Annotated in this window: 109 protein-coding genes (1 of these 109 only partly in view); 35 read left to right on the plus strand and 74 right to left on the minus strand. The window is 35.7% G+C overall.

Annotation, left to right across the window (positions count from 1 at the left end; genetic code table 11):
- The 4 genes from cysS to GJU43_RS12490 all read right to left on the minus strand — a co-directional run.
- On the minus strand, positions 1 to 1,204 hold the 5' portion of the coding sequence (cysS, locus tag GJU43_RS12475; RefSeq protein WP_154341086.1) for a cysteine--tRNA ligase. It extends 275 nt beyond the left edge of the window; only the first 1,204 of its 1,479 coding nucleotides appear in the window; its start codon is at positions 1,202 to 1,204; its stop codon lies off the left edge, out of view.
- Positions 1,205 to 1,260: 56 nt separating this feature from the next.
- On the minus strand, positions 1,261 to 1,626 hold the full coding sequence (locus GJU43_RS12480; protein WP_154341087.1) for a four helix bundle protein: 366 nt from the start codon (positions 1,624 to 1,626) through the stop codon (positions 1,261 to 1,263).
- Positions 1,627 to 1,712: 86 nt separating this feature from the next.
- Positions 1,713 to 2,384, minus strand: a complete 672-nt coding sequence (gene folE, locus GJU43_RS12485; RefSeq protein WP_154341088.1) for a GTP cyclohydrolase I FolE — start codon at positions 2,382 to 2,384, stop codon at positions 1,713 to 1,715.
- Between the two features lie 198 nt (positions 2,385 to 2,582).
- The gene (locus GJU43_RS12490; protein WP_154341089.1) at positions 2,583 to 3,779 is read right to left on the minus strand and encodes a pyridoxal phosphate-dependent aminotransferase; all 1,197 of its coding nucleotides are present in this window, start codon (positions 3,777 to 3,779) and stop codon (positions 2,583 to 2,585) included.
- 122 nt (positions 3,780 to 3,901) lie between these two features.
- On the opposite strand from GJU43_RS12490, the gene GJU43_RS12495 reads away from it, so the two are divergent.
- The 5 genes from GJU43_RS12495 to GJU43_RS12515 all read left to right on the plus strand — a co-directional run bounded on the left by GJU43_RS12495 (position 3,902) and on the right by GJU43_RS12515 (position 11,746).
- Positions 3,902 to 5,227, plus strand: a complete 1,326-nt coding sequence (locus tag GJU43_RS12495; RefSeq protein WP_154341090.1) for a PDZ domain-containing protein — start codon at positions 3,902 to 3,904, stop codon at positions 5,225 to 5,227.
- Between the two features lie 154 nt (positions 5,228 to 5,381).
- Positions 5,382 to 8,009 carry a gliding motility-associated C-terminal domain-containing protein gene (locus GJU43_RS12500; RefSeq protein WP_154341091.1) on the plus strand — a complete coding sequence of 876 codons (2,628 nt, stop codon included), beginning with the start codon at positions 5,382 to 5,384 and terminating at the stop codon, positions 8,007 to 8,009.
- Between the two features lie 32 nt (positions 8,010 to 8,041).
- Positions 8,042 to 8,971: a type IX secretion system membrane protein PorP/SprF gene (locus GJU43_RS12505; RefSeq protein ID WP_154341092.1), complete on the plus strand. Its 930-nt coding sequence runs from the start codon at positions 8,042 to 8,044 to the stop codon at positions 8,969 to 8,971.
- A gap of 10 nt (positions 8,972 to 8,981) precedes the next feature.
- Positions 8,982 to 11,108, plus strand: a complete 2,127-nt coding sequence (locus tag GJU43_RS12510) for an OmpA family protein (protein ID WP_154341093.1) — start codon at positions 8,982 to 8,984, stop codon at positions 11,106 to 11,108.
- 149 nt (positions 11,109 to 11,257) lie between these two features.
- Entirely contained in the window at positions 11,258 to 11,746 is a 489-nt protein-coding gene (locus GJU43_RS12515) for a hypothetical protein (protein WP_154341094.1), read from the plus strand.
- 108 nt (positions 11,747 to 11,854) lie between these two features.
- Here GJU43_RS12515 and GJU43_RS12520 read toward each other — a convergent pair whose 3' ends face one another.
- Positions 11,855 to 12,235 (minus strand): DUF1573 domain-containing protein, encoded by a 381-nt coding sequence (locus GJU43_RS12520; RefSeq protein ID WP_154341095.1) that lies wholly within the window; start codon positions 12,233 to 12,235, stop codon positions 11,855 to 11,857.
- 312 nt (positions 12,236 to 12,547) lie between these two features.
- Between GJU43_RS12520 and GJU43_RS12525 the strand changes: the two genes are divergently transcribed.
- Positions 12,548 to 15,181, plus strand: a complete 2,634-nt coding sequence (locus GJU43_RS12525) for a valine--tRNA ligase (protein WP_154341096.1) — start codon at positions 12,548 to 12,550, stop codon at positions 15,179 to 15,181.
- Between the two features lie 317 nt (positions 15,182 to 15,498).
- Here GJU43_RS12525 and GJU43_RS12530 read toward each other — a convergent pair whose 3' ends face one another.
- From GJU43_RS12530 to GJU43_RS12540, 3 genes are all read right to left on the minus strand, one after another.
- The gene (locus GJU43_RS12530) at positions 15,499 to 16,812 is read right to left on the minus strand and encodes an APC family permease (protein ID WP_154341097.1); all 1,314 of its coding nucleotides are present in this window, start codon (positions 16,810 to 16,812) and stop codon (positions 15,499 to 15,501) included.
- A 130-nt stretch (positions 16,813 to 16,942) separates the two neighbouring features.
- Positions 16,943 to 19,249, minus strand: coding sequence for a TonB-dependent siderophore receptor (locus tag GJU43_RS12535; protein ID WP_154341098.1), 2,307 nt, complete (start codon positions 19,247 to 19,249; stop codon positions 16,943 to 16,945).
- Between the two features lie 246 nt (positions 19,250 to 19,495).
- The gene (locus tag GJU43_RS12540) at positions 19,496 to 20,221 is read right to left on the minus strand and encodes a hypothetical protein (RefSeq protein ID WP_154341099.1); all 726 of its coding nucleotides are present in this window, start codon (positions 20,219 to 20,221) and stop codon (positions 19,496 to 19,498) included.
- A gap of 193 nt (positions 20,222 to 20,414) precedes the next feature.
- Between GJU43_RS12540 and GJU43_RS12545 the strand changes: the two genes are divergently transcribed.
- The gene (locus GJU43_RS12545) at positions 20,415 to 21,575 is read left to right on the plus strand and encodes an MFS transporter (protein ID WP_154341100.1); all 1,161 of its coding nucleotides are present in this window, start codon (positions 20,415 to 20,417) and stop codon (positions 21,573 to 21,575) included.
- 119 nt (positions 21,576 to 21,694) lie between these two features.
- Here the strand turns inward: GJU43_RS12545 and GJU43_RS12550 are convergent, their stop codons facing one another.
- The 7 genes from GJU43_RS12550 to GJU43_RS12580 form a co-directional block, all read right to left on the minus strand.
- Positions 21,695 to 22,189, minus strand: a complete 495-nt coding sequence (locus GJU43_RS12550) for a hypothetical protein (protein WP_154341101.1) — start codon at positions 22,187 to 22,189, stop codon at positions 21,695 to 21,697.
- Between the two features lie 107 nt (positions 22,190 to 22,296).
- Positions 22,297 to 22,773, minus strand: a complete 477-nt coding sequence (locus tag GJU43_RS12555; protein ID WP_154341102.1) for a DUF6265 family protein — start codon at positions 22,771 to 22,773, stop codon at positions 22,297 to 22,299.
- A 245-nt stretch (positions 22,774 to 23,018) separates the two neighbouring features.
- Entirely contained in the window at positions 23,019 to 25,328 is a 2,310-nt protein-coding gene (locus GJU43_RS12560) for a type IA DNA topoisomerase (RefSeq protein WP_154341103.1), read from the minus strand.
- Between the two features lie 330 nt (positions 25,329 to 25,658).
- Entirely contained in the window at positions 25,659 to 26,819 is a 1,161-nt protein-coding gene (locus GJU43_RS12565; protein WP_154341104.1) for an NAD(P)/FAD-dependent oxidoreductase, read from the minus strand.
- 64 nt (positions 26,820 to 26,883) lie between these two features.
- Positions 26,884 to 27,639, minus strand: a complete 756-nt coding sequence (locus GJU43_RS12570) for a helix-turn-helix domain-containing protein (protein WP_154341105.1) — start codon at positions 27,637 to 27,639, stop codon at positions 26,884 to 26,886.
- A gap of 68 nt (positions 27,640 to 27,707) precedes the next feature.
- Complete coding sequence (locus tag GJU43_RS12575; RefSeq protein WP_154341106.1) at positions 27,708 to 28,268, minus strand: YdcF family protein; 561 nt, start codon at positions 28,266 to 28,268, stop codon at positions 27,708 to 27,710.
- A gap of 128 nt (positions 28,269 to 28,396) precedes the next feature.
- Complete coding sequence (locus tag GJU43_RS12580) at positions 28,397 to 28,633, minus strand: helix-turn-helix domain-containing protein (protein ID WP_154341107.1); 237 nt, start codon at positions 28,631 to 28,633, stop codon at positions 28,397 to 28,399.
- Between the two features lie 114 nt (positions 28,634 to 28,747).
- Here GJU43_RS12580 and GJU43_RS12585 point away from each other — a divergent pair, with 114 nt between their 5' ends.
- On the plus strand, positions 28,748 to 29,050 hold the full coding sequence (locus GJU43_RS12585) for a hypothetical protein (RefSeq protein WP_154341108.1): 303 nt from the start codon (positions 28,748 to 28,750) through the stop codon (positions 29,048 to 29,050).
- A gap of 162 nt (positions 29,051 to 29,212) precedes the next feature.
- On the opposite strand, the gene GJU43_RS12590 is transcribed toward GJU43_RS12585, so the two are convergent.
- The 9 genes from GJU43_RS12590 to GJU43_RS12625 all read right to left on the minus strand — a co-directional run bounded on the left by GJU43_RS12590 (position 29,213) and on the right by GJU43_RS12625 (position 35,272).
- A complete protein-coding gene (locus GJU43_RS12590; protein WP_154341109.1) occupies positions 29,213 to 29,845 on the minus strand; it encodes a HEAT repeat domain-containing protein in 633 nt (210 codons plus the stop codon).
- Positions 29,846 to 30,080: 235 nt separating this feature from the next.
- On the minus strand, positions 30,081 to 30,239 hold the full coding sequence (locus GJU43_RS12595; RefSeq protein ID WP_154341110.1) for a hypothetical protein: 159 nt from the start codon (positions 30,237 to 30,239) through the stop codon (positions 30,081 to 30,083).
- A 1-nt stretch (position 30,240) separates the two neighbouring features.
- Positions 30,241 to 30,708, minus strand: coding sequence for a hypothetical protein (locus GJU43_RS12600; RefSeq protein ID WP_154341111.1), 468 nt, complete (start codon positions 30,706 to 30,708; stop codon positions 30,241 to 30,243).
- A gap of 148 nt (positions 30,709 to 30,856) precedes the next feature.
- Positions 30,857 to 31,306: a hypothetical protein gene (locus GJU43_RS12605; protein ID WP_154341112.1), complete on the minus strand. Its 450-nt coding sequence runs from the start codon at positions 31,304 to 31,306 to the stop codon at positions 30,857 to 30,859.
- A gap of 408 nt (positions 31,307 to 31,714) precedes the next feature.
- The gene (locus GJU43_RS12610) at positions 31,715 to 32,512 is read right to left on the minus strand and encodes a PhzF family phenazine biosynthesis protein (protein ID WP_154341113.1); all 798 of its coding nucleotides are present in this window, start codon (positions 32,510 to 32,512) and stop codon (positions 31,715 to 31,717) included.
- Positions 32,513 to 32,746: 234 nt separating this feature from the next.
- Positions 32,747 to 32,881: a hypothetical protein gene (locus GJU43_RS23175; protein ID WP_255473793.1), complete on the minus strand. Its 135-nt coding sequence runs from the start codon at positions 32,879 to 32,881 to the stop codon at positions 32,747 to 32,749.
- A 104-nt stretch (positions 32,882 to 32,985) separates the two neighbouring features.
- A complete protein-coding gene (locus tag GJU43_RS12615) occupies positions 32,986 to 33,192 on the minus strand; it encodes a hypothetical protein (protein ID WP_154341114.1) in 207 nt (68 codons plus the stop codon).
- A 19-nt stretch (positions 33,193 to 33,211) separates the two neighbouring features.
- Positions 33,212 to 34,096 carry a hypothetical protein gene (locus GJU43_RS12620; protein ID WP_154341115.1) on the minus strand — a complete coding sequence of 295 codons (885 nt, stop codon included), beginning with the start codon at positions 34,094 to 34,096 and terminating at the stop codon, positions 33,212 to 33,214.
- Positions 34,097 to 35,068: 972 nt separating this feature from the next.
- Positions 35,069 to 35,272, minus strand: coding sequence for a YqaE/Pmp3 family membrane protein (locus tag GJU43_RS12625; RefSeq protein WP_370455614.1), 204 nt, complete (start codon positions 35,270 to 35,272; stop codon positions 35,069 to 35,071).
- Between the two features lie 254 nt (positions 35,273 to 35,526).
- Between GJU43_RS12625 and GJU43_RS12630 the strand changes: the two genes are divergently transcribed.
- The 4 genes from GJU43_RS12630 (at position 35,527) to GJU43_RS12645 (ending at position 38,143) form a co-directional block, all read left to right on the plus strand.
- Positions 35,527 to 36,318 carry a DUF5995 family protein gene (locus tag GJU43_RS12630; RefSeq protein ID WP_154341116.1) on the plus strand — a complete coding sequence of 264 codons (792 nt, stop codon included), beginning with the start codon at positions 35,527 to 35,529 and terminating at the stop codon, positions 36,316 to 36,318.
- A 455-nt stretch (positions 36,319 to 36,773) separates the two neighbouring features.
- Positions 36,774 to 37,184 carry a helix-turn-helix domain-containing protein gene (locus GJU43_RS12635; protein WP_154341117.1) on the plus strand — a complete coding sequence of 137 codons (411 nt, stop codon included), beginning with the start codon at positions 36,774 to 36,776 and terminating at the stop codon, positions 37,182 to 37,184.
- A 40-nt stretch (positions 37,185 to 37,224) separates the two neighbouring features.
- Positions 37,225 to 37,782, plus strand: a complete 558-nt coding sequence (locus GJU43_RS12640; protein ID WP_154341118.1) for an ADP-ribosyltransferase — start codon at positions 37,225 to 37,227, stop codon at positions 37,780 to 37,782.
- 1 nt (position 37,783) lies between these two features.
- The gene (locus GJU43_RS12645) at positions 37,784 to 38,143 is read left to right on the plus strand and encodes a hypothetical protein (RefSeq protein WP_154341119.1); all 360 of its coding nucleotides are present in this window, start codon (positions 37,784 to 37,786) and stop codon (positions 38,141 to 38,143) included.
- 642 nt (positions 38,144 to 38,785) lie between these two features.
- Here the strand turns inward: GJU43_RS12645 and GJU43_RS12650 are convergent.
- The 6 genes from GJU43_RS12650 to GJU43_RS12675 all read right to left on the minus strand — a co-directional run bounded on the left by GJU43_RS12650 (position 38,786) and on the right by GJU43_RS12675 (position 44,549).
- Complete coding sequence (locus GJU43_RS12650) at positions 38,786 to 39,160, minus strand: superinfection immunity protein (protein ID WP_154341184.1); 375 nt, start codon at positions 39,158 to 39,160, stop codon at positions 38,786 to 38,788.
- Between the two features lie 233 nt (positions 39,161 to 39,393).
- The gene (locus GJU43_RS12655) at positions 39,394 to 40,230 is read right to left on the minus strand and encodes a hypothetical protein (protein ID WP_154341120.1); all 837 of its coding nucleotides are present in this window, start codon (positions 40,228 to 40,230) and stop codon (positions 39,394 to 39,396) included.
- A 79-nt stretch (positions 40,231 to 40,309) separates the two neighbouring features.
- On the minus strand, positions 40,310 to 42,475 hold the full coding sequence (locus GJU43_RS12660; protein WP_154341121.1) for a Z1 domain-containing protein: 2,166 nt from the start codon (positions 42,473 to 42,475) through the stop codon (positions 40,310 to 40,312).
- Between the two features lie 143 nt (positions 42,476 to 42,618).
- The gene (locus tag GJU43_RS12665) at positions 42,619 to 42,957 is read right to left on the minus strand and encodes a hypothetical protein (protein ID WP_154341122.1); all 339 of its coding nucleotides are present in this window, start codon (positions 42,955 to 42,957) and stop codon (positions 42,619 to 42,621) included.
- Between the two features lie 296 nt (positions 42,958 to 43,253).
- Positions 43,254 to 43,643 (minus strand): hypothetical protein, encoded by a 390-nt coding sequence (locus GJU43_RS12670; RefSeq protein ID WP_154341123.1) that lies wholly within the window; start codon positions 43,641 to 43,643, stop codon positions 43,254 to 43,256.
- Positions 43,644 to 44,009: 366 nt separating this feature from the next.
- A complete protein-coding gene (locus tag GJU43_RS12675) occupies positions 44,010 to 44,549 on the minus strand; it encodes a hypothetical protein (RefSeq protein WP_154341124.1) in 540 nt (179 codons plus the stop codon).
- Positions 44,550 to 45,017: 468 nt separating this feature from the next.
- Between GJU43_RS12675 and prfA the strand changes: the two genes are divergently transcribed.
- Positions 45,018 to 46,094 carry a peptide chain release factor 1 gene (gene prfA, locus GJU43_RS12680; protein ID WP_026981929.1) on the plus strand — a complete coding sequence of 359 codons (1,077 nt, stop codon included), beginning with the start codon at positions 45,018 to 45,020 and terminating at the stop codon, positions 46,092 to 46,094.
- Positions 46,095 to 46,758: 664 nt separating this feature from the next.
- Here the strand turns inward: prfA and GJU43_RS12685 are convergent.
- The 11 genes from GJU43_RS12685 to GJU43_RS12735 all read right to left on the minus strand — a co-directional run bounded on the left by GJU43_RS12685 (position 46,759) and on the right by GJU43_RS12735 (position 53,229).
- On the minus strand, positions 46,759 to 47,124 hold the full coding sequence (locus GJU43_RS12685; protein ID WP_154341125.1) for a hypothetical protein: 366 nt from the start codon (positions 47,122 to 47,124) through the stop codon (positions 46,759 to 46,761).
- Between the two features lie 22 nt (positions 47,125 to 47,146).
- Positions 47,147 to 47,530 carry a hypothetical protein gene (locus GJU43_RS12690; RefSeq protein WP_154341126.1) on the minus strand — a complete coding sequence of 128 codons (384 nt, stop codon included), beginning with the start codon at positions 47,528 to 47,530 and terminating at the stop codon, positions 47,147 to 47,149.
- Between the two features lie 35 nt (positions 47,531 to 47,565).
- On the minus strand, positions 47,566 to 47,850 hold the full coding sequence (locus tag GJU43_RS12695) for a YtxH domain-containing protein (RefSeq protein WP_154341127.1): 285 nt from the start codon (positions 47,848 to 47,850) through the stop codon (positions 47,566 to 47,568).
- A 49-nt stretch (positions 47,851 to 47,899) separates the two neighbouring features.
- Complete coding sequence (locus tag GJU43_RS12700; protein ID WP_154341128.1) at positions 47,900 to 48,052, minus strand: lmo0937 family membrane protein; 153 nt, start codon at positions 48,050 to 48,052, stop codon at positions 47,900 to 47,902.
- 38 nt (positions 48,053 to 48,090) lie between these two features.
- A complete protein-coding gene (locus tag GJU43_RS12705; protein ID WP_154341129.1) occupies positions 48,091 to 48,738 on the minus strand; it encodes a porin family protein in 648 nt (215 codons plus the stop codon).
- A 42-nt stretch (positions 48,739 to 48,780) separates the two neighbouring features.
- Entirely contained in the window at positions 48,781 to 49,281 is a 501-nt protein-coding gene (locus tag GJU43_RS12710) for a DUF4142 domain-containing protein (RefSeq protein WP_229655053.1), read from the minus strand.
- Between the two features lie 204 nt (positions 49,282 to 49,485).
- Positions 49,486 to 51,270: a CHASE3 domain-containing protein gene (locus GJU43_RS12715; RefSeq protein ID WP_154341130.1), complete on the minus strand. Its 1,785-nt coding sequence runs from the start codon at positions 51,268 to 51,270 to the stop codon at positions 49,486 to 49,488.
- A 9-nt stretch (positions 51,271 to 51,279) separates the two neighbouring features.
- Entirely contained in the window at positions 51,280 to 51,729 is a 450-nt protein-coding gene (locus GJU43_RS12720) for a response regulator (RefSeq protein WP_127336991.1), read from the minus strand.
- A gap of 22 nt (positions 51,730 to 51,751) precedes the next feature.
- Positions 51,752 to 52,303 carry an AraC family transcriptional regulator gene (locus GJU43_RS12725; protein WP_154341131.1) on the minus strand — a complete coding sequence of 184 codons (552 nt, stop codon included), beginning with the start codon at positions 52,301 to 52,303 and terminating at the stop codon, positions 51,752 to 51,754.
- 161 nt (positions 52,304 to 52,464) lie between these two features.
- Entirely contained in the window at positions 52,465 to 52,650 is a 186-nt protein-coding gene (locus GJU43_RS12730) for a CsbD family protein (protein WP_132035736.1), read from the minus strand.
- Positions 52,651 to 52,755: 105 nt separating this feature from the next.
- Positions 52,756 to 53,229, minus strand: a complete 474-nt coding sequence (locus GJU43_RS12735) for a Dps family protein (RefSeq protein WP_154341132.1) — start codon at positions 53,227 to 53,229, stop codon at positions 52,756 to 52,758.
- Positions 53,230 to 53,389: 160 nt separating this feature from the next.
- Here GJU43_RS12735 and GJU43_RS12740 point away from each other — a divergent pair, with 160 nt between their 5' ends.
- The 3 genes from GJU43_RS12740 (at position 53,390) to GJU43_RS12750 (ending at position 57,470) form a co-directional block, all read left to right on the plus strand.
- Positions 53,390 to 55,573, plus strand: a complete 2,184-nt coding sequence (locus tag GJU43_RS12740; RefSeq protein WP_154341133.1) for a DUF5723 family protein — start codon at positions 53,390 to 53,392, stop codon at positions 55,571 to 55,573.
- Between the two features lie 114 nt (positions 55,574 to 55,687).
- Positions 55,688 to 56,506 (plus strand): orotidine-5'-phosphate decarboxylase, encoded by an 819-nt coding sequence (gene pyrF, locus GJU43_RS12745; protein WP_154341134.1) that lies wholly within the window; start codon positions 55,688 to 55,690, stop codon positions 56,504 to 56,506.
- A 163-nt stretch (positions 56,507 to 56,669) separates the two neighbouring features.
- A complete protein-coding gene (locus GJU43_RS12750) occupies positions 56,670 to 57,470 on the plus strand; it encodes an ABC transporter substrate-binding protein (RefSeq protein ID WP_154341135.1) in 801 nt (266 codons plus the stop codon).
- Positions 57,471 to 57,623: 153 nt separating this feature from the next.
- On the opposite strand, the gene GJU43_RS12755 is transcribed toward GJU43_RS12750, so the two are convergent.
- From GJU43_RS12755 to GJU43_RS12785, 7 genes are all read right to left on the minus strand, one after another.
- Positions 57,624 to 58,544, minus strand: a complete 921-nt coding sequence (locus tag GJU43_RS12755; RefSeq protein ID WP_154341136.1) for an AraC family transcriptional regulator — start codon at positions 58,542 to 58,544, stop codon at positions 57,624 to 57,626.
- A gap of 64 nt (positions 58,545 to 58,608) precedes the next feature.
- Positions 58,609 to 59,619 carry an aldo/keto reductase gene (locus GJU43_RS12760; RefSeq protein WP_154341137.1) on the minus strand — a complete coding sequence of 337 codons (1,011 nt, stop codon included), beginning with the start codon at positions 59,617 to 59,619 and terminating at the stop codon, positions 58,609 to 58,611.
- A gap of 934 nt (positions 59,620 to 60,553) precedes the next feature.
- Positions 60,554 to 61,408 carry a formyltetrahydrofolate deformylase gene (gene purU, locus GJU43_RS12765; RefSeq protein ID WP_154341138.1) on the minus strand — a complete coding sequence of 285 codons (855 nt, stop codon included), beginning with the start codon at positions 61,406 to 61,408 and terminating at the stop codon, positions 60,554 to 60,556.
- 123 nt (positions 61,409 to 61,531) lie between these two features.
- Positions 61,532 to 62,251 (minus strand): DUF4197 domain-containing protein, encoded by a 720-nt coding sequence (locus tag GJU43_RS12770; RefSeq protein ID WP_154341139.1) that lies wholly within the window; start codon positions 62,249 to 62,251, stop codon positions 61,532 to 61,534.
- Between the two features lie 154 nt (positions 62,252 to 62,405).
- Positions 62,406 to 62,966, minus strand: coding sequence for a hypothetical protein (locus GJU43_RS12775; RefSeq protein WP_154341140.1), 561 nt, complete (start codon positions 62,964 to 62,966; stop codon positions 62,406 to 62,408).
- 19 nt (positions 62,967 to 62,985) lie between these two features.
- Positions 62,986 to 63,405, minus strand: coding sequence for a cytochrome c oxidase assembly factor Coa1 family protein (locus GJU43_RS12780; RefSeq protein ID WP_154341141.1), 420 nt, complete (start codon positions 63,403 to 63,405; stop codon positions 62,986 to 62,988).
- Between the two features lie 127 nt (positions 63,406 to 63,532).
- Positions 63,533 to 65,143 (minus strand): murein L,D-transpeptidase, encoded by a 1,611-nt coding sequence (locus GJU43_RS12785; RefSeq protein ID WP_154341142.1) that lies wholly within the window; start codon positions 65,141 to 65,143, stop codon positions 63,533 to 63,535.
- A gap of 310 nt (positions 65,144 to 65,453) precedes the next feature.
- Between GJU43_RS12785 and GJU43_RS12790 the strand changes: the two genes are divergently transcribed.
- From GJU43_RS12790 to GJU43_RS12805, 4 genes are all read left to right on the plus strand, one after another.
- A complete protein-coding gene (locus GJU43_RS12790; protein WP_154341143.1) occupies positions 65,454 to 68,894 on the plus strand; it encodes a methylmalonyl-CoA mutase family protein in 3,441 nt (1,146 codons plus the stop codon).
- 176 nt (positions 68,895 to 69,070) lie between these two features.
- Positions 69,071 to 69,856, plus strand: coding sequence for a hypothetical protein (locus GJU43_RS12795; protein ID WP_154341144.1), 786 nt, complete (start codon positions 69,071 to 69,073; stop codon positions 69,854 to 69,856).
- Positions 69,853 to 70,281 carry a hypothetical protein gene (locus tag GJU43_RS12800; RefSeq protein WP_154341145.1) on the plus strand — a complete coding sequence of 143 codons (429 nt, stop codon included), beginning with the start codon at positions 69,853 to 69,855 and terminating at the stop codon, positions 70,279 to 70,281. Before GJU43_RS12795 ends, GJU43_RS12800 begins: the two co-directional genes overlap by 4 nt.
- A 70-nt stretch (positions 70,282 to 70,351) precedes the next feature.
- Positions 70,352 to 70,813, plus strand: coding sequence for a hypothetical protein (locus GJU43_RS12805; RefSeq protein WP_154341146.1), 462 nt, complete (start codon positions 70,352 to 70,354; stop codon positions 70,811 to 70,813).
- 818 nt (positions 70,814 to 71,631) lie between these two features.
- On the opposite strand, the gene GJU43_RS12810 is transcribed toward GJU43_RS12805, so the two are convergent.
- Entirely contained in the window at positions 71,632 to 71,952 is a 321-nt protein-coding gene (locus tag GJU43_RS12810; RefSeq protein WP_154341147.1) for a hypothetical protein, read from the minus strand.
- A gap of 198 nt (positions 71,953 to 72,150) precedes the next feature.
- Here GJU43_RS12810 and GJU43_RS12815 point away from each other — a divergent pair, with 198 nt between their 5' ends.
- Together GJU43_RS12815 and GJU43_RS12820 are read left to right on the plus strand one after the other, a co-directional pair.
- Positions 72,151 to 72,558, plus strand: a complete 408-nt coding sequence (locus GJU43_RS12815; protein WP_154341148.1) for a helix-turn-helix domain-containing protein — start codon at positions 72,151 to 72,153, stop codon at positions 72,556 to 72,558.
- Positions 72,559 to 72,611: 53 nt separating this feature from the next.
- Positions 72,612 to 73,814, plus strand: coding sequence for a hypothetical protein (locus tag GJU43_RS12820; protein ID WP_154341149.1), 1,203 nt, complete (start codon positions 72,612 to 72,614; stop codon positions 73,812 to 73,814).
- A gap of 204 nt (positions 73,815 to 74,018) precedes the next feature.
- Here the strand turns inward: GJU43_RS12820 and GJU43_RS12825 are convergent, their stop codons facing one another.
- The 3 genes from GJU43_RS12825 to GJU43_RS12835 form a co-directional block, all read right to left on the minus strand.
- Positions 74,019 to 74,405, minus strand: a complete 387-nt coding sequence (locus GJU43_RS12825) for a secretion protein (RefSeq protein WP_154341150.1) — start codon at positions 74,403 to 74,405, stop codon at positions 74,019 to 74,021.
- A gap of 365 nt (positions 74,406 to 74,770) precedes the next feature.
- Positions 74,771 to 75,175 carry a T9SS type A sorting domain-containing protein gene (locus tag GJU43_RS12830; protein WP_154341151.1) on the minus strand — a complete coding sequence of 135 codons (405 nt, stop codon included), beginning with the start codon at positions 75,173 to 75,175 and terminating at the stop codon, positions 74,771 to 74,773.
- A gap of 468 nt (positions 75,176 to 75,643) precedes the next feature.
- Positions 75,644 to 76,051, minus strand: a complete 408-nt coding sequence (locus GJU43_RS12835; RefSeq protein ID WP_154341152.1) for a T9SS type A sorting domain-containing protein — start codon at positions 76,049 to 76,051, stop codon at positions 75,644 to 75,646.
- Positions 76,052 to 76,500: 449 nt separating this feature from the next.
- On the opposite strand from GJU43_RS12835, the gene GJU43_RS12840 reads away from it, so the two are divergent.
- From GJU43_RS12840 to GJU43_RS12850, 3 genes are all read left to right on the plus strand, one after another.
- Complete coding sequence (locus GJU43_RS12840) at positions 76,501 to 77,373, plus strand: AraC family transcriptional regulator (RefSeq protein ID WP_154341153.1); 873 nt, start codon at positions 76,501 to 76,503, stop codon at positions 77,371 to 77,373.
- 255 nt (positions 77,374 to 77,628) lie between these two features.
- The gene (locus tag GJU43_RS12845; RefSeq protein WP_154341154.1) at positions 77,629 to 78,498 is read left to right on the plus strand and encodes an alpha/beta hydrolase family protein; all 870 of its coding nucleotides are present in this window, start codon (positions 77,629 to 77,631) and stop codon (positions 78,496 to 78,498) included.
- Positions 78,499 to 78,622: 124 nt separating this feature from the next.
- The gene (locus GJU43_RS12850) at positions 78,623 to 79,123 is read left to right on the plus strand and encodes a hypothetical protein (RefSeq protein WP_154341155.1); all 501 of its coding nucleotides are present in this window, start codon (positions 78,623 to 78,625) and stop codon (positions 79,121 to 79,123) included.
- A gap of 70 nt (positions 79,124 to 79,193) precedes the next feature.
- Here GJU43_RS12850 and GJU43_RS23095 read toward each other — a convergent pair whose 3' ends face one another.
- The 4 genes from GJU43_RS23095 to GJU43_RS12865 all read right to left on the minus strand — a co-directional run bounded on the left by GJU43_RS23095 (position 79,194) and on the right by GJU43_RS12865 (position 83,323).
- Positions 79,194 to 80,345 carry a T9SS type A sorting domain-containing protein gene (locus GJU43_RS23095; RefSeq protein ID WP_229655054.1) on the minus strand — a complete coding sequence of 384 codons (1,152 nt, stop codon included), beginning with the start codon at positions 80,343 to 80,345 and terminating at the stop codon, positions 79,194 to 79,196.
- 213 nt (positions 80,346 to 80,558) lie between these two features.
- Positions 80,559 to 80,999, minus strand: coding sequence for a hypothetical protein (locus GJU43_RS23100; RefSeq protein ID WP_229655055.1), 441 nt, complete (start codon positions 80,997 to 80,999; stop codon positions 80,559 to 80,561).
- A gap of 162 nt (positions 81,000 to 81,161) precedes the next feature.
- Positions 81,162 to 82,130: a TerC family protein gene (locus tag GJU43_RS12860; RefSeq protein WP_154341156.1), complete on the minus strand. Its 969-nt coding sequence runs from the start codon at positions 82,128 to 82,130 to the stop codon at positions 81,162 to 81,164.
- A 179-nt stretch (positions 82,131 to 82,309) separates the two neighbouring features.
- Positions 82,310 to 83,323, minus strand: coding sequence for a glutamine synthetase beta-grasp domain-containing protein (locus GJU43_RS12865; protein ID WP_154341157.1), 1,014 nt, complete (start codon positions 83,321 to 83,323; stop codon positions 82,310 to 82,312).
- A 430-nt stretch (positions 83,324 to 83,753) separates the two neighbouring features.
- On the opposite strand from GJU43_RS12865, the gene GJU43_RS12870 reads away from it, so the two are divergent.
- The 3 genes from GJU43_RS12870 (at position 83,754) to GJU43_RS12880 (ending at position 88,110) form a co-directional block, all read left to right on the plus strand.
- On the plus strand, positions 83,754 to 85,943 hold the full coding sequence (locus GJU43_RS12870) for a glutamine synthetase III (RefSeq protein WP_154341158.1): 2,190 nt from the start codon (positions 83,754 to 83,756) through the stop codon (positions 85,941 to 85,943).
- Positions 85,944 to 86,216: 273 nt separating this feature from the next.
- Complete coding sequence (locus GJU43_RS12875) at positions 86,217 to 87,395, plus strand: AIR synthase related protein (protein ID WP_154341159.1); 1,179 nt, start codon at positions 86,217 to 86,219, stop codon at positions 87,393 to 87,395.
- Between the two features lie 358 nt (positions 87,396 to 87,753).
- Positions 87,754 to 88,110 (plus strand): hypothetical protein, encoded by a 357-nt coding sequence (locus GJU43_RS12880; protein WP_127337018.1) that lies wholly within the window; start codon positions 87,754 to 87,756, stop codon positions 88,108 to 88,110.
- A gap of 225 nt (positions 88,111 to 88,335) precedes the next feature.
- Here the strand turns inward: GJU43_RS12880 and GJU43_RS12885 are convergent, their stop codons facing one another.
- Entirely contained in the window at positions 88,336 to 88,956 is a 621-nt protein-coding gene (locus tag GJU43_RS12885; RefSeq protein WP_154341186.1) for a M949_RS01915 family surface polysaccharide biosynthesis protein, read from the minus strand.
- 217 nt (positions 88,957 to 89,173) lie between these two features.
- Between GJU43_RS12885 and GJU43_RS12890 the strand changes: the two genes are divergently transcribed.
- Both GJU43_RS12890 and GJU43_RS12895 read left to right on the plus strand, forming a co-directional pair.
- A complete protein-coding gene (locus GJU43_RS12890) occupies positions 89,174 to 91,459 on the plus strand; it encodes a GH92 family glycosyl hydrolase (protein ID WP_370455618.1) in 2,286 nt (761 codons plus the stop codon).
- 276 nt (positions 91,460 to 91,735) lie between these two features.
- On the plus strand, positions 91,736 to 92,179 hold the full coding sequence (locus GJU43_RS12895; protein WP_127337022.1) for a hypothetical protein: 444 nt from the start codon (positions 91,736 to 91,738) through the stop codon (positions 92,177 to 92,179).
- Between the two features lie 164 nt (positions 92,180 to 92,343).
- On the opposite strand, the gene GJU43_RS12900 is transcribed toward GJU43_RS12895, so the two are convergent.
- The 16 genes from GJU43_RS12900 to GJU43_RS12975 all read right to left on the minus strand — a co-directional run bounded on the left by GJU43_RS12900 (position 92,344) and on the right by GJU43_RS12975 (position 107,125).
- Positions 92,344 to 94,200, minus strand: a complete 1,857-nt coding sequence (locus GJU43_RS12900; RefSeq protein ID WP_154341161.1) for a peptidase M61 — start codon at positions 94,198 to 94,200, stop codon at positions 92,344 to 92,346.
- 109 nt (positions 94,201 to 94,309) lie between these two features.
- Positions 94,310 to 94,588: a DUF2805 domain-containing protein gene (locus tag GJU43_RS12905; protein WP_132035643.1), complete on the minus strand. Its 279-nt coding sequence runs from the start codon at positions 94,586 to 94,588 to the stop codon at positions 94,310 to 94,312.
- A gap of 122 nt (positions 94,589 to 94,710) precedes the next feature.
- Entirely contained in the window at positions 94,711 to 95,538 is an 828-nt protein-coding gene (locus GJU43_RS12910) for a sterol desaturase family protein (protein ID WP_154341162.1), read from the minus strand.
- Between the two features lie 187 nt (positions 95,539 to 95,725).
- Entirely contained in the window at positions 95,726 to 95,965 is a 240-nt protein-coding gene (locus GJU43_RS12915; RefSeq protein WP_154341163.1) for a GlsB/YeaQ/YmgE family stress response membrane protein, read from the minus strand.
- Between the two features lie 345 nt (positions 95,966 to 96,310).
- A complete protein-coding gene (gene aqpZ / locus GJU43_RS12920; RefSeq protein ID WP_154341164.1) occupies positions 96,311 to 97,048 on the minus strand; it encodes an aquaporin Z in 738 nt (245 codons plus the stop codon).
- Between the two features lie 30 nt (positions 97,049 to 97,078).
- A complete protein-coding gene (locus GJU43_RS12925; RefSeq protein WP_154341165.1) occupies positions 97,079 to 97,435 on the minus strand; it encodes a DoxX family membrane protein in 357 nt (118 codons plus the stop codon).
- An 85-nt stretch (positions 97,436 to 97,520) separates the two neighbouring features.
- Entirely contained in the window at positions 97,521 to 98,417 is an 897-nt protein-coding gene (locus GJU43_RS12930; RefSeq protein WP_154341166.1) for a DMT family transporter, read from the minus strand.
- A gap of 451 nt (positions 98,418 to 98,868) precedes the next feature.
- Complete coding sequence (locus tag GJU43_RS12935) at positions 98,869 to 99,249, minus strand: helix-turn-helix domain-containing protein (protein ID WP_132035626.1); 381 nt, start codon at positions 99,247 to 99,249, stop codon at positions 98,869 to 98,871.
- A 250-nt stretch (positions 99,250 to 99,499) separates the two neighbouring features.
- A complete protein-coding gene (locus GJU43_RS12940; protein WP_154341167.1) occupies positions 99,500 to 100,642 on the minus strand; it encodes a peptidylprolyl isomerase in 1,143 nt (380 codons plus the stop codon).
- A gap of 27 nt (positions 100,643 to 100,669) precedes the next feature.
- Positions 100,670 to 101,746: a peptidylprolyl isomerase gene (locus tag GJU43_RS12945; protein ID WP_154341168.1), complete on the minus strand. Its 1,077-nt coding sequence runs from the start codon at positions 101,744 to 101,746 to the stop codon at positions 100,670 to 100,672.
- A gap of 15 nt (positions 101,747 to 101,761) precedes the next feature.
- Positions 101,762 to 102,403 (minus strand): gliding motility-associated peptidyl-prolyl isomerase GldI, encoded by a 642-nt coding sequence (gene gldI / locus GJU43_RS12950; protein ID WP_154341169.1) that lies wholly within the window; start codon positions 102,401 to 102,403, stop codon positions 101,762 to 101,764.
- Positions 102,404 to 102,409: 6 nt separating this feature from the next.
- Complete coding sequence (locus GJU43_RS12955; protein WP_154341170.1) at positions 102,410 to 103,414, minus strand: bifunctional oligoribonuclease/PAP phosphatase NrnA; 1,005 nt, start codon at positions 103,412 to 103,414, stop codon at positions 102,410 to 102,412.
- Between the two features lie 373 nt (positions 103,415 to 103,787).
- Entirely contained in the window at positions 103,788 to 105,032 is a 1,245-nt protein-coding gene (locus tag GJU43_RS12960; RefSeq protein ID WP_154341171.1) for a voltage-gated chloride channel family protein, read from the minus strand.
- A gap of 323 nt (positions 105,033 to 105,355) precedes the next feature.
- Positions 105,356 to 105,739: a RidA family protein gene (locus tag GJU43_RS12965; RefSeq protein ID WP_154341172.1), complete on the minus strand. Its 384-nt coding sequence runs from the start codon at positions 105,737 to 105,739 to the stop codon at positions 105,356 to 105,358.
- 161 nt (positions 105,740 to 105,900) lie between these two features.
- A complete protein-coding gene (locus GJU43_RS12970; RefSeq protein WP_154341173.1) occupies positions 105,901 to 106,209 on the minus strand; it encodes a chaperone modulator CbpM in 309 nt (102 codons plus the stop codon).
- A complete protein-coding gene (locus GJU43_RS12975) occupies positions 106,202 to 107,125 on the minus strand; it encodes a DnaJ C-terminal domain-containing protein (RefSeq protein WP_154341174.1) in 924 nt (307 codons plus the stop codon). Before GJU43_RS12975 ends, GJU43_RS12970 begins: the two co-directional genes overlap by 8 nt.
- A gap of 272 nt (positions 107,126 to 107,397) precedes the next feature.
- Between GJU43_RS12975 and GJU43_RS12980 the strand changes: the two genes are divergently transcribed.
- The gene (locus GJU43_RS12980) at positions 107,398 to 108,105 is read left to right on the plus strand and encodes a hypothetical protein (protein WP_154341175.1); all 708 of its coding nucleotides are present in this window, start codon (positions 107,398 to 107,400) and stop codon (positions 108,103 to 108,105) included.
- A 118-nt stretch (positions 108,106 to 108,223) separates the two neighbouring features.
- On the opposite strand, the gene GJU43_RS12985 is transcribed toward GJU43_RS12980, so the two are convergent.
- Positions 108,224 to 108,751, minus strand: coding sequence for a hypothetical protein (locus tag GJU43_RS12985; RefSeq protein WP_154341176.1), 528 nt, complete (start codon positions 108,749 to 108,751; stop codon positions 108,224 to 108,226).
- A 210-nt stretch (positions 108,752 to 108,961) separates the two neighbouring features.
- On the opposite strand from GJU43_RS12985, the gene guaA reads away from it, so the two are divergent.
- The 4 genes from guaA (at position 108,962) to GJU43_RS13005 (ending at position 115,062) form a co-directional block, all read left to right on the plus strand.
- Positions 108,962 to 110,491: a glutamine-hydrolyzing GMP synthase gene (gene guaA / locus GJU43_RS12990; RefSeq protein ID WP_154341177.1), complete on the plus strand. Its 1,530-nt coding sequence runs from the start codon at positions 108,962 to 108,964 to the stop codon at positions 110,489 to 110,491.
- Between the two features lie 62 nt (positions 110,492 to 110,553).
- Entirely contained in the window at positions 110,554 to 112,464 is a 1,911-nt protein-coding gene (locus tag GJU43_RS12995; RefSeq protein WP_154341178.1) for a LysM peptidoglycan-binding domain-containing protein, read from the plus strand.
- A 91-nt stretch (positions 112,465 to 112,555) separates the two neighbouring features.
- Positions 112,556 to 114,661, plus strand: coding sequence for a LysM peptidoglycan-binding domain-containing protein (locus GJU43_RS13000; RefSeq protein WP_154341179.1), 2,106 nt, complete (start codon positions 112,556 to 112,558; stop codon positions 114,659 to 114,661).
- Positions 114,661 to 115,062 carry an OsmC family protein gene (locus tag GJU43_RS13005; RefSeq protein WP_154341180.1) on the plus strand — a complete coding sequence of 134 codons (402 nt, stop codon included), beginning with the start codon at positions 114,661 to 114,663 and terminating at the stop codon, positions 115,060 to 115,062. Before GJU43_RS13000 ends, GJU43_RS13005 begins: the two co-directional genes overlap by 1 nt.
- Positions 115,063 to 115,343: the final 281 nt, after the last annotated feature.

Below are 115,343 nucleotides of genomic sequence, written 5' to 3' on the forward strand. Positions count from 1 at the left end.
ACAGATTGATGTAGCGAACAGCTTCGAACAACTGAGCGATTAATATGGGTGTATTAAAATCGTCATTCATAGCATCATAACACAATTGCTTCCAGGCTGTAATATCTATAGAGCTTGTTGTTCCTGCCGAGATTCCCGATAAAGCGTCAACAGCTTCCATCAGTCTTTTATACCCTTTTTCGGCAGCCACAATTGCATCATCAGAAAAGTCTAAAATACTTCTGTAATGGGCCTGTAACATAAAGAAACGGGTCACAGAAGCAGAAAAAGCTTTGCTTAAGATATTGTTGTCTCCGCTCAAAATTTCGCCCGGTAAAATATTATTTCCGGTTGATTTTGCCATTTTTTTACCGTTTAAAGTAAGCATATTGGCATGCATCCAGTAGTTTACCGGAGACTGGCCGGTGCAAGCTTCATTTTGAGCAATTTCACATTCGTGGTGCGGGAATTTTAAATCCATTCCGCCTCCGTGAATGTCAAAATGATTCCCAAGGTATTTGGTACTCATTGCTGTACATTCAAGATGCCACCCCGGAAAACCATCACTCCATGGAGAAGGCCATCTCATAATGTGTTCCGGTTCTGCTTTTTTCCAAAGGGCAAAATCCTGTGGGTTTCTTTTATCCGATTGCCCGTCAAGATCACGGGTGTTGGCAAGCATATCTTCGATATTTCGGCCACTCAAAACTCCGTAATTGTTGGTTTCGTTATATTTTACAACATCAAAATAAACTGATCCGTTGGCTTCGTAACCAATTCCGGTATCAATAATTTTTTTGATGATTTCGATTTGTTCAATAATATGCCCGGTGGCAGTTGGTTCAATGCTGGGTGGTAAAAAGTTGAAAGCTTTCAGAATGTCATGAAAATCCACCGTGTAGCGCTGTACCACCTCCATAGGTTCCAACTGTTCCAAACGTGCTTTTTTGGCAATTTTATCTTCACCTTCATCCACATCATCTACAATATGTCCAACATCGGTAATGTTTCTTACGTAACGGACTTTGTAATCCAGATGTAAAAAATACCTGAATATCACGTCAAAAGACATAAAAGTCCTGACGTTTCCTAAATGTACATTGCTATAAACCGTAGGTCCGCAAACATACATTCCAACATTTCCTTCATGAATAGGATTGAAACTTTCTTTTTCACCCGAAAGCGAATTGTATATTTTTAGGGACTGACTTGTATATAGAGGCATAAGTGTTATGGTTTAATCGTTTAATCGTAAATTTGTTTAATTGTGATTAGTCGGATTTATTCTTTTGAAAGATAGTATTTTTTTAAATTATTTATTTGATTACAAATTTTTTCAAGTTTCTCACGACATTGAATATATTCCTCTTCTACTATATAATTAAGATCTCTCGAAATGATTAAGTGACTTAAAGTTTCCATTGCTGATGAGTATGAAATAGTCAAAAAATGGACTTTATCCTTATTCGTATTTCTAGATGTTCCTTCTGCAATGTTTGTCGCGATTGAAGAAGAGCTTCTTTTTATTTGAGAAGTTATTCCGTATAATTCATGGGAAGGAAATTTACCAGTTAATTTGTAGATATCCAAAATAAATATTCTTGAATTTTGCCAGACTTCCAACTTTTCAAAAGAAAAAAGATACATTTGTTTGGGATTTATTTGTTTAATCGTTTATTTGTTTTGACAGCTTTCGATTAAACGATTTAACAAATAAACGATTAACCACGTATTTAAAATTGCGTTTCCAGCTTAATGTAATCAAGAAATTCTCTTTTCGTTTGAGGATCTTTAAATTTACCGCCAAATTCAGACGTTACGGTGCTGCTCTCGATATCTTTAATTCCTCTTGAATTGACGCAAAGGTGTTTTGCATCAATAACGCAGGCAACATCTTCCGTTCCAAGCGCTTTTTGTAATTCCTGAACGATTTGCATCGTAAGACGTTCCTGAACCTGAGGTCTTTTGGCATAATATTCAACAATACGGTTCATTTTAGATAAACCAATAACTCTTCCGCTGGAAATGTAAGCTACGTGGGCTCTTCCTATAATCGGTAATAAATGATGTTCGCAGGTAGAATAAAGCGTAATGTTTTTCTCTACTAACATTTCGCCATACTTGTAATTATTCTCAAAAGTAGAGGCTTTTGGTTTTTTTGAAGGGTTAAGACCACCAAAAATCTCTTTTACAAACATTTTAGCTACTCTGTTTGGAGTACCTTTTATGCTGTCATCTGTCAAATCCATTCCAAGAGTCTGAAGGATGTTTTCGACATCTTTTTTTATTTGTTCTATTTTTTCATCATCACTTAGATCAAAAGCGTCCTGTCTTAAAGGGTTTTGTGCATTGCTGCTAAAATGATTGTCTCCTATTTCGTCTAAAAAATCTTCGTTATTTATCATTAAAAACTACTATTATAATGGGTATATCTTTTTAAGGCGGTAAAGATAATTAATAAAAAGCAAACCTTTTCTATCGTTATTACTATTTAGTGGTTAGTTTTTGGATATAATTTAAAATAAAAGCAAATCAGTATTTTTTAAAATAAAAAAGGCAATAACCTAAATGAGTTATTGCCTTTCGTCTTTTTTGTTTTTGGGTTATTTTTTATTGTAAACCAAAAGCGCTTCTTTTAAAACATTTACGGCGCTTATTAAATCTTTTTTATTTAAAACATAGGCAATTCGAACCTGGTTTAAACCCATTCCCGGAGTGGAATAAAATCCTGCTGCAGGAGCAACCATTACAGTTTCTCCGTTCAGATCATAACTTTCTAAAAGCCATTGTGCAAATTTATCTGCATCATCAATTGGTAATTGGGCAATGCAATAAAACGCACCTTTGGGTTTGGTTACGATGACACCTTCAATTTTATTTAATTCGGTAATCAAGGTATCACGACGGCTTTTGTATTCTGAAATCACTTCGTCAAAATAGCTCTGAGGTGTATCTATAGCAGCTTCACAAGCAATTTGTTCAATAGTAGGAGGGCTCAGACGGGCCTGTGCAAATTTCATGACAGTTGCCAAAACGTCTTTGTTTTTTGTTACCAGACAACCAATTCTCGCTCCACACATACTGTAACGTTTAGAAACAGAATCGACCATGATTACATTTTGCTGTACCTCCTCCAGGTTCATGACAGAATAATGAACATCATCAGAATCATAAAGAAATTCACGGTACACTTCATCTGCAATTAAATACAAATCGTGCTTTTTGATCAGGCTTGCCAATTGCTTAATTTCAGCTTCCGTATACAAATAACCCGTTGGATTTCCGGGATTACAAATTAAAATAGCTTTCGTTCTTGGTGTAATTAATTTTTCTACCTCTTGAATATTGGGTAAGGCAAATCCATTTTCGATGGAAGAAATTACAGGAATTACTGTCGCACTGGTCGATGAGGCAAATGCATGATAATTGGCATAAAAAGGTTCCGGAATAATGATTTCATCTCCGGGGTCTGTTATAGTGGCGAGTGCAAACAATAAGGCTTCAGAACCACCGGTAGTGATAATGATATCTTCTGAGTTGACATTTACATTCTGACGCTGGTAAAACTGAGCTAATTTTTTTCGATAACTTTCATATCCGGCAGAAGGACTGTATTCTATAAGAGTTAAATCAATATTTTTTACCGCCTCGATGGCCACTTCGGGTGTCTTGATATCCGGTTGACCAATGTTTAAGTGATACACCTTGTGTCCTTTTTGTTTGGCAATATCTGCAAAAGGAGCAAGCTTGCGTATCGGTGATTCGGGCATGTTTCTGCCTTTTAGTGAAATTGTTGGCATGTGCTTTATTATTGAAGTGCAAATTTGCATTTTTTTTTCGAATTTAGCGTAAACAATAATGGGACTTATTAAAATGTAACAATTATCAATAATTTTATTAATTTTATGGTAAAAAAATATAAATGAAAAAATATATTATATTGTTTTTTGGTGTTTTAACACCTTTTTTGATTAATGCTCAAAATGATTTTTTGATGGATAACCATCATTCAAAAGTCACTATTCCCTTTAAGTTGATAAACAATCTTGTTTTTATTCCTATAAAAGTAAACGGGGTTGAATTAAATTTTTTACTGGATTCCGGAGTCGAAGAAACCATTTTGTTCAGTATGGAAGAGAAGCAGGAAGTCCGCTTTAATAATATTGAAAAAATAAAACTCAGAGGATTGGGAAGTGAAGAAGAAATTGAAGGACTAAAATCAACCCATAATATATTAGAAAGCCATGGTTTAAAATCAATAAACCATTTGGTATATATCATTTTGGATCAGAATTTTAATTTGTCTTCTCATATTGGAATTCCTGTAAACGGAATCATCGGGTACAAGTTTTTTAAAAATAATATAGTTGAAATTAATTATCAGCGGAAGAAAGTTATTGTACACTCCAATAACGAAAAGGTGAGAGAGAGGCTTCAGAAAAAATTCAAATCGATTCCGATTACAATAGAAAAATCAAAACCTTATATTCAGACGACGGCTGTTGTTGGAGACCAGGAGGTGGCTGCTAAATTACTTGTCGACATTGGCAATAGTGATGCTTTTTGGGTTTTTGAAAATGATAAAATAAAATTGCCAAAAAAGAATTTTCCTGATTTTTTAGGAAAAGGTTTTAGCGGGGACATTGAAGGTCATCGCGCTAAAATTTCAAAATTTTCGATAGCCGATTTTGATTTTAAAAATCCCATTGTTTCTTTTCCGGATTCGACATCGATTCGAAATGTAAAAATGGTTCCGGGACGGGTTGGGTCACTGGGAGGAGAAGTTTTGAAAAGATTTACATTAGTTTTAGATTATGCCGACAAGAAATTATACCTGAAAAAAAACAGCAAATTTTCAGAACCGTTTACTTATAACAAAAGCGGAATTACAGTTCAGCATAATGGTTTGCAATGGGTACAGGAAACGGTGCGTTTACAGACCGTGCAAGTCGCTACCTCTATGGCAGACGTGAATGAAACTTTAAATAAAAATGACAATTTCAGGTATAAATTTTTATTAAAACCGGTGTATGAAATCGTAAATATCAGGAAGTTTTCTGCTGCGGAAAAATGTGGGTTGAGGAAGGGTGATATAATTGTAAGTATCAATAAAGTAGTTCCGTATAAATTTACCCTACAGCAAATTAACGCCCTTTTAAAGTCTGAAGAAGACATCTGGATTACTTTAGAAGTAGAAAGAAACAGCTTAATCTTAAAATTCAGATTTAAGCTTGAAGACGAATTATAATTTTAACCTCATAATAAACCTGCTTTGGTTCAAATAATAGTAAATTAGTATCATTTTAAAACACATTTGTATTTGCTTTGAATTAATAAGAAAAATACTCTTTTTATTTGAAGTAGCCCGCTATTTTCTTATGTTTACAGAAAAATAATATCTTATGGTAAAAAGCTACACCAAATTCTTACATGTAATATTGTTTTTTGTTTTTTTTTCCTTTTTATCCGGCAACATTCAGGCACAATGTGCAGGAGATGATGGTGAACTTACCGTTTGTGATATTCCTAACCTTGCAAATAGATCTATTGATTTATATGCAGCATTAGGAGGAACGCCAACAGCCGGAGGAACCTGGTCAGACGATGATGAATCCGGAGGATTAAATGCAAATACAGGAGTCTTAAATGCGCATCTTATTCGCCAAAGCAGAACATACCGTTATACGTATACTGTAAATGGCGGTGCAGGATGTACAGATAATTCCGCTGTAGTTACTGTTACGATTGGTGGATATTCCGGTGTTGCCTCAAATTCTACACAATGCAGTGCAAATATAACTTTTAACCTTTTTGAGGCTTTTAATGGTCTCTTTTTAGGACCACAGGATAACGGACAATGGTACGATAACACTACCAATAAAAAAGTAGATCCCGTCATTAATATTTCTGAATTTGAAGGAGATTATGGATTTACGTATACCATGCCTGCTATCGGTAGTTGTCCTGCCGTATCTTCAACAGCAGTTATTACAGTTGTCAGGGCTCCAAAGGCCGGAGTTGCTGTAAATCTGTCTTTATGCGCAACGGATGGTCTGTCGGCATATAACAACTTTGATCTTAATAATTTACTGAAAGACCAGGATCCGAACGGAACGTGGAGAGATGGCAATCGAATCAGCACAGGTGAATTAACATTTGCCGGAGACCGTTTTGTTGATATTGAAAAGATATATGACAGATTTGGAGAAGGATACTATTACTTTGCTTACAAAGTTTTATCGCCAAAACCAATTTGTCTGGACGAAGAAAGAGTTACATGGATCAGACTGGAGAAAAAGCTTGACTTTACCGGGGCAACTGTCACTGTCAATCATGATATCTGTGAAACCGAAATAGGAACGGCAAGCTATTCCGTTACCATTAAAAAGGGAGCTGCCGCTATTCCTAATGGGCCTTATAATGTGACATTTCGGGTTTCCGGACCCAACGGAAAAACAGATATAGTAACAGCAAATTTTAATAACGGTACACTTGTATTTCCGATAGATTCAAATTATTTTCAGCAGGTAGGAAGTTTTAATGTAGATATTTTAAGTATTTATAAAACCAATAGCGTAAGAATCTGTGCTAATATAATGGGAAATTTATCGGATGATTTAATTATCTACCCGTTACCGGATTTAGAAAATGCAAAGATAGCCCCGACAACAACCTGCCAAAACGAAGGTGCCCTGATACAAATTTCTGATGCCATAAAACTTGCGGACGGAATTTATGATCTCACTTATAATCTGGCAGGAGCCAATCAGGCATTCGGGCAAATAGTCAGAGTTACGTTTGTTGGGGGAAATGCTAGTTTTACGTTGTCTCCTAATTTAAGTTTTAATGCAGGAAATGCAGTACTGACAATAACAAATATTACGCATGTAGTTTCGCAATGCTCCAGTACCGCAAATGTGATTGGCAATATTCTAATAAATCCCTTGCCCAATACAGCAGCGGTACGAATGCAGATTAATAATGTATGTTTTGAGAATCCTGTTGCGGTTTCAATGAGCGGATTGGGGAGTTTAACAGATATCTCCTTATCCTATACTGTTACCAATAACACTAGTTCTATACCGCTGACGGTTACTTTGCCGGTGTCAGGAGGAACCACAAGTTTTATACTTCCTTCCACTGCAGTTTCAAATCCCGGATCTTATACAGTTTCTATCTTAAAATTGACGAATAATGAGAATGGCTGCGGTGCTACGCTAAGCAATTTATCTTATGCATTCCTGATAAATCCAATTCCGGCTGCCCCGAACGCAGTGTCTCAGCGCTTTTGTAAAGTCGATAACGCAACAGTAGCCAGCTTGCAGCCTAACGGCGCCCAATACAAATGGTACGCTTCCGAAACGGCAACTACACCTCTGGCCGCCAACTATGTTTTACAATCGGAAAATTATTATGTGAGAGAGACTTCTCCTGCCGGCTGTACGTCAGAAGCAACAATGATTTCGGTTACCATAAATGATCCTGCTCCTCCCGAATTAAATTCAGAAGGTTCAGGTTTTTGCGGACTGGATAATCCCACGATTCTGGACTTGTCTAATCGCACCAATTTACCTGCTTCGGTAGTCTGGTATGATGCTCAGATTAATGGAAACCTATTGCCTTCGACTACACCTTTGGTTGAAAATGGAAAATATTACGGATTTGATTTTTCAGGCGATAATTGTATTTCAGAAAAAAGTATTGAAGTTGTCGTATCGCTTACGAATTGTGATGCTCCCGAAAATCTTTTTATCCCTGACGGATTTTCTCCTAACGGAGATGGCGTAAATGACGCTTTCGTGATTCCGGATATTGACTTTTTGTACCCGGATTATATACTTGAAATTTACAACAGATACGGAAACCGAATGTATAAAGGCTTTAAAAATAAACCGGGATGGGACGGAATAAATTATGAAGCAGGCGGCATCGCTGGCGGAGTAGCAGTGAACGGGGTTTATTTTTACATTCTCCATTTTAATAAAGATAATAAACCACCTAAGCAAGGTCGTCTTTATTTAAATAGATAATTCATTGTTGCCTTTTTTAATATGACTTTCAAATGAAAAAAATAATATTTTTTATAAGTTTTCTCTTTTATATAACCTCAGTTTCTGCACAGCAGGATCCGGAGTACACCCATTATATGTATAATATGAGTGTGGTGAATCCGGCATATGCAACAGGAACTCCCGCAATGCTGAATCTTGGAGGGCTCTACAGAACCCAGTGGGTGGGAGCTTACGGTGCCCCGAAAACGTTTACATTTTTCGGGCACACGGCGGTAAGTGATAAGATAGAAGTGGGATTGTCATTAGTTTCAGATGATATTGGGGATGGTGCCAAAAAAGAAAATAATTTTTATGCTGATTTTGCTTATGTCCTGAATTTAGGTGGGAAAAATAAGCTTTCACTCGGACTAAAAGCCGGGTTTACTTCCCTGCAGACTAATTTTAACGGATTTAAGTTCACGGATCCGGAAACGGATCTTGCATTCGCTCAAAACATAAACGTAACAAGACCTAACATAGGAATCGGAGCTTACTATTTCAGAAATAATTTTTATGCCGGATTATCGGCCCCAAATCTGTTAAGTTCCAAACATATTGAAGAAAAATCAGGAATAAACACTTACGGATCAGAAGCAATTCATACTTTTTTAACGGCCGGATATGTTTTTCAGATTAATGACATGGTAAAATTGAAACCGGCCTTTATGTCAAAATTTGTGAAAGGAGCCCCAATGACTTTTGATCTGACGGCGAATGTTTTGTATAACAATAAATTTGAATTAGGCGCGGCTTACCGATTAGGTGATGCGGTGAGTGCCTTAGCCAATATCAATGTTACGCCATCGCTTAGAGTGGGTTATGCCTATGACTATACACTTTCAAACCTGGGACAGTTTAATTCAGGAACACATGAAATTATGCTGCTATTTGATTTAGATTTATTAGGAAAAGGATATGATAAATCACCAAGATTCTTCTAAAATGAAAAATATGAAAAAAATACTCGTTGTTATATTCGTATTTTTAATACAGTTTATAAACGCCCAGGATCAGGATTTGGTACGAGCCAAACGATTTTTTGATAAAACCTATTACAGTGAATCTATTATTCTATATGAAAAACTAGCGGAACAAAAACCTTCACAGGAGGTCATTAAAAATTTGGCCGATTCGTATTATTATACCAATGATCTAATAAAAGCACAGCGTTATTACAGGCTTTTGTTTAAAAGCTATGATAAAGACCTGGATCGGGAATATTATTACAGATATGCACAAACCCTAAAAGCAACTAACAGTTACGATGATGCAAATGCTGCTTTAAAAGAATATTATTCAAAATCAGCCAATACGGAAGATTTTGTTTCTTTTGAAAAAGAGCTGAAAGAATTAGAAAATGTCTCGGCCATTGGGAATCGTTTTGAAATTAAAAACCTGGCCATAAATACGCCTAACTCTGAATTTGGGGCGGTTAAATACAATGATAATCTGGTCTTTGCCGCAGTAAAACTAAAACCCGGATTGCTGGATAAAAAGTTTAAATGGGACAATGAGACCTATCTGAATTTAGTCAAAGTACCATTAAAGAATAGTAATTCCGCGGATTCTATTGTGGATTATTTCGCAAAGGAATTAAAAACCGGAATGCACGAATCAAATGCCGTTTTTACCAAAGACGGAAAGACGATTTATTTTACCCGTAATAATTCCAAAAACGGCAAGAAAAGAAAAAATGACCAGAAGATTTCCAATCTTCAGATTTTCAAAGCCGAATTAGTGGAGGGGAAATGGACAAATGTAACCTCGCTTCCGTTTAATAGTGCAGACTATTCTGTAGAACATCCGGCTTTGAGCGCTGATGAAAAGATACTGTATTTCTCTTCTGATATGCCCGGATCGCTAGGTTCATTTGATATTTATGCCGTAAATATCAATAAGGGAGCATTTGATACGCCCAAAAACCTTGGCCCTGTTATCAATACCAATAAAAGAGAACAGTTTCCTTTTGCTTCGCCGGACAATAAACTTTATTTTTCTTCAGACGGACATTTGGGATATGGTTCGCTGGATGTCTTTGTTTCCGAAATTAACGGAAATGAGTATTCAAAACCGGTCAATATTGGTTTGCCTTTAAACTCTAATTCAGATGATTTTTCATTTACGATTTCAGACAGCAAAGAAGGTTATTTTGCTTCGAACAGAGAAGGCGGTAAAGGAAAAGACGATATTTATCAGTTTAAAGAAATCAAAGATCTGATTGTAGAAGACTGCAAACAATTTATTGCAGGAACCATTACAGATGTGAGTACGAAACTAGCATTAGAAAATGCAACCGTTATACTGCAGGATGCAGATAAAAAAACACTAAGTACCAGTACTACAGCTGCAGATGGTAAATTTAGTTTTACGGTTCCCTGCGAAAGTTCTTTTACGGTTGTAGCCTTTAAAGAAAAGTATACGAATGAGTCCCGATCAATTTCTTCCGGTAAAACGAGAGGTGCGGGCAATGATGCTTCCATGGCACTTAAGTCGTTGGACGCAATTCGATTAGAAGAACAGCAGATCGCCGAAAACAAGAAGAAAGAAGAGGAGCGTCTTGTTGTGGAGAAAAAAGAGAAAGAAGCTTTGGCAGTGATAGCGTTAAAAGAAGCGGAGAAAAAAGCAAAGACAGATGAAATTGTCGCTTCTGAAATTAAGAAAAAAGAAAAAGTAGAGCAGATTTTAAAGCAGGAGAAAGATGTGGTAAGAGACAAAGACCGATTGATTATAAAGACCGATCCTATTTATTTCGATTACAATATGTGGTACATCCGCAAGGAATCTAAAGTAGTTTTAGGCAGGGTTGTGGCCCTGATGAAAAAATATCCCGGAATGGTGATCGAAATAGGATCGCATACAGATTCCAGGGGTAACGCAAAGTTTAATGAAAATTTATCGCAGAAAAGAGCTTCTTCAACACGGGAATTTTTACTGGAATCAGGCATTGAGGCCAGTAGAGTAATAGCAAAAGGCTACGGAGAATCGGTACCTATTATAAAATGTAAAACAGATGACTCCTGCACAGAAGAAGAACACGAACTGAACAGACGAAGTGAGTTCGTGATTAAAAATTTATAGAGTACGAATCTTACGAAACCAAACCCGCCAGATTTTCAAAACCTGGCGGGTTTGTGCTTTAATAATTTGAATTTTTAATTTAGAAGCTTTTTTTTGGCTTCTTTTTTATTTAATTTTATAGAATAACAATGAACCTAAAAAAAATAATTATGAAAAATCTAACCATATCCTGTTTACTACTAGCCTGTATTGGACTGCAAAGCTGTAAAAAAAATGAAAATCAGAAAGAGGCAGAAGCTGCTAAAGCGGATTCCGAAAAGATTGTAAGTTCCGAATGTTACAAGGCAGTATATGAAAAAGATACGATTGATTTAAAACTGAATACCTTAAAAAGTGGAAAACTAAGCGGAAACATGGTTATGAAAGTTGATGGTGCTCCTGAAAAAACAGGTGAAATCGCAGGAGAATTTCATGGAGATACCTTGTTTGCGGATTATACTTTTCAGGAAATAACCAATAAAAATAAAACGTTCAAAAATCCAATGGCATTTCTAAAACGTGAGAAACAACTTATTTTAGGAAACGGAACCATGCAGACTACGATGGGAGTTACTTATTTGGTTAAAGATAAACCTATCGATTTTGAACGGGTGAAATATAAATTTGATGTTGCTGAGTGCATGGAGAAATCAAAATAAAAAATACATTTTAAATCCGACAGGTTTTTAAAACCTGTCGCGTTTGTTTCATAAAAAAAGCCGTTTCAAATAGAAACGGCTTTTGCTATTATTGTTAAATTTAATTCTTTATAAGACTTCTCCTTTGATTTTAAGGGCGACTCTGCCATCAGGATAATTTACGGCATTGGTCTCTACTGTAATGGTTTTACGGATTGGACCGGCGGACATATTGTACTTGACATCAATTTTTCCTTTTTTTCCAGGCTGAATTGCAGCGGCAGGTTTTGTTACCACTATCGAGCTAACTGTAGATTCTGCTCCGATGATTAATAAAGGGGCATCTCCGGTATTGGTAAATTCGAAAGATCGAAGTCCGTTATCATTTTTTGAGATTTTTCCGTAATCAATGGTATTGTCCGGGGCTGAAAATTCAATTTTTGGCCCGTTTTGTGCATACCCAATTGTACTAAACAATGCGATTACAATAAAAGTGGCTACATTTTTCATGCGAATTTTTTTTTTAAGTTGTAAGTAAATATACTTTGTTTTAATTAATACACAAATTATTATTTCTCTTTTTATAATGTACTTAATTATTTACTTTTGCTGTCAGTTACAATTACAAAAATTGAACCAATTTTGTTTTGGTTTAATTGTTTAACTGTTTAGTCATTTAATTGATTCATAAAATTTTGGTTTCAATGTACCAAAAAGCGATCACCGATTAAGAACGCAGTGACTAAACAAACCAGCAATTTAACAATTAAACAATTACACCAATTAAAGATTAAACATATCCACGATTAAACAAACCTATAAATGAGTATTCCTGCACAATTTGACGCTAAGACGATCGAGAACAAATGGTATGATTACTGGATGAAAAACAACTATTTTCATTCAGAACCAGATCATAGAACACCTTATACAATTGTAATTCCGCCGCCAAACGTCACAGGAGTCCTTCACATGGGGCATATGTTGAATAATACCATTCAGGATGTTTTAATTCGCCGAGCACGTCTTAAAGGATTTAATGCCTGCTGGGTTCCGGGAACAGATCACGCATCCATTGCTACAGAAGCAAAAGTAGTAGCCAAACTGAAAGCGGAAGGAATCAATAAAAATGATTTAACACGTGAAGAATTTTTGGCCCATGCCTGGGAGTGGACCGATAAATACGGTGGTGTAATTTTAGACCAGCTTAAAAAATTAGGGGCTTCCTGCGACTGGGAACGTACTAAATTTACTATGGATCCGGACATGTCGGCTTCTGTAATTCGTTCTTTTGTTGATTTATACAACAAAGGATTAATTTACAGAGGATACCGAATGGTAAACTGGGATCCGGAAGCGAAAACCACTTTGTCTGACGAAGAAGTAATTTACGAAGAACAACAAGGGAAATTATTTTTCCTAAAATATAAAATCGAAGGTTCTGAAGATTTCTTAACCATCGCCACAACACGTCCTGAAACAATTTTTGGGGATACTGCTATCTGCATCAATCCGAATGACGAACGTTTTACACATTTAAAAGGTAAAAGCGCCATTGTTCCAATTTGCGGAAGAGTAATTCCGATTATTGAAGATGACTATGTAGATATCGAATTCGGAACGGGCTGCCTGAAAGTAACTCCGGCGCACGATATGAACGATAAAACGTTAGGCGAGAAACATAATCTTGAAATCGTAGATATTTTCAATGAAGATGCTACGTTAAATAGCTTCGGACTGCATTATCAGGGCAAAGACCGTTTTGTGGTTCGTACCGAGATCGCAAAAGAATTAGAAGAAATTGGAGCTTTGGCGAAAACCGAAATCCATTTGAATAAAGTGGGAACGTCAGAAAGAACCAAAGCGGTAATCGAACCAAGATTATCTGATCAATGGTTCTTGAAAATGGAAGATTTAGTAAAACCGGCAATTAAATCAGTTTTGGTTGACGGAGATATTAAATTACATCCAAAGCGTTTCGAAAATACGTATGCGCACTGGCTGAATAATATCCGTGACTGGAATATTTCCCGTCAGTTATGGTGGGGACAACAAATCCCGGCCTATTATTACGGAGACGGAAAAGAAGATTTCGTAGTAGCAGAAAATATCGAAGAGGCTTTAAAATTAGCGAAAGAAAAAACCAACAACCAACAGCTAACAACTAACAACCTTAAACAAGATGTTGATGCCTTAGATACCTGGTTTTCATCCTGGTTATGGCCAATGTCTGTTTTTGGAGGAATTATGGATCCGGAAAGTGAAGATTTTAAATATTACTATCCAACCAATGATTTGGTAACCGGTCCGGATATTTTGTTTTTCTGGGTGGCGAGAATGATTATTGCAGGTTACGAATATGCCGGAGAAAAACCATTCACCAATGTGTATCTGACAGGTTTAGTACGCGACAAACAGCGTCGTAAAATGTCTAAATCATTAGGGAATTCCCCTGATCCTTTAGATTTAATCGATACATTCGGTGCCGATGGTGTTCGTGTAGGATTGCTTTTAAGCGCTTCTGCCGGAAACGATATTATGTTTGATGAAGAATTGTGTAACCAGGGGAAAGCATTCTCTAATAAGATTTGGAATGCCTTTAAACTGATCAAAGGATGGGAAGTTTCAGCAACTATTCCACAGCCGGAATCTTCAAAAGTAGCCATCGAATGGTATGAAGCGAAATTGCAGCAAACTCTGGTTGATATTGAAGACAACTTCGAGAAATACAGAATTTCAGACTCGTTAATGGCCATTTATAAACTGGTTTGGGATGATTTCTGTTCGTGGTTCCTTGAAATGATTAAACCGGCATACCAGCAGCCAATTGACAAAGCAACGTTTGACAAAGCCATCGAAATGTTAGAAAGCAACCTGAAATTGCTGCATCCGTTTATGCCTTTCCTGACAGAGGAAATCTGGCATTTAATTGCTGACAGAACTCCGGAAGAAGCTCTAATTGTTTCGACCTGGCCCGAATTAAAATCATTTGATGCAAAATTAATAACCGATTTTGAAAATTCAATTGAAGTAATTTCCGGAATCAGAACCATTCGTAAAGACAAAAATATTCCGTTTAAGGATGCGATTGAGCTGAAAGCCGTAAACAACGATAAAGCTTCTACTTACTTTGATTCGGTGATTACTAAATTAGGAAACATTACGTTATTGGAATATGTTTCTGATAAAGTAGACGGTGCATTATCTTTCCGTGTAAAATCAAACGAATATTTTATTCCGATTACCGGAAATATTGACGTTGAAGCTGAAATTGCAAAACTGAATGCAGAATTGGTATATACGCAAGGTTTCTTAAAATCAGTTCAGTCGAAGCTGGCCAACGAAAAATTTGTTGCCGGAGCACCGGAAAAAGTTTTGGCTAACGAAAGACAAAAAGAATCGGATGCATTGGCAAAAATTGCTACCATTGAGCAAAGTTTAGCCGGTTTGAAATAAGAATCAGGTTTTCTATAAATAAAAAAATGGGCTGTCTTTTTTAAGACAGCCCATTTTTTTTACTGTTTGTCATTCCGAGGAACGAAGGAATCTCATGTGCTAAATCCACACCGTAAATTGCGCTCCGGATGTCATTTCGACGAAGGAGAAATCACATGTGCTAAATCCACACCGTACGATGCACTCCGGATGTCATTTGACGAAGGAGAAATCACATGTGCTAAATCGCACTATACGTTGCGCTCCGGATGTTCATTTCGACGAAGGAGAAATGACAATACTATCGGATATAAATAATTTTCAAAGAGATATTGTGCTTATTTCCTTCTCCTCAAAAGCAAAAACAACGGATAAGAAATTAAGGTAATCGCAACGATAATTCCGAAACCTTTAGGATCACTATAAATAAAACCGAGCAGTAGGGCAAGCGAAACCACAATGGCTAAGATCGTCAGCCACGGATGCCATTTCGAACGGTAGGGTCTTGGTAAATCGGGTTCTGTAGTTCTTAATTTCAAAAGAGAGAAATAAGCCAGTCCCCATACAATAATAGAAGTAAAGGCCGCAAATGAAAACAATACTTCAAATGAACCGATACAAATTAAAAATAAACTGAATAAGGACGACACTAACAAGGCAATAATAGGAGTACCACCTTTGTTGACTTTTGTTCCTTTTTCGATGAAAAAACCATCCCTGCTTAATCCGAATAAGATTCTTGGCGGAATCATCATAAAAGCATTCAAAATACTAATCAGTGAAAAAATAGAAATTACGATTACTATAACAGCTCCGTTTTTCCCAAAAATAATATTAGCAACATCAGCCGCCGCCAGATTAGATTTTGCTATGGTTTCAACTGATAAAACATGAAAAAAGGCGATATTCAATAGAACATAAATCGCAATAACAAGCAGAACACCGCTGTACAAGGATCGTGGAATATTTTTACCCGGATCATCATTTTCCTCTGCAAAAAAGCAAACGCTGTTCCAGCCATTATAGGTTCCGATGATTAACTGAAGCGATTTAAAAATGCCAAACAATAATCCAATCTGAAAGAAAGAATTGTCTTTTTGAATTACAGGTACTTTCACACCCGAATACATAAAACAGGCGACTACCAGACAGACAAAACAAATCACTTTTAGAAAACTCGTTATTTGCTGAAAGGCACTTCCGTTTTTTACACCGCTTAAATGCAGTAAGACGAAAGCGACTAATAAGGAAATAGCAATTACGGTTGAATAACTGGCCAGAACCGGAAACAGAATAATAATATATTCGCTGATCACAATACAATAAAAAGCGGGCGGAATGGCATTGGTAATATAATCAAACCAGCCCGATAAAAAACCGGCATAGTTGCCAAAAGCTCTTTTGATATAGTTGTAAGACCCTCCGGCTTTAGGAAGCATAGTCGCCAGTTCTGCATACGAATTGGCACCTATCAATACGAATAAACCGCCGAAAAGCCAGCAGGCAATAATAAGCCAGTAATTATCCAGTAACCCTGCAATGGTACCCGGCGTTCGTAAAATTCCAACTCCGATGGTACCTCCAATCAATACAGCGATATTAAAACTTAGACCGAGACTTTTCTTTAATTGGTTCTTTTTGGAATCTGACATGTTTACATTGTTTGTTTTTACTTGTTGGCAAAAGTAAATATAATTAAAACACTTTCTTTTGTTAAAAGCAAAAACCTCATCTATTGCTAAATGAGGTTTTGTATGATGAAAGTAAAGTGAATTCAGATTTTTAGAACTTATAGCGAAGGCTTGTCAAAATCTGACGAGGCGCTATCGGATTCACACTGTAGTTTTCGTGTACAGTATAATTCAATTCGTTTGTAATGTTTGATAATTTACATAAGAATGAAAATTTCCCCCATTCATAACCCAAAGAAGCATCAATTGTAGTATAACCTTCTAACGGAATATCACGATCTCTTATAGTCACAATATAAGCCGGATTCGGTTTTGGATTTGTAGGTGTTGGCGTAACAGCCGTCCATAAATAATCATCGTTCCAGCCTCCTGTGCGATTTCCAACATAATTGCCAATTGCTCCAAAAGTCAGTCCTTTTAATGTTCCGCTTTGCAATTTGTAGAAAAAGCTCAAATTGGCAGTATTTCTTGGAGTTCTTGCCAAAACGTCTCCGACAATAAGACTTCCGTTTGTTCCGGACGATTTAGAAACTTTAGTCTCATTAAAACTGTAACCAGCCATAATATTCAAACCTTCAACAGGTTTGGCGGTGATATCTATTTCAACTCCTTTTCCTTTTGTAGCTCCAACTAATTCTTTGAAATTGCTGTTGGCATTTTGTGTAACACCATCTGCTAAAAATTGCGCAGTTTGTGCCAGATTGTTATTGGTTATCTGATAAACCGTAACGTTTGTACTCAAAATACCTTTCCAGAAATCTTTTTTGATCCCTGCTTCGTATTGATCAATAATAGAGGGATCTAACGGTTTTGAATCTACTGTTGTTCCTGTATTAGGAGTAAAAGAGTTCGAATAACTCGCAAAAATCGATAAATCGGTTGTGGGCTGAATTACTAATCCTGCCTTTGGAGAAAAAGCTCTGTTTAAGGTTTTGGCTGCGGTTACAGGAACTGCATTTTCATAAGAAGTTGTAATAACATTTACATTATTCTTTTTCTCAATTACTTCTTTTGTAGTGGTAGCTTCACCTTGTTGCCAGGACCAACGTAATCCTGCCAGAACTTTTATATATTGATTGATAGAAACCAGATCTTGAAAATAAGCTCCAAAACGTTGCGTTTCTGTACTTGTTAATTGCGTAGTTCTTGTTGGGTAAGGAATAACAGTACTTTGCGTGCTGTAATCATAGGTGTATAAGTTTATTGCGGTAGCTTCTGTTGTTAAAAGGTCTGCCGGTTTTTCGGGAGCGTAGAATCCAAAAGTATAACTTGGAGCGAGAGAGTTTTCGTAGTCAACACCGGTAAAAATCTGGTGTTTTACGCTTCCTGTATTAAAAGTTCCCTGTAAGCTCAATTGGTCCCCAAAAATTTGTTCAGCACCATCTGCTTTTGTCAAACCACGTTTCCAGTTTCCGTTAGCTTCAATGGTGCTTAACTGCGCTGTAGAAGTTTGTGTTCTTCTGTAAGACTGAAAAGAAGAATTGAAGTTTAATTTCCAATTTTCATTAATATCATGATTGAATAATAACGAAGCACTTGAAGATTTTGTATTTCCGGTGGACCAAAGTGCACCGAAGAATTCGTTACGAGGCAAGTCTAAAATAGTTTTACCATAGATTCCTGTTCCGAAGTCAGGAGTCCAGTCAGCACTTAAATAATCTCCTTGTAAGGTAATCTGGGTTTTATTTGAGATTTTAAATAAAAAGGAAGGATTTACATAGATACGCTCGTTTTTTACATAGTCTCTGAAACTTTCTGAATTCTCATAAGAAGCTGTAATTCTATAAGCAATGGAGTTATTTAACGGGCCATAAAAATCAATGGTGGGTTTATAAAAAGAATAGCTTCCTACTTGCATGGCTACTTCTCCGCCTCGGGTAAATTTTGGGGTTTTGGTAACTAAATTCAGGATTCCGCCCGGTGCCACATTCCCGAATAATAAAGCAGAACCTCCTTTTAGGAATTCTACTTTTTCTAAAGAAGAAACTTCCGGAATAGAACCCGCATTGTAACGAAAACCATTTTTAAACATATTGTTGGCCGACATGTCATATCCTCTTGAAAAGAAAGATTCCTGCGCACCACCACGGGCAGAGCCCACATAAACACCATTGGCATTTTTGATAACTTCACTTAAACGAATCGCTTGTTGCTGCTCGATTACTTCAGCTCCTATAACCTGCAGGCTTTGCGGATTGTCCATAGGTTTTAATCCGGAACGAACCGCTGTAACAGGTTTAGGCTCTCTGTTGGTCGTAATCAATACTTCGTTAAGGATTTCTCCCTTTTTGTTTTTTACGGTATCATTTGCAACAGACGTATTTTCGGCAGTTGTATATTCCTGGCTGTAAGAGGCAAAACTTAAAAAAGATAAAACGAGTAGTAAAGTATATCTCATAGTATTTATTAAGAATGATTAAAAATAATTTCTGCAAATATAATTAGGTATAACTTCTTTCGCAAAGTTTATTTAGATTAATTATTATTAATGTTCTAATTATTTGTTTTTCATTGCTTTAATTTTTTAATTAACAGGAAAAATATTTTTAATTCATGCTTTAGGTTAAAACGTACTGTTGAATTTAGTATTTGAAACAACAAAAAAACCTTGCTGAAGAAGCAAGGTTTTTGAGAAATAAAGCAATTATTTAACTGTAATGAGATAAGTAGCCATTTTCCAGATTTCGTCGTATTTTTTGCCATTATGTTCTCCGGCAGCTTTTTCGGTATAAGCAAATTCTACCATATAATTTCCCGGCCAGATTGGTGTAAATGAGATTTCTCCATTTTCATTACTCCACAATTCTTTTTCCCAACCGTTAGGGGCAATAACTTTCATTTTTTGCTCTTTGGCTATCTTTCCTTCATATAAAGCATTCACATTAACTTTTGTTTTTTGTTTTGCTGTTATAACATCTTTAGAGAATAAACTAATGACATTAGAATTTACGGCAGCTTCATTTCCTTTTGCCGTATTACCGACAGTAACAGTGGCGCTTGAATTATAATCTAAAACCATAGTTCCGTAAACATCTTTTACTTTATGGTGCATGACGATGGTATAAACTCCGTCTTCATCAGGGGTAAAAAAGGCCTGATATTTATTTTCTAAAGCCGTTGCAGTAAGTTTAATTTCTTTTTTCGATGGACTAATAGCGACCAGTGAAAAATCTTTTAAATCAGAAAACCATTTTGCAGCAGGCGTAATATCATGATCTGAAAATTCTCCGAAATAAACTGAAATTTCCTGAGCCTTTCCTTTTGTTCCGGTGGCTTTAGTCTCAATCCAAAGCGCGTGGGCAAATAATTGCGGAGCAGCAACAAACATTAAAAGTAAGAATGTTATCGATTTTAAAGTTTTTGATTTCATAAGATGAAGTTTAGATGTTTAGTATAATTATTTTTACAAACTTAAGTCTTATTTAGAATAAATAAAAATAAAATAAAAAAGAACAATTCCGTTTAACGATTTCATTGCAATGGTACTTTCTAAAAAAAGAGAAAAAGGGTAGAAATTACACTTCAAAACCTTAATTTTGTGCCTTTAAATTGAAACCGTCCTCATGATTTTACCCGTTTTTAAAAAATTACAAAACACACCCAGAGGATTTCGTATAGCAAACACCGTATTTTTTTTCCTTTCCGGATTTGGATATTCTTCCTGGGTATCCAGAATTCCGCATATAAAAGCGCAGTTGCACTTATCTGAAGCTCAGTTTGGAACTGTTTTATTTGCTTTTCCGATTGGTTTAATGCTCACTATGCCTTTTACAGGAAGGTTATTAAATAAATATAGCAGCCGTTATATTATGCTTTTAGGAGCCATCATGTTTAATATTGTGCTGTCTTTACCCGGACTGGCTGCTTTTGTATGGCAGCTGGTGATTATACTTTTAATTTTTGGTGCTTCCCGTAATATTTTCAATTTGTCAATTAATGCACAATCTTTAGAGGTTCAGAAATTATATACCCAATCGATCATCACCCGTTTTCATGCGGTTTGGAGTATAGCCGTTTTTTCGGGAGCAGGTTTAGGCTATGTAATGGTAACACAGCATATTGCACCGGTGCATCATTTATTGGGAGTCAGTATTTTTATGATGGGGCTTACGGCTTGTTTTTATCCGTTGAGTATTCATAATAATCCTGTACCGGTTAAAAAGAAGTTCTTTTCGATGCCGGAAAAAAACCTCATCAAGTTTGCCGTGATTTGTTTTGTCTCTATGGCTTGTGAAAACACGATGTACGATTGGAGCGGCATCTACTTTCAAAATATATTGCATGCTTCTCCAAAGTTAACCAGTGCCGCATTTGTATTTTTTGCCACGGCTGTAACTCTAGGACGGTTGTTCGGAGACTACGGCGTAATGAAATTTGGCACAAAACAAATTCTGTTCTACAGCGGTATTTTTATCACGTTAGGGTTTGCCATTTGTTTTCTCCTTCCGTATGTGTATTCTACTATTTTTGGGTATGTCTTAATCGGAATTGGCGTTTCCTGCGTCGTTCCGTTAGTGTTTAGCATTGCCGGAAGATCATCTAAACTAAGCACTGGTTCGGCCTTAACTTCTATCTCTACTATTGGTTATCTCGGATTTTTGCTTGTTCCGCCAATGGTGGGATTTATCTCTGAATACCTAAGTATGAAATGGGCCTTTTTAGTAATGGCGGTTTTAGGTATACTGATGATTGTAATGGTGAATAAAATCGGGGAGAAGGAGTAGGTTTTTTGAAAGGTACTAAGTTGCTAAGGTTCTGAGGTTCTAAGTTTTATTTCTTGCAAAGGTGCATTTTTTTTCTTTTTTAAGGAGTCAGGCGAGTGTGTAGCTGACAATAACTACTATTAGAAATTTGTAACTACTTCTATTTGATATGTATTCTTAATTTCTGTTGCAATTTTTAAGGCCTCAATTCTGTTGTTTGCAAAATATAGCGTTTGATATTTATCATTTTGGTCAAATAAATTTATTTTGACTGTTTTTTCAGATACTGTTGTTGTCGCAGTCGCTCCAAATCCTCTTCCTCCAAAAGTTTGTTTTACAAAAGTCTCTACTAATGCTATATATTTTAGATCCTGAAAATAATTCCACGATAACCCAAAATTTATTCCGTAGACAGAAAATAGTTTTCTGTGTTTTTTATTTTGAAAATCAAATTCAAGGCCTTCTGTGGAAATAAAGAATATTCCCCAATAAGCTATAAACAAATAAAAAAGAAATAAAATTGGTCCATATCTGAAATTTATAAAAATCAAAGCGAGAAAGCTGGGAATAAATAGTAAGTTTCCAATAATAGATCTAATGAAAGAAACTTTTTCTATATAAGTGTAATTTTTCAATATTAAGATTAATTTTTTAAGACATTTTGATATAAGGCAAAATCACGAAGTCACAAACAAAATAACTTTGCGACTTCGCGACTTTGCGTGAGATTCTGATAAGCAAATTACTTCTTCACCATAATAAATCGTTCCGTAGTTAATTTTCCCTGCAGTTTTCCCGTAACCTCAGCTGTCAAAGTGTTATTTGCGCCTTTTGTGTACGTGATTTTTTGAGGATAATCATGTTGCGGATTTTCAAAAACCAATTTAGTTTCAGTTTCGCTGGTAGAAGGAAAATCAATGGCTTTGTCATTGTTTTGTCCGTTTACTGTGGCGCTGTACGTCAGTTTTTCGCCTTTTTGGGATAATACTATCTTTTCGAAATGCAAGGTATCTTTTCCTTTTATAAAATAAGAAGTCGCACTGAAAGTACTATCGTTTACTTTCTGCCAGTCTTCTGTCAGCAAGCCGTCAGGTGATTTATTTTCCCAGTTTCCGATGAGCCAGTCCGCTATTTTGATTTTATCTTTTTCAACAGATTCCTTTTTCTGACACGAAACAACAACTGTTAAAAGCATTAAAAGTGTAATTTTTTGAAACATATATTATTATTTTTTTGATGTTAAATGGAAGTACTAAAGTATGAAAAAAAAGTTAGCCACGAATTACACGAATTTTCACGAATTATTTTTAATAGCTGATGCACAAAACGTATATTAAAATCATTTCTAATCCTATATCCCGATAACAATCGGGAGTGGAAGGTTTTTCGCATTACAGATCAATTAATTCGTGAAAATTCGTGTAATTTGTGGCAAAAAATCCTTCTAATCTTTGGCAAAAAAATCTAAACACTTTCAGTCAAAATCGAATACACCAGTTCTTTTGTAGGTTTCTGGTCTTTTAGTTTCGCCCGTACGGCATCAAAAGTGACTTTAAAATCACAGCCCAGTTTATAATCGCCACAGCCGTAAGCGGTTTTTCCTTTAAGGATTGTTCCTTTTTTGCATTTCGGACAAGTTATTACATCCGAGGTCACATCTGTTTTTGCTTTTACTTTTGGGGCTGTTTTCTTAGGCTCTAATTTGAGTTTGTAATTTTCTTCAAAACGTATGAGGCCTTCTACAGTGCCGGCATCGGTTTTAAAGCCTTTTATGTTTACGGTTGATCCTTTTTGAACCAACCTTAAATACTGGTTTTCTGTTATTTTTTTATCGGCAAAAGTATACGGCAAAAGAAAATCACAACCCGCTTTATAATTCCCGCATCCGTACGCAGATTTTCCTTTTACCAGCGTGGCTTTTTTACATTTCGGACAGGTTTCGGCTAAAATTCCGGCTGCTTTCTTTTTTTCTGTTTTTACAACTTCTTTCTCCGTAGCGGCTGCGTGCGAAATATTGGCATGTCTGGTTTCGCTTCGTACTTCGTACACCAACGCTTCTACCATTCGCTTCATGTTTCGGATAAAGGCGGCGGCGGTAAAAGTTCCTTTTTCAATATCTTTCAGTTGTTTCTCCCAGGAACCTGTCAATTCAGCTGACTTGATCAATTCGTTCTGAATGGTTTCTATAAGCTGGATTCCCGTTGGCGTTGGCAATACCTGTTTTTTGTTTCGAACAATATACTGACGTTTAAAAAGGGTTTCGATAATATTCGCCCGCGTTGACGGACGCCCGATACCGTTTTCTTTCATCAGTTCGCGCAAATCTTCATCATCGACCTGTTTCCCCGCAGTTTCCATAGCACGCAGTAAAGTCGCTTCGGTAAACTGATTGGGTGGTTTCGTTTCTTTCTCTAAAAACGAAGGTTCGTGCGGCCCTTTTTCACCCACCACAAAACTGGGTAACAAATCGGCTTCTTTTTCTTTGGCGTTAGGATCTTCAAAAACAATTCTCCATCCTTTTTTCAGGATTTCCTTTCCCGTAGTTTTAAACATCACATCGGCCGCTTTTCCTACTACCGTTGTGTTGGCAACCAGACAGTCGTCATAAAAAACAGCAATAAAACGTTTGGTGATAATATCATAAACCTGCTGCTGATTGTATTGCAGATTGCTTTGTACCCCTGTTGGAATAATCGCATGGTGATCGGTTACTTTTTTATCATTAAAAACCTTAGGCGATTTTTTGATCTTTTTTTCTAAAATGGGCCGGGTTAACGTCTCATAATCCGTTAGTTTTTGCAAAATGCCCTGTACTTTCGGATAAATATCGTTGGGTAAAAAAGTAGTATCCACTCTGGGGTAGGTGATTACTTTTTGTTCGTACAAAGTTTGAGCAATTTTAAGCGTTTCATCTGCCGAAAATCCGAATTTTGTATTGCAAAATACCTGTAATCCCGTCAGGTCAAACAGCTTTGGAGCAAATTCATTCCCATTCTTTTTTTCTACGGATACAATTTCAAATTCACTTTCTTTGACTTTATTCGCCAGAAGTTCACCGTCTTCTTTTTTCAAAAAGCGGCCGTCCTCATAACTAAAAAGTGTTTCCCGGTATAAGGTTTGCAGTTCCCAGTAGGGTTGGGGTTTAAAGTTTTCAATTTCCTTAAAACGATCGACTACCATAGCCAGTGTTGGCGTTTGTACGCGGCCAATAGACAATACCTGTTTGTAACCGCCATGTTTTACCGTATACAAACGCGTGGCATTCATTCCCAATAACCAGTCGCCAATCGCTCTGGAAAAACCGGCATAGAATAAATTATCATAATTGGCAGAAGGTTTTAAGTTTTCGAAACCTTCTTTTATGGCTTCTGTAGTCAGGGAGGAAATCCATAAGCGCTGCACTTCGCCTTTATAATGTGCTTCGTTCATCACCCAACGCTGAATGAGTTCTCCTTCCTGTCCGGCATCCCCGCAGTTTATGACTACTTCGGCTTTGTCAAAGAGGCTTTTTATAATTTTAAATTGCTTTTCGATTCCTGCATTCTGCACCACTTTGGTTTCGAATTTTTCAGGAAGCATCGGCAGGTTGTTCAGGTCCCAGCTTTTCCAGTGGGGTTTATAATCATTGGGCTCTTTTAGGGTACATAGATGACCAAAAGTATAGGTCACGGCATAACCGTTGCCTTCGTAATAGCCATCGTGTTTGGTATTGGCGCCCAAAACAGATGCGATTTCACGTGCTACACTTGGTTTCTCAGCAATACAGACCTTCATTTTCTCTTTCTAATTTGAAAGCGAAATTAAGGATTTAGAAATTGGTATTGAAATTAGAAAGGGACAAAGATGCTAAGAGGCAGAGGTACAGAGGGAAAGTATATAGGGGCAAAGAGGCAAAGAGGCAGAGGTTCAAAGGTTTATTTTGTTTCGCGCAGAGGTGTTACGTTTTTTGCTTTTTAAAATTTTACTTTGCGCTTTTGCTCCCGATAGCTATTGGGATTGCGTGAAAATTTATTATTGATGTAGAAAAGTAAAAAAATAATCACGCAAAGACGCGAAGTCGCAAAGTTTTTCTCAGAACCTCAGCACCTTAGAGCCTTAGTAACTCTACTCCCCACCAAAGAAGCCCAGCATCGTTTGCAACGCGTCTTTCGAATGCATTTTCTCTCCATTTTCAAGAGATTCCTGTGCTGCTTTTGCGGCTCTTTCGCGCATTTTGTTTTCGTAGGCTGCAATCGCTTCCGGTATGGTTTTATAGTCATTAGAAGTAAGATATTCACTTAGCTCCAGAGCATCGAGCATGGCCATATTGGCGCCTTCACCTGCAAAAGGGGGCATGACATGTGCCGCATCACCAATGATGGTAGCATTTGGCAAAGATGCCCAATTCTGGTCTAAAGGGATCGAATAAATAGGACGTGGAATAAAAGGAACTGAAACATTTTCGAATAATTCGTACCAGATACTGCTCCATTCCGGATATTCTTTTTTAAACCATTCTAATATCTGAGTGGGATTAGTAAAGTCCAGGCCACTTTTTACTGCCCAGTTTTCATCGGTTTTGAAGCTGGCGTAGAACCCAATGGCGTCGTCGGCTTTTTGTCCCATCAGGATATTTTTGGTATCGCCGAATGCCATTATTTTACCGCCATTGAGTAAGGAATGGATATGGGGTGATGCTTTTTTAGATTCGTAAATAGTCCCCTCAAGCATCGTTATACCGGAATAAAAAGGTTTAATATCGGTGATGTACGGGCGTATTTTAGAATTGGCACCATCAGAACCAATTACAATATCGGCGTAGACCGACGTGCCGTTTTTGAAATGCAATAGCCAGCCCTCATTTTGTGGTTCCATCGAAAGAAAATGACTGTCCCACACGATAGTTTCAGGTTGTAAGGATTCCAATAGCATTTTTCGCAGTGCACCACGGTCGATTTCAGGTCTGAAATAGGCATTGCCAAAATCTTCCTCACGGTTTGTGTCGTGATCACTCAGGTGTATTGTGGCATTTTCGTCCAGGATGAGAGTCTTATCGGCACCCGGCATAAAATTGGTTTTAAATTCTTCAAATAAACCGGCTTTGTGAATCGCGGCCAAACCCGATTCCTCATGCATGTCCAGTGGAGAACCCTGCACTCTCGCATTTTTATTTAAATCTCTTTCGTATACTTTTACGGCTGCGTTTTGCAATTGTAAAAGTCTGGCTAATGTAAGTCCGCCAGGGCCTCCGCCGATAATGGCGACTTGTTTGTTTTCTAGTAACATTTTCGTCTGATTTTTAGATTAATTTTATTTCCGTCCGGCTTACTGGCCTGGGAACGGGACAAAATTATTCCTCTTTCAGGACGGTTAATAGTATAAATCGGTCATCTTTATTTTTTAATAATTCGCTGGGCACTACACCGGAGAATTTCTTGATTTCCTTAATGAAGTGCGTCTGATCGGTGAAGTTAAGTTCCGGAAAAAGCCTGCCTTTTGCGATATGCCCCAGAGAGGCCTTAAATCGTAAAATTTTGCAGAATGCATTGAGCGAAAGCCCGAATTGTTTATTGAAATACCGGTTGATCTGCCTGCTGCTCCAGCCAATTCTTTCCGAGAGTTCCTGTACTTTGATTTCGCCATTGGAAGTATAAATCAAATCGAAAAGTCTGCGTTTCCTTTCGTCGATTTCTGCAGGTAAAAGTGCGTTTAGTTTGAGCAGTATTTTTTGATTAAAAGCATCGAAATCCTTTAAATCAGCTGCGGTGATACCCCAAAAATCGGGAGGTAAATATTTTGCACTGTTCAAAAGTTCGGCAATAGAAGTATTTAAAAGGTATTCGACCCCGAGCGGTTTAAAACTGACCTTAAAAGCAAGTGTGTGTGGCGGAATGCTTTGTTGCTCCGGAACGGTTTCCAGACCTATAAGGGCAATACGAAAAGGTTCAGCTTCTGATTCTAAAAAAAACAAATCAACCCTTGCATCGGGCATTAGAATCACTTCTTTTGCTTTATCTGACTGGTTATGAATCATTCCAATATTTTCCACAAAGTCAGCTAGTGGCTGCTCCGGCAGGATAAATTTGTAATAAAAGTCATTGTTCATTTCAAATGCAAGTTGAGCCACTAAGGTACAAAGAGACTAAGTTATTTAGTATTTGCAACAGGATTTTTTTATTGTGTATAATATCCGGCAAATTCCCGCAGAATTGAATACAGATCTTTAAATTCAAAATAATTCGGACTTACACTACTGACATTCTGAAAGCCACGCTCTTTAAATAACATTTTTGTTCGTGTGACATGAAAATATTGGGAAACCACAAGTACACTTTCAAAATGGAGGCTGTCTTTTAGTTTAAGGGTATTGTCTACCGTTGCCCGCGTATTATTGCCCAGATTGTCTACAATTATAACCGAATCAGGGACTTTATTAGCCATTAAAAAGGCTTTCATTTTATCCCCTTCATAATATCCTTCTTTTCCTAAACCACCGCTTACTATTATTTTTTTTACACGCTGATTTTGGTATAAACTTAGCCCGCATTCCAGGCGTTTTTCCAGACGTTCCGAAAGTGTTCCGTCTTCGTTGACCTTGTTGCCCAGAATAACCGCAATATCTGCTTTTTTTCCGTTATCGCTCAAACCATCAATGGTAATGTAGAGGACGTGTCCAAAGAACCATAGCAGGAATAGGGTGAGGAGTACTTTAAATAGTGACTTCCGGTTTTTCATGAAGTTTAAATTACTAGCGAACAATTTTTGAATCGGAAAATTAGGAATTTACAATTTAGTAGTGAAATCCTATTAAGTTAACAATAGGAAGCTGCCTAATCTTTGACTTGTGCATTTTGCATATTAATTTACAAATCCTTAATTAAATCACTTGGATTTATTTTTAACGATTTTGCAATTTTAAATAAGGTGCTTATTTTCATTTCCTGAGAGCCTTTAATATATTTTCTTAAAGTTTCTACATCCATTTCAGCATCATGAGCAACCTCTCTTTGTTTTAATTGATTGTCTTGAATTATACTTTTTATCTTGATTCCTAATTGCATCACAACCTCTGGAACCTCACTTTTTCTTGTCCTTTTCATGGGAATGAAATTACAAGTAATCGATTGTTTTTAAGTGATTGCATACAGTCGGTTGTATGTAACCGTTTTTTTTATATTTTTGTCTTTTAATTATTAACTATAAGCCAATTAATCATGGAAGAAGAAGCAAACAAAGTAGTGACAGAATTTTTAGAATTAGTGAATAAAGTCAATTTTTTTACAAGATTAAAGCCAGAGAATACCAGTAATAACTCGTTTAACGTAACCCTAAAAGTATCGTCTTATAATGAATTACAATTAATGATTTCAGATCTTCTAAAAGCAAGTATTATGGTGCTTCAGGATAACAGCACTGATATAAATGCAATGACTTTAGTTGAGATTGCTTTGCAATTGCTGCCGCAGGATGAAATGGGATTACTGGATGATTTGCACAAAATTCATCTGAAGGCATGATAACCAAAATCGCTGTGCGAGTCTCAAGACTTCGCACAGCGATGTGAGGAGTACTTTAAATAGTGACTTTCGGTTTTTCATACAGGGTTGTAGTATTTTATGACTTCATGTGGCGAAGTCGGTAATAGGATAATTAGAATTTTGTAGAAGAGCGATTAGTACTTAATTGTATCTCTTTTTTATTTCTTCAATAGCATATTGGGCTGAATCCTTAACGTCTCTTTTCCTGCTTTTTAAATGTTTTTCCAAGTAAGGTATAGCTCTTAACGTTCCTATTCTGTTTAGTGTTGCGTTTGTATAAGTCAGGTTATATGGATCGTCGGAACTATTCAGAATTTCAATCAAGGCTGTTTCTGCAACGCTATCAGACGAGTAATTTAGAGATTGTATAGCGCTATGTCGAATTAACCATTTGTCACTTTTTATTGCTTGTATTAAGGGTTGCAAATCTGTTCCACTTGGTTTTTTAATCTCGGCAATTCTGTCAAGCAGCGATGAAATTATATATTTGTCAGTCTCCTTATGAATGCGGTCAATTAAATAATCTAATGCTTTAACGCTGCTTGTATTCTTGGCAAGGTGTCCAAGAATAAAATACGCCTTATCTCGTTTCTTCTTATCTTTTTCATTGTTAATAAATATAATGAGTTGTGGTACAAAATCCGTGTTTTCAACACTTTCTGCTTCTCTAAAAGCTTTCCAAGAAATTGTTTTGGAACTGTCGTAGCCAACTTCCATATTACGATCGGTCGTCTCCGACATTCTATCAATTAGGTTTATTAGATATTCATCCATTGTTTTTGTCTTTTATAGCTTGATGAGAATTTTTACTGCTAGCGTCGAATTCTCCAGACTTCGTGACCACTTATTCATTTTTATTAAATTCTTCTTTATTCGGTTTGAGTTTTTGTCATGGTGTATTATTTTTAGAAAGAGGCCTAAATAAAAATGAGAAATGAAAAACCGTTACAAGAATGCCCTCGTAACGGTTTAATTAATATTGTATATATCTTTTGTAAGGCAGAATAATTTATTTAAAACTTAATTTAAACTCCACTTTATTTATTTCTTCCAGTTTGTTAGAGGTAAATTTTATGTTTTTTATTTGATCTAATTTCACATCTAGTTTTACAGTAGCATTTATTTTCGGTTGCTTACTACTTGCATTATTTTTAATTAGTGTTTTCATATTATTTTCGTTTAATAATAAATCCGTAAAAATCACCATTTGGATCGAAAGGAACGTCGAAAACAGTACCGTTTTCATCTTCCATTGCACCAAAGATAAGAAATGTTTCTGACAACTCTTCAAGATTAAGCGATATAGCCCGTCTGTATAATCTGGTTCTTGCTTTAGTACTTCCTTTAATAAAAATATTTCTCTCCGGATATATTTCCGAAAATACATAAATAGATTTAGCAACTGTAGCTAGTACTGTATTTCTATCTCCATTATCACTCACAACTAAGTCATTGATTGTATATCCATTTTGGATTGGGTCAAAAATTAAATCTCCAAAACCTAAATTGTATAATCTTTCATTTTTTGTTACTGTATAAGCAATACCTTTCACTATTTCGCCACTAGTTCCATAACTTTCAAATGTAAAAAGAGTTGAATCTGTATTTGTATGCAAATCGTATTTAGTAATATTCATTCTTAAAAATTAATATCGCAAAAATATATTATTTTTTATAAGTTTTTACTTATAAAAAATAATATTATTTGATTTCTTTTTTAATTTTTTAAATTGAAATCGAAAGAATCTCCTAAATGCGATTGCTTCGTTCCTCGCAATGAGATCATTACTTTGGTTGCCGTCTTTTTGTGTTTTGCTTTTTGTAGTATGGAAATACCCATAAATCATAACCATCAGGAATATATGTGGTGCAATCTTCTACTTTACAAATCTGAAAAGAATGAATCACATGTTCATACATAGTTTTTTTATTAAATTTTAAATGAATGCCCTTATTGGAATCTTTTGCTTCTATTATTTTTCTTATTTCTGATTGAAAAAGACTTAAAATACTATCATCATATTTTTTATTTCCGATCAGTTTTAATGAAATAACTGATTTTGTTTTTATATATTCCTCTAAAGAAAAACCCAGCACTTTTTCGTCGTCTTTATCGCGATAATCAATTTTAGTAGCTTTTTGTTCAAATGTATCGTTTCTTAACATCCATAACAAACACGCAGAAATGAAGATAATAAGGAATGCAGAGTAAAAGTAAAATGGTTTAATTTTCATTATAATTTTTTCTTTTTAATAGGAGCAAGTTAGTACTTAATTGTTTCTCTTTTTTATTTCTTCAATAGCATATTGGGTTGCACCAATGCTGTGCAAGTCTCACGACTTCGCAAAGCGATTTTGATTTTAAGAATTAAAACTTTGACAGCAGTGAATAGTTAAATCTTTCTTTGAACTATCAAAACAATCCAGATTATAATGCCAAAGATGATGGAAAATACAAGATCGATTTTATCAAAATTTTTAAAGTCTAATATGTAATGAATTCCCGAAGAAACGGTACAACTGATTAAGAGTTTTAAAAATCTATTTGTCCAACTTTTATCCTGATATTTCCAGTTCTCTTTCTTTATAGTGCTTTTCATCTGAGTGATATTTGTAATAATTGTTAATTTGCAAAGTCTTGATTTATAAAATAAAATCACCTTCCAAAACAATCAGAGCTTCGCCTAAAATAGAAACCTTGTCCTGTAAAAGTTCGGTAGTCATGGTTCCGGTTCTCAGGGAAGACTGATACGCATTTAGTTTTGTTTTATTCAGTTTTAAGGCCCAGTATTTGGTCAAAAAGGTCTGAACACCGCCTGTTACCGGATCTTCGTTTGTTCCTGCCCAGGGCCAGAAATAGCGGTAGTGAAAATCAAAATCGGTGTGGTCAGACGCTGCGGTCACCAACACGCCGCTTATTCCGGTATGCGAATTTACCAATGCCGTAAAATCGGGTTTTAAATCGGCCAGTCTGCGGGCACTTTCGATTTCGATTAGGATGATTTTATTGTTGGGACTGTATCTTTTAGACACAACTTCAGAAATGCCCAAGGCATCGAGCATCTTTTGAGGCACGTCTGTGTCTTCGGTGTCATAAACCGGAAAAAACATTTTGATTTTCTGACCTTCTTTTTCAATCACCAATTCCACATTATCGTAGTTGATAAACGTTATGCGGTCTAACGAAGTGGTGCTGAAAACAATCTTAGAAGAAGCCAGTGTCGCATGTCCGCACAACGGAATCTCCGTCTTTGGACTAAAAAACCGGATGCTGTACGTATTGTCCGTTAGTGGTTTGATAAAAGCGGTTTCCGAGAAGCCAATTTCAGCCGCAATGCTTTGCATCTCAGCCGCATCTAAATCGGTGTCCGGCAGACAAACTGCCGCAGGATTGCCTTTGTATTTTTGATTGGTAAACGAGTCAACAAAATAGGTTTTCATTCTTTTTAGATTCTGGGTTTAGAGTTACTAAAAGTAGGAATGTTAAATGAATTTATTGAAGTTTTTTTTGCTGTGCGAAGTCTCCCGACTTCGTACCCGCTGCTATATTCCGTTTGCAATGATTTTATTTTTCTTTGTGGCTTATTGGAGTGGGTACGAAGTTGAGAGACTTCGCACAGCAGTCGCGACATTTAAGAATGAAGACATCGGAGAGCTGGGACTTCGCACAGCGTTTTATAAGAACTCTTTGGAGAGCTGTGCTGTACGATTTAAAGCATCTAATTCTTCTTCAATAAATTTTTCTCTAAAAGCCTCTTTTAACGATTCGTTACTAAGCTTTTCTTGTATGTATTTTGATAGTGGTTTCATGATTATATTTTATAATATATATAAATGAAATTCATCGATTTGATAAAATAAAAAATCCATTTTTAAAAAATAAAAATGGATTTTGAATAATCTTTTACAATTACTTATCTGAACTTTTCAATTCGTTTAGTGAATATGTTGGCACCAAAAATAATTGCTCCCATGACAAATGGAACAAAGTGAGATATTTGCCAAAAAAGATCTATACCTGTTTTTAATCCTTGGTCTAGAGTTTCAAATATACCTAAACCAATAAAAAATAAACAAATGACAAAAAGTACAAATTGAATTTTATAATTTATTTTAATCATGATGATGAATTTTAATTAGTTACAAGGGAAAGAGCGCGCGAGGAGTTAAAAAAAGTGTAATTGGTCCATCAGTTACATCGCCATTATCGTCTAATGTGATAAAAGTTTTCTCTACTTTTTTATAAGGTTTAATGATTTTTGGCGGATATAATTTTTTACCACCACCTTTACAGGCAGCACCCCATTCAGCACTTGCCCAAATAAATCCTGCAACGGCAACGGCTGTAGCTGTTCCAAATGAACCAACTTCAATAGTTGCAAGACCTACAAATGCAATACCAACACCTATAGATGCGGATAAACAACTTCCAAATAATCCTCCGCTTTTAGCAGTAATGCTACCACCATTAAAATAATAAGGGTCAAATTTATTCATTGCTTTTAACGCATCAATAAAATTATAAAAACGTTGTAACTTTTTCATAGTCATAGGCAATAATAAAATTGCACTTTCAAAATGTAATATTGAAGTATTAAAATTTTGAGTATTTAATAGCTCATCTTTGAAAACAGTTACAGCTGTTAGTTCATTTGTAGTAAAGACATGTAAATCACTTAAATATTGAACATTTTCTTCATATGATTGATCTAATATATGAACTGTTCTTTCATCAATTTGAACACTTAAATCTTTGCCAGCTAATAGATCTTGATATTCTTCATATGGTAATTGAGGATTAGGAGCTGTTTCAGTAAAAGTTTTACTCGCAAGAGTATTACTTTTTGAGATTTCGTCATCTTTTGTTTTTATAGCTTTAGCAACCGTAGCTATATCTTCATTACTTAATCTATTTATTTTTTGAATATTATTTGTTGAGAATTCTTCTTTAGTATCACAAGATGATATTATAAATAATATAACGATTAATGTTAAAAATCTTGATTTTAATGAATTATTTTTCATTATATATTGTTTAAAAATTAAAGCTTTTTAGAGTGTTTTCGTAAAATTTATCCGAGTAATTACAGTTACTCGGATAAATTCTCAAATAGCTTCTTCATTTTTGATAATCGTATTTTACAAATTATACTATAACTCATACTTATGACTCCTTTAGTTTACTTACTGTGAATTTTCTTTCAAATATAGAAGAAAATTTGATTCAATTATGAATCTGTCATAAATGATTTAGAAAAATCTTACATTTGAGTGCACAATCTATTGTGTTGCTATCAACTCCTTATAACTTAATCTCTCATCCGAATTAATTACTCCGCTGCGAAGTCTCCTGACTTCGTACCCGTTGCCATATTCCGTAGAGAATAGTTTTTAATTTTCTTTGTGGCTTATTGGAGTGTGTACGAAGTCGGGAGACTTCGCACAGCAGTCGCGACATTTAAGAATGAAGACATCGGAGAGCTGGGGAAGCGGGACTGTATTACAAATTATTTTTAAAGGCCAATTTTTTCTGTTTAATTTGAAATACAGCTTCCCATGCTAGGAGGGAAGAAATTGCATGACTGTATAAAGAGATTTCAATTGCTTTCCATCCTAAGTTTAAATTCAATACTATAATTACTGATAAAATTCCAATCGACGTAATGAAAAAAGCGGATATAAAATTATAGAATTTGTTAGGGAATTTTAAAAGAATGAAAGCAAAAAATACATTTATAAAAAACAACAATGTCAAGATTACATAAAACCAGTAATCATCATACGTCATGAAAATCTTCTGACTAATTCCTGGAATAAAAAGGTATATAATAGACAGCATTAGATATATAAATAATCTTTTTAGCATAAGTTTTGGGTTCGCATAGTTCTATTTTTTTTTGTGGCTTATTGGAGTGTGTACGAAGTCGGGAGACTTCGCACAGCAGTTGCGACATTTAAGATGAAGACATCGGAGAGCCGGAGATGTTCTTTATTTTTTTAAGATTTGGTTTTTATCGCTCTTATTAGTTCCTTATTACGTTTATCAGCTCTTGAATTTTGTAAAGAAATAACGGCCCAAATTGCTGCGGGAATCCAGCCAATTAAAGTTATTTGCAAGATTAGACAAATAATTGAAGTTACTATTTTTCCTCTCAAAAAGAAAGAAACACAGGGAAAGAAAATTGCAATTAATGTCATCATTTTTTTGTTTTTGTAAATATAAAAAAAAAATCACATGATTTTTTGCAGGGCTAGTTTTCAGAATCCAATTGCGGTTTTAGAAGTTCAATAGCCTGCTGTGCGAAGTCTCCCGACTTCGTACCCGCTGCTATATTCCGTTTAGAATAGTTTTGTATTAAATAAAAAAATAACAAGATAATTGCTTCAAAAAATACTCCTAAAAAGATTAAAATAATTATATTCGTTCTTCTTAATTTAACTATAAACCACTATAAATGAGTATAAAACAAGCAGCTACTATAGCCGAAGTCATTCAGTTACTGGATGAAATAATAGAAAAATCAAAACTAGAGCAAAGCGCTATAGGTTTGTTTGCGATTCTATACCGTGAAGTTACTGTAAAAGTAAAAGAAGGTATTCGCGATGGTTCTTTTCAGAATGGTGAACGAATGGAAAAACTGGATGTCATTTTTGCCAATCGGTATTTAAAAGCGTATTATCAATATCAGGCCAAAGAAAAACCATCTGAATGTTGGGGATTTGCTTTTGAACAGGCAGAAAAATTTTGGCCGATAGTGCTGCAGCATTTACTGTTGGGAATTAACGCACATGTGAACCTTGATTTAGGAATCGCTTCAGCCCAGGTCAGCACGGTAGAAGATATCGGGGACTTAAAATCCGATTTCGATCAGATAAACGCCATTCTTAGCAATTTGGTAGGCGGTGTCGAAAAATGCTTAATCAAAATTTGGCCAACGCTCACCATGATACTAAAATGGACCGGCAAAATGGACACCTTCTTTATTGATTTTAGCATGCAAACCGCAAGAGATGGCGCCTGGAAATTCGCCAATGAATTTGTGGCCGTTCCCGAAAATCAAATAGAGGCCTGTATACAGCTAAGAGATCAACGAATCACAGAAATTGCCCGACTAGTGTCAAACCCCGGATATTTTGTGAGTGCCGTTTTCAAGTTCATTCGCTTATTCGAAAGAGGAACTGTCGCCCAAAAAATAATGGATATGCAGATCATGGAAGAAAAAAATATGGAATGTGTGGCTACCTAATTTCAAAAGATAGCTTTGTCTTTTAGGTATTTTATGCTCAAATCTGTCTTGCAAAGTCTTTTGCTGTGGGAAGTCCTCGACTTTGCATAGCAATCCTGACATTTAAGAAGGAACACTTCAGAGATTTGGGTTTCTCAAATTTCTGTGTGAAAACGAAAATAAAAATCAACTTTCACACCACTTTCGTGTGAAAGTGAAAATAAAAAGTAAGTTTCACACAACTTCTGTGTGAAAATGAAAATAAAAATCAACTTTCACACAAGTTTTGCCTGGCGCATTGAGGCAAACTTCCAAAAAGATCAGATAGAAGAAAAAATAAGCAGATGTAGTAAATTATGTACGAAAAAATGTACTTTTGTTTCCTCCCTAACAAGCAAACAAATAGTATCGTACCAAAACAATCTTGTTTTGGGGCGGGTATTATTTTTTAAAAGAATTTTAAATATCTTTGAATTATGAGTACAGCAACAAAACCAAATCACATAGGGCGAAAAATCAGCCGTATTCGTGAGCTAAAAGACATGAAACAGGAAGCCTTAGCGCAGGCTTTAGGAACCAATCAGCAGGCCGTTTCTATTATGGAAAACAGCGAGACTATTGATGAAGAAAAATTAATTGAAGTAGCTAAGGCTCTTGGTGTAAGTGTAGAAGCCATTAAAAACTTTTCGGAAGAAGCTGTTTTTAATATTATTGGGAATACTTTTGAAGATAATGGCTCAATTACTACAGGTAATTACCATTGTACTTTCAATCCTCTTGATAAAGTGATTGAATTGTACGAACGTTTGATTCAGGCTGAAAAAGAACTGGTGAAAGCCGAGAAAGAAAAGGTCGAGTATTTAGAAAGAGTATTGAAAGAAAAGTAATAGTCTCGAAAGACAGTTTTTATAACATTGTTCAGAAGTCATGGAGAAAGATTTACAAAAATATGTTGAAACTTTTTTGACCACAGAGCTAAAAGAAATTCTCCATTCTAATCGACACAAAAATACAAGTGAGTTAAATGAATTTGAAAAAGCAATTATTTATAATTATTCTGATATTGGTTATGAATCTTTGAATGAAACTTTAAGAGATGGAAAAGACTTACCTGAATTTGGAAAATATATAAACTATGCTCTTAAAAAGTTACCGGACTATAAATTGCTTTGTTACCGTTCAATAAGAGTTAGTAAGTCTAAATTACAGAAATATTATGATGCTTTTACAAATAACTCAATTATAATAGAAAAGAGCTTTTTATCTTGCAGTAAGTCAAGATTCGTAGCTTCAGGTTTTAGCAGTAGTCCAATATTCATAATTTCTTCTAAAAGAGGAAAAGAGATAGAAAAAATTGCTAAATTTGGTATAGACAATGGAGAAAATGAAAGAGAAGTGCTATTTATGTCAGGTTCAAAATTTAAAGTTATGGATATTACAGAAGAAGCAGATAAAACGATTAGAATAACACTAGAAGAAGTTTGATATGGATTTGGTAAAAGAATATAACGAAAAATCACATTTCAAAAGTGCAAATGATATTTTTGAAGTTTTGGCAGAAGTTCTTATGTCAGGAACCATAAGATCTGAATATAAAAATCCTCACACCATTGAAAATAAGGAGGAATTTAATTCTCTTATGATAAAATTTCTGGAGGATATTTTGTCTAATGATCTAGCTAATACTAAGAAAAGAAAACTGTCTGTAATAAATTTATTAGACGAATTCAATTACAGAAATGAAATACTTCATTTAATGGCAGTTAAAAACACCTCAAAAGTTAATGAGCTTGAAAAAACATCTGAGAGAATGGGACGAAAATTTATGTCGTCTGTAAAAGAATAATATTTTACCCGTTGTGTCCACGAGCTTCCCGCTTGTACTGACACTGGATAATTTTATAGTAAGAATGCACAAATGCCTTAAAAAAACATTTGTGCATTTTTTGTTTTAATTGCCAGTTACTTTTACGCTCACAATATTGAGTAGAACCACATTATATTGTTGTGGCAAATTTTATTTTTATTTTTGTTTTGCCACAAAAGTTGTGGCAATTTCAATTTTATTTTTCTTTTTGCCACAAAAAAAGCGTGGCAAAGTTTAATTTTATTTTCAGTTTGCCACAAAAATATATTAGCTCGTGATTACATTTTTAATGTTGTGACAATTTTAGTTTTGTTTTTTATTTTGTCACAAAAAAGTGTGACAAATTTGAAATTAATTTTTGTTTTGTCACAGAAAGTGTGACAAAATTAATTTTTGTTTTCATTTTGTCACAAGAAAACAGGTGTGCTAAAATGTTTATAGTAGGAGGGGAGTGGTTGAAAAATATGCACTTTGGAAAGTAGGGTACAAAAGGATGCTGTGCGAAGTCTCCGGACTTCGTACCCGTTGCTATATTCCGTATAGAATAGTTTTTACTTTTCTTTGTGGATTATGGGAGTGGGTGCGAAATTTTAATAGGGAACACTTCAGAGAGGTAGAAAATTACGAAGCCAAAACTTTTAATTTTTGCTGTTCGAACTCTTCTTGAGATAAAACACCAGAATCTAACAGATCTTTTAGTTTTTGTAAACTATTTAATTTTTCATTAAAATCATTCTTTTGTAAATGGGATGGGCTTTCTTCTTTTGAATAGGGATTATTGTTTACTACAATTGTTTGAGGTTCGTTATTTGTTGTGCAGGCCCATACTAATGAAACTATCCAACCTATGAATGTCCAACCCAAAAAGAAATTTAATATTATTATTGCAGTACGATTAGTTTTCTTTCGACTCAGTGCAATAAATGATGGTAAAAAGTAAAGTGCTAAAAAAGGAATTGCAATTATAAGTAATTCTGGTGCTCCAATTCTTCCCATAATGTTTGTTTTGATTAGTTGGTATTTTTCATTTTAGTGATTGTCTATGTAATTTTTTTGGACAACTTAATATGTGTGCTGTGCGAAGTCTCTTGACTTCGTACCCGTTGCTATATTCCGTACAGAATAGTTTTTACTTTTCTTTCTGGCTTATTGGATTGGGTACGAAGTCGGGAGACTTCGCACAGCAGTCGCGACATTAAGAATGAAGGCTTCGGAAAGCTGAGGATCAATTATTTTAAATCTATTTTATTTAATTCTGCATTTAGTGATTTGCCATAATTTGAAAAATCTAAACCTAAATCTGTGATGACTATTTCTTTCCCGACAGGTCTGACTATTCGATCATCAACTAATTTATTAATAAACTTTGTTGTTAATTTTAGCATTTCAACACTTTCAAAACTCTTTCTATTAATAAATTTATTTAAATTTGCTTTATGTAACTCTGATAACGTTTTATAAATTTCTCCGAATAATTTGTAATTCTGTTTTTTATCATTCTTTTCCATTTTATACATATTCTCAATTTCTTCTATTTTAGTTTTTAGATCGGTAATGATATTATTACTTTGTTTTAATTTTTCTGTTAGATCTTTTAATTGTAAATCATTATTACTTTTTAACTCATTATTTAAATCTTCTAAACTTCTAATTTGATCAAGCATTTCTTGCTTATCTTTACTTCTCGACAACTTATCTTGGAGAGCTAATTCTTTATCGGCTAATTGAATTTTTAATTCTAAAGTATTGTCTTTAGTATCATAAATTTGTTTTCTTCTTGCATTTTTCACTGAAACCAATCGGTCATCAATCCATTTCATTAAATAAGGAACACCTATACTATAAAATAGTGAAATTACGAAAGGCCACAAGTATGAAAAAAAAACTAAATATTCATGATTAATTACGATGATCCTATCTTCAATTGTTGCTGTAGAAAAAAATAAAACTGCTAGCACTCTCCAATTATAAAAGAAAAAAGCAATCATAAAAGAACCTACAATAGGAGTTTTAAGTCTTTCTTTTGATGAATCTAGTAGATTCTTGATCAAATCAGGAAATGTCATAACTTTTTTTTTAAATAAAAATAAGAAAAAAACAATGATTTTAAATTGTGTAAAAACATGTGTGAATTAATGTTTTTATTCAGCTAATTGTCTCTCTTGCAAATACTGCGGGTCTAGAATTCTGAGGAGTCATCAATACTGGCCACCAAAATTCTGCATCTCTCCAGCCATTTTGTTTAAGACCATTTTGTTTAAGAATAATCAAACAAGCTGTTTCGCTTGCAATATTTTTTGCAATTCTTCTGTCTGTATTACCGTCATCAGGAGCATCTGAAAATGTTAGGCCATTATTTTTTTTCCGACTCAGATTTCTATTTGTTTGTACATAGCAATAAATTTTTCCTTCCAAATCTTTATTTAGGATATTTGCTTGAAGTCTTCTAAATATTGCCTTGAATGTTATATAATCCCATTCGATACCTTTATTTTCATGTCTCTCTCCATATTCAAATGTTGAATTTATTAAATCAATCACTTTGTAAACTTTTTCAATCTCTAATAAAAATGGTTGTTGGAAATTTCCATTTGAAGCTTCACTTAAAATATTATCAATTTCAGCAATTGTATTTTGAATATGAGTTTTGGATTTTGTTTGAAATCCTATAGGAAGAAATCGAGAATGGGGGCTTATAGTTTGTGTTGATGTAATAAGGATTTTATTTGGGGCACATGGTCTAATTATTCCTTGAGCATCTCTTTCCACAAATACTACACTATTGTCACCATTATGAATGCCGTCTTCAAAAGCATTGCGCAAGGCTGAATCAAACTCGTGCATAGAGAGCAAAGCATTATATATTCTATTTGAGGTATAAAGCCTCGTAACCGACATATCTTTTGAACTTCTTGCGCCATACATTCTAGAATGTTGTAGAACAGTATCTTGTTGAAATGTATTTGGATTTCTTCCATAGAAAAAACCTATTAAATTGTCAATGGTAATGCCTCTATCAAGTATTTGTCCACCAATAAAAATGTTGAATGGATTATCGAGTCTCAATTGTCCATTTCTATCTAATAAAGCAGTAATCTGATTTTCAGAATTAATTTTTGTAACACCGACATATTTATTATTTAATACTTCAATAACTTTTGTAGAAACTTCTTTAAGAGTTAAGGAATTATCTCCATTCATGGCAATTGATTCAGCTAAATCCAAATAAGATATTTTGATTAAATCCTTTAATTCTTTGCTATTAGAGGATGCTAATTCGGTAAGACTAAATAATAAGGCTTCGACAAGCTCAATTTGCCATTGATGTATACTTTTTGTTGTAGCTGTATGAATAATAAAGCTGCATTTATATTTTTTTTGATTTAATTCATTTTGTAGAATTCGAATTGTACCTCCAACTAGAAAATTTATAATTGCAGTTCGAAACACAAAAAGATTAGGTGTCGAGATAATATTGTTTATGTATCTTTGGTCTCTTCTATTTAAAACTTCAATCTCATTATCAGGGACTCTGATATAAAGTTTAGAATAAGGAGATTCTATATTTTGTGATTCTTCAAAATATTGTTGTCCACCAATATAGGCGTCGTGAATTGGAACCAAAGATGTAAAAGCAGGTTTTATCGGTTCAAATATATCGCTATTTAATTCTAATTCTCCTTGGGGTTGCAAATAAAGTGAATAAGGAGTAGCGGTTACTTGTAAAAAGCTGTAATTGTTTTCAAATCCTTGTCTTATCAAACTAATTTTTTGTGCTAGCACATTTAGAGAAATTCCACTTTGAGTATTTTGGTCTCTTTTAAATCCAACGCTTGCAAAATCTGCTTCATCGTCTACGAATAAAACCTTCTTTTGAGCTAAATCAGGGTTATTAACAAATAGATTTACTAGGTGATCAAGATTATTTGTTTCTTTCTTTACTATAAAAATTAAGTTCTGTTGTTTTATATATGGAGTTAATGGCGGTAAACTCATAATGTCATAAACTTTTAATTCATCATTTTCAATGAATTGAAAAAAGTCATTGTCGAGACGTTTTATGGTTTGCTCGGCAAGTGCCTTAGTCCCCTTGGTGAATATGACGCAAATATTATAACCTCTGTCAAAAGCTAGTGCAATAATTCCAATAAATGTCCTTGTTTTTCCACTTTGAATTTTCCCAAGTAACATTCCAGGATCATTAAAATTTGTTCTTCTTTTTGTTAATTCATCAACTGTTTTCTCAATGCATTCTTGTAAATCAGTTGAGTAATCTTTTGATACTATAAAAGTATTATACATTTGACTCATAATTATTTGAATTTATTTATGCTGACACCTTGTTGAGCGAAGTCACGCGACTTCATACTTACAACTACCCGAAGTCGGGTTACCTCGCAAAGTGAGCGGGTTTTAAAAGTAACATTTTGAATAGTTCGTATTAGAATATATTTTTATTTGTTGTCTTCTATTCCGTCCCAACAATATTCTCTAACACGTCCAGGTTTTCTTGTGTTGAATGAGCGTTTATCTTCATTAATTACTCTTTTTAGTAACCATCCTGCATCTTTACCAGCTTGTTCAACATCTTTTGATTTTTCATATAATATGTACATTGGAGTACCTTCCCAATAAAAATTATCACCACCTAATAAATCGCGTGCAGCAAACCATTCACCTTTTCTATTTTTGCTCCAGGAATAAACAGCTCCTTGTAAATAGTCCATGATCCTTCTTTTTTCTTCTACTGAAATTCCATGAACTTCATTAATTTGAGATTTCTCTAATAACATATTTTGTTTTACATATTTCCTGCTCTAATAGCTTTACAGGTCTTGCTTACAACTCTAATTATAAAAACAAACATCGTATTAAATTTAAACTAATGACCGAGTAGAAATACCTGATTTTAGTGAGAATACTTTTTGCTAAAAGTAAATTCCTTTCATTAAATGCTTTTACGGAAATCCATAAAAGCCAACTCAAAACAAAAAAAAACTTAGTTCCTGATAGAAGTGACAATAAAAAAATGCGCAAAAAGTCAGAAAAACTTTTGCGCATTTTTATTCTATAAACTAACAAATTTCAGTTACTCGATTTCCTTTGTCAACATCTTAAATTGTAATTTGAAGCTTTCCAGTTTAATTAAGTAGAATATAGAAAACAATAACACCCAGGCAATAAATGTCAGAAGTAAACTGTTTAAATTGTAATTTATAAAAGTGGCATATTGGCAAAAAAAGCCAAAAAAGATAAGGAGAATAAAATTATACAAAATGGCATTTTTTAAACTCATTTTAATACAGCCCGTTAGAAAATTCCAATTGACAAGATCGTCAGAGATTATAATTTTTGAGGAATTTGATAAATCAATGACAACATTTTGAGAAAATTCAAGGGATACAACAATAATCTGATTTTTCACTTTGTATTTGTAATTATGCTCCTCTAAGATTTTTATGATTTTATTAAGTTCCATCTTTAGATTTATTTTGGTTCTGTTTTTTTTACTATTAATTATAGGCCTATTTTCTAATTAGAAATTCAAAAATATACAATTTGTAAGTAAAGTATTAGTCGATAATCGGTTATTTGTAAGTCGAAATTCGGTTCAATCTGTTTCAGACTTTTAATTATATCGTGATTGCATTGCAATGTTTTAAGATGTTTAGGGTATTGCTGCGACGTGTGGAGAATTCATACAACAGGGAATAGTAACGATCCTATTTCAAAAACTGTTTTGTATTTAAATGAATAAAAAAACTGCCCAAAATATTTTTCAACTTTGAGCAGTTTGCATTAACTATGCTTTAATTTAGGTGAGATTGGTTTGTTTTGAGGTGTTTTATAATTTTTTCCATTTTCCTGTTCCGCCACCACCAATAGCCCCTGCACCAATGGCAGGGCCAACAAAACTCCCTACAATTTGTCCGTTGTATATCCAGAATACCTGAAGAATCCCACCTCCATACGAGGCTGTAAAAACTTCGAAACCCATTTTAAGATCCCCGGGAGAATTCCAGTTATCACCCCATGGACCACCGCCTCCGGCAGTTACTCCTGCAGCGCCAAATCCCCAAAAACTAGTATCAAATTGGTAGTCGCCGTCCTTGAATGTAATTATAGCATTAATACGTCCATAGACCACTCCAAATTTTACATCAACGCTACCACCATACCACGGATTTTCAAGACTTTCATCAGGTTCCGGAATAGCATTTAGTTGTTTTTCTTCAAATTCGGCAATCTTATTCGGCAGCTCTTCTGAAGAAACCCCCAAAAGGGATTCATGAAAACGACGGTACTTCTCGAATTCTCTTTGCTGCGACACCTCAGCTCTTGATTTGTACGGAGCAATACTTTTAACACCTTCTTTGTAATTCATAATAAATAATTTAAGATTTTCCTACTCTATTATCAATAGGCTTTTCGGATTCCGCCTTATAATAATTTGTAATTATGAAATATCATGTAAGTTTACTATTACTTAGTTTAAGTGGGAATAATTAAAAAAGAGGAGGCGTAAAAATTGGATTGTAGGTTCTTCCTGGCTTAAATTTGGAATTCAAAAATAAGAAAAATTGTATTATAATTTGCTTTTTTATTATTTTATTTTTTTTAATGTGTTGTATTGTAGTGAGTTGTGTTTTTAATGCGCTTTTTTTTGTAAATGTATAAATGTTTCAATGTAAGGAGCAAAAAATGGTATTTTGGCAAATAGAATGTAACTTTTTCAAAATTTAAATACCCTATCTCTGAAACTCGGAAACAGCTCCTAAAAACACAAAAAATCAATACTAGAATTTTAAACAAAAATTTCGTAAATTTGCACTCCAATAAAAGGAATTAGAAAATGTTAGATAGACTTCAAATAGTAAAACAACGTTTCGACGAGATTTCGGACTTAATTATCCAGCCGGATGTTATTTCGGATCAGAAACGTTATGTACAATTGAATCAAGAGTACAAAAACCTGAAAGCATTGGCTGAAAAGCGTGATGAATACGTGCTTTTGATGGCTAATATAGATGAGGCAAACGAAATTATTGCAGACGGAAGTGATGCAGACATGACCGAAATGGCCAAAATGCAGCTGGATGAAGCAAAAGAAAGATTGCCGGAACTTGAGGAAGAAATCAAGTTTATGCTGATCCCAAAAGATCCTGAAGATGCCAAAAACGTAATGGTCGAGATTCGCGCCGGAACGGGTGGGGATGAAGCGAGTATCTTTGCAGGCGATCTTTTCAGAATGTATACCAAATATTGCGAAAACCAGGGTTGGAGAACTTCGGTAGTAGATATGAACGAAGGAACTTCGGGAGGTTTCAAAGAGGTAATCTTTGAAGTTTCGGGTGAAGATGTATACGGAACTTTGAAGTTTGAAGCAGGAGTACACCGTGTACAACGTGTACCTCAGACCGAAACTCAGGGTCGTGTGCATACCTCGGCAGCAACGGTAATGGTTTTACCGGAAGCGGAAGAGTTTGATGTACAGATTGATATGAACGATGTTCGTGTAGATTTCTTCTGTTCGTCAGGACCTGGAGGACAATCGGTTAATACCACGAAATCTGCGGTACGTTTAACGCACATTCCAACAGGATTGGTGGCTCAATGTCAGGATCAGAAATCACAACACAAAAACAAAGATAAGGCGCTAAACGTTTTACGTTCGCGTCTATACGAACAGGAATTGGCCAAGAAAGAAGCTGAAGATGCTACGAAACGTACATCGCAGGTAAGCTCCGGTGACCGTTCGGCTAAGATTCGTACCTATAACTACGCTCAGGGTCGTGTAACCGATCACAGAGTTGGTCTGACACTTTACGATCTTGGTAACATTATGAATGGTGATATCCAGAAAATTGTTGCCGAGTTACAACTGGTAAACAATATGGAGAAACTGAAGGAAGCGTCAGAGGTTTTTTAATTTGAGGTGCTGAGGTACTGAGTGGCTAAGGCCCTAAGGTTTTTTAGGTTCAGAGGTGCAAAGGGACAAAGGTTCAAAGGTTTTAAATAAAAAAAGAGAGAGATTATTTCACAAATGAAATAATCTCTCTCTTTTTTTATTTAGTCGCAGTCGCAGTCGCAGTCGCAGTCGCAGTCGCAGTCGCAGTCGCAGTCGCAGTCGCAGTCGCAGTCGCAGTCGCAGTTGCAGTCGCAGCATTTAAGGCTTTGTTCCTTTGAACCTTTGCAACTTTGCACCTCTGAGCTTAAAAACCTCAGAACCTTAGCTACTCAGAACCTCAGCACCTTAAAAAATAAAAAAGAGACCGCTTCGAATGAAACAATCTCTTTTTCTTTTTCCTTAAAATACCTTTGCACCTATTTACCTTTGCGACTTTTAGCCTTTAAAAAACTTAGAAGCTTAGTATCTCAGTACCTGAGTACCTTTAAAGAAAAAATATATAGTGAAGGATATTAACTGTTTAACCGTTTGTTTATAAAACGTATAAAGCAAGTTAGATACCTAAAAATACTCTCGTAAATTCAAAACATTTATATAGGTTAGAGTACATGTACACACCGTTTTTTAATACTATTTCGCTTAACTTTTCCATAATACATAAATTTAAGTTTAGACAATACTCTTGTTATGATTCGTGTTGTGATGATGCTTCTTCTTGTGAAGCCTCATGATGTGGTTTGGAAACTAAATTGGTAACAACGAGCTGTAAAACAGATCCCAGAATACCTTTGAACATATTATCACTTTTTCCGACTATAAATCTTTTCGCCAGATATCCAATTCCGATACTCATTGCAGATTGCGCCAGATGACTTTTAAAACCAACGGTTTCGTTGATTTCTTCAACAGTGTTTCGGATCAGATTAAGAGGTTTCAGATTTTGTTTTATATCTTCGATCTCATCCTTTATCGCACACCATTCTTCCGTCTGTCGATTTTCCAATAGCTGAATCCTCTGATTTAATGTATCAATATTGTAAACAGTTTCCATAACAGTCTTTTTTAATTATCAATTAATTTAAATCAGTATTGATTTCTTTTTTAGTTTCTTCCTTTAAAATGCTGGAAATAATCATATTTCCAATTGGTGTTTTTATAAGACTGTATTGCGCTTTATGAATTATAATGGCTACAATCAGATAAAACAGGGCTATTACAAAAAAACCGTAATAATACTCACCGAGTTCTTTTCCAATCCATAAACTAAGTCCGATATTCAGAAACAAGGTAAAAAATGCAACAACAGCTCCAACCGCTATTCTAGATGTTACTGTTGACAAAGCATCAGCAGCAGCCGATATAGTTTTAAGTTTAATTAACTCTAAACTTGTCTTGGCATAATCTTCTGCTTTTTCATAAAGATTCAGGTTCTCGTTTGTTGTTGCATTTGTTTCCATGATAAAGGTATTTTAGGATTTAAAAATCTCACTTTTTAGTAGTTCGTTTTTACAGTTTTTGCTTCATCTTTAATAGTATTGAAGTCTTCTTTTGCAGCATTGAATTTAGCTTTTCCTTCTTCGATAATATCTTTACCGTTTGAAGTAATTGTGCTGATAATTCCGTCAACTTTTGTTTTTAGGTTATCTCCGTAATCTTTAGATTTATCTGAGATTTTTTTTCTTGTATTTGAACCTTTGTCCGGTGCAAATAAAACTCCTAAAAATGCTCCCGCCGCTGCGGCTCCTAAAATTCCTAAAATTGTGCTACTAGTTTTCATAATATTTGATTTAATGGATTAATATAATTGATTTAATAATTGTGTTTTTTTAAATGTCACGACCTTTGATTAGTCTGAATAAAATTGCAATAACTGCAATGACCAATAAGATGTGGATAATGCTTCCAAGGCTGTATACGAAGAACCCAAGGGCCCAAAGAATTACCAGGATTACTGCAACTGTGTATAATAAATTTGACATGGTGTTATTATTTATGGTTAATGATTAATTTTTATCTCTTAGTTTAATTTATACGATAAGTATACCGTTAAATTGCTGTTTTTTGCATCCGGGAATGTATAGGTAGTTCCTAAAACTGTTCTTTCTTTACCTACTGTTGTTAAACCGTAGTTGTAACGTACACCAATACTTACCGGGCTGAAATCAACACCAATACCTGCAGCTATACCTGCGTCAAATTTGTTAAGATCATCAGTATCTATATCCTGATTACCTTCGAAATCCCCGCTTCCTGTTACTTTAGAACTTACCAGGTACGATGCATAACCACCAGCCTGAATGTTAAAGTTTTTAGTCACATTTACTCTTACTAATAAAGGAAGTTCTACATAATTTAATTTGAATTTTGCATTTCCTTCTGCGAAAGCATTATTGTATTTTAACTCAGAACCTTTGGTTGTAAATAAAAGTTCCGGCTGAATGGCGATAAAATCAGATATTGGTAATGTAGCATATACACCGGCATTAAAACCATATAATACATTGTTGTCATCAGGACCGTTGTTGTCATCGTACAGGTTTGACATGTTGAAACCACCTTTTACACCAAATTCTGTGGTTACATTTTCACTTTGTGCATGTAGTGCTCCAAATGTAGCAGTCATAAAAAGTGTTACGGCGAATAATAATTTTGATTGAATTTTCATAATTTTTTAAATAATTTAGTTAATAATGGGCATTACGGGCTTTTAATTAATTTGTTCTCTAATTTGTGCTGCTTCTCTAAGCAGCTGGTAACTCTCAGGCAAATACTGTAATACCAATTTTAAAATCAACTTATCATTTGTGTCTCTGGAAATCGATTCGAATAACTTAATTTGTTCAGCTAATGATTCTGCAACAGAATTGACATAAGCTTTGTTGAAATTATTGTCATTTTTATCCATTTGTTGATATAAATCCTCTTTAGTATAAGCATTCATACCTGCAACAACCACGAGCCTGTTATTGGCCATTTTAGTTACATCCTGTAACAAAAGATTTTGCTGATTTACTAATCTCTTACTTATTTCCCCGATCTTACTTTCTGAACTTTCCTGCTGGGCAATCTGACTTTTCGCAATAATGGACTTACTTATATTTGCCGTCGCAATTAAAAAATAAGCTTCACTATGTTCTTTGTCACTTTTTATAAAAACTTCATCTTTTAAGCTGGTTTCTATCGGATTATTTTCTCTGCATGATGTCATGCATATTATAATGATCAATAAAAAAAGAACTCTCAGAAATTTTGTTTTTACTATGGGTCTTGCTTCCATCAATTACTTCATAAAGTATTACAATACAAAGATGCTAACGAAATGAATATTTTACTTTACAGCATAAAAAAGAAACGTTATATAATTCCCATAATGGATTTATATAACGTTTTAAGAGGTGTTTTTTTGTAAGATTTAATCAGGAAGGAAAACGGTGAATTCCGAGCCTTCATTGGGTATGCTGTCAGCTATAATGTAGCCTTTGTGGTTGTCGGTTATTTTTTTGCAGATCGCTAAACCAATTCCTGTTCCCGGGTAATCTGTTTTGGAATGCAGACGCTGAAAAAGGACAAAAATGGTTTCTTTAAATTGCGGGTCAAAACCCATTCCGTTATCTTTAAAAGTGATCTTATGGTATTTTCTGGTATTCTGATCCAGTACACCGGGATAATCGCAAGAATTGATTTTTTCGCTTTCAATATGAATTTCAGGAATGGTATCCGGACGGCTGTATTTTAGGGAATTTCCGATCAGGTTTATAAAAAGCTGCTCGATCTGATATGGAATTACAGACAGCTTTGGTAATTTAGAAACGGTGATGACCGCTTTTTTCTCATCAATAATTTCCAGTAATTCCGATTTGGCATTTTCAGCCAGTTCATTCAGATTAGATTTGATGAATTCTTTTTTGGTGGTATTGGTTCTGGAAAACAAAAGCAGATCGTCAATTAAAACCCGCATTCTTTTGGCCGATACTTCAATTTTATAAAGATAATCCCTTGCGCTGTCAGAAAGCTTTGCTTTCTCGGCTTCGGGAATTCTGGAAATGAAGGTTTGTATTTTTCGCAGCGGTTCCTGTAAATCGTGGCTGGCGACGTGATTGAAGGAGGCCAGTTCTTTATTGCTTTTTTCCAGTTCGTCGTTACGTTCCTGAAGTTCTATATTTAATAAATGTTCATCAGTAATGTCAAAATTGATTCCGAGTAAAATATTGCCTCCCTGCTGATCGGTTAATAATTTTCCGGTTGATTTAAAATAGCGTATTTCGCGATCGGCACGTAAAACCTTATAATAAATAAAGGGCAGTTGTTTTTTATTTAAAATATCTTCCATTGAGGCGGCAATCGCTTCTTTGTCGTCAGGATGCACAAAATCAAGAAAGGTTTCTTTTTTAGGAATAAAAGCATCCGGTCGTTCGCCAAGCAAACGGTACTGATTGTCAGAGTAATCAATTTTCTGGGTCTCTAAGTCCCATTGCCAGGTGCTGAATTTACCAATGGCTTCAGATTCAGACATTAATCGGGAGGAGATCAGTAGTTTTTTATTGAAAACCTTAAGGCGCTGAATGTCTTTACTGATTTGTCTGTACGCTAATAATATAAAAAGAAGGGCAGCCAGAAATAAGGAAATGGAGAAGACAGGGCTTAGTGAAATTTCCTGATCATAAATTTTCAGTCTTCTGTCCAGGTATTTTTTTTCAATATCATTCATTTTGTCTACCTGAAAACGAATGTTCTCCATCAGTATACGGCCACCAAACATATGATTGTCGAGTTTTCGCTTATCATATGTTTTGGGATCGCTGTATTTAAAGCAGTTTTCAAACGAAGTAAAACGCTGAATAATTAATTTGAATAATTTTCGAAGGTTTTCCTGTTGTACAGGATTATCTGCTGTAAGTTTTTTTAAAGTAATAAATGAAGTGTTAACCTTGTCGCGCGAATAAATGTACGGAGACAAAAAACGATTATTACGCGTTATGATATAACCGCGCTGTCCCGTTTCGGCATCTTTTATAGCAGACATTAATCTTTCTAACTGAATATTTATTTCATACGTATGCATGGCCAGCTTACTGGATGCATTCAGGTCCTGATTGTGTTTGTATGCAATAGAAGAAAGAAATAACAGAATGAAAACTGCGATTACAAAAATAACTCTCAATGAGTTTGAAGAATTAAACTTGGGGACCCACTTCATGGAATGTTATTATTTTAGACGCAACAAAAAATTATCCCGGTTAAGACCGGATGTATGATAATGCCAATTTAAAGTAACGACTTCATTAATAATTTTTTTCAGGGTATTAAAATCACTTGGTTTTTTGATATAAATATTGGCACCTTCAATAAAGGTGTCTTCTATATCTTCTTCTGAAGAGGAAGTAGAGTAAATAGCAATAATTATATTTTTAAGATGCTCGGTTTTTTTGATTTCGATCAAACATTCTTTACCTGTTTTTTTCGGCATATTTAAATCCAGAAATAAAATATCCGGTAATTTAATATCCGGTGTCATCAGGTGTTCCATGAGTTGAAGACCGTCATGAACAAATGTTACTTTGGTTTGAACTCTTACTTCTTCAAAGGCATCTTTAAAAAAAAGTCTGTCATCCTCATCGTCATCAGCGAGTAAAATGTGTAATGCGTTTTTTTGCATTGATCTTAGTGGTATTTAGGTTTTATTTTAAATTTTCTCTTCTCTTTTTAATAATCCTCTGAAAAGCCGACGGCGTTATTCCCGTCGTATTTTTAAATTGCGTACTCAAATGGGCCACACTCGAGTAGTTCAGTAAAAAAGCAATTTCGGTCAGACTCATTTCATTGACTAACATCAATTGTTTGGCTCTTTCTATTTTTTGCAAAATGATGAAATTTTCAATAGAAGAATAGGTTACCTCCGAAAAAACATTCGATAAATACCCATAACTATGATTTAATTTCTCTGCTAAAAACACAGAACTTTTAAAGTTATTATTATCATCCATATAAACAAGCTCAATGATAGCATCCTTGATTTTCTGGACTAAAACACTTTTTTGATTTTCAACGACTTCAAAACCAAAAGGAGCTAATGTACTTTTTAAATTATCAAGTCCTTCAACATCAAGGTTTTCATCCAATTCAATTTCACCAAAGCCAAGGGTGCTGAAATTTAAATTTTGTTCTTCCAGTTTTTCTTTTAAAAAAAGAGAACAAATCGTGTTTATATCGAACTTTATAAATAGTTTCATAGCATTAAAAATAGGGTTAAAGATAATTATTTTTTTTTTGGTTTCTGCGGCTTATAGATTTAATTAATATTTACAGGGTACGAAGTGATATTTGACTTAACCAAAAAAATACCGTCTAAGGTTAAAATTTAGACGGTATTTTGTGTGGGGTCAAAAAAGGTTTACAATTCTGATAACATTTGTTTGAACTCCTCTTTAGTTTTACCTAATTTTTGCTGAAGTTTTCCATACATTTCATCTTCTTTTCCTTCAGCATACATTAGATCATCATCTGTAAGATCTGCATATTTTTGTTTCAGTTTCCCTTTTAACTCGTTCCAGTTTCCTTTTATTTCTGTAGTATTCATGATATTTTGTTTTAATGATTAATAGTATTGTAAAGTTGCAAATTTATTCCTGATTGGCTTTTATATCAATTTTCAGGAATGTTGCATAATTCACATTCCGGGATTTTAGACCTGATAACGTCTCAGGATCCAGGCCATTTTTTCATGCTGCTGCAATAAGCCGGTAATGAAATCTGCAGAACCTATATCGTGATTGTCGGTTTCGAATACGGGAATAAAATCTCTGAATTCCGTAACCAGTTGTTCGTGGTTTTCCAGAAGCTCCTGCAACATGTGTTTTTGGGAGGCATATTCTTTAGGAGATTCTTTCAGGGTAGAGTTTTCAATAAACTCTTTCATTGTTCCGATTGTTTTTTCGCCCAGCTGACTGATGCGTTCGGCTACTTCATCAATGTTATTTTCTAAAATTCGGTATTGGTCTTCAAACAATTTATGCAGTTCCATGAAACTGTTTCCTGAAATATTCCAGTGAAACTTTCTGGTTTTTACATATAAGGTCATTTCGTTAGATAAAATCGTGGCTAATATCGTGGCACTTTTCTTTAAGTTTTTTGTTGTAATTCCAATATTTGGGCTCATAGTTGTTTGATTTACGGTTTCTTACAAAAATAGAGCAGAGGTCAGTTTTTTATCTTACATAATTTGTGAAAGATGTTACATGAATTCAATGTTACCGTAACATCTTAATGAATCATTTATTGTAGTTTTGCCGCAAATCAAACTAAAACCCCCTATTTGAATGAAAAAACAATTACTTCTTTTATTCCTTTTTACAACCACTTTTGCTGTAAAAGCACAATCGTATCTGGGTTATTTTCAGGACAATTATGCCGGTGTACAAAGTGTTCTTTTTAATCCGGCTTCTATAGCCGATTCCCGTTTTAAAACCGATATCAATATCTTTTCCGTAAGCGGATCGGTACAGAATGATTTGTACGGCGTTAATGTTTTTGATGTTTATAAAGACGGTTATGATTTGGACCGTGATGCTAAAAGAACGCCTTCTGATGCCAATAACGGCCGTGCCAATTTTGATATCATGGGACCTTCTTTTATGTTTAATATTGCTCCAAAACATACGCTGGCGGTATTTACAAGAGCCCGTTCTGTAAGCAATGTGAGAAACGTAAACGGATACCTTATTGATCAGGTGAAAAACGGACTGGATCAATCCGGAAATTTCAACTACAATGCCGGAAACGTAAACGGAGCTTCAAATACCTGGGGCGAACTTGGTATTTCGTATGCAGCCGTTCTGTACCAGAAGAACCAGCATTTCCTGAAAGGGGGTATAACAGCCAAGTATTTACAAGGCGGTGTAAACGGATATGTACAGGGAAAAGATGTTAAAGTAACCTATGTTGAAAATACAGCTAATCCTCAGGCTGGTATTGTGGCATCCAGCGGAGAAATTACAATAGGAGCAAGTCAGGATTTTGAAGCCAAAGAAGACTATGATTTTGATTCCGGTTCAAGAGGATTCGGTTTTGATTTCGGACTTGTTTACGAATGGCGACCGGATTACGACCAGTATGATACCAGCAGAGCAACACCTGCCGACAATAATTTCAGGGACTTAAACAAATACAAAGTTCGTTTTGGATTGTCTGTGACAGACATCGGATCTATCGATTACAGAAATGCAAAACAGGATACCTATAATGTAACCGGCGTTGTAACACAGCAAATGATAGATGATATCGATAATATATATGACTTTTTAAACGAGCATTATACCAAAACGTCTACTTCAAAAGGAGCAAAGACCAATTTGCCCACCGCGCTTCACGCCGATGTGGACTGGAATATGTACAACAAATTCTATCTGAATCTGAATGGAGATATCAATATGGTTTCTGCCAGTAAAGTTAACAGTTATGGTATTGCAGACCGTGTAAGCCTGACACCGCGTTACGAAAGCAGATGGTTTAGTTTTTATGTGCCGGTAACCTGGATGGAATATACCGGTATGCAGGTGGGTTCCGGAATTCGTGCGGGAGTATTCTTTATTGGTTCGGGTTCTATTCTTAGTAATGTAGTTTCCAAAGAGTCAAAAGGAGCAGATTTCCATGTAGGAATGAAGATTCCCGTATATGAAAAGAAATTTAAAGATACCGACGAAGACGGCGTTATTGACAAAGAGGATGCCTGCAGAAAAGTAGCCGGACCGGCAGAAAATAACGGTTGCCCGTGGCCGGATACCGATGGCGATAAAGTTTTTGATAAAGACGATGCCTGCCCGGACACCAAGGGCCCGGCAGAAAATAAAGGTTGTCCGTGGAAAGATACTGACGGAGATACTTTATTAGACAATGTTGATGCCTGTCCTGCAGTAGCGGGTCCGGTAGAAAACAAAGGCTGTCCTTGGCCGGATACCGATAAAGACGGCGTTCTGGATAAAGACGATGCGTGTATTGATGTTCCGGGTCTGGCAGAAAACAAAGGCTGTCCGATTTTAGATACAGATAAAGATGGTCTTAATGATAAAGAAGATGATTGTCCTTTATTGGCAGGTCCGATAGCGAATAAAGGCTGTCCGGAAGTTTCGAAAGCGACTTTAGAGCAATTGCGTGTAGAGGCAAAATCGATCTTTTTTACCACCGGTAAAGCTACTCTTAATGCTGCCAGAAAAGAAGAAACATCAGGAAGACTGGACGCTATCAAAGAGATATTGAAAAATTATCCAAATGCTAAATTTGCCATTAACGGTCATACGGATAATGTAGGAAATGCAAAAGCCAATCAGAAATTATCAGAAGCCAGAGCAAAAGTAATCATGGATCTTTTGATTGAAAAAGGCGTAAATCCTGCTAATTTAACATCTCAGGGATTTGGAGCTACAAAACCGGTGAAGTCAAACAAAACTGCTTCAGGAAGAGCTGAAAACAGAAGAACCGAAATTGTTTATTTAGGGAATCTGTAAGTGATACAGAATATAATACCAAAAAGCCATTCTTAATTGAGTGGCTTTTTTTATTTTTGCATACTTCTAAAAAAGAACTGCTTCTTACCAATTAGAAGGACTAAAAAATCAAGAATGACTACACAACAACTACACGAACAAATTCTTCTGAAAAAATCATTTTTATGCGTTGGATTAGATCCTGATTTAACGAAGATTCCACCTCACTTATTAGAAACCGAAGATCCGATTTTCGAATTCAATAAAGCCATAATCGATGCGACACACGATTTGACGGTGGGATACAAACCTAACACAGCTTTTTTTGAAGCGTATGGTATAAAAGGATGGCTTTCGCTTCAGAAAACGATTAATTACATCAACGAAAAGCACCCCGATATTTTTACCATTGCCGATGCCAAACGCGGCGATATCGGAAACACTTCCAGCATGTACGCCAAAGCTTTTTTTGAAGATTTAAATTTTGACAGTGTAACCGTTGCACCTTATATGGGAAAAGATTCTGTGGAACCTTTTCTGGCTTTCGAAAATAAACACACCATCATGCTGGCTTTGACTTCTAATGAAGGTGCTTTCGATTTCCAAACCCTGACTACAAACGGAAAAGAATTGTACAAACAGGTGCTGGAAACGTCCAAAACATGGAAAAACAGCGAAAACCTGATGTACGTGGTAGGGGCAACCAAAGCAGAATATTTTGCAGACATCAGGAAAATTGTTCCGGACAGCTTCTTACTGGTTCCCGGAATCGGCGCTCAGGGCGGAAGTTTGTCTGAAGTTTGCCAATACGGAATGAATGATAAAATTGGTCTTCTGGTCAATTCTGCCAGAGCGATTATCTACGCTTCCAATGGAACTGATTTTGCGGAGAAAGCACGAGAAGAAGCGTTGAAAGTACAGCAGGAAATGGCATCGATTATTGGTGCTAAATAGTTTTTTTTCAGGTTTTAAGTTTCAGGTTGCTTTACTTTGAACATAATTTAACCGCAAGGTTCACAAAGAAAAAGCTTTGCGTTCTTAGCGTAAAACCTTGCGGACTTCGCGGTTAAACAACATGAAACCTGAAACAAAGAAAACCTGAAACAAAAAAAATTAAATGAAACAATTCTCAGATCAGCTTGGCACTTTGCATTCTTTCGAAACGGCACCAAAACGCATTATTTCGCTGGTTCCTTCCCAGACCGAATTATTATACGATTTAGGTTTAGAAGAAAAAATCATCGGAATCACCAAGTTCTGCGTGCATCCCTATCATTTAAAGTCAACGAAGAAAGTAGTAGGCGGAACGAAGAAAATTCACTTCGAAAAAATAAAACTGTTGCAGCCGGATATTATCATTTGCAATAAAGAAGAGAATACGGCTGAGATGGTAGCGCAACTCAGCACCATCTGTCCGGTTTGGGTCACCAATATCGTGACGCTGGAAGATAATTTCCAAATGATTAGCGATTTTGGCCAGGTCTTCAATTGCAGGACCGAAGCGCAAAAGTGGAACAACAAACTGGCTTTCGCTTTGAGCGATTTCAAAAAATACATGGCCGATATTCCGGTTAAAAAAGCGGCTTATTTTATCTGGAAAAATCCCTACATGGTGGCCGGAACTGATACGTATATCAATGTATTATTAAAGCTGAATCATTTTCAGAATATTTACGAAGACAAAGGACGCTATCCTGAAATAGAGCTTAAAAAAATGCGTCTGGAAGGCGATCCCGATTTGGTTTTTCTTTCATCGGAACCTTATCCTTTTAAAGAAGAAGACGCTTTTGAAATCGGACGTTTTACGCATCACGCCAAAACTATTTTCGTAGACGGCGAAATGTTCTCCTGGCACGGAAGCCGCTTGTTAAAGGCTTTTCCGTATTTTAAAATCCTGCACGAAAGATTAAGGGATTAAATTCCAGTTTTTTGATTGTGGTGATTAACCGCAAAGTTCCCAAAGTTTTTTATTTCAGAAGCTTGTAAAAACGCAAAGCTTTATGTATAAAACTTTGCGAACCTTGCGTATCCCGATAGCTATCGGGATTGCGTACTTTGCGGTTAAATGAACCTAATTAAACGAACTTCTGAATTCTAAAGGCGAAAGATTGGTTTTGCTTTTGAATAATTTATTGAAGGACTGCGGATATTCAAAGCCCAATTGAAAAGCGGTTTCACTGACACTTAAGGAAGTGGTGGTAAGCAGCTCTTTGGCCTTGGCTATAATTTTGTCGTGAATATGGTGCTGTGTGCTTTGTCCGGTTAGGGAACGTAACATATCGCTCAAATAATTAGGGGAAACATGCAGTTCATCAGAGAGATACGCGACAGTTGGTAAACCTAGCTTTTGTACTTTATCACTTTCAAAATAATCGGATAAAAGATTTTCCAATTGACTCAGGAGCGTGTTATTGGCACTTTTTCGTGTAATAAATTGTCGGTTGTAAAATCGATTGCAGTAATTAAGGAGTAATTCGATATGCGAAACCATGACATCCTGACTAAAAGCATCGATAGACGAACGATATTCCTGCTCGATATTTTTCATAATTCCTGTAATCATCGTCTGTTCCTTTTCTGACAGGTGCAGTGCTTCGCTCACAGCGTAAGAAAAATAGCTGTACTCTTTGATCTTTTTTGCCAAAGCATAATTCTGAATAAAATCAGGATGTATGACCAGCATCGCGCCATAGACGGCACTGTCTACACTCACTTCAGTCGAAATCACCTGTCCCGGAGACATAAAAGTCATGACCCCTTCGTCAAAATCATAAAAATTTTGCCCGTATTTCATTTTTCCGGTAAAGCCTTTTTTGATACAAACGGTATAAAAAGAATAGACCACACTTTTTAAATTATCATCAAAATGACAGGTAATCTTGCTCAGATCCACAAAGCTTACCAAAGGGTGTTCCGGCTTTGGAATTTTTAGTAACGAATGCATTTCTGAAATCGAATGAATCGTGTAAGGGGTATGAACTTCTTTTTTCATAGCAAAATAGTTAAAGAAACAGTACAGGAAAAGCTATCGTAAAGATAACTTTTCCTGCGGATTTTTATTGATCAATTCCGGCCATATTGGCCTCATCATATCGGGCGCCGGTTTGTGTACCAAGCGGAATGATATTTTCTAAACGTTTCATTTCGTCTTCCGTCAGCAACATCTGGGCGGCTGCAATGTTTTGCTCCACGTATTTTACACGTTTTGTTCCCGGAATGGCTACTATATTTTTAGTCGCAATCCACGAAAGCGCGAGCTGAGAAGCGGTAATTTGTTTTTCTTCCGCTAATTTTTCGATTTCCTTTACCAATTCAATATTCTTCTGAAATTGCTCTCCCTGAAAACGCGGGATGCTTTTTCGGAAATCATTTTCAGGAAAATCATCAGGGCTTTTAATGTCTCCGGAAAGAAAACCCCTGCCAAGCGGTGAGTAGGCCACAAAACCAATTCCTAATTCTTTCAGAGTATTCAGAATACCGGATTCCTCAACCGTTCTTTCAAATAGAGAATATTCGGTTTGTACCGCTGTTAAAGGATGAATCTGATGTGCTTTACGAATCGTTTCCGATGAGACTTCAGAGAGTCCGATGTAGCCTATTTTGCCTTCTTTTACCAAATCCGACATCGCTTGAACCGTCTCTTCAATTGGCGTATGCGGATCAAGACGGTGCAAATAATACAAATCGATATAGTCGGTTCCTAAGTTTTTCAGGGAACGTTCTACGGCTTTTTTCACATAGTCCTTTTTACCGTTAAATTGCCAGGTCAGCTGTTCGTTATCGTCTATCTCATAACCAAATTTGGTAGCGATAGTGTACGCATTTCGATTTCCTTTTATGGCTTTTGCAATCAGTCTTTCGTTAAATAAGGGGCCATATAAATCGGCTGTATCCAAAAAGTTACCTCCTAATTCAAGCGAACGGTGGATCGTGGCTATTGCTTCGGTTTCATCGGCTTTTCCGTAAATATCCATTCCGGCAATCTGCGTCATGCCCATACAGCCCAAACCAATATTCGGAACCATAAGTCCCTGATTCCCTAATTTAATTTTTTGTATTGTACTCATAAGTGCTGTTTTAAATTTTAACTCAAAAATTAATAGAGCAAAGATCTGGCAACATTAGTTTTAGGAAGTATCTAAATCTCGTTTAGTTGTATCCAAAATGCATTTAACCGCGAGGCAATTTAACCGCAAGGCACGCAAAGGTTTTTTACATGGATGGTCTCATTAAAACGCAAAGTTCGCAAAGCTATATGATAACCTTGCGAACTTTGCGAAAAATCCCTGCGTGCTTTGCGGTTAAATCTCGTGTAGTTGTTTAACCGTAAAGCACGCAAAGAATTTTACAATGTATAATTTTATAAAACGCAAAGTTCGCAAAGCTTTGTGATATAAACCTTGCGAACTTTGCGAAAACTTTGCGAACCTTGCGTTTAAATCTCATAAAGTATTGCAACCTGAAACTTTAAACCTGAAACAAAAAAAACAAAAACTAATAAAAAAAAGAATGCCGGCATCTCGAAGACGCCGGCATCATTTAACTAACCAAAACCAAAATAATAAATAACCAGTTTATTACATTACAAAGATCAGACATATATGAATCGTAAGCTGTTAAGGTTTTGTTATTACTTTGTTGGACATAAGTTAAGATTTTTAGATCCCGCTATCTGAGTATTCTGCACTGTTTGAATAACTTTTGGTTATTAAAATACAACGACAATCAGTTTTATTTATGAATATCGAAAAGCTTTCTCTTTTTGTTTGGTAAAAGGTTAAATGTCAGAAGTATAGGTTCTGATGGATTTTTAACAATTGAATGAAGAAATACGATTTATAAGGTGTTTAAAATCAGGTGCAAAGGTTCAGAGTGGCAAAGGTTCAAAGGTTTTTAAGTTATGAATTTACATGTGTTCTGTGCCGAAACTTCAAAAATAAAACCCGACAGGTTTTTAAAGTCTGTCGGGTTTGTTTTTATTAAAGTGATCTGTTAAATTTTCTAAGAGAAAACAACCGTTTTATTGCTGTACACCATCGTTTTGCGTTCTGCATGAAGTTTGATGGCACGCGCGAGAACAATTCGTTCGAGATCGCGGCCTTTCATAATAAAATCTTCTACGGAGTGAATATGCGAAACTCTCGCAATATCCTGTTCAATGATCGGACCTTCATCTAATTCTTCGGTCACATAATGACTGGTGGCCCCAATAATCTTCACTCCGCGTTTAAAAGCCGAATGATACGGTTTTGCACCCGGGAACGCTGGTAAGAACGAATGATGAATATTGATAATTTTATTCTCGTAAAGGGAAATCAGTTTTGGGGTGATAATCTGCATATAACGCGCCAGAACGATAAAATTGATATGATATCGGTTCAGTAATTCAATTTGTTTGGCTTCACCTTCTTCTTTATTGTCTTTCGTAAAAGGTACGCAGTGAAACGGAATATCAAAACGTTCTGCAATCGATCGCAAATCGTTATGATTGCTGATGATTACCGGAATTTCAACGTTCAGTTCATCGGCACTGTAACGGCCCAAAATGTCAAACAAACAATGATCGTATTTAGACACAAACAAAGCCATTTTAGGCTTTTGCTCCTGATTGTACAAATCCCAGGACATATCAAAATCCGTAGCGATTGTTTCCTGAAACTCTGTTTTTATGGCTTCAATGCTGCTGTTGTAATTCGCAAATTCACATTCAAGACGCATGAAAAAAACATTTTGTTCCACATCAACATGCTGATCGATATAAATAATATTTCCTTCTACTTTAGCAATAAAAGTAGTAACTGCAGCGATAATTCCTTTTTGGTCTTTACAGTGAATCAGAATCGTTATTTTTTGCATTTAGGTTATATGGTTAATCGGTTAATCGTTTATCTGGTTAATCGCTTGATAGTTGCTTGTTAAATTGTTATCCCGGTCATCCCGATTTAACAAATAACCGATTTAACGGTTAAACGGTAAAAATTATTTTCCGTCCTGCATCGCAAAAACACTTTTTAATAAAGGTGTTGTTCTTGCGCTGATATTAGTACGGATTTCTTTTTCTTCCACGGCGATCATTTTAAAAACACCTACTAAAGCCTTGTTGGTGGTGTAGTCGGTTAGATCCGGGTTTACTTTTTTAACTAATGGGATCGTGTTGTATTTATTGATAATTTTAGTCCAAACCACATCGGCGCCTACTTTTTCGAACGAGCTTTTGATTACCGGATTAAATTTTCCGTACAAAGCTGTGGTCGTACTGTTTTGCAGATAGCTGGTGGCAGCACTGTCGTTTCCTAATAAGATATTTTTAGCATCTGTAAAAGACATATTTTTTACTGCCGAAACAAATATAGGTGTGGCTTCTTTTACCGCATCTTCTGCAGCGCGGTTCAAGACTTTGATTCCTTCGTCTGCAAGAGAGCTTAATCCTATTTTTCGTAAGGTAGCATCTACTTTTTGAAGTTCTTCCGGCATTAAGATTTTCACGGCTTCATTTTTGTAAAAACCGTCAACAGCAGTTAGTTTGCTAACCTGTTGTGTAATTCCTTTATTTAAAGCTTCTTTTAAACCGGAAGCAATGTCAACACCTCCAACTCCTGGAAACTGTGAAGATAATTGCGGTAACTGGTTTAAAGTTTGTTGTACCTGTGCACATGAAGTAAGCGAAAAGGCAAATGCCAGAATGATAATCTTTTTCATTTATTGGGGATTTATTAAGTTTCAAAAATACTACTTATTCAAAAACAAAGCCACAATTTTATTTCAGCAGCAGAAACAATTTGTTTTAGAATTAACAATAGTTTCCGTATTCCTGTTTTTTGTGTAAAACTCAGTTAGAATTAAGCCATTTTCTTCAGGGCCAGTACATCCTAACCGAGTAATTCCAGTAGGTTTTGCTGGAGATATAAAAAGGTTCTTTTTCGGGTATAGGCTGCTTATTACTGTCAAAAAGTTTTACTCTGATGATTTGTTCTTTGCTATCGTCTGTAAGATCAATGTTTCCCTCAGCAGCGTCTATCAATTTCTTTTTCTTCAGGTATTCGTTTTTTTTCTCGATTGTAAATGTTGTTATGGCTTCATTTTGAGAGGCTCGTTCACCGGCCAATTTTCCCTGCAGATCGAAAGTTTCTATTTTTTGCAGTTCATTATTCTGGTACGAGAACAATTGAAAAGCAATGCCGCCATGCTGTAACTGAAGTTTATGATGAAATAACCGAAAACGAAGCACCTGATTTTTGGGATTGGTATATTCGATCGCACCATTTCCTTCTGCATCTATAGTGTTGGATAAAACTTTGTTTGGTTTTGAAAACTGCGCAATTCGTTCGGTATGCGTATGATATCTTGCATCAGATTGCGCTGATAGGAGAAAAGTGCTTAAAAGGCTAAAGCTTAAAAGTAAGAATGATTTCATGGAATGTTATTTTCAGGTACTATTTCTTCAGTAAATTAATTTCTTTCTCTGTGGAAGCAATATAAACAGACAGTTCATCATACGTCCATTTTACCCTTTTATGCGCCGTTACAAATAAAATCCCTGTTCCTTTAGGGCCTTTAATCGGAATTTCTAAATCACATTCACCACTATTATTACTCACATTAATACTTCCGGAAGGCATTCCGTCCGTTTCAATAGGGTTTCCTAATTGCTGCATCACTTCTTTGTTTTGTTTCACCTGAAAGATCGCATCTTTATAAACATCAGAATCTTTCATTAGTGAAGTCACTCCGAAAAAAATCCCTGCGATAAACAAACCAAAAAGCACAATTAGGCTTAAACATCCTGTTGGAACAAACCATTTCCAGTTTCGGTCCCACCAATTTTTCTTTACTTCATTATAATTTTCTTCCATAAAAAAAGGGTAATTTTAAATTTGAGTTTAGTACCTGAAAGATATTCTTTTTTCTTTCAAATTCTAATCAAACCTAAAATTACCCGGTAAAAAAAACTAAAATATCAGTTTTAAAAAAATCTATATACTAATTGTTAAACGCCATAGATTCCTGAAACATGATTTTGTTCAAATCGTTATCTTTTTCATATACATCCTGAAAAAAGCTTATTTCGCCGGATTCATTCACCCATGAAGTAAAATAACAAATATAAATTGGTACTTTGTTTGGTAGTTTAAAGGTAGTTTCTTCTTTACCGTCCATTGCTTTATTGATTCTGTCGGTGGTCCATTCAGGATAGTCTTTCAGCATGGCAATGGCCAGATTTTTAGCTTCCTTTACATTGATACAGCCGTGGCTGAAGGTTCTTTTTTCAAAATCGAACAGTGTTTTTGCCGGTGTATCGTGCATGTAAATGTCTTCCGGATTCGGGAAAATAAATTTCACCAATCCAAGAGAGTTTTCAGGGCCTGGTTTTTGTCTTACCTGACCGTTTTTCATTTCCATATTATGTTCTGCCAGATAATTAGGATCAGAGGCAATTTTTGATTTCAGTTCATTGTCCACAATACTTTGCGGAATGGTCCAGTACGGACTGAAAACAATTTTATCAATGTTTCCGCTAAAGATCGATGTTTTAGTCAAAGCAGAACCTACAAAAACACGTGATGCCAGTTCTGTTTTGCCATTTTTCACATACACCAGTTCAAAAGAAGGCACATTCACCATGATATATTCTTTGTCTTTTACCAGTTTTGGCGAAATCCAGCGACAACGTTCCATATTAACAGATAGTGTGGTTATTTTATCGGCTATTGGCGTATTCATGTCTTTAATATGCTCTTCAGCTAAAATATAGTTGGGTTTAAAGCCATTTCTCAATTTGTATTTCATCACGGCATCCATCATTTCACGATCATAGACCTCACTTTTGGAATCGTTTTGTAAATCTCCCATTACAAACAATCGGTTTCTGACCTGAGCAATTGTTTTCGAAACAGCATCAGGACGTAAATCTTTATAAGGCGTTGCTGTTTCAATAGGCGTCCAGGTACCGTCTTTTTCAATTTGTCTGTATTTTTCCAGGGCACCCTGCAATTTATAATACTGATCAAAAAGCAATTCGTCATTTTTCTCTAATAAGGCGGGATTTACAATAAGGGAATCTAATAAAGTCTCGTAAGACAATTGTTTTTTAGGCAGCATCCAGCCTGTTTTTTTTACGGTTTCGGCATCCAGTCCTTCATACACCTGGCTCATATAGATGATGTAGGCAGTACTTAATAAAAGGTCTGAATCTGATTTTGAGGGTTTTTCTTTACTTTTGGTGTTAAAGATTTGATCAATTTCATTTTCATAAGGAATTTCAATTTCCAGTCCTTCCTCATGTGTTACTTTTAGTTTTTGGTGTAACAGCTGCCCAAGTTCAGTAATTTTATTGTCCTGATACCAGATCGATTCGTAAGCTCTGTTTTGGTATAAGGCGGCCACTTTGTTTTGGTATTTTTTTAAATCGGAATAGCGTTTAAAAAAATCATTCAATACGTCATTATCGATCACAGGATCAGAATCATGAACGAATTCAGAATAAGAGGGATATGATTTTTTACTTCCTGTAACATCATCTTTTTTCGATTCAAAGGAAGAAGTTACGAATCCCACGAATAGAATTATGGCGATTGGATATAAAGTTTTCATTGTATTAAATTTTTACGTTCTACTTAAGTTGAAGTAGGGAAGTATCGAGTAAAAATCTGGGGCATTTCTACACTGCTAAATTATGTTAGTACACTGGAAAACAAGTTGTTGTATTTTATTTAAATGTTTCGAAATTTCCATGTCGTTAACATTTCTATAAGACTTATATAAGATAAATAAGATTGGTATTTAAATTGTTACCCCCCGCATTACAAAAAAGATTCTTTTTTTTGTTAACAAAAAGATATAAGGAGAACTAAATATTATAATATTTTGTAAATTGCTCCCTTAAAATTATCATATTCATAAAATGGAACAACAAAAACCATATAATCCTAAAAATAAAGTAAGAATTGTCACTGCTGCCTCACTGTTTGACGGACATGACGCTGCGATCAATATTATGCGACGTATTATTCAGTCGACAGGTGTAGAAGTAATTCACTTAGGTCACGACCGAAGTGTGGAAGAAGTAGTCAACACCGCCATTCAGGAAGATGCCAACGCCATTGCCATGACATCGTATCAGGGTGGACATAATGAATACTTTAAATATATGTACGACCTGCTTCAGGAAAAAGGAGCCGGGCATATTAAGATTTTTGGTGGCGGAGGCGGCGTAATCCTGCCAAGCGAGATTTCAGAATTACATGAATATGGTATTACCAGAATTTATTCTCCGGATGATGGCCGTTCTTTAGGATTACAGGGAATGATTAACGATCTGGTAGAACGTTCCGATTATCCGATTGGAGACAAATTAAACGGAGAAATCGATCATATCGAAAATAAAATCCCAACGGCAATTGCCCGTTTGATTTCGGCAGCTGAGAATTTTCCTGAAATCGCCAAACCGGTTTTCGATCAGATTCATACCAACAATGCCGATTCTAAAATTCCGGTTTTAGGAATCACCGGAACGGGTGGCGCCGGAAAGTCTTCTTTGGTCGATGAACTGGTACGTCGTTTTTTAATAGATTTTCCCGAAAAAACAATCGGATTGATTTCGGTCGATCCGTCGAAAAGAAAAACAGGAGGAGCGCTTTTGGGAGACCGAATCCGTATGAATGCCATTAACAATCCGCGTGTTTATATGCGTTCACTGGCCACACGTCAGTCCAATCTGGCTTTGTCCAAATATGTAGCCGAGGCGATTCAGGTTTTGAAAGCCGCCAAATACGATTTGATTATTCTGGAAACTTCCGGAATCGGACAATCGGATACCGAAATTATGGACCATTCAGATGTGTCCTTATATGTTATGACACCGGAGTTTGGAGCCGCCACACAATTAGAGAAAATCGACATGCTTGATTTTGCTGATCTCGTAGCCTTGAATAAATTTGATAAAAGAGGCGCCTTAGATGCCATTCGTGATGTCAAAAAACAATACCAGCGCAATCACAATCTTTGGGATAAAAATCCGGACGATATGCCGGTTTTCGGAACGATTGCTTCGCAGTTTAATGATCCGGGAATGAATACGCTGTACAAAGCGATTATGGATAAGATTGTCGAAAAAACGGAATCTAATCTGCATTCGACTTTTGAAATTACGCGTGAAATGAGCGAGAAAATCTTTGTGATTCCGCCACACCGTACGCGTTATTTATCTGAAATTGCCGAGAGCAACAGAGGGTATGATGAAACGGCCCTTTCACAACAAAAAGTAGCACAGAAACTATACGGAATTTTCAAAACCATAGAATCCGTTTCCGGAAAAGTACCGCAAATTACCAAAGCCGGAATCGATGACAGCAGTGTCATCCTGAGCGCAGCCGAAGGGCATGACGAAAACAGAATCTTCCTAAACCTTTTACTCAATCAGTTCGATAAAGTAAAAATGGATTTAGATCCGTACAATTGGGAAATTATTCTGAATTGGGACGAAAAAGTAAACAAATACAAAAATCCGGTATACTCGTTTAAAGTTCGTGATAAGGAAATCAAAATTGCCACGCATACCGAGAGTTTATCACATTTACAGATTCCAAAAATAGCATTGCCTAAATACGAGGCTTGGGGTGATATCCTGCGTTGGAATTTACAGGAAAATGTACCGGGTGAATTTCCTTTTGCCTCAGGATTATATCCGTTTAAACGTGAAGGCGAAGATCCGTCCCGAATGTTTGCGGGCGAGGGCGGACCGGAAAGAACCAACAAACGTTTTCACTATGTAAGTGCGGGCTTGCCGGCAAAACGACTTTCAACCGCATTTGACAGTGTGACTTTATACGGAAATGATCCCGATATCCGTCCTGATATTTACGGGAAAATCGGGAATGCCGGAGTTTCGATCTGTTGTCTGGACGATGCCAAAAAGCTGTATTCCGGTTTCGATCTGGTACATGCCATGACTTCAGTAAGTATGACCATCAACGGACCGGCACCAATGCTGTTAGGTTTCTTTATGAATGCCGCAATCGATCAGCAATGTGAGTACTATATTAAGGACAACGAATTAGAAAAAGAAGTTGACGCTAAAATCAACCAGATCTATAAAGCCAAAGGACTGGAACGCCCAAGATACCAGGGCGATTTACCGGAAGGAAACAACGGTTTAGGTTTAATGCTTTTGGGGGTGACCGGAGATGAGGTTTTGCCTTCGGAGGTATACAATGAAATCAAAGTCAGAACCCTGTCACAAGTTCGTGGAACGGTTCAGGCCGATATCCTAAAAGAAGATCAGGCACAAAACACCTGTATTTTTTCGACCGAATTTGCGTTGCGATTGATGGGTGACGTTCAGGAATATTTTATTACCCAAAACGTGCGTAACTTTTATTCAGTTTCGATTTCAGGGTACCATATTGCCGAAGCAGGAGCCAATCCGATTACGCAATTGGCGTTTACGCTTTCGAATGGTTTCACTTACGTGGAATATTATTTGAGCCGTGGCATGAGCATCAACGATTTCGGACCTAACTTATCGTTCTTCTTCTCCAACGGAGTAGATCCTGAATATTCGGTAATTGGTCGTGTGGCACGTAAAATCTGGGCGAAAGCCATGAAAAACAAATACGGTGCCAACGAAAGAGCCCAAATGCTGAAATACCATATTCAGACTTCCGGACGTTCGTTACACGCGCAGGAAATTGATTTTAATGATATCAGAACCACTTTGCAGGCTTTGTATGCGATTTACGACAACTGTAATTCCCTGCATACGAATGCTTACGATGAAGCGATTACCACACCAACCGAAGAATCAGTTCGCAGAGCCATGGCGATTCAGTTGATTATCAATAAAGAATTGGGACTGGCGAAAAACGAAAATCCGATTCAGGGATCGTTTATCATCGAAGAATTAACCGATTTGGTAGAAGCAGCCGTTCTGCAGGAATTCGACCGTATCACAGAGCGTGGCGGTGTTCTTGGGGCCATGGAAACCATGTACCAGCGTTCTAAAATCCAGGAAGAAAGTTTGTACTACGAAACCCTGAAACACAACGGCGATTTCCCAATTGTAGGTGTCAACACCTTCCTGAGTTCCAAAGGTTCGCCAACGGTAATTCCGGCAGAAGTGATTCGCGCCACCGAAGAAGAAAAACAATATCAGATTACGATGCTCGATAACCTGCACCAGTTTCACGAAGCAAAAGTAAACGAGCACCTAAACAAACTGCAGGAAGCCGCCATTAAAAACGAAAACTTATTCGCCCATTTAATGGAAGCGACGAAGGTTTGTTCGCTGGGTCAGATTACTTCGGCTTTGTTTGAAGTGGGCGGGCAGTATAGAAGGAATATGTAGAATTTTAATGTTTTATATTTATGGAAAAACCTCTCAGGATATGGGAGGTTTTTTTGTTTTATAATAATTGATTTATTGCAAATGAGGAAATCCGTAAATAAGTATAGTTTGTTATTAATACATTTGGCTTAACAATTAAATTTAAAAAATATATTAACTGAATTAATAAGTATAAAATGTATAGTAGATTTAAAATAAATAAAAGTGTCTTTGATAATTTTACCTTTGGTCCATCTGATAAAGCAAAAGGAAAGCAACTAAAACGAGAGTATATCGAAGAAATTAAGAATGAATTAAAAGTTAAGTTAATAGGAGAAAATATAATTGATGGTACTGCAACTCAAAATGAATGGTTTCCTCAAATTAAGGCAGATATATTTCTTTCTCATTCTCATAAAGATTTAGAAAGGGCTAATGAGCTTGCAGGATGGATTAAAAATAATTTTAACTTAGATGTATTTATTGATTCTAATCTTTGGGGGGAATCTGATAAATTGCTACGCGAATTGGATGATGAGATTTGTTATCAAAAAAACACAAAAACTTACAATTATTACAAAAGAAATTTTACTACAAGCCATGTTCATATGATGCTATCTAATTCATTGGCCGAGATGATCGATAAAACTGAGTGTTTAATGTTTTTAGAAACATCAAGTTCAGTTTCAATTTACAACACTATAAAACAAACAGAATCACCTTGGATCTACAATGAATTATTTTTATCAAGTATAATAAGAATTGATGAAAATTTAATTCGAAGCAAAACAAAATATTTTAGCGCAACAGAAAGAACAAAAATCAATGAAGATGTCAAATTTAAATATAAATTAAAAATTGATCATTTAATTGATTTAAAAGGAAGAGATTTAATCGAATGGAAAAATAAATATAAAGAACTAATTAGGAATGAAGTACACCCACTAGATGTTCTTTATAATACGAAAATATACAAAATATGAGTAAATTAGAGAAAAAAATACAACATAGAGAGTTCGTGCAAAATATAATAACACGAATGAATGCTAATTCATTTCAAATAAAAAGTTTGACAATTACAATTATTTCTGCTTTTTTAGCAATTTATGCAACTACAACTAAAGAGTTATTTTTAATAATTCCAATTCCTATTGTTGTTTTATTTTGGTTTTTAGATACATATTATCTACAACAAGAAAGAAAATTTAAGGGTATTTATAATGATATTACAGGACTTAATAATAATCCGATAACTACAAATACATATCAAATATCACCTAACTTATATATCGGTAAGGAATATAATTATTGGAATGCTTTTAGTTCCAAAACATTATTTCCTTTTTATTTATTAATAATCGTATTCTTGTTATTTTCTTATTTTATTATTGAATTTAATGTATTTTAGGATTAAGTGTAAATATTTGAAATATTAGGATGAGACAAGGTGAAATAAAGAACTTTATCTATACAATAAAATGAATGATAATAAAATAAAACATAAGATTTTGGAAATGCTATCACATCAAAATGTTATATCAAGTTTGCCAGCTGCAGAAAATTCAGATATAGGTCTAGATGATGAAGTAATATTAGCGAAAGTGAAGATAACAGCAATCAAATATGAATTATTAAAGTTGTCTTTATTAGAAGAGCAAGAAGTAGGACGGCATAATCCTAAATATGTTCTCGGTTTATATGCAACAAGTAAAGGTGTTCATTCATTTAATACACGAAAATATATCATTGAAAATCAGAATGTATTTAAAACTAAAGTTAAAGATATTGTTCAAATTGTTATACCTGTTTTATCTCTACTAATTACTATTTTAGTAATCGTAAGAAATGATGTAAAAACAAGCAAAGAAATTGAAACACTTAATCATAAAATTGAAGCTATTCAAAAAGAAAATAAAACGTTACTAAAAAAAATAAAATAAAAATGAGGAATAGACTTCGCAAAGCAATTACGAATACTTCGCGGTGTAGTATTATAAAAATAAAATTAATAATTAAACAATACACATAGTCTCTCATTTCGACGAAGGAGAAATCTTCGCAAGAAACTCCGCAACAGGACGTGCTCAACACGTGGAGATTTCTCCTTCGTCGAAATGACAATATTGTGACTATTTTTGATGAAGTTTAAAAAAAGATGCGAAGGAACAAAACATATTGTAGGGACGGATTTTAATCCGTCCATGACAAAGAAATTCGCAATTGAAATTCATCAGCGCCAGCAAAACTACAAAAATCCTATTGTCAAATATAGCCCGTGGTTTCAACCACGGATACACAATATGAGAAAGGCAATATTACGTTCCCGTGGTTGAAACCACGGGCTATGTTTACACCGCTTTGAAATAGCAAAAAAGAAAATCATTCCCTCGCTAGCGCGAGCGTCCCGCTCGTGAGCTCGGCTGTGCGAAGTCTCCCGACTTCGTACCCGCTCCAATGATCCACAAAGAGAACAAAAAAATAATTGGAACGGAATATAGTGACGGGTACGAAGTCGGGAGACTTCGCACAGCAATTGCGGACAATTAGTCGAGCGGGGATTGTGAAAAAAAATCAAGAATTAAAAAATAAAATTCCACACAGTTTGTCATTTCGACGAAGGAGAAATCTTCACAAGAAACTCCGCAGCAGGGCGTGCTCAACACGCGGAGATTTCTCCTTCGTCGAAATGACACTATTGTGGTTGTGCTAACGGGTTAATCCTTTGCTTGTACCGGCGTAAAGTAGGTATACATCATAATCATTCCTCGCTAAGGATCTCCGCGACATTACTTAAAAACTCCAATTCATCCAAAGGAAACATCTCCAGCACCATTTCTAAAACGAGAGCCACATTAATAGGAGATTGTTTAAGGGTAGTTGCCTGATGTACGTCGTGATCTAAGGCTACAATACATAATTTTAGCATTTCGGTAATCGTACAACCCAGCTCATGATAGTTGTGCATTTTGATTTTAGCAGTATAAGTTCCTGTTTTATCAGCACACGGTGTTAAAGTACTGCAATATTGGACCGTTAATTGTCTAAGATTCTCTAATTTTTTAATTTCGTTGGTTTCCATGGCGTGTATTTTTTTAGTTATGAATCATTTTACAATTCGACTTTTGTTATTTTATTATAAGAAAAATTGTACTTTTGTTTGACTCAGCGAAGAAAGAACTAGATTGTTTTTTACCAAACCGATTTGGCTGGTATTGCACAGTCTAAATAAGTTTTTTACCAGTTGAGGTTTTTCACACTTAATTATTATCTTTGAATTATGAGCACACTAACAAAACCAAACCACATTGGGCGAAAAATAAGCCGTATTCGTGAACTTCGTGATATGAAACAGGAAGCTTTGGCACAGGCTTTAGGCATCAGCCAGCAAACCATATCGGCTATTGAAAACAGCGAAACCGTAGAGGAAGAAAGACTTATTGAAGTAGCAAAAGCATTGGGTGTGACGGTGGAAGCCATTAAGAATTTTTCGGAAGAAGGGATGATTAATTATTTCAATACTTTTAATGATTCAGACAATAATTTTAATCATTATAATACATGTACCTTCAATCCGTTAGATAAATTGATGGAAACAGTAGAAGAAAACAAAAAATTGTACGAACGTTTACTGCAATCCGAAAAAGATAAAATCGAATATTTAGAAAAATTGCTACAGCAGAAATAAAGATATTAAATCAAAAACCTTTCAGAAATGAAAGGTTTTTTTATTTTAGTATTATGAAAAACTCTGTCTATTCTATTCTTTTTCTTTTGGTTACGGTTTTTGGGTATACGCAGGACAAGCCATCGCTACCAACGGGCGTTATTATCGATTCGGTGAAAGTGGCCACTGCCCCAACAGAATCGTATACTATTTATTTCCCTAAAAAATACGATGGAAAAACACCATTGGCACTGGTTTTTATTTTCGAGCCGGCTGCGAGAGGCAAAGAAGGAATTGCACCCTTTATTCCGGCTGCAGAAACATATCAGTATATTTTGGTATGCTCGAATACGTTAAAAAATGGATCCATCCAGAACAATATTGCCATCGCCAACCGATTATTTGATACTGTACTGGAAAACTATACCATTGATACTTCACAACTCTATATCGCAGGTTTTTCGGGTGGCGCGCGATTGGCCAGTTATTTTGGGATCTCCACCGGCGTTTTTCAGGGCGTTATTGCGTGTGGCGCTTCTTTTAATGATATGGATAAGTTTATACCGCCTTCTAATAATTTCTCTTATGTGGGTATGGTTGGAGACCGGGATATGAATTATCAGGAAATGACAGATAACAAAACGTGGCTGGACAACGCAAAGATCGTAAACACGCTTTTTATTGCGCATGAAGAACATGTCTGGCCTAGACCGTCTGAAATGCTTAGCGCATTTGACTGGCTGGAAATTCAGGCCTACAGGAAAAATATAAGACCCAAAAACGATACCGTTCTGAAAAGAATTTATGACACCAATCTGCGACTAGCCGATAGCCTAAAGGCCAATAACGAGCTGGTCCTTTCGGTGAATGCCTATGAAAAAGGGATTACTTTTTTGAATACAACTGATGATAATTTTCTAAAGGTTAAAATTGCTGACATCAAAAAGTCCAAAGCATACAAAGAGGAAACAGCAAAAACAGAAAAGATAAAGGTTTTAGAAAATGAAATTTTAGATAAACTCTGGCATCGTTTTGACCAGGAATTAAAATCGGCCAAGCCTGTGACTAATTTTAAGTTTTGGAAATCTGAAATTAACGACCTGAATGTGATGAAAGCAGACGATAAAAATCCGTTAGCCCAAAATATGGCTATCCGGATATTAAACTGGTTTCAGATTTCGGTTTATGAAACCGGGCAGGAAAATAAACGAAACCAGCAAAATGACAAATTTGCGTATTGTCAGGAATTGTATAAAATGATTACGGAAGTAAATTAAAGAAAAAATTTAGTCTGTGGCAAAATAAAAAAGAAATTAATTTTGCCACGATTTTTGTGGCAAAATAAAACAGAATTAATTTTTGCCACAATTTGTGTGGCAAATAAAAATAAATTAATTTTTTGCCACAGCTTTTTTATTGCATTACAAAAAAAAGACAGCTCTGGAAAAGCTGTCTTTTGATGTTCTAATTAAAACCAAAAATTAACGACGGAATGCCGGACTTTCGTTTACAGATTCGTCAAGTTTAACTGTTTTTGATTTTTTAGCTGAAACAGTGATTTCATGTTTTGCAATTTTTCCATTCTCATTTACTTCCAAAGTATAAGTTCCGGCTGGATACGCCTCTAAACTTAATGTTTTTGAAATTTCTAATTCATGTGCAACAGATGTTCCTGTGTACAATAAATTATTGTTTGCATCGAAGATTGAAAAGCTTGATTTTTCAACGGTGTTTAAAGTAAAGCTAACTACTTTTCCGTTACCGGTTTTTATATACAAGATATAATCCCCTTTTCCATCAATTGCGTAGGTTAAAATAGTTGTAAAAAGTACGGCTACAACTAAGCCCAATTTGGTAAATTTTGTCATGTTTTTTTAAAATTTTAATATTAAAGGTGGTTGCGCAAAACTAGAAAAAGAAATTGAATTTTATGCAAAAAAATATCTTTTTTACAGACATAAGTTGCTGAATTAAAACTCTTTCTGTGTTTTGTCTGAACTATGTACGCAATTACTGGGCTTTTGGATGTTTTGAAGATGCTTTTTTTTAATGCCTTAAAAAACAGTCTTTTAAAATTATTAAGAATAATTTTTCAATTGAAAAATAACGAAGGCGGTTTAGTAAAATTTAGGCATAAAAAAACAGCTCGATAACCACAAAGAGCTGTTCTTAAACCATTAGTTTTTTACTTTAACCATTAACCTTATTTTTATACCAATGTGGGTACAAATTTTTAACGGGCTGCTACGTTGCTGTTTTTAGCAAAACCAGCTTTGTAAACAGATGAAACTGCCTTTTTTGATAAAACAGATGTTCCGTCAGTAACGGTAATTTCGTGTCTCACTTTTTTTACATTATCTTCTACTTCTAGGAAATAAGTTCCTTCCGGAAATTCTTCTAAGCTAAAAGTTCTCAAAATGCCCTCTTTACCTGAAGCGCTTTCAGAATAAATCAGAGTACCTTCATTGTCATAGATCGCTAAATTCGCTTTTTTAACCTGGTTAAGGGCGAACGTAATTACTTTTCCATTCGCTTTTAATACATGAAGATTAAAATCTTCATTCCCGTCGATTGCATAAGAGCTCATTCCTGTAAAAAGCACTGCACATACTAAACTTAATTTTAAACTTTTTTTCATGACTTTTGTTTTTAAATTAATAGTTCTAATTCTCTGATGCTAAATTACTTATGTCTTACAGAATTGTACACAACTCCATTAGCTTATTTAGATGCTGTATTCTCATTTACGAAACCGTTATAGGTTAAAATTTGAATTATATTTATCGTTTTTGTTAATTAGGTTGTTATTTTTTAATGTTTCGTTTAAATTAAGAGAATGTAAATTTATCTCTTGTTCTTACAAAAAAATGCCATTGTAAAATTTAACCGCAAGGGTCGCAATGAAATAAAACGCAAAGTTCGCAAAGCGTATCATTAATAACTTTGCGAACTTTGCGTAACTCCTGGCGTCTTTGCGGTTAAAAAAAAAGGCATAAAAAAAACAGCTCGATAACCACAAAGAGCTGTTTTAAAAAACAATTGAATGTTTTTAAACTTTACTAACTATCTAACCTCATTTTTATACTGTATGCGAGTATAAACTTTTCTAGCGTGTTGCTACGCTTGTATTTTTAGCATTTGAATCTGCTTTATATGTAGATGAAACTGCTTTTGAAGATAAAACAGATTTTTCATCAGTCACAATAATTTCATGTCTTACTTTTTTTGCATTGTCTTCAACTTCTAAGAAGTAAGTTCCTTCCGGAAATTCTTCTAAGCTGAAAGTTCTAAGGATCCCGTCTTTACCTGAAGCATTTTCAGAATATATTAAAGTTCCGCTTTTATCGTAAATAGAAAGGCTTGCTTTTTTAACCTGGTTAAGAGCAAAGGTTATTACTTTACCGTTTGCTTTTAATACGTGAAGATTGAAATCTTCGTTCCCGTCAATTGCATAAGTACTCATTCCTGTAAAAAGCACTGCGCATACTACACTAAGTTTTAAGATCTTTTTCATGGCTTTATTTTTTTAAATTGTTGTTCTTATTTGTTGATGCTAAATTACTTCGGCTATACATTTTTTAGCACAACTCTATTTGCCAATTTATATGCTATATTCTCATTTACGAAACCGTTATAGGTTAAAATTTGAATTATTTTAGGTGTTTTTGTTAATTAGGCTGTTATTTTTCAATGTTTTTTAAAAAATGAAGTTTATTAAAATTTTCTGTTTTTCTTACAAATATGTCATATACGCATAAAAACTCCCAATTAAATACGATTTATAAAAAAATAAGCGGGAAAAAAAATGACACCTCAAAAAAAGCAGTGTTTTGCCAATAATTCAGGATAAGATAATTTAGATATTTTGTGCTTTATTCTCAATTGCGAAACCGTTATAGGTTAAAATTTGAATTATTTTAGGTAATTTTGTTAAATTTGCTATTATTTTTTAAAGATTTGATTATGAAGACTATCGCCCCGGCTCTTGAAGTCATCTCTAATTCGTACGGAAGTTCTTTTGCCTATACGAAACATGCTCAGAAGACCAATAGCAAAGCGCATTTGTGGCATTATCATCCCGAAATTGAATTGGTTTATATAAATGGTGGCGCCGGAAAAAGACAAATTGGAAGTCATGTTTCTTATTATACTAATGGAAGTCTGCTTTTAATCGGCTCTAATTTGCCTCATTGTGGTTTCACCAATGAACAAACCGGAAATATAAATGAAGTGGTTATTCATATTAAACCTGAATTTTTAGGGAATGACTTTTTTGCCATACCGGAAATGAAAAAGATTCAGAATATTTTGAGTCAGTCGAAAGCCGGAATCGCTTTTGGAGGAGAAACCAAAAAGAAAATAGGGGAGAAGATCGAAATGATGGAAAACCAGCTTCCGTTAGAACGCCTCATGACGCTGCTGAGTATTTTGGATGAATTAGAATCTTCAGACGAATATACAATACTAAATGCCGATGGCTTTTCTCTCGAACTCAATACGCAGGACAATGATCGGATCAATGTGGTTTTCAATTACGTGAAAGATCATTTTCAGGAATCGATCGCTATAGATGAAGTTTCGAGCCTGGTAAGTATGACAACGCCTTCGTTTTGCCGCTACTTCAAAAAAATATCCAACAAAACCTTTACGGAGTTTGTAAACGAATATCGTTTGGTGCACGCCTCTAAACTTCTGGCAGAAAAACCTATTACGATAAATGAAGTTTGCTACGAAAGTGGTTTTAATAATTTCAGCCACTTTAGCAAGTCCTTTAAACAATATACCGGTAAAAGCGCTTCGCAATACCGAAATGAACATAAGATCATTATTAAGTAAAGCCTGGCTAACCGCAAGGCTTTTTTTAACCGCAAGGTTAGCAAAGTTTTTTAAAATCCAGCTTTGAGAACCTTGCGGTTAAACTCACGATGTAATTAAAAATCTTTGCGACCTTTGCGGTTAAGCCTGCACAATGTAAATGCTGTGAACCTTAGCGTTAAATCTACCAATCCTACAAAAAAAGGGATTGGATTTTTCATATACTATATTCTGAAACAGTTATATTTACAATCCCTAATCAGAAAAAATATCAATATGAAAAACTTTAGATTTTTAGCGTTTGCATTTTTATTGTGCATTTCCTCAATGGGTTATGCCGCAAAAGTAGATACTTTGCAAATTGCCAGTACAGCTATGGGCAAAACCTACAAAGCCGCAGTTGTTTTACCGAACTCTTATGCGAAAAGCAAATCGACCTTTCCGGTGCTGTATTTGTTACACGGTGCTTACGGGCATTTTAGTGATTGGTTAAAAAATACACCCAACAAGAAATTAGTACAAGGCTTATCTGATCAGTACAATATTATTATTGTAATGCCCGAAGGAGAGACTTTTAGTTTTTATCTGGACAGTCCGGTAAACAAGGAAAGTCAGTTTGAAACTTTTATCACGCAGGAAGTCATTCAGAAAGTAGATAAAACATACCGAACCATAAGTAACAGGAGCGGACGTGTGATTACAGGACTTTCTATGGGCGGTCACGGCGCATTGTACTTGTCGGCCAGACATCCCGATTTGTTTTGTGCTGCCGGAAGCATGAGCGGAGCGGTAGATATGGGCGCAATGCTCAACCGGGATTCTTCAGCTCAGGTGATAAAATTAATGCAGCCTGTTTTTGGCGATAAAAGCAGCAACTCTGAATTGTACGAGCAGAATTCCGTATTGGGAATGCTCGACAAAATCAAAGCGAACAAATTGTCTTTAATTATAGATTGTGGTGTGGATGATTTTTTAATAGAACCCAACAGAGAGCTACACCGAAGATTGGTCTATAATAAGGTAGATCACGATTACACCGAACGTCCGGGAGCACACACCTGGGAGTATTGGGAAAATTCACTTCCGTACCATGTCTTGTTTTTTAATAAAATATTGCTTAAAAATCAGGTAGTTATCAAGAAATAACGCAAAAGGATATAATAAAAAATAGTAAAAATTAATAAAATTTATAACAAATTAGTTGCATTTGCTTTTTTTGGTTTGGTTTTTGGAATACCTTTATATATAAACCTAAAAATATATAAAAGTTATGAAAAAGATACTTACGCTTTTCGCAGTTGTTGGATTAATAATATTTACTAGCTGTGAAGGACCGGACGGGCCTCCGGGTTTGGATGCACCACTTCCTCAAGCATTTACTGTTAATAATGTTAATTTAGTAAGGGTGACTAATAATCAATACGAATTTACACGTACTTTTAATCAATATGTTGGTGGAGATTTGTTTAATGATGAAACAGTTTTAATATACAGAAAAACCGGTACAACGAATGCGGGAGCTCCAGTTTGGCAATTGTTACCAAATGTAATTAACTATAATAATGGTGATATAGCTGATTATTTCTTTGATTATAGTAAAGAAGATTTTCTTATTACTGTAACAGCTTCTTTTAATTTAGCTACAGAACCAAGTTTAATAAATAGTCAAACTTTTAGAGTAGTAATCTCTCCTTCTGATTTAATTGCTGGAGTTAATAAAAATAATTATCTAGATGTTGCTAAAACATTAAAATTAGATGAATTGAAATAAATTGAATTTAAGATTTTAATCTAGAATTTATAAAAAAAGGAAATCGTAAGATTTCCTTTTTTTATTTGTTTTATTGTTTAATGAAGGTTCTTTGAACTATACCTATATATTGATTTTCAATTGTAATAAAATAAGCGCCAGCTGGAAAATCGGAAACATTTATACTTATCAGCTTAGGATTTAAAACTGAAAAATTATTTGAATTTACTATATTTCCCAGGATATTTGAAATTGTTAATTTTGCATCTGATATATTAAAAGTGCATTCAATATTTAAAATTGAAGAAGCTGGATTAGGGTATATTTGAATGTAGGGTAAAGATGCAGTTCCATCTAAAGAAGTTTCGTTGCTGTAGCTTGTAGCTGTTCCGTAAATTAAGATGTTTTTTACAATCGAATAATCAATATTGACAATTCTTCTGTATTTATAAGACGATTCGAATTTATATCCACCTCTTCTGTCTCTGCCAATGTTAAGTGGTTGTGAAGGAAGATAATCTTTAGATGTGGCTCCAGGAATGTTGGACCATGTTGAAGTTGGATAAGCTCCTGTAGTACTTTGACTTTGCCATTGATAATTTATTGATCGAATTTTAAAATTAATTCCTTGTTCTATAGGATTGTCGACACTAGCAATTGATCCTGTAATGATTGTGGGATTTTCGAAACTAGTAGGGGATTGAATTTTTAAAATTTGGTCACAGCAAATGGTATTATTAAAACGCAATCCTCTAACTACAATCTTTATTTCATTGCTTACCCTTGAGATATTTTTGTAAATAGCTATTCTTCTAACTGAATAGTTAGTATTTTCAAAATTTGAAAGCTGGGAGGGGTCGGAAAAATTTAAATCTTCGTTTGTTTCGTTTGGAATAGTTATCCAAGGGTTTGAATATAATTCAGTGTTTTTATATTCCCACTTGTAACCATCGACATCAGTTATGTTATCACCCCTTTGATTTTTGTGTGTAGGATCTTGTAAAATATTTAAATTTACTTTCGAAGCAAATCCGTATAAATTCAATGTTTTAACACTAGATAATTCATAGTAGCCATCTGAATTAGGGACACTATTTGTAGATATCGAGTTGGTAAGAATTGGAGTAGGAACAACCGTAATTGTAACTGTATTACTTTGATTTGGAAATTCACCGCCATATCGGTATCCTAATTTTCTTGTAACCGTAATGTTTTTTAATTCCGGCGCATAATCAAAATACAATATCCTGTTTATGTCATCTAATTTTGGAGATTCGCCATTTCTTGTATTGATCCATTGGCTATTAATTCCGTAGGGCTCTCCCTGATAGGGGTTTAAATATTGTGAACCTGTAATGGGAGCAGGTTTGTCTCCCTGTCTGATTGTTTGATTGCAGCATAATGTATTCGAAATTTGTTTAGGATTAGGAGCATCAGCAGGAGGATTTAGGGTTGTTCATATAGTCATTGTTGCATTTTTAACAACAGCAAAGTTTGAGCTGTTATAAGATACACCACTTTTATACTCAGCGTAAATAAATCCTCCGGCAGTTAAAAAGTCTGTCCAGTTTAAGTTAATCACAAAATTTCGAGTAGCGACTTTTCCGCCTCCGAAATATAATGCTCCGCCATCGCCTCCAATAGCAACATTTCCTCCGAGAGCTAAACCTTTTGAAAAATAGATTTTTATAGTGCCCTGATCTCCAACTGCGACATTTGATGGAACTTCTACTTTGACGCCTAATGAAATTGTGGAGTAGGGTATGCTCGCTAAATTTATAGGGCCCGCACTAAAACCAGCACCATTGACTACTGTTGGTGTAAGTGTAACTTTTTGCCCAAACATTGAAATGTTCAATAAAAGCAGGAAGACGAGAGGAATGTAATTTTTTCTCATGATATAGATTTAAGTAATTATAATGAGACAAAAATAATGTTTTAATTAAATTTATTCCTACTTTTAAATGTTAAATTGTAATCATTTATTTATAATTAATATTTTAAAAACATAAAAAAAGGAAACCCTATTGATTTCCTTTTGCATATATGTTCAAACAAGCTATTCCATATCTGAATCCGTAAGTTCTTTTTCTTTTCCAAATTTTAAAGAAACCAAAATTCCTACCAAAAGGGACAAGGCAATAAACGCCAAAGAAGCCCATTCCGGAACCTGAATAAAATCATGTAACAGCATTTTTAGACCTACAAAAGCTAAAATAGCCACAAGGCTGTATTCTAAATAACTGAATTTTGCCAGCATATTCGCCAGGAAGAAATACATAGAACGCAATCCAAGGATCGCAAAAATATTCGAACTGAATACTAAAAACGGATCTGATGTAATGGCAAGAATAGCCGGAACACTGTCTACGGCAAAAAGTACGTCCATCACTTCAATAACAATCAAAGCTACGAATAACGGAGTAGCCGCTTTTTTTCCTCTTTCAGTTAAAATGAAAAATTTCTGATGATCCATTTCTGAGGTGATCGGAATAATTTTTCCAAGTGCTTTGTATATAAAAGAATCTTTTGGGTGAAAATCTTCTTCGTCTCCCGAGAATAACATTTTTACAGCGGTAAAAACCAGGAATAAGCCAAACACATAAGTAGTCCAGGTAAATTTATTAATCAGCATTACACCAAAGAAAATCATTAATCCACGGAAAATGACAGCACCTAAAATTCCCCAGAACAAAACGCGGTGCTGGTATTTCTGAGGTATTTTGAAGGAAGCAAAAATAATGGCGATTACAAAAATATTGTCAACGCTTAGTGATAATTCAATCAGGTAACCTGTGATAAACTTCATGGAAGCGACTGCAGGTTTGAGTTTGTCAGGGTTTCCGATATAATCGGTGGTGTACAGCCAGTAGATGACACCGGAGAATAAAAATGATAGTGTTACCCAGATCAACGTCCATTTGCTGGCTTCTTTAGTGCTGATAATATGAGGGGTCTTATTGAAAACTCCCAAGTCTAAAGCAAGAATAAAAACAACGGCTAATAAAAACAAAATCCAGACTATCATGATATATTTTTTTAATGATGTACAAAGATAGTTTTTGAAACTAAACTTAAAAATTAATTATAAGAAACTTACTCTGAAATTTTATAAACCCGAGAGGTTTTAAAAACCTGTCGGGTTTATTTGTAAAAAAAAGTGCCATCAGTTATGATGGCACTTTCGGATATAATGTAAGCAATGAATTATAGCGCTGACTTAACAGTTTTGATAATTCTTGCAGCAATTTTGTATGGATCACCATTTGAAGCTGGTCTTCTGTCTTCTAACCAACCTTTCCATCCTTTTTGAACCGTCATTAAAGGAATTCTGATTGAACAACCTCTGTCAGATACTCCGTAAGAGAAATCGTGAATAGAAGCAGTTTCGTGTTTACCCGTCAAACGTTGGTCGTTGTAAGCTCCGTAAACCGCGATGTGCTCAGCAGTAACAGGTCTGAAAGCCTCACAAATTCTTTCGTAAGTAGCCTGGTCTCCACATGTTCTTAACACCTCGTTAGAGAAGTTAGCATGCATACCTGAACCATTCCAGTCTGTATCTCCAAGTGGTTTTGGGTGATATTCGATATAGTAACCATATTTTTCAGTCAAACGATCTAATAAGTATCTTGCAACCCAGATTTCATCTCCGGCTTTTTTAGCACCTTTAGCAAATAATTGGAATTCCCATTGTCCGCAAGCAACCTCCTGGTTGATTCCTTCAAAGTTGATTCCTGCAGCGATACATAAGTCAGCATGCTCTTCTACTAATTTTCTTCCGTGTGTGTTTTTTCCACCTACAGAGCAGTAGTACATACCTTGTGGAGCAGGATATCCTCCAACAGGGAAACCTAATGGCAATAAAGTTTTAGTGTCCATGATGAAATATTCCTGTTCAAAACCGAACCAGAAATCACCATCGTCATCAATAGTAGCTCTACCGTTAGAAGCGTGTGGCGTACCATCAGCATTCATTACTTCTGTCATTACCAGCCAGCCGTTAATACGGGTTGGATCAGGGTAGATTGCAACAGGCACTAATAAACAGTCAGAAGATCCACCTTCAGCTTGTTTTGTTGATGAACCATCAAATGACCAGTTTCCAATTTCTTCTAATGTTCCTTTGAAATTTTCGTGTTCTTCAACTTTAGTTTTACTTCTAAGATTTTGAGTTGGTTCATATCCATCTAACCAAATGTACTCTAACTTAATTTTAGCCATAATAATATAAATTTATTTTTTTTTGTTTTTTCGCTGGGTCAAATATAGATTTATTTTTTTAGTCCTAAAAATTAGGGGGCTATTTTGTTTAGCTGACTATAATTTTTTGGATAAGCGCAATTTTGAGAGGGGTATATTTTTAAAAAAGCAATTTTTAACAGCGATAAAAAATAAATTCGTAATAATTGATGATGTTTTTTGAATTTCGTACCCAATCAATTGTGAAAAATTGTTTATTTAATCAGGAATAGTAATGTAATTTGTTATATTTCTGCGAATCAAATTCATTATTCTTGGTAAAAAGCTTATTCTGTTGCAAAATCTTCGCATAAAAATCTATAATTTATGTTTTAAACAGGGGGTTTAATTGCTTATATTTGTTCCTCTTTTTTTTAGTGAAAACCAGTACAAATATTTTAAAATTATATACATGTCAACATTACGTTTCCAAGCTTTAAAAGAAGCTTCTACCAGAAAGCCAGTACATTTTGAAGAAATTGACAGAAAGTCTAATATTTTCGGTTCAAATGTGTTTAATGAAAAAGCAATGAAGCAATATTTAACTTCAGATGCTTTGAAGGGAGTACGAGACGCCATTCAGCACGGAACTAAAATAGACAGAAAACTGGCCGATTATATTGCCATGGGAATGAAGGAGTGGGCGCTTGCAAAAGGAGTTACCCATTACACCCACTGGTTTCAGCCATTAACCGGAACAACTGCGGAAAAACACGATGCTTTTTTTGAAACTTCTTATGACGGCAGTGATCCTGTAGAGAAATTTGGCGGAGCACAATTGGTGCAGCAGGAACCGGATGCCTCCAGTTTTCCGAACGGGGGAATCAGGAACACCTTCGAAGCCAGAGGATACACGGCCTGGGACCCGACTTCACCGGCATTTATCTATGGAACCACTTTATGTATACCAACCGTATTTATTGCTTATACCGGAGAAGCACTAGACAATAAAATTCCGTTGTTGAGAGCTTTATCTGCGATGGATGAAGCAGCAACAGAAGTATGTAAATATTTTGATAAAAATGTAAAAAAAGTAACCGCAACGTTAGGCTGGGAGCAGGAATATTTCCTAATTGACAAAGCACTGGCCAATTCCCGTCCCGATTTGGTTATGACAGGAAGAACCCTGCTGGGACATACTTCAGCGAAAGGACAACAATTGGATGATCATTATTTTGGTTCTATTCCAACCCGTGCCTTAACGTATATGAGAGATTTAGAGCAGGAATGTATGCTCTTGGGAATCCCGGTAAAAACACGCCATAACGAAGTAGCACCGAATCAGTTTGAGCTGGCTCCGATTTTTGAAGAGACCAATCTTGCCGTAGATCATAACTCTTTATTGATGGATGTCATGCAAAGAGTAGGAGAGCGTCATGATTTTAAAGTGCTGTTTCATGAAAAGCCTTTTAAAGGCGTAAACGGTTCCGGAAAACACAACAACTGGTCGCTGGCAACCGATACAGGAGTCAATTTATTGAGTCCGAGTAAGACACCGATGAGTAATTTACAGTTTTTGACGTTCTTTATCAATACAATCAAAGCCGTTAATGATTACGAAACATTGCTAAGAGCCTCTATCGCAACAGCGAGTAATGATCATAGGTTGGGGGCCAATGAAGCACCACCTGCCATTATGTCGGTTTTTATCGGTGCACAGTTGACAAAAGTATTATCAGAGTTAGAAAGCGTGACTACAGGGAAATTATCTCCTGAAGAAAAAACAGATTTGAAACTGAATGTAGTGGGTAAAATTCCGGATGTTCTTCTGGATAATACCGATAGAAACAGAACATCACCTTTTGCTTTTACCGGAAATAAATTTGAGTTCAGGGCTGTGGGTTCTAATGCCAACTGTTCGAACGCGATGACTACGCTGAATGCTATCGTAGCCAAACAACTGAAAGATTTCAAAACAGAAGTAGACCATTTGATTGATTCGAAAGACATGAAAAAAGATGATGCCATCTTTAATGTTTTAAGAGAATACATCAAACAGTCTAAAAAAATACTTTTCGAAGGTGATGGTTACAGCGATGCCTGGGAAAAAGAAGCCGCAAAAAGAGGTTTAAGTAATTTTAAAACCACCCCGGAAGCGATTAAAGCTAAAGTTTCAAAACAAGCCTTGGACTTATTTGGCGAGTTGGGAATTTTAAACCATGTTGAAGCGGAAGCCCGCTACGAAATTGAACTGGAAGAATACACCAAGAAAATCCAGATTGAAGGTCGAGTTTTAGGCGACATTGCGAGAAATCATGTTATTCCGACTGCAATCCGTTACCAGAATACTTTAATTGAAAACGTAAAAGGCTTAAAAGAAATCTTCGGAAAAGAGTTTGAAACGATTGCAAAAGAGCAAATTGTTCTGATAAAAGAAATTTCAGGTCACATTGAAGGAATCAATTCTAAAGTTTTGGCCATGACAAATGAAAGAAAAACAGCCAATCAGCTTACAGATGCCCAAAAAATGGCAGAGACGTATTGCAATAAAGTAAAACCGTATTTTGAAGATATCCGTAATCATTGCGATAAATTAGAATTATTGGTCGATGACGAAAGCTGGACCTTAACCAAATACAGAGAATTGTTGTTTACGAAATAGTTTTTTTTAGCCACTAATTGCACGAATTTTCAAGAACCTGTTTTTTTGTTTTGTAAATAGTGCGATCTAAAGTAAAGTGTCTTTTTTAAACAATTCTAAAAAGTTTAAACATTCAAAAATCATCCGCTAAGGATGATTTTTGTTTTTCAAAAGAAAAAAATTAGTGAAAAATCGTGTAATTCGTGGCAAAACTTTTTACAATCCACTTACGAATCATTCAAAGAATTAAAAAAAGGGATTATCTTTGCACCACATCAACACAAACTAATTTTCATGAGTTCAGATTCTAGCAAAAGGTACGCACAAAGAGGTGTTTCGGCATCAAAAGAAGACGTACATAACGCCATAAAAAATATCGATAAAGGTTTATTCCCGCAGGCATTCTGTAAAATTGTCCCGGATTATTTAACTCAGGATTCAGAACACTGTCTGATTATGCACGCAGACGGAGCAGGAACAAAATCGTCTCTGGCCTATATGTACTGGAAGGAAACCGGTGATATTTCAGTTTGGAAAGGAATTGCCCAGGATGCTTTAATCATGAATATTGATGATTTATTATGTGTTGGCGCTACCGATAATATTCTGCTTTCTTCTACAATAGGAAGAAATAAAAACCTGATTCCTGCCGAGGTGATTTCTGCGATCATTAACGGAACAGAGGAATTAATCAATGAGTTAAAATCTTTTGGCGTAACCATTCATTCCACAGGTGGAGAAACTGCCGACGTTGGAGATGTGGTTCGTACCATAATTGTAGATTCTACCGTAACAGCCCGCATGAAGCGTAGCGATGTAGTGGATAATGCCAATATCAAAGCCGGTGATGTTATTGTTGGTTTGGCCTCTTTCGGTCAGGCGACTTACGAAAAAAGCTATAACGGCGGAATGGGAAGCAACGGTTTAACATCTGCCCGCCATGATGTTTTCGGAAAATATTTAGCTGCAAAATATCCGGAAAGTTACGATGCGCTGGTACCCGAAGAATTAATCTATTCAGGTCAGGTAAATTTAACCGATGCTGTAGAAAACAGCCCAATAAACGCAGGTCAGCTCGTACTATCCCCAACCAGAACCTATGCACCGATTATCAAGAAAATTTTAGATACCTATACTCCAAACGAAATTCACGGAATGGTGCACTGCAGTGGCGGGGCACAGACTAAGATTTTGCATTTCGTTCAGAATTTACACATTATAAAAGACAATTTATTTCCGGTTCCGCCTTTATTCAAACTGATTCAGGAGCAGTCCAAAACAGACTGGAAAGAAATGTATCAGGTTTTCAATTGCGGTCACCGTATGGAAATTTATGTACCTGAAAATATTGCTCAGGATATTATTGCAATTTCAAAATCATTTAATGTTGAGGCGCAAATCGTGGGCAGGGTAGAAGCTGCTGATACTAAAAAGCTTACCATTACCAGCGAATACGGAACATTTGAATATTAGTTTTTTTGGAGGTTCAAAGGAGCAAAGGTTCAAAGGGGCAAAGGTTAATCGCTGTAGAGGCGAACAGCAATGCGTCTAACTATTACGAGCGAATCGAAATATTTAAATATTAATTTATTTCACCATATAAGTAATATAAGTTCATTTAAGAATTAGGCTCGTTGGGAAATGTAGGCGTGATGGAAGTTTAATTCAATTGTCAGGCTGAGCGAAGTCAAAGTCAGGCTAAACGAATTCAATGTTGTCAGGCTGAGCGAAGTCGAAGCCCATTCTTAATTTACAAGAACGTAAGCTTCGTTTAGAATCCCAATGGCTTATATTATCTTATAATCACTAATATGGTAAAAAAAACAAGCATATGTACGAATTACTTTTTTGGAAATATTTAGACGAAATTTACCTGAATCATCACGAAGTGTACGAAGCCCTTGTGGAAGAACAGGAAGTAGAAGGCCTTGAAAAGCTTCCGGTTGATGTGATTATGAACCGAATCCGATCGGTATTTTCGCAATGGGAAAAAGTAGATGATAACAGCTGGAAAAATACCGCCGGCAAAGGCGCTTTTCAGGTTATAACAACGCCACAAAGCGTAAGAATCGACTGCTACGGAACCGAAGGCAAAACGATGAACCAGTTGGTGAGCCTGATGGAAGAATTCAAATGCCCGCTGTACGATCCGCAGGTGCCGGAGCGCTATGATGAAATGAGTGAATAATTAAACTTTGCGAAACTTCGTGAATCTCTGTGAAAAACTTTGTGGATCTCTGTGAAATAGTTTTTTACACAAAGTCACACAAAGAGCTGCACAGAGCATCACAAAAAATACACGTTAATATCAAATTTTAATTTCAAAATGGTAAGGTAATTAATGCATTCCCATTGCAAGTCATTTTTGTCACCGCCCAGTTTGGAATTTGGAATTTAAAATTTGGAATTTATTTTACCCGTCTTTCAAAAGTAAATCCTGCTCTTTTCTTATTTTCTCCACCAATTTAGTAATAGCGATTTGTATTTTCTGAGGTAGTAATTTCCAATTGGCATCCTTTTTAAAACTTCTGCCGTAATCGAAATCAGATTCTACCGCTCTTATGGCGTATTTTTTGTCTTTGTAAACCGTAATGATTTTAACGCGTTTGATGTACTCATTTTCATCTCTTGTTCCATAAACAATCACAGGATCAATGTGACCGTCCCCGTCCAGATCTTTAACAGAACAGTATTTCGTCCAGAACCAAATGTTTGTTTCTGCTTCTTCGTTATCCACTAAATCGTTAATCGTCCATCGCTCCCGAAAACCGCCATGGTCGTTCATCGCACAAATAGCCTGAATTTTAGTGTTTAAAGTATCTTTTTTAGAAATAACCTTTCTGTTTTCGCATAAAACCAATTCACAAACGCCGCTTTTGTCCTGAAACTCGTAGGCTCGGTAAATAGGAAAATCACTTAATCCATTAAGTTCTCTCTGGATGATCTGCTCTTTATCTAATATGACACGGTCTGTTTTTTGCGCAAAACTGAAGGTCGAAAAAGAAAGAAACAGCACTAAAATATAATTTTTCATGAATGGAATGGTCTTGTTAACATACCAAAGATATTCAAAAGGAATAGAGATTGAAGCGTATTTATATTTTTTAAAAGCCATAATTTATTGTAATTTTCAAACCTGAAGATTGTATTAAATCGTTTTAGTAAGATATTGATTTTATTAAATTTAAATTTAAAATAAAATAATGAATATAGTGAACAGTAAAAGTTTCCTTTTCGGATCATTAATAGTAATGTTTGGTAGTCTGACTACAATCCACGCGCAGAAAAAAGCAAATACACTTAAAGATTTAATTCAGTACGTTGATCCGATGATTGGTACGGCCAAAATGGGCCATACATATCCCGGAGCAACTGTTCCGTTTGGAAGTGTACAATTAAGCCCCGAAACCGATACCATTGCATACGGCTTAAACGGCAAATACAATGGTGAGGTTTATAAATATTGTGCCGGTTATCAATATGAAGACAAAACCATCGTCGGTTTTAGTCACACGCATTTTAGCGGGACAGGACACTCCGATCTGGGTGATTTTTTAATTATGCCAACCACCGGAAAATTACAACTGAACCCCGGAACCGCAGCAAAACCGCTATCCGGATATCGTTCCGCATTTTCTCACACCACAGAAAAAGCAGCACCGGCGTATTATAGTGTTCTGCTAGAAGATCACAACATCAAAGCAGAACTGACAGCTACAACACGCGTGGGCATGCATCAATACACTTTTCCGAAGTCAGATGAAGCCCATATTATCCTGGATTTAACTTCGGGGATTTATAACTATGATAAAAAGAATGTCTGGACCTTTGTTCGCGTAGAAAACGATACTTTAATTACCGGATACCGTCAGACCAACGGCTGGGCGAGAACCAGAACCGTTTATTTTGCCATGTCTTTCAGTAAACCCATTAAAAGTTACGGACAGGCCGCTTTAGAAAAAAGTGTTTACAGAGGCTTTTGGGGAAGATTTGACCAAACCAAAAACTTTCCGGAAATGGCAGGTCAAAACCTGAAATTGTTCTTCGACTTTGATACAAAGGAAGGGGAGAAGATCAAAATAAAAATGGCTTTATCGCCTGTAAGTTCTGCCGGAGCGCTTGAAAACATGAAAAAAGAAATTCCGGACTGGGATTTTGAACGCGTTACCAAACAAAGTCAGGAAGTCTGGAATAAGGAGCTGAATAAAATCCAAATCGAAACCCTTCAGAAAGAAGACCTGGTGAACTTTTATACGGCCATGTATCACGCCTTTTTAGGTCCAACTGAATATATGGATCTCGATGGTAATTATAAAGGTCTGGATATGAATGTGCACAAAGCCGAAAACTTTAAAAACTACACCAGTTATTCCTTATGGGATACCTACAGGGCTTTGCATCCTTTATTTAATATTGTGCAGCCGAGCCGAAATTCAGATATGATTAGTTCGATGCTGGCGCATTCGGATCAGAGTGTACATAAAATGCTGCCGATCTGGTCACACTATGCCAATGAAAACTGGTGTATGATCGGATATCATTCCGTTTCTGTAGTTGCCGATGCGATTGTAAAAGGAAATGGAAATTTTGACAGGGAAAAAGCGCTTCAGGCGTGTGTGAATACCGCCAAGGTTCCTTATTACGATGGTCTGGACTATTATATGAAAATGGGCTATGTTCCGGAAGATAAAAACGGGGCATCGGTTTCTAAAACCTTAGAATATGCTTATGATGACTGGGCGATTGCTCAGGCGGCCAAAAAACTAGGGAAAACAGATATTTATAACGAATTTATCGAAAGATCTAAAAACTATAAAAACGTGTATGATGCCAAAACTGGTTTCATGCGTCCGAAATTAAACGACGGAACGTTCAAGAAAGAATTTGACCCGTTAGACACACACGGACAGGGTTTTATTGAAGGTAATTCATGGAATTACAGCTTGTATGTGCCGCAGGATCCTGCAGAAATGATCAAAATGATGGGTGGAAATGATAAATTCAATGTACGACTGGACTCTTTGTTCAATATGCATCTTCCGGACAAATATTTCGAAAATACTGAGGATATTACCAGAGACGGAATTATTGGAAACTACGTTCATGGCAATGAGCCTTCACATCATGTGGTCTACTTATACAACTGGACCAATTCGCCCTGGAAGGCACAGGATAAAATCAGAATGATCCTGAAGAAAATGTACCGAAACGGAGCCGACGGTTTAGGTGGTAATGACGATTTCGGACAAATGAGTGCCTGGTATATTTTCAGCAGTTTAGGTTTTTATCCCGTAGCTCCGGGCTCTGACGACTATGCTTTGGGAAGTCCATTGGTGAAAAATGCGGTCTTTAACTTAGAGAACGGCAAAAACTTTGAAGTGGAAACGGTAAATCAATCGGATAAAAATGTGTTTGTGAGTAAAGTTCTTTTAAACGGAAAACATTTAGACAAACCTTTCCTGAAACATTCGGATGTATTAAATGGTGGTAAAATCACTTTTTATATGAGCGCTAAGCCGAATAAGAAGAATTATTAGGTTCCGACAGCTAAACCTGACAGGTTTTAAAAACCTGTCAGGTTTCTGGATGCCAAAGCTTCGATTCTGCTCAGCCTGACACGGTAATTGAACTTCGCTGAGCTTGATGTCACCCTGAGCGAAGTCGAAGGCTTTTGAAAAAGGTAGGGCTTCGACTTCGCTTAGCCTGATAAAATTCGAGGGAATTTGTGTAATTAGTGGCAAACAAAAAGAGTAAACATAACAGAGTTTCCAAAAACTTCACGAAATTTGCACTTCAAATAAATGACAATCCATATGAAAATAAATCTAAAATCGGGAATTGATAAATTGCTTTTCGGAATGAAGCAAAATGATGTAACAGCTGCTTTGGGAAAACCGGATAAAAATTATACAGACGAAGATGATAATGTGATTTTCGTATACAATGCCCAAAAAATCAGACTGACTTTTTATCAGGAAGAAGAATTGAAATTAGGGTATTTGGTCGCTTCCAGCAATGATCTGGAAGTTTTTGGATACAAACTGATCGGAAGAAAAATTGCGGATGTAAAGAAAGACCTGGCAACAAAAGGAATCACGAAATACAATCAGGAGACTTTTGATACGTTTGAAAACTATTTCAACGAAGACAATTGGTTTATTCTTCAGACCGAATTTGATGAAGTAGTTAAGTTTGAAATCGGAGCGATAATCAATGATAAAGATGAATTTGACTGGAAGTTTCCGGTTAAGAAATAATTATTCTCATTTGTGTCATTTCGACGAAGGAGAAATCACATAGCGGGAATAACGTAACGTGATCAACTTGATGTGATTTCTCCTTCGTCGAAATGACAAGAAATCTTAGACACAAAAAAAACCGACAATCACTTGTCGGTTTTTTTATGTGTAAGATTAAAAGATTACCCTTTCAACCATGCATTTCTAAGTTTGTCTTTTGAAGCATCTGTAGCTTTAAAAGTTTCTGTTTCTTCAGATGGTAATTTTACGGTTCCTTTTATAGTTTGCGCTGCACCACCGCGCTTAATTTCCAGGGTGATCGGATCGTTTTCTTTCCAGTTTTCACTTTCGGTGATTAAATCATAGATGTTTGTTACCGAGTATGGTTTATTGTTTATAGAAACAATGATGTCACCACCTTTTAAGTTTAAATTCTTAAAGAAATCATTTTGTTCAATATCAGCACGAACTACAATTTCTTTGGTTTGTTTGTCAATACTAATATAAGGCGTTTGTCCTTTTAAGAAAACAGGCCCTGCTTTTTTCTCCATTGTTTTTGTTACCCCTACTTTAGCCAAATAAACTTCATAAGGAATTGGAGTGGTTCCCTGTACATAGGTTTTCAAAAATTCACCCACTTCAGGATACGTCAATTCTGTGATTTTAGCAAAAAGCTCATTGTCATTGAATGGTTTTTCGATACCATATTCATTCGATAATTTGTGCATTAAGTCAAGAATTCCTCTTTCTCCGTTGCTTTTTTCTCTGATGATAATATCGATGCACATACCAATTAAAGCTCCTTTTTGATATACATTTAAGTATTGGTCTTTGTAAGGCTGCTCTAAAACATTGGCACTCATTACCGTAAACGACATCGTATCGTTCAGGCTTTTTGACTGTTGGATTTTATCTGCAATACGCGTATAAAATTCAGCTTCGTTAATTAATCCCTGATTGATCTGGAAAAGATTGGCAAAATATTCGGTTACCCCTTCGTACATCCATAAATGTTCTGACATTTTTGGTGCGTTGTAATCGAAATACTGAATTTCTTTCGAGTGAACGGTCAACGGTGTCACAATATGGAAGAACTCGTGTGAAACGACATCTTTCATAGATTCTACCAGTTTTTCTTTTGGCATAGATTCCGGTAAAACAACCGTTGTAGCTGTTGGGTGTTCCAAAGCTCCGAAACCGTGCGCATCGTCTTTGGCCATGCTTGACAAATACAACAAAACAGTATATTTTTTAGTCGAGTTTACCTTTCCTAAAAAGTTTTTCTGAGCCGTCATCATTGTTTTCATTTCCGGAGTGATACTTTCTGCCGTAAATTTTCCTGTTGGAGAATAAACCGCAATCAAAATATCCATTCCGTTTACATTAAAAGTAGTGTAATCCGGTTTAGAATACATAATTGGATTTTCAACCAAAACAGCATAACGAGGTGTTGTAAAAACATCGCTGGTTTTGCTTGCATCTTCATCTGTCATGGAAGTTGCTCCCCAAAGTGTTTCAGGATGCGTAATGGTCACTTTATAAGGAATATTTAATTTGTCCTGAAAATAACCTACAAAACCGTGTGTATTGACCATGAAGTTAACTCCTGCGTTAATGTTGGTTCCTGCAGGCGAGAAAACGTCATCATTACCAAATCCGGTTCCTTTTTCAGTGTCAAAAGTATCGCCAACCAGGTACGTTACTTTTTGTAATGTTTTTGCATTTGAAATCGACCATGAATTATCGTCAATTCTTTTTACTGCCAATTCAGTTCCTTTGGCATCATAGGCTTTAAAATCGCCTGAATATTTACCGTAATTGTCGGTAGAGTAGGTTCCGGGTACTGTTTTTGGAATGCTGTAAATTACTTCATCTGTTTTGATTTCCGGTGCTGTTACGGTTACCAGAACTTTATCGTCTTTTACATCAGTAAGATTGATGTTAACGTCTACAGTATTCTTTTTGGCAGCTCCGGCAGAACCGGTTTTACAACTCCACAATGTTACTGCGAGCGCTAACGTGTAAATTATTTTTTTCATTTGCTTGAGTTTAGTTATTGTGTTTGACTTACAAAACGTAAAATTGTTACAGAATTGTTATAAAACTTATAAAAATAAAAAAAAAACTCCTGAATTTCAGGAGCTTTTTTTAGTCTAGTTTGTTCTTTATATAATATTTGCCATCCAAATCTTCATCAAAATCATCTATTTTAACGGGTTTTGGTTTTGGTTTAGTTGCTAAAGCCTTCTTTTTCCACATCTCAAATTTTTCAAGAGGCATCTTCTTCTTCAAGATTTCCAGTACTTCTTTTTCTGCCAATCCAAATTCTTTTTTTATAATTTCAAATGGATTTTTTTCTTCCAAGGCTAACGAAACAAGTTTTTCCGTTTGTTCCCAATTCAATTCTTTGCGGTTACTCTTTTTCATCACGTGAAAATTAATTCAAAAATAGGGGGTTAATGATTAGTAGATTGATTTTCAATTTATATATCAATATTAATAAAAAAAATAATTACTTGGTTCAATCTGTGATACTTTTTTTATGATTTTTAGTTGTTTTTTGCAGATTTGTATTTTTGAAAGGGAATATTGAGTAAATTTTTCAATCTGTTATTTTCATCAGGCAGCATATGAGTGTCTACACCATAGATTAAATTTTCTTTTGGTAAGGTGGTAAAAGTTCCGAAAAGACGGTCCCAGACCGAAAAGATATTCCCATAATTACTGTCTGTATAAGGCAAAACATAATGATGGTGTACCTTATGCATATTAGGCGAAACGATAAAATAGCTCAAAACGGTATCGAGCTTTTCGGGCATCGAAATATTGGCATGATTAAACTGTGACGCTACTACTGAAAGTGACTGGTACAAAAACACCATCCACATTGGGCTTCCCACTAATAAGACTCCAAAAGCAGTAAATATAAAACGAATCACGCTTTCGCCGGGATGATGCCTGTTGGCCGTTGTGGTATCAATCCAGGTATCGGTATGGTGAATAAGATGAAAACGCCATAAAACTTTCACTTTGTGTTGCGTAAAATGGGCCAGATAAGCGCCAATTAAGTCTAAGAGCAACAATCCTATAATTGTATACAGCCAAACAGGGATTTCGGGCAGCCAGTTTAAAATGCCGAAATGATTCTGAGTGGTCCAGTAAGCTGTTTTAATTAAAATAAAAGCCAGTATAAAATTGACAATAATGGTCGTAAAGGTGAAAAAGAAATTAATACCTGCATGATTCCACTTTTTGTATTTCATCCGGAATAGCGGAAAGGTATTTTCAATCAACCAAAAAACAGTGATTCCGCCCACCAGAATTAAACTTCTGTGTGATGAAGGAATCGTACTAAAATAGGCAATGATTTCATTCATAATAGTATCGTGTATTCAGTCAAATTTAATTAATTTAATGAAATAAAGCTATTAATTTTAGCAGATATGTAATTGTTTAAGAGTTGTTTATCTCTTTTTAATGTGAAAAAAAAGAGAAAAGCGAAAATAGAATTTCACTTTTCTCTTGTATCTATAAAAAATAGGGTATTGTAATCTGTTTTTAGTATTATCTTTTGATCAGGCTAATAAGAAACAACAAAATCCATGCACCTCCGGCGGCTATAACAATTTGCCAAAGCAATCCGCCTCCGCCAATTCCCAGTTTAGGAGCCAGCCATCCACCGAAGATTCCGCCAATAATACCTACGACGATATTACCCAGAAGGCCAAAACCGCCCCCTTTCCATAATTGACCGGCTAGCCAGCCTGAAATTGCTCCGATAAGTAAGAAATATAAAAACGCCATAGTTTATTGTTTTAAGGGTTATGTAATAGTTGATTTGCTGATTTGTGATTCTTCGGAAAGCTTTTGTAATTTCATGTGCTTCCGCCAATGATACCCACAGCGATATTACCAGGAAGGCCCGAAACCGCCACCTGAGATTGCTTCGATAAGTAAGAAATAAAACTCCATAGTTTATATTTTAAGGGTTATGTAATATTAGATTTGTTTATTTGTGCTTCTTCGGAATTCTTTTGTAATTCCATGCGCCTCCGCCAATGATACCAACAGCGATATTACCAGGAAGGCCCGAAACCGCCGCCTGAGATTGCTTCGATAAGTAAGAAATAAAACTCCATAGTTTATGTTTTAAGGGTTAATAATTGATTTGTTTATTTGTGATTCTTCAGAATGATTTTGTAACAGATTTTTATAGATAAATCCGCCTAAAACAGCGCCCAGAATAGGAGCGACCCAGAACAGCCAAACCTGAGATAAGGGGCCGCCGCCTACAAAAAGAGCCTGAGAAAGCGATCTTGCAGGATTTACAGAGGTATTGGTAATGGGTATACTGATTAAGTGAATAACAGTTAGCGTAAGGCCTATCACAATTCCGCAAAAATTACTGTTGGCAAATTTGTCTGTAGCGCCCATGATTATAAGGATGAAAAATAAAGTCAGTACAAATTCGGCTATAAAAGCAGCTTGTAAAGAATATCCATCAGGAGAAAATGCGCCGAATCCGTTTGAGGCAAAAGCCCCCGCTTTGGTACTATCAATGGCAAAACCGGCTTTTCCGGATGCGATCGTATATAGTGTACCTGCAGCTGCTATGGCTCCCACACATTGCGCTATGATGTAAGGAATAAGATCTTTGGCTGGAAATTTACCCCCGGCCCAAAGCCCTAAAGAAACAGCAGGATTAAAATGCCCGCCTGAGATGTGTCCGACTGCATAAGCCATTGCCAGTACGGTCAGTCCAAATGCAAGTGCAACACCTGCAAATCCAATACCTAATTCAGGAAATCCGGCCGCAAAAATAGCGCTTCCACAACCTCCAAAAACCAGCCAGTACGTTCCGAAGAACTCGGCAAATAATTTTTTCATAATAAAATAATTTTAATTAATAGTTGATTGTTAACGGGTGTATTGGTATGCCCATAAAATCAATACAATCTGTAAGGGCAAACGTATTAATAAAATAAATTTTACGATAGAATAACTTCCTTTCTTCTTTTGAAACATATACAGGTTAGCAGGAAAAACAGCAATTAACAAAGCTATAATTCCCCAGGCGGCATAAGTTGTAAAAAAAGGAATCGTCAGCAGTATGCCCAGAATAATTTCGGCAACTCCGCTTAAAAGATTTAATAACTTGGGATTTGGAAAAAAGGGAGGAATGATCCTAATGTACATTCCCGGATTTTTAAAATGATTGATTCCGGCGATTATATAAAGAAAAGCCATTACATATAAATGCCACGGTAAATTCATGATAGTATAGTTTATCACGAATTTATAAAAAAATTAACAAATATTGTATTATTAAGTTCGTTTTTTTAGAACTATACAATATACGTTAATTTTTACGCTTAAAATTTACGTTCATTATAATGATGGCCAGAATGATTAGCAGAATACCAACCCATTGTAGAAAGATTACTTTTTCATCCAGTAACACATAAGCCATCATTACCGAAACAGGAAGTTCCAATGCTGAAACTATGCTTCCCAGGCCAATTCCGGTGAGCGGAAAACCAATATTCATCAGCATTGGTGGTATGATAGTTCCGAATAGGGATAATACAATTCCCCATTTTAGGAAAATAGCAAGATTAAAGGGAGTCACCTGAGTGAAAAAAGCAAATGTAAATACAATTACTGCCCCGCCCAAAAGCATGTACAAGCTGCGTTGTGCCGATGAAATTTCGGTGGCAACACGATTGGCGGTAAACATGGTGGTGGTAAAAGAAGCTGCCGCCATAATTCCCCATGCAAGGCCTCTCCAGTCCAGCGCAATATCGTTATGGATAATGTTGGTAGCCAGAACAGTTCCGATCAGTACAATACATACCGCGAAAACCTTTTGTTTAGAAGGTAATTTTTTTTCTAAAATCATTTCCAGTAAAACGCCCATCCAGACGGTCTGCATTAGTAACACAATACCAATTGAAACGGGAATAAATTTTACGGCTAAATAATAGAATAAACTCGTCATTCCTAGTGAAGTACCCGCGAGCATAAGGCTGAATATATTTTTGGGAGTCGCTTTTACGACCTTGTCTTTGTGTTTTATTTTCTGAAAGGTATTAATCAGTAAAATACCAATGATTCCTAGTACAAATTGAGAGCTTGTTACTTCGGCAGTTGTATATCCTTCTGAATACGCCATTTTTACAAAAGTGGCTAACATTCCGTAAGTTGTAGCTCCTAAAGCAACAAAAAATACTCCTTTTAATACATTATTTTGTGACATCCTAACTCTTTTGGTTTTAAAAATTCAAGCCGGCAAAGGTAAGGTATTTTGTTTGGGATTTAGTATAAAATCTGTAAAAACCTTATTATAGTGATAATGTGAAGGTGTGATTTGAGGTTGAAATTATTGATTTGGCAGGAAATGGCTGTTTGTTTTTAACCGCAAGGAACGCAAGGTAAATTAATGCATGATGTTTGGTAAATGGGGAGAAGTTCGCAAAGCTTTGTGGTTGTGAGGATGGAATTTTTTTTTGTGATTTTCCTTGCGCAACATTGTCATTTCGACCGAAGGGAGAAATCACATACGTAATTCGACAAAGATTGGCGGCTTTTAGGGATGGAGTTTCTTGTGTGATTTCTCCCTTCGGTCGAAATGACAAGCCTTGCGTAAAAAAAAAAAAATAGACTTCAAAGAAGTCTATTTACGAATGCTGTATCATTTTTATAAAGGCCTATTTATCCTTTAAAATTTTTTCTAAATATTCATTTTTATCTTTTTCCGCCTGAACCAAACGTTCGTAAAGTTCAATGACCTTATCAAGGGGATTGAAAGTGCAATAATTACCAAAGTAACCATGACTCTTATTGAAAGTATTAAAATAATTAAACACTCCTTCTTCCGAAAAGTTTTTAATTGCTTCTACACTTACACCCAAAGCTTTTGCCACTTCAATCAACTTTTCTTCATCAACTGTTTCGCTGTTTTCCAAAATAGAAACAGCCTGCTGATTGGTTCCTAAAGCCTGCGCTAATGCTTCCTGTTTCATGTCTTTCAGTTCGCGAATACGGCTGATTTTTCGGCCGATATGATTTGGTTTTGTTGCTGTGCTCATAGTTCAAAGATAATAATTATGAATAAAAAAATACAAGTTAGGTAAAAAAACAAATTTGCTGTTGTATACGGCTTAAAAATTGACTCGTTACGACTTTTGCTTTGCGAGGGCAAGGTATAAATAAAATACGATTTTTCTTATATTTTTAGATAAAAAAAATTAAACTATAAAACAACAAAGACAGCAATAAAAAAACCACCAAAAATAAATTTTGATGGTTTAGTTTATACTGAAAATCAATCTGCAACAATTACTTTACAGGCTGAGCGTTATAGGTTTCGATTTCGAAAACCAAAGTAGCGTTTGGCGGAATTACACCTCCTGCACCTTTTTCTCCGTAAGCTAAGCTTGCAGGAAGAAAGAATATGGCTTTTTCACCATCAGTCATCATGTCTAGAGCTTCGATAAAACCTGGAATCATTCCGTCTTTTTTACCTACTACGAATGGAAAAGCCTGATATCCTTTTTGTGCATCTCTGTTCGCATCATATTTACCATACGCTTTTGCTACATTGGCAATGCTGCTGTCAAAAAGATTTCCATCTTCGAAATAACCGGCGTAATGGAAATAAATGGTAGATCCTTCCGGTAATTTTACACCGGAACCTTTTTGGGTAATTTTATATTTTAAGCCAGAAACCGTTGCAGTGGCAGTCGCTTTAGTAGCGGCAAAATAAGCGGCTTTCTCGGTCACTACTTTTTGACTTTCAGCTTTTTGAGCTTCTCCTTTTTTGGCATCATCACTGATTACTTTTAAGGCATCAAATTTCTTTGCTGCAGCACCTTTGCGGGTAATCGTAATTTTTGTCATGATATCATCCTGAACAATTTTATTTACCACATCCATTCCTGAAACCACATGACCGAAAATAGTATGTTTTCCGTTTAACCATGGTGTATCTTTATGTGTGATGAAAAACTGGCTTCCGTTTGTAGCCGGACCTGAATTGGCCATAGCCAGAACACCGCCTTTTTCGAATTTTAATTCCGGTACGAATTCATCTTTAAAAGAATAACCCGGTCCGCCTGAACCGTTTCCGTCAGGATCACCACCCTGAATCATAAAGTCATTGATCACTCTGTGGAATTTCAGTCCGTCATAAAACGGTTTTCCTTTTAGTTTCTCCACTTTTACATTCGGATTTTTACCTTCTGCCAAAGAGATAAAGTTAGCCACTGTTACAGGAGCTTTTACGTATTCCAGAGACAAAACGATATCGCCTTTAGTGGTAGAAATGGTTGCAAAAATTCCTTCTGCAGGATTTATGGTTTTAGTAACTGCTTTGGCTGTTGTTGTTTTTCCGGCCGGTTTTTTTGCAGTGGTTTTCTTTGTCGTTTGTGCCTGAATATTTACTACTGCAAGGCAGAATAAGAATAGAAATTTAAATTTCATTGCGTTTCGAATTTAAGTCTATATTAATTATTGTGGTTTCTCTAACAATTGGATTTCGAAAATGATATTCGCATTTGGCGGAATAACTGCTCCGGCTCCGGCTTGTCCATACGCTAAGTGTGATGGAATGAAAAGAACCGCTTTGTCACCAAAAGAAAGTTTCTCGATTCCTTCGATAAATCCGGGAATCATACCGTCTTTACGACCTGCCTGAAAAGGAATTGGCTGATACGCTTTAGCTTCGGCTCTTGCCTGATCGAATTTTCCGAAAGTCTTCGCCACGTCTTCAATACTGGTATCAAATAAAGTTCCGTTTTCTAAGAATCCTGCATAATGAATGTATATTTGAGTTCCGGTTGCCGGTTTTTTACCTGCACCTTTTTCGGTAATAACATATTCTAAACCACTACTTGTTTTGGTCGCTTTTGGTTTTAATGACGCGTAGTAGGCTACTTTTTCTTTTTGAACTCCTGCAAATTTTCCTTGTTCTTTTGCTATTTCAGAAAAATAGTCATGAAATACTTTTACAGCATCAAACTTTTTAGCGGCTTCGCCATTTCTGATAATCGTTACTGATACAATGTTGTCACCTTGCACCACTTTGTTTACTACTTCCATTCCTTTATCGACTACATGACCGAAAATAGTATGTTTTCCGTCTAACCATGGCGTTTCAACATGCGTGATAAAAAACTGGCTGCTGTTTGTTCCCGGACCGTTATTGGCCATCGCTAATACACCGCCTTTATCAAATCTTAAATCACTGATTTCATCTTTAAATTTGTATCCGGTATCACCAGAACCTGTTCCTAACGGATCGCCGCTCTGAATCATAAAATCTTCAATAACTCTGTGAAATTTTAATCCGTTGTAGAAGGGTTTGTTTTTAAGGTCTTCATTCGTCACGAATTCATTTTTACCTTCAGCCAGGGTTACAAAATTGGCCACCGTAACAGGTGCTTTTTTATAATCCAGTTCTACAATAATACTTCCTTTATTGGTTTCAATTTCAGCATACAAACCATCCGGAAGGTCACTGTGTTTGTCTTTACAAGAATAAAACGAGGTAGCGGCTAATAGTAATATTAAAATACTCTTTTTCATTTTTTAACTGTTTTGTTATGGGTTTAAAGTGTCTTTTTTAGTTTGAACTGCCGGCTTTGTAGCGACCGGTTTTGAAGATGGTGTTGAAGGAACGGTTGTCGCAGGTGCTTCTTCCGGAACAAAATTACGAAGGGTAACCGTGCAGATCAGGGATTGATTGGTTCCGATTTTGTTGTTGTCTCCGTGATAGCCATAGGCCATGTGTGATGGAAATAAAAAGTTGACAGTTTCGTTTTTGTGCATCAGTTTAATACCGTCACGCAATCCCATCATGATTTCCTGTTTGTCAACATGGTACGTTTGCGGGCCCAGTTCCGATTCAGCATAAATAACTTTGCCTTTTATATCTTTTACCTCTAAATTATAATAAGCGATATCGCCTCTTTTTGGTTTTAAAGTATCAGCCGTATTTTGTTCTTCATACGAATACCAATATCCTTTTTGGGAAGCATAATACTTTACTTTCGGGTTGCTTTTAATGATATTTTTAATGACATCTTCTTCACTGGCAACCAGTTTTTTATTGCGGTCAGCTGATTTTTTCATGAAAGTTCCCGAAGCTCTTGAAATAGGTCTTCTGGCTTCTTCATGCTGTTTGCAGCCAACACATAAAACGGCAAAAAGCAGGGCAGAAATGCTTAGTTTTAAGTAATTCATAGTAGGTTATAGGGTTAGTTTAGTTACTAAATCTTCAAACTTTTTAACGGTCTCTTCCATTGAAATTTCCGATCTTCCGCCGGCGGCATTGGTATGTCCTCCACCGTTGAAATGATCTCTTGCAAACTGATTCACATCAAATCCTCCCTGCGAGCGGAAGGAAATTTTGATGATTTTCTCGTCTTTATTTTCTATAAAAATAGCAGTAAAATCAATTCCTTTTATACTTAATCCGTAATTAACGATTCCTTCGGTATCGCCTTTGATGTAATTAAAGGCATCCAGTTCGCTTTGTGTCAGTGTAGTGTAGGAAGTTTTATGCTCTTCAAAAACTTTCATGTTCTGTAAAGCGCGACCTAATAATTGTAAACGGCTGTAGGAGCTGTTGTCAAATAATAAAACCGGAATTTCGGTATTTTCTACGCCTAAATCAATTAAATCCGCCACAATTCGATGCGTATTTCCGGTAGTTTTCGGAAAACGGAAGGAGCCTGAATCGGTCAATATTCCGGTATAAATACAGGTCGCAATAGTTTTGTCTAAGTCGTCTTTTTTGCCTAAAAACGAAATGAAATTATAAATCATTTCACAGGTAGAACCAAAAGAAGTATCAGAGTACGTGTAGGTGGCATAATCATCTGGTTTCTGATGATGATCGATCATGATAAAAGGCGCTTTTAGCTTTGCTAAAGTATGCTCCATTTCTCCCGTACGATGAAAAGCATTGAAATCAAGTGTAAAAATTACTTCAGCTTCTTCTAATATTTTAGTGCAATTTTCGGTGTCTTTTTCAAATATTTTAACCGTTTCAGAACCGGGTAACCAGGCTAAGAAATCCGGAAAATCATTGGGAGCAATCACGGTTGGAAAGTGATTGTTTTTTAATAAAAAGTGGTATAAAGCCAGTGTAGAACCCATGGCATCGCCATCTGGACCTCTATGCGGAATTATAGCGATTTTCTTTGGGGTTGCGAGCAACAATTGGATCGCCTGAATATCTTGTATTTTCATAGTGTGCGAATTTACATTTTTTTAATGTAATGCTGAAAACATTTTCGAGATTAACACACTTTTATAAAGTTATGAGTTATGAGTTGTGAGTTGTGGGTTATGAGTTGTGGGTTTTGGGTTATGAGATAAAGATTTAAGTTTGGAATTTGGATTTTAAAAATTGGAATTTAATCTTTGATGCAGTTTATGCTTGTCATCTTTTACAATTTGTGATTTATAAATTATGAACTATGAGATGAAGATTTAGGTTTGGAATTTGGATTTTAAAAATTGGAATTTAATTTTTGATACAGTTTATGCTTGTCATCTTTTACAATTTGTGATTTATAAATTATGAACTATGAGATGAACATTTAAGTTTGGAATTTGGAATTTAAAAATTGGAATTTAATTTTCGATACAATTTATACTTAGCACCCTTTACAATCTGCGATTTATAAATCCCCGTGGAGCCAGAAGAAAAATAGGCAACAATACAGGCAATAGCGATAAAAAGTCCGGTCTGAAGTCCGAATAATTCGATTCCCATGATGGTGCAGGCAATGGGAGTGTGGGTGGCACCCGAAAATACGGCTACAAAACCCATTCCGGCCAAAAGCGCAATCGGCATGGGTACTACAAGCGATAAAGTGCTTCCTAAAGTAGCACCGACAAAAAATAACGGAGTTACTTCACCACCTTTAAATCCGGCACCCAAGGTAAATCCGGTAAATAAAATTTTCAGTAAAAAGTCATACCACGGATTGGCTGTTGAAAAAGAATCGACAATTACCGGAACGCCCAGTCCGGAGAATTTTGTAAAGCCGAAACCCGCAATGGCGATGGCTAAAAAGATTCCTCCCACAAACGGACGAAGCGGAGGATATTTGATATATTTTGAAAAAAGAGAACCCCAAAAATGAGTCGTTCTCGAAAATAATAAGGCCGCAATTCCGAATAAGATACTGATTAGGACGGTGTAAAAAAGATTGTTCAGACTGATTTCAGGAACATCCGGAATGCTGTAATGGGTGTGTTTGACCTGCCAAAATTCAACGGTAAAATAAGCAGAATATGCTACCAGAAAAGATAGAAAAATACTTTTTAAATTGATTTTACTAAAATACACTACTTCCAAAGCAAAAATAGCACCGGCCAGAGGTGTTCCGAAAACAGAGGCAAAACCCGCACTGATTCCGAGGATAATCAGAATTTTTCGTTCAGTAGTATCGAGTTTAAAAAGTTTGGTAAACTGATCGGCAATCGCTCCCCCCATTTGTACGGCCGTGCCTTCACGACCTGCAGAACCGCCAAATAAATGCGTAAGTAAGGTTCCTAAGAGAACTAAAGGAGCCATTTTTAAAGGAATTACTTTTTTTGGATTTTCGTATTCTTCCAACAACAGATTATTGCCTTTTACGACAGATTCACCCCAATAGTAATAACTCAATCCAACAAGTAATCCGCCAAAAGGTAAAAGCCAGATGATCCAATCATGCTGTATTCTAAATTGTGTCACCCATTCCAGCGCAACCAGAAAAAAAGCTGAGGCGGATCCAGATAAAATACCGATTAAAAGGCAAATGAAAATCCATTTGACTGTTGTAAAAAGTATTTGTTTTGAGTTTTGAAACTTCATTAATTATTGGAGTAGTTTTTTTTAGCCACGAATTTCACGAATTTCCACGAATTAGAGCATGATTAATTAAAGAAATTAAATAATCATTCTAATCCTTTTTTATCAGTGGCAAAAAAAATTAGCGAAAATTCGTGCGATTAGTGGCAAAAGAAAAAATACTAAGTATTTCAAATTTTTTTTAGCTACGAATTGCACAATTTCCACGAATTAGATCATTAATAATTCACGAAAATGGAATAATCATTTTAATCAGTGGCAAAAAAATTAGTAAAAATTAGTGTAATTGCTTCGCCTGTTCCCTTCGGTCGGGTTGTGGCAAAAAATTACTGAACAACAGCGGTAAATTCAATTTCAACTAAATATTCAGGAGCCACCAGTTTGCTGATTTCATAAAAGCCGGTTGTCGGTTTTACATCTTTAAAAAAGGAAGAGTGCGCTCTTGCTACGTCTTCAAAAGTCGTAATGTTAGTGGTGAAAATTCGGGTCCTGATGACATCTTTCATTCCGACATTCAGATCTTCCAGCACTTTTTCAACACGTTCGAGGATATTGTAGGTTTGGGCATAAGCATCGTCAGCTTTTACTTTTTCACCGTCAACAATCGCCACAGTTCCTGAAACTTCAATGATATTGCCAATTCGTACCGCACGGCAATATCCCATTTTGTCCTCCCAGGGTGATCCTGTTAAGATGTTTTCTCTTTTCATTTCTTCTGTTTTATCGAATTTGCTTTTTTTTTAAGTCAAAATCCGGGTTAGTTAATTTTGCTGCAATTTATAAAATATGCCGCTGATAACGAACTTTATTCCTTTGAAATCCCTTTGTAAATGATTCTTTTTTGTGATATTTTGATTCGATAGGATTTTATTTATTCTTCCATTTGATGCTGTTCGTAAAGGCGAAGTTTGTTTTGGGTAGCCGTCAGGTTTTGCTGCAATACTTCGATTTTGTTTAACAGGTTCGCGATAACATCAATGCCTTCCAGATTGATTTTAAGGTCATAATGCAGGCGAATCATTTTTTCGACAGCAGGCAGTTGTTCAGGCTGCAGGTATTCGTCTTCTTCCAGCATAATAATCTGTACCAAGCCATAATTGTGCAGCTCGGTTATAAAGGTATATTCAATTTCGTGGTACACACAAAATTGTTTGATTTGAATTAAGTTTTTACTATCCATGATTTCTTAATTTAGCTAATTCTTCGAATAATTCTTTTTCTTTTGCGGATAATTTTGTCGGAATTTTTAAAGTATAGGTAATGTACAAATCCCCAAACTGATTGTCTTTTTTGTACACCGGAAATCCTTTTCCTTTCAGTTTTACTTTGGTTCCGGGCTGGGTTTCGGCAGGTACTTTTATTTTTACCTTTCCATCAAAAGTATTCACATAGATTTCTCCGCCTAAAATAGCCGTATATAAATCTAGGTCAGCATTAGCGTATAAATTATTGCCTTCCCTTTTGAAATCCGAATCATTATCGATCAAAAACGTAATGTACAAATCGCCATTTGGTCCGCCATTGGCACCGGGTGCACCGTGATTCGGAATTTTGATTATCTGGCCGTTTTCAACTCCGGCGGGAATTGTTATTCTGATGTTCTTGCCATTAACCGTAAGATTTTGTTTATGGGTAGTGTAAGCCGAAGCTAAGTCTAACTGTAGCTCCGCATTGAAATCCTGCCCTCTGTATTTTGCCTGACTTCTGGAACTTCTTCCCGAAGATCCGTACATGGAATTAAAGAAATCAGAAAAATCACTTCCTGAAAAATCACCGCTGCCAAAGTCAGTATAACTTTGATTGCCTCCCTGTTGCTGTCTTGAATATTGCTGTTGGTTGGGGTCGTATCCCGATTTTTCAAATTCATCGGCATGTTTCCAGTCTTTTCCGTATTTATCGTATTTTTTTCGATTTTCGGGATTGCTTAAAACTTCATTGGCCTCGTTAATTTCCTTGAATTTTTTCTCCGCTTCCTTATCATTCGGATTCAGATCAGGATGGTATTTACGCGCTGCTTTTCGATAGGCTTTTTTTATTTCGGCTTCAGTAGCAGTTTTTGTAATTTCTAATGTTTTATAATAGTCTATGTAATCCATTTTTATTGGTTTTTACGAAATGAAAATTAAAACATTGAAGTTAGGAATAAGTTACTAATTATCAAAATGCTATATTTTTGAGATAAACGAACAGGGGGGAAAAATAAAAGACGGTTTTAATTTCTGGCAGGTTTTTTGTTTTCCAAAAATTAGCCTAATATATTGTTATAAAACTCTTAAAGTTGTAGTGCCTGTTTAAATTATACTATTTTTGTGAAGCTATACTTTAATTCTGTAATAATTATAAAAGCCCATCGATAATACTTTTTTCAATGAAGCACATTTTATTTTTCATATTATTTTTTACTGCTATAACAGTATCAGCCCAAACTGAATTTAGTACAAAGTTCAAGTCCATTCCGGCCCCTAAATTTAGCGCGAAACCTAAAAAACTTCCGGAAGTTAAAGATCCTAAAGCTGATAATTCAGAAATTCCAAGTATAAAAACACCGAATGTTTTTGATAATACCACAATAACCCAAAAATCCAAACTTCAGATAGGAGAGGAGAAAAGCAAATTCACCATGTCTACAGAAACTGATTTTGCCAATCCGGGAGATCGTTATGTTGCGAAAATGGAAAAAGACCTCGATAAGGCTTTAAAAGCGGAAGGGCTCAGAGAAGGCAGGGGAGAATTGGTGAAGAAAAATATTTCTCTAGGGGATTTTAAAACCAAGGCTGGTTTCTTCATTGTAAAATTCCGTGATTTTGGTGCTATCGATGGCGACTTGGTGAAGGTTTCCAATAATGATCAGGTGGTGAGAAGTCAGGTATTATTGGATTCCGAATTTCAGGAAGTAAAAATTAATCTGGCACCCGGCTTTAATAAATTGGATTTCGAAGCCTTAAATATAGGAGCATTAGGCGGAAATACTGCCGAAATCCGCGTTTACGATGACAAAGGCGTATTAATCACAAATGACTACTGGAATAATCTTGCAGCCGGTTTCAAAGCTTCAATCGTAGTGACCAGAGAGTAATCTTTTTTAGTTAGATGCTAAGCTTCTAAGGCTCTAGGTTACTAAGTTTTTTTCTTTTTTTAGGAACTAAAATCTCAGCACCTTAGCAACTCAGCACCTCAGAGCCTTAAAAAAAAAATCAAAACGGATCAGCAGTAACATTAAACTTCATATCTGCTTTCACCGTAACATCTTTCGTAAGCGTTTCTTTTAACGTAACTTTTGTTCTGATTTTATATTGATCTGCTTTGATGTATTTATCTAATCGGGCATCTGTACTAATCAGATCGATCGTATTGGTTGTTGAATTGATGTTATCCTGATAGGCCAGTTCTATTTCATCAGAATCAGTTGTCGAGATATACAAATGAATCGATTTTAAAAACGTAAATGTTTTTCCGTCGGGATCTGTAATTGTTAATTTCAGTGATTTTAATTTTACGTCTTTTACCAGACTCGCTTTGGTGTTGTTATTTTTAAATTCAGCGGAGGAATTTGTAGTCACATCCGGTGTTACAATCTCCGAAGGTAAATTAATCGGTGAAGTACTTTTTATCTGAATTGATGCATTATTAGAAATAGTGAAAGTCAGTAAATCGTCAACAGCATTACAAGAACTTAATAATAAGAACAGGAAAAGAGAAAGGGCAGTTAATTTTGATTTCATAAGTATGGGTTTTTTCTAAATACGATTTTTTGAGGGATTTGGTTTTTTGTAAAGATAATAAGTTTCTAAGGTGCTAAGGAACTAAGTTTTTTTTCTTTTTTTTAGCGGTAAAAACTCAGAACCTTAGTGACTCAGAACCTCAGAACCTTTTTTAGAAAAAAAAATCAAAATTCCATTTTTCAAATTCGAATATAAAAAGTATTTTTGCGCATGCAACACAACGTACTTATTTTAGATTTCGGATCGCAATATACACAGCTTATTGCGCGTAGAGTTCGCGAATTAAATATATTCTGCGAAATTTTTCCTTACAATCACTTTCCTAGTGATTTATCACCTTATAAAGCCGTAATATTAGGAGGAAGCCCTTTTTCTGTTCGTGCAGAAGATGCGCCACATCCTGATTTATCTCAAATTCGAGGCAAGCTTCCCATGTTGGCAGTTTGTTACGGAGCGCAATATTTAGCACACTTTAGCGGTGGAGAAGTAGCCGCCTCAAACACCAGAGAATACGGCAGAGCTAATTTATCTTATATTAAAGAGAATGAAGTTTTCTTTAACGGAGTTTCAGAAAACAGTCAGGTTTGGATGAGCCACAGCGATAGTATCAAGGCTTTGCCAACCAATGCGGTAAAATTAGCAAGCACGCATGACGTAGAATATGCAGCTTTCAAAATTGAGGGCGAAACTACTTATGGTATTCAGTACCATCCGGAAGTTTTCCATTCGACAGACGGATCAAAAATGCTGGAAAACTTTTTAGTAAATATTGCCGAAGTACCTCAAAATTTCACGCCAAATGCTTTCGTAGAAGAAATGGTGGGAGAACTGAAAGAGAAATTAGGGAATGATAAAGTGGTTTTAGGATTGTCAGGCGGAGTAGATTCTACTGTAGCGGCGGTTTTATTACACCAGGCGATCGGTAAAAACTTATACTGTATTTTTGTAAATAACGGATTGCTTCGTAAAAACGAATTCCAAAATGTACTGGATCAGTACAAAGGAATGGGACTGAACGTAAAAGGAGTAGATGCCGGAGATCGTTTCTTAGGTGAATTAGCCGGAATCAGTGATCCGGAAACCAAACGTAAAACCATTGGACGTGTATTTATCGAAGTTTTTGACGATGAATCACATTTAATCGAAGACGTAAAATGGCTGGCGCAGGGAACTATTTATCCTGACGTCATCGAATCGGTTTCTGTAAAAGGACCATCGGCAACCATTAAATCACACCACAATGTGGGCGGATTGCCGGATTATATGAAATTAAAAATTGTAGAACCGCTTCGTATGTTGTTTAAAGACGAAGTTCGAAGAGTAGGTGCTACTTTAGGAATAGACCCTGAATTATTAGGAAGACACCCTTTCCCGGGACCTGGATTGTCGATCAGAATTCTGGGAGATATTACTCCTGAGAAAGTTCAGATATTACAGGATGTTGATGCCGTTTTTATCGACGGATTAAAATCATGGGGATTATACGACAAGGTTTGGCAGGCAGGAGCAATTCTGCTTCCGGTAAACAGCGTTGGTGTGATGGGCGATGAGCGTACGTACGAAAAAGTAGTAGCGCTTAGAGCTGTTGAATCTACAGATGGTATGACTGCCGACTGGGTTCATTTACCTTATGATTTCTTAATGAAAGTGTCCAACGATATTATAAATAAAGTAAAAGGCGTGAATCGTGTGGTTTACGATATAAGTTCAAAACCACCTGCAACAATTGAGTGGGAATAGTACTATTTTTCAAATTAAGGCGTTACATTTGTAACGCCTTAATTTTTTATAACCTACTATTTATGAGAGAACTTTTAACGATTTCTCTTGTCTTTATTTTGTCTTTTAACAGAATAACTGCGCAAGATTCAATTATTGAACACAAAATTCAAAAAGGAGAAACTGCTTATTTTATTGCCCAGAAATATAAGGTCTCTGTTGAAGAAATTTACAAACTCAACCCCGAATCGGAGAGTGGCATCAAGGACAATCAAATTATTAAGATTCCTGTTCACCCCGCAGAAAAACAAAATTCAAATCAGCAAATCACTCATATTGTTGGTGCTAAAGAAACCCTTTTCGGATTATCGAAACAATATAATGTATCTGTTGAAGCGCTTCAGAATGCCAACCCTATTCTTGCCGGCGGACTCCAGATTGGTCAGGAATTAACTATTCCGTCACCTGCTGCAAATCTTTCGAAAACTGAAAATACAGCTTCTTCAAAAGTAACCCATCAGGTCGTTGCCAAAGAATCTTTGTTCAGTATTGCCAGACACTATAATGTTTCGGTCCAGGATTTGGAAAATCTGAATAAAGAACTGCTTCAAAACGGATTGCAGATTGGTCAGACCATTTCAATTCCAAACAAAAGAAAAACACTCGACGGAAGAGTTCGTGTCATCAATCAGGAAACTGTTTTTCATGTAGTGGAACCCAAAGAAACCAAATTCTCGATTGCCAAAAAATACGGAATTTCAATTGAACAGTTAGAATCTCAGAATCCTGAAATCGTAAACGGATTAATTGTGGGCAATAAACTGGCAATTAATACGAAGGAAATAAAACCAGCGAATGAGCGTGAAGAACTGATGCTGGCTCTGGCCGAAAAACAAGTGGTAGTTGAAAAAGGAAAAGCGAAAACAGTTGAACTGGAAGACTTAAAAGACCGATTGGTTGTTCAGAAAGAAATGAATCAGAAGATTATAAAAATCAATGATTTGAAAGTCAATCTGAACGATATGAACGGTTCCAAAGAAAATTCGGTTGAAAAACTGCGTCTGGTTCTGGAAGCCAATAAAAATGTACAGGATATTTTAATGGCTAAATTAGATTCGTTGGTCAATACAATGAACAATGATTTAGTCGAATTGAAAAGAATGGATGTGCTGAATGTGGATGAATCAAAACGACTGGAAAAACAATCCTATGAAAGCATTAGTAAAACAAGCGATTTATCTTCGCAACTAAAAAAAGAACTGGCCGAAAACCGAAAAGCGTATGCAGGTTTAATGAACAAGGTCGAGCGAATTGCGCTCGAGGAAAATCAGGAGTACAAAAAGAAAATCCGTGAAAGCGAAAAAAACAATAACGTCACTTCCTTACAACAGCGTCTTTCGCTTGACGAAATAAAACGGTACAAAATAGAGCAGGAACAAGGCGATGCGCAAAATCAATTGTTAATTGCTAAAATTGATTCCCTTGATACACAGAAAACTATCGAAATCAAACGCCATATCAGTAAAGCGACGTATTACAGTATGGAAGCCCGAAAATTTGATGATAAAGTAGCCTTGATGAAATTAAAAAAATACCAGGACGAAGCGATTAAGAATCAAAAAACGGAACCGGCTGAAAGTTCAAAATCGGTCTCGCCGGAAGAAATGAAACGTGAACTGAAAGAAAATCCGTTCAAAAACGAAAAGAATATTAAGATCGAAGTTTATGATAATCTTAAAGAAGTTTCAAACGGCTATTACTTAGTTTTAGGTATATTTACCGATGCGTCACCCAGAGATAAGCTGATTATGAAACTTATTGATTCAGGTGATTTTAATGCTAGTTTTTTCTTCAATATAAACAGCCTTTCGTACTATGTTTACAGGGATAAGTACCAAAATATGGAAGAAGTTTTATATGAATGCAAGAAAAATGAAGAAGATGAGTTATATAAGAACATTATTATTGCAAAGGTTGAAATTGATCTGAGATAATAATCGAAAAAATAACAAGTGGCCTGAATCTTGCTTTGACAAAAATTAGTATCTTGTTTTTTGAAATAAATTAAATTGTTTAAGCCCTATTATGAAATATTATTTTACATTATTATCTCTTGTTTTTTTAGTCACCAGTTCTGCTTTTTCTCAGGAAAAAGTGGTGAAGTATAAAGTTTCAAGTGGAGAAACCATCAATCAGATTGCCGAGAAATTTAAGGTTACGCCTTATGATATTTACTCTTTAAATCCTGATGCACGCACTGGATTGACGCCTAATACAGTTTTACTGATTCCAACTGCAGGCAAGGCGAGTGTCGTAAAAAAAGAAGTTGCAGCAACAAAAAATGCTGCATCGGGAAAAACAATCACGCATGAAGTGCAGCCAAAAGAAACACTTTTCGGTATAGAGAAAAAATATGGCATTTCTGATGAAGCATTAAAAACGGCAAATCCGTTTTTGGTAACCAATGGCCTGCAAATTGGTCAGACACTTACCATTCCTTCAAAGGGAGGTGCGGTAAAAACGGTTGCAGCAACAACTGCCAAAGCGGTTAAAACAACTGGTACTGAAAAGTATGTATATCACGATGTTTTGCCAAAAGAAACCAAATATTCGATTGCAAAAGAGTACAAAACTAATGTTGAAGATTTAGAAAAACGCAATCCTGAAATTGTTTCCAATTTACCTGTGGGATATCGCGTAACTATTAAAGGAACAGCTCCTAAAACGGAAGCAAATACTGCGGTTACTGCCAGTGTTTCTAAACCTGCCGAAACTAAAAAAGCAGATGAAGCGGTTAAAAAAGGCACCACCTATATGGATTATCAGGTGAAGCCAAAAGAAACGCTGTACAGTTTGTCCAGAACATTTCAGTTAACACAGGCCGAATTAACAGAGTTGAATCCGTCACTTTCTGAAGGCGTAAAAGAAGGAATGGTTTTAAAGGTTCCGTCCGGATTCCTGGCACCTGCTCCGATTATTGCCCAGCAACAGCCACAACAGGTTGAAAAAACAGCAGAAAAACCAGTTGATAATTCAGCTTCGGGAGGGATTAAAATTCTTGAAAAAGTAAAATCTGAAACAGTGGTACCAAATCCTGAAGTAGTAGAGCTGACTAAGGTCAGAGGGCAAAATGAGCGTAAAAAACTAGCTTTATTATTGCCTTTTAATCTGGCAAAAATCCAATCGGATACCGTGAGTTCTGCCAATCGAATTAAAAATGATAAGTTTCTGAATATGACACTTGATTTTTATTCAGGGGCCATGATGGCGATTGACTCAGCGAAAGTTTTGAAATTACCAATTGATGTCAGCATTTTTGATTCACAGGAAACAAAAAGCTCCTCAAATGTTTCAACTTTAATTTCTCAGAACAAATTACAGGGAGCGAATGCCGTTATAGGACCATTTTATCAGGGAAATGCTGAAAGCACGGCCAATTCATTGCGTTTGTACAATATACCTGTGATCTCCCCATTATCAAAAGATACAGCCAACCCGATCGATAATTTGTATCAGACCATTCCAACAAATGATGTGGTCAGAAGTGCTGTTTTTGATTATATGCGCGCTAAAAACGGAAATATTGTTGCTGTTGTAGACAAGAAAAAAGAATCGGTCATAAATTATATCAAACAAAACCAAAAAGGGGTTGTTTTTGCCGCTTTATCAGAAACAGGTGGTTTAGATGTTGCCAGCTTGAAAAGCCTTTTGTTGCCTAACAGAATGAATTATGTGGTGATGGAAACCGGTAATACTGCCATGGTTAAAACAACCATAAAAGCTTTGCTGGATGCACAAAAAACATGTCAGGTGCAGTTGGTGATTTTAGAACCGAACAGTACTTTAGATACAGATGAAATTAGTTTTGAGAACTTAGTGAAGCTGAAATTAATGTATCCTTCGGTTACCCGTGAAAGTGATGATCCTGCTGTTTTAATCTTTAAAAAAGAATACAGACTGAAAAATAAAGTCAATCCAAATACGTACGCTACCCGAGGTTTTGATGTTACTTTTGATACCATGATGCGTCTGGTTCAGGGGAAAACATATCAGGAAACGGCAGATTTACTCACAACAGAACAGGTTGATAACAAATTTCAATATTACAAAAAAGAAGATGGCGGACATTCCAACAAAGGGGTGTACATTTTATATTACGATTCAGATTTAACTTTAAAAGTAGCCAATTAATGACATCAAAAGTAACCTATTTAGGCGATTTAAGAACAAAATCAGTTCATGTGCAGTCAGGAAGTGAAATCATTTCTGATGCACCACTAGACAATAACGGAAAAGGAGAAGCGTTTTCTCCGACAGATACGGTGGCCAATGCTTTAGCAAGCTGTATGATGACTATTATGGGAATCAAAGCCCGCGATATGGAAATCAGCCTCAACGACTCAACTGCCGAAGTAACGAAAATAATGAATGCTGAACCAAGACGAATTGGTGCTATAGAAATTATTTTTGAAATGAAAGGTACCGCCGATGAAAAAAACAGAACCATTCTGGAACGCGCTGCGATGACTTGTCCGGTGTTTTTGAGTCTGAATTCAGATATAGAAAAGAAAATTACTTTTAACTGGAAGTAATGCTTTGAAATAATATATAAAGCCGTCAATATCTTGACGGTTTTTTTTTGCATTGAAAAATTAACAAAATATTCATGCCTGATTTTGGTCAGTAAAAATATAATGTAGTATCTTTGTTCTGCAAAAAAAATGCATTTTAATGCAAAAATAATGCAATTTATTGAAGCAGAAATGAGATTCTGTTTTCAATATTTATTTTGGATTTTTTTATAAGAAATCAAAGAAGTAATCCAAATTCTGCTTCAAATCAATAATTTTAAATTTTACTGAATTGCTTTATA

It is taken from the genome of Flavobacterium sp. LC2016-23 (assembly GCF_009674775.1).
Lineage (GTDB): Bacteria > Bacteroidota > Bacteroidia > Flavobacteriales > Flavobacteriaceae > Flavobacterium.

Coding starts and splice junctions, on each gene's coding strand:
- GJU43_RS12690 (WP_154341126.1), bottom strand. CDS start 47,530: ATGGAAACAAATGCAACAACAAACGAGAACCTGAATCTTTATGAAAAA.
- GJU43_RS12695 (WP_154341127.1), bottom strand. CDS start 47,850: ATGAAAACTAGTAGCACAATTTTAGGAATTTTAGGAGCCGCAGCGGCG.
- GJU43_RS12520 (WP_154341095.1), bottom strand. CDS start 12,235: ATGAAAAATGTAGCCACTTTTATTGTAATCGCATTGTTTAGTACAATT.
- GJU43_RS12955 (WP_154341170.1), bottom strand. CDS start 103,414: ATGAAAATACAAGATATTCAGGCGATCCAATTGTTGCTCGCAACCCCA.
- GJU43_RS12910 (WP_154341162.1), bottom strand. CDS start 95,538: ATGAATGAAATCATTGCCTATTTTAGTACGATTCCTTCATCACACAGA.
- GJU43_RS12700 (WP_154341128.1), bottom strand. CDS start 48,052: ATGTCAAATTTATTATACACAGTTGCAGTAATCCTGGTAATTCTTTGG.
- GJU43_RS12540 (WP_154341099.1), bottom strand. CDS start 20,221: ATGAAATCAAAAACTTTAAAATCGATAACATTCTTACTTTTAATGTTT.
- GJU43_RS12880 (WP_127337018.1), top strand. CDS start 87,754: ATGTACGAATTACTTTTTTGGAAATATTTAGACGAAATTTACCTGAAT.
- GJU43_RS12770 (WP_154341139.1), bottom strand. CDS start 62,251: ATGAAAAAGATTATCATTCTGGCATTTGCCTTTTCGCTTACTTCATGT.
- GJU43_RS12815 (WP_154341148.1), top strand. CDS start 72,151: ATGAGCACACTAACAAAACCAAACCACATTGGGCGAAAAATAAGCCGT.
- GJU43_RS12655 (WP_154341120.1), bottom strand. CDS start 40,230: ATGACATTTCCTGATTTGATCAAGAATCTACTAGATTCATCAAAAGAA.
- GJU43_RS12790 (WP_154341143.1), top strand. CDS start 65,454: ATGGAACAACAAAAACCATATAATCCTAAAAATAAAGTAAGAATTGTC.
- GJU43_RS13005 (WP_154341180.1), top strand. CDS start 114,661: ATGACATCAAAAGTAACCTATTTAGGCGATTTAAGAACAAAATCAGTT.
- GJU43_RS12960 (WP_154341171.1), bottom strand. CDS start 105,032: ATGAAGTTTCAAAACTCAAAACAAATACTTTTTACAACAGTCAAATGG.
- GJU43_RS23175 (WP_255473793.1), bottom strand. CDS start 32,881: ATGAAACCACTATCAAAATACATACAAGAAAAGCTTAGTAACGAATCG.
- GJU43_RS12800 (WP_154341145.1), top strand. CDS start 69,853: ATGAGTAAATTAGAGAAAAAAATACAACATAGAGAGTTCGTGCAAAAT.
- GJU43_RS12615 (WP_154341114.1), bottom strand. CDS start 33,192: ATGATTAAAATAAATTATAAAATTCAATTTGTACTTTTTGTCATTTGT.
- GJU43_RS12965 (WP_154341172.1), bottom strand. CDS start 105,739: ATGAAAAGAGAAAACATCTTAACAGGATCACCCTGGGAGGACAAAATG.
- GJU43_RS12635 (WP_154341117.1), top strand. CDS start 36,774: ATGAGTACAGCAACAAAACCAAATCACATAGGGCGAAAAATCAGCCGT.
- GJU43_RS12890 (WP_370455618.1), top strand. CDS start 89,174: ATGTTTGGTAGTCTGACTACAATCCACGCGCAGAAAAAAGCAAATACA.
- GJU43_RS12595 (WP_154341110.1), bottom strand. CDS start 30,239: ATGAAAACACTAATTAAAAATAATGCAAGTAGTAAGCAACCGAAAATA.
- GJU43_RS12780 (WP_154341141.1), bottom strand. CDS start 63,405: ATGGAAGAAAATTATAATGAAGTAAAGAAAAATTGGTGGGACCGAAAC.
- GJU43_RS12970 (WP_154341173.1), bottom strand. CDS start 106,209: ATGGATAGTAAAAACTTAATTCAAATCAAACAATTTTGTGTGTACCAC.
- GJU43_RS12490 (WP_154341089.1), bottom strand. CDS start 3,779: ATGCCAACAATTTCACTAAAAGGCAGAAACATGCCCGAATCACCGATA.
- GJU43_RS12750 (WP_154341135.1), top strand. CDS start 56,670: ATGAAACAATTCTCAGATCAGCTTGGCACTTTGCATTCTTTCGAAACG.
- GJU43_RS12555 (WP_154341102.1), bottom strand. CDS start 22,773: ATGTTTCAAAAAATTACACTTTTAATGCTTTTAACAGTTGTTGTTTCG.
- GJU43_RS12905 (WP_132035643.1), bottom strand. CDS start 94,588: ATGAAAAAGAGTAACCGCAAAGAATTGAATTGGGAACAAACGGAAAAA.
- GJU43_RS12715 (WP_154341130.1), bottom strand. CDS start 51,270: ATGAAGTGGGTCCCCAAGTTTAATTCTTCAAACTCATTGAGAGTTATT.
- GJU43_RS12610 (WP_154341113.1), bottom strand. CDS start 32,512: ATGAAAACCTATTTTGTTGACTCGTTTACCAATCAAAAATACAAAGGC.
- GJU43_RS12630 (WP_154341116.1), top strand. CDS start 35,527: ATGAGTATAAAACAAGCAGCTACTATAGCCGAAGTCATTCAGTTACTG.
- GJU43_RS12495 (WP_154341090.1), top strand. CDS start 3,902: ATGAAAAAATATATTATATTGTTTTTTGGTGTTTTAACACCTTTTTTG.
- GJU43_RS12900 (WP_154341161.1), bottom strand. CDS start 94,200: ATGAAAAAAATAATTTACACGTTAGCGCTCGCAGTAACATTGTGGAGT.
- GJU43_RS12940 (WP_154341167.1), bottom strand. CDS start 100,642: ATGAAATTTAAATTTCTATTCTTATTCTGCCTTGCAGTAGTAAATATT.
- GJU43_RS12645 (WP_154341119.1), top strand. CDS start 37,784: ATGGATTTGGTAAAAGAATATAACGAAAAATCACATTTCAAAAGTGCA.
- GJU43_RS12685 (WP_154341125.1), bottom strand. CDS start 47,124: ATGGAAACTGTTTACAATATTGATACATTAAATCAGAGGATTCAGCTA.
- GJU43_RS12660 (WP_154341121.1), bottom strand. CDS start 42,475: ATGAGTCAAATGTATAATACTTTTATAGTATCAAAAGATTACTCAACT.
- GJU43_RS12565 (WP_154341104.1), bottom strand. CDS start 26,819: ATGTTACTAGAAAACAAACAAGTCGCCATTATCGGCGGAGGCCCTGGC.
- pyrF (WP_154341134.1), top strand. CDS start 55,688: ATGACTACACAACAACTACACGAACAAATTCTTCTGAAAAAATCATTT.
- guaA (WP_154341177.1), top strand. CDS start 108,962: ATGCAACACAACGTACTTATTTTAGATTTCGGATCGCAATATACACAG.
- GJU43_RS12875 (WP_154341159.1), top strand. CDS start 86,217: ATGAGTTCAGATTCTAGCAAAAGGTACGCACAAAGAGGTGTTTCGGCA.
- GJU43_RS12500 (WP_154341091.1), top strand. CDS start 5,382: ATGGTAAAAAGCTACACCAAATTCTTACATGTAATATTGTTTTTTGTT.
- GJU43_RS12670 (WP_154341123.1), bottom strand. CDS start 43,643: ATGGAACTTAATAAAATCATAAAAATCTTAGAGGAGCATAATTACAAA.
- GJU43_RS12860 (WP_154341156.1), bottom strand. CDS start 82,130: ATGATAGTCTGGATTTTGTTTTTATTAGCCGTTGTTTTTATTCTTGCT.
- GJU43_RS12760 (WP_154341137.1), bottom strand. CDS start 59,619: ATGAGTACAATACAAAAAATTAAATTAGGGAATCAGGGACTTATGGTT.
- GJU43_RS12665 (WP_154341122.1), bottom strand. CDS start 42,957: ATGTTATTAGAGAAATCTCAAATTAATGAAGTTCATGGAATTTCAGTA.
- GJU43_RS12480 (WP_154341087.1), bottom strand. CDS start 1,626: ATGTATCTTTTTTCTTTTGAAAAGTTGGAAGTCTGGCAAAATTCAAGA.
- GJU43_RS23100 (WP_229655055.1), bottom strand. CDS start 80,999: ATGAGAAAAAATTACATTCCTCTCGTCTTCCTGCTTTTATTGAACATT.
- GJU43_RS12625 (WP_370455614.1), bottom strand. CDS start 35,272: ATGATGACATTAATTGCAATTTTCTTTCCCTGTGTTTCTTTCTTTTTG.
- GJU43_RS12975 (WP_154341174.1), bottom strand. CDS start 107,125: ATGGATTACATAGACTATTATAAAACATTAGAAATTACAAAAACTGCT.
- GJU43_RS12925 (WP_154341165.1), bottom strand. CDS start 97,435: ATGAATTTACCGTGGCATTTATATGTAATGGCTTTTCTTTATATAATC.
- GJU43_RS12820 (WP_154341149.1), top strand. CDS start 72,612: ATGAAAAACTCTGTCTATTCTATTCTTTTTCTTTTGGTTACGGTTTTT.
- GJU43_RS12570 (WP_154341105.1), bottom strand. CDS start 27,639: ATGAACAATGACTTTTATTACAAATTTATCCTGCCGGAGCAGCCACTA.
- GJU43_RS12830 (WP_154341151.1), bottom strand. CDS start 75,175: ATGAAAAAAAGTTTAAAATTAAGTTTAGTATGTGCAGTGCTTTTTACA.
- prfA (WP_026981929.1), top strand. CDS start 45,018: ATGTTAGATAGACTTCAAATAGTAAAACAACGTTTCGACGAGATTTCG.
- GJU43_RS12980 (WP_154341175.1), top strand. CDS start 107,398: ATGAAGCACATTTTATTTTTCATATTATTTTTTACTGCTATAACAGTA.
- GJU43_RS12605 (WP_154341112.1), bottom strand. CDS start 31,306: ATGAAAATTAAACCATTTTACTTTTACTCTGCATTCCTTATTATCTTC.
- GJU43_RS12730 (WP_132035736.1), bottom strand. CDS start 52,650: ATGAATACTACAGAAATAAAAGGAAACTGGAACGAGTTAAAAGGGAAA.
- purU (WP_154341138.1), bottom strand. CDS start 61,408: ATGCAAAAAATAACGATTCTGATTCACTGTAAAGACCAAAAAGGAATT.
- GJU43_RS12885 (WP_154341186.1), bottom strand. CDS start 88,956: ATGAAAAATTATATTTTAGTGCTGTTTCTTTCTTTTTCGACCTTCAGT.
- GJU43_RS12705 (WP_154341129.1), bottom strand. CDS start 48,738: ATGAAAATTCAATCAAAATTATTATTCGCCGTAACACTTTTTATGACT.
- GJU43_RS12640 (WP_154341118.1), top strand. CDS start 37,225: ATGGAGAAAGATTTACAAAAATATGTTGAAACTTTTTTGACCACAGAG.
- aqpZ (WP_154341164.1), bottom strand. CDS start 97,048: ATGAAAAAATTATTTGCCGAGTTCTTCGGAACGTACTGGCTGGTTTTT.
- GJU43_RS12835 (WP_154341152.1), bottom strand. CDS start 76,051: ATGAAAAAGATCTTAAAACTTAGTGTAGTATGCGCAGTGCTTTTTACA.
- GJU43_RS12580 (WP_154341107.1), bottom strand. CDS start 28,633: ATGAAAAGGACAAGAAAAAGTGAGGTTCCAGAGGTTGTGATGCAATTA.
- GJU43_RS12805 (WP_154341146.1), top strand. CDS start 70,352: ATGAATGATAATAAAATAAAACATAAGATTTTGGAAATGCTATCACAT.
- GJU43_RS12545 (WP_154341100.1), top strand. CDS start 20,415: ATGATTTTACCCGTTTTTAAAAAATTACAAAACACACCCAGAGGATTT.
- GJU43_RS13000 (WP_154341179.1), top strand. CDS start 112,556: ATGAAATATTATTTTACATTATTATCTCTTGTTTTTTTAGTCACCAGT.
- GJU43_RS12930 (WP_154341166.1), bottom strand. CDS start 98,417: ATGTCACAAAATAATGTATTAAAAGGAGTATTTTTTGTTGCTTTAGGA.
- GJU43_RS12600 (WP_154341111.1), bottom strand. CDS start 30,708: ATGAATATTACTAAATACGATTTGCATACAAATACAGATTCAACTCTT.
- folE (WP_154341088.1), bottom strand. CDS start 2,384: ATGATAAATAACGAAGATTTTTTAGACGAAATAGGAGACAATCATTTT.
- GJU43_RS12720 (WP_127336991.1), bottom strand. CDS start 51,729: ATGCAAAAAAACGCATTACACATTTTACTCGCTGATGACGATGAGGAT.
- GJU43_RS12710 (WP_229655053.1), bottom strand. CDS start 49,281: ATGACATCATGCAGAGAAAATAATCCGATAGAAACCAGCTTAAAAGAT.
- GJU43_RS12675 (WP_154341124.1), bottom strand. CDS start 44,549: ATGAATTACAAAGAAGGTGTTAAAAGTATTGCTCCGTACAAATCAAGA.
- GJU43_RS12985 (WP_154341176.1), bottom strand. CDS start 108,751: ATGAAATCAAAATTAACTGCCCTTTCTCTTTTCCTGTTCTTATTATTA.
- GJU43_RS12525 (WP_154341096.1), top strand. CDS start 12,548: ATGAGTATTCCTGCACAATTTGACGCTAAGACGATCGAGAACAAATGG.
- GJU43_RS12840 (WP_154341153.1), top strand. CDS start 76,501: ATGAAGACTATCGCCCCGGCTCTTGAAGTCATCTCTAATTCGTACGGA.
- gldI (WP_154341169.1), bottom strand. CDS start 102,403: ATGAATTACTTAAAACTAAGCATTTCTGCCCTGCTTTTTGCCGTTTTA.
- GJU43_RS12825 (WP_154341150.1), bottom strand. CDS start 74,405: ATGACAAAATTTACCAAATTGGGCTTAGTTGTAGCCGTACTTTTTACA.
- GJU43_RS12590 (WP_154341109.1), bottom strand. CDS start 29,845: ATGGATGAATATCTAATAAACCTAATTGATAGAATGTCGGAGACGACC.
- GJU43_RS12895 (WP_127337022.1), top strand. CDS start 91,736: ATGAAAATAAATCTAAAATCGGGAATTGATAAATTGCTTTTCGGAATG.
- GJU43_RS12945 (WP_154341168.1), bottom strand. CDS start 101,746: ATGAAAAAGAGTATTTTAATATTACTATTAGCCGCTACCTCGTTTTAT.
- GJU43_RS12785 (WP_154341142.1), bottom strand. CDS start 65,143: ATGAAAACTTTATATCCAATCGCCATAATTCTATTCGTGGGATTCGTA.
- GJU43_RS12585 (WP_154341108.1), top strand. CDS start 28,748: ATGGAAGAAGAAGCAAACAAAGTAGTGACAGAATTTTTAGAATTAGTG.
- GJU43_RS12915 (WP_154341163.1), bottom strand. CDS start 95,965: ATGGCGTTTTTATATTTCTTACTTATCGGAGCAATTTCAGGCTGGCTA.
- GJU43_RS12650 (WP_154341184.1), bottom strand. CDS start 39,160: ATGGGAAGAATTGGAGCACCAGAATTACTTATAATTGCAATTCCTTTT.
- GJU43_RS12535 (WP_154341098.1), bottom strand. CDS start 19,249: ATGAGATATACTTTACTACTCGTTTTATCTTTTTTAAGTTTTGCCTCT.
- GJU43_RS12620 (WP_154341115.1), bottom strand. CDS start 34,096: ATGAAAAATAATTCATTAAAATCAAGATTTTTAACATTAATCGTTATA.
- GJU43_RS12755 (WP_154341136.1), bottom strand. CDS start 58,544: ATGAAAAAAGAAGTTCATACCCCTTACACGATTCATTCGATTTCAGAA.
- GJU43_RS12515 (WP_154341094.1), top strand. CDS start 11,258: ATGAAAAATCTAACCATATCCTGTTTACTACTAGCCTGTATTGGACTG.
- GJU43_RS12845 (WP_154341154.1), top strand. CDS start 77,629: ATGAAAAACTTTAGATTTTTAGCGTTTGCATTTTTATTGTGCATTTCC.
- GJU43_RS12775 (WP_154341140.1), bottom strand. CDS start 62,966: ATGAAATCATTCTTACTTTTAAGCTTTAGCCTTTTAAGCACTTTTCTC.
- GJU43_RS12725 (WP_154341131.1), bottom strand. CDS start 52,303: ATGAAACTATTTATAAAGTTCGATATAAACACGATTTGTTCTCTTTTT.
- GJU43_RS12735 (WP_154341132.1), bottom strand. CDS start 53,229: ATGAGCCCAAATATTGGAATTACAACAAAAAACTTAAAGAAAAGTGCC.
- GJU43_RS12795 (WP_154341144.1), top strand. CDS start 69,071: ATGTATAGTAGATTTAAAATAAATAAAAGTGTCTTTGATAATTTTACC.
- GJU43_RS12740 (WP_154341133.1), top strand. CDS start 53,390: ATGAAAAAACAATTACTTCTTTTATTCCTTTTTACAACCACTTTTGCT.
- GJU43_RS12995 (WP_154341178.1), top strand. CDS start 110,554: ATGAGAGAACTTTTAACGATTTCTCTTGTCTTTATTTTGTCTTTTAAC.
- GJU43_RS12560 (WP_154341103.1), bottom strand. CDS start 25,328: ATGAAGGTCTGTATTGCTGAGAAACCAAGTGTAGCACGTGAAATCGCA.
- GJU43_RS12850 (WP_154341155.1), top strand. CDS start 78,623: ATGAAAAAGATACTTACGCTTTTCGCAGTTGTTGGATTAATAATATTT.
- GJU43_RS12505 (WP_154341092.1), top strand. CDS start 8,042: ATGAAAAAAATAATATTTTTTATAAGTTTTCTCTTTTATATAACCTCA.
- GJU43_RS12870 (WP_154341158.1), top strand. CDS start 83,754: ATGTCAACATTACGTTTCCAAGCTTTAAAAGAAGCTTCTACCAGAAAG.
- GJU43_RS12575 (WP_154341106.1), bottom strand. CDS start 28,268: ATGAAAAACCGGAAGTCACTATTTAAAGTACTCCTCACCCTATTCCTG.
- GJU43_RS12810 (WP_154341147.1), bottom strand. CDS start 71,952: ATGGAAACCAACGAAATTAAAAAATTAGAGAATCTTAGACAATTAACG.
- GJU43_RS12935 (WP_132035626.1), bottom strand. CDS start 99,249: ATGAGCACAGCAACAAAACCAAATCATATCGGCCGAAAAATCAGCCGT.
- GJU43_RS12510 (WP_154341093.1), top strand. CDS start 8,982: ATGAAAAAAATACTCGTTGTTATATTCGTATTTTTAATACAGTTTATA.
- GJU43_RS12530 (WP_154341097.1), bottom strand. CDS start 16,812: ATGTCAGATTCCAAAAAGAACCAATTAAAGAAAAGTCTCGGTCTAAGT.
- GJU43_RS12865 (WP_154341157.1), bottom strand. CDS start 83,323: ATGGCTAAAATTAAGTTAGAGTACATTTGGTTAGATGGATATGAACCA.